Genomic DNA, 115,343 nt, shown 5'->3' on the forward strand with positions numbered 1-115,343 from the left:
TCGCGAGATCAGGAAAAACCACGTTAAAAAATATAGGTGACGAACTAGGTAAAAAAGAAATACCTAAACGAATAAGTGTGGAACAAGTATCCCTCGCAGGGGGACCAACAACTCTAAGAGTTGGAAATATGAAAATCGAAACATAATTCCTAGGAGAAGCCCATACTTCCAAAGTATAATTTATTATTTGGAGATATGATTTTCGCGCTGGAAAAAAAGAATTCCGGGATCATTGATGAAGCTAACATGGAAGCGTGGCCAAATACGATGAAGAATTTAATGAATGTATATAAGGATGCGAAAATCGTTATTCCAGGTCATAAAACTTGGGGAGATTTCAGTTTGCTCCCACATACATGGGAGATTGTACAGAACCATGTAAAATGAATCCCCTTCTAAACTTTTAGCAACTTGTCCACACCTTCGATAAGTCCATGCATATACAATAGTAAGGAGGGTGTTGGGATGGAAATATATTGTTGTTATGTAGAAAAATGTTTTGAGAATAATGACCCCAGTAAAGTATGGGTGCCCGGAAAGCGTTGTAAATGTAAAAAATGCAAGAAAAAGCACCATTAAACTGTAAGGCAGTTGTTCTACAGGGGCAGTCCTAGTGGCTGCCCTTTTTTAATTGAGTACGCAGTTCATGGTAAAGTTGTCAGTGGAGACACACGGTAGTTAAAAAACTGATGAGAGTCATAAGCAGATGAAAAAACACCCAACCGTAAGGGCCGAGTGTTTTAGAGCTAATCTTTCTCTAGGATTTTCCTGCTTTGCTGAATGATTTCATTATTTTTATTTATGGCCTCAACATTGTTAAACTTAACATGGTCATTGATTAATTCATTGTCTTCCATATATTCTAGTAACAATTCGACTGATTTATCCAGCAATCTTTCCAGTGGGATATCCCTTTCTTCTGCTAAACGAGTGAGCCGCATGTTTAAATTAGAAGCGAGTGAAGAAACGAACGGATCTCTACCTTCGTTCATTTGTTTGCATTCCCCTTTCAGCTTTAATAGCTCCATTTAATGATGGAGAGGATTGGAAGGCAAAAATATGGACATTAATAAAATAATTGAAAGCTGGTTATATCGATTGGCGAAGTATGTTGATAGCTGGGTGATTTTTGTGTCCGATTCCTTCTTATCCTGTCTTTAATGTATAATAATACTATATTTTACTTAAAGGAGGAATTATTTATGAGCCAAGCCGGCAGTTTAATCGGGCTATTTGCAATCATACCGATTTTATTTTATCTGGGACTTCTTTTTTTAAGCATTTACTTTGTAATTAAGGTGATAAAATTCATCAATGCCAAGACAAAAGCAGATCAGGAAAGAAATGAAAAGCTTGATGAATTGATAAGAGTTATAGGTAACGGTAAAGAAGATCAAAATAGGCCTTTATAATAGGCAAAAAGCGCAATCCATTGGGATGCGCTTCTTTTATTTCACTGGATTTTTTGGAACGTCAAGGTGGTGTACAAGCATTTCCTAATAAGCACCATAACATATTAGGAGGTGATTTAATTGACTGTTAAATTAGAAACTTTATTGGATCGTTCGGAAAAGAATATGGGCAGCGGAATTCATCCAGTCGTTAAAGAGTCAGCATTGGAAATGGTCAAACAGGCATACCAAGAAGGCATTTATGTGCAAATCAGCGCAGGTTATCGGTCTATGGAAGAGCAAGCAAAGCTATATGGTCAAGGTCGCCTAGGTTATATCTATGATGGAAAAAACTATAGTGATTTATCGAAACCGAGAGTGACGAATGCGACGCCAGGTCAATCTTACCATAACTATGGACTAGCCATTGATTATTTCATAGTCAGCGATGATGGAAAGAATGCCATTTGGACAATTGATGCCAAATGGAAACGGGTAGCGGACATTGGTAAATCCTTGGGCTTTACTTGGGGCGGGGATTGGTCAAGCTTTAAAGATTATCCGCACTTGGATATGACGGGTGGACTAACTTATTCTCAGTTAAAAGCGGGAACAAGGCCTAAACTGATATCAAAAGTGAATGGAACCACTCCACCAGCAACACAAGTCGAATCGGATGTCATTGTAAAAAATACGCCTACAAAGGATACTGGCACTCAGACTATCAAGTCCATTCAAAGGACATTAAATAGCCGGTATAATGCAAAAATAGATGTGGATGGTTATTATGGACCTAATACTAAAAAAGCGCTGATAAAGGGTTTTCAAACCGAATTGAATAAACAATATGGTGCAAAGATTAATGTGGATGGAATATGGGGACCCCAAACAAAAGCGGCTACACCTAATGTTAGGAAAGGGGCGAAAGGGAATATCACCTATATCCTTCAAGCTGCACTTTATTTAGAAGGACATAATCCACATGGTATAGATGGTATCTTTGGAAACGGAACGGAGATAGCGGTGAAGGCATTTCAAAGGGCCAAGGGAATATCAGCTGACGGTATTGCCGGTGAAAATACCTTTGCGAAATTATTTGGATGATTAGCTTAGTAAAAAGCCTTAAAATATGAGGGCTTTTTTTGTTTGAATGAAAAATGATTTTTATAGAAGAAGTTTTTTTAAAAAGTAAATATATCCCAATCGTTTAAGAATCGAAGTATAAGAAAATTAGTCCTTTTACAAATTTGAATTGTAATATTTATCGAGTATATATGCTCATTTTCATTCACTTAAAATTGATTGAAATATAATAGTCCTGTTAATTTTCCATCATATTTAGACAATAAAGTTAAAGGAGGAAATAACTTTATTGGAGGAAAAAAATGATGAAAATGTGGAAAAAGCCTTTTTTACCTATCGCCTCTATTAGTCTAACTGCTGTGATGATTGTAAATGCCATTCCAGAAACTCCAGTTCAATCACAAGTGCATATGAAAAATCATGTGCTTCCGCTTGGAACGCCTAATTTGCAAGAGAAAAGAACTTCTATGAATCCAGCACCAGGAGTGATGTATACCAAAATCATTCGTGGTGAAACATCTTCTAAAGACTTTTACACAGTGGATGTGACATTTGTAGAAACACAGAAACAGGCAAAGAAATTGTTGGGAAATTTAAAGAGAGATGGTTTCAGAAATGCTCGTATCATTCGGGAACCGGATCGGGCCATGGATGATCTGGAAAAAGGACCACTTGGATACATTGTTCGCATCGGCCAATATCAGCTGGAAGCGGATGCAACGGAAATGAGAAAACAATTATCGGCTAAGGGATATACAGGTCTAAGGAATGTGTATACGGGTGAGGACGGAGAGAAAACAACAGGACCATGGGTAGTAAACGTCCTAGAAGTGGATCAGGAACGATTTCAAGGGCATGTGGTGCCAGAATTAGCAAATGATGCAGTGACAGGGAAAGAAACATTGACCCATATGGCTGACAGAAATGTTGCCATTGCAGGAGTTAATGCCGGATACTTTGTTGTAGGAGAGAATGATGGTACACCAGGCGATCTTGCCGGTATATTCGCAAGCAATGGTCAACTTGTCAGTGAAGCGATTAATGGCCGTTCAGCTCTGATTTTATCTTCTGATGATGATAAGGCAAAAATTGCATCTGTTTCCACGTCAATTCAGGCTACTTCATCTGATGGAGCGGTTAGGGAAGTGGATGGATTAAATCGGAAGCCAGGATTAATCCGCAATTGTGGCGGTGTTGGAGGAGATATGACAACAGAACGGCCGAAACATGATTTTACTTGTAAGGATGAAAGTGAATTTATCCAATATACTTCCATATTTGGAGAAAAGACAGAATCGGGCGACGGTGTGGAAGTGGTAGTAAATCATGCCGGAGAAGTGGTGGAAATTCATAACCAGCGTAGGGGAGACATTCCAAGCAGTGGTTCTATTCTTACAGGAACGGGGGAAGCAGCAGAGTGGCTTCATGACCATGCTCAACAAGGGATGAAGATTCAGGTGAAGAGTGAAATCATCGGGGATGGAAAGCTATTAAAATTAGACCAAACCACAAGCATGATTAACGGAGGTCCTCGATTGTTGGAAAATGGAGAAATTTCCATTAATTCCGTAGAGGAAGGCTTTCACTGGGAAGAAGATCCTGGGTTTTATTATCGTTTTGGGGAACGTCGTAACCCTAGAACACTTGCTGGAATCAAGGAAAATGGCAATCTATTATTTGTCACGATCGATGGACGCGCACCCGGATGGAGTGTAGGGGCTAATTTTGAAGAAAGTGCAAAAGTCATGAAGTCATTAGGTGCCGTCGATGCTATCAATCTTGATGGCGGCGGATCGACTACCATGACAGTTGGGGATGATCGAGTCACAAGACCATCTGATGCAGCAGGTGAACGCCCGATTGCCGACGGAATATTGTTAGTAGAATAATAGATGGACGTAAAGGAGATAAATCAATTTAAAGTGTTCAAAAATCGTTGTCAGTTTCACTTTTATTGGTCTAATTAGTAGGAAACACGTTAGTAGTATTAATATTTCTTAGGCAGAAGATGAAATTATTAGATACCATGGAAGAAGAAAATGAGACTCCTAATAGTGAAAACGATACGATCAAGATGCTGGTGTGATTTTTAGTGTTTCAAAAGTGAATTAAGGGATACAGCTTACGGATAATCCCATAGAAATCGACTATGACGTACAGGATGTGTATTTTAACTTAATGTTTAGTCATAAACGAAAAGACAGTTAGCAAAGATAAGCTCACTGTCTTTTTGTTTTATATTTTAAGTGTATTTAAATTTAAGGAAACCCTTATTAACATGTTTTAGAGCATAAATTTGATCACACAACGATCACGAACGTTTAAATGGCACAGTTCTTATGATTACAATAATGATCACAAGTCCCAAAAAATCCTAATTAACTAACCTATCCGCTCCACAATCTCCATAAATTTATCCGGCCTATGAAATTCAATCGGCGAAACACCTTTATCGACGGAATCGTATCGGCTTCAATCATTAATAATACTTCTCGTTAATCTTGCCTAAATGGATACTATCGCCGAAATCGACTAGAAGTCCTTTGACAGATGTACTGCCAAGTTTCATTCGCAGCTCGGCTTCATATGTATTGTTCGACAATCTGGGCAGTGGCTTCGACGACTTGGATTTCAAAGTGTTCCTGGATTTTCCTTCTGTCGCTCGTTTCCTTTTGAATAAGTTGCTAGAGTTTTTCTTGAATAATCAGATAATAAATCGCCTTTTTTTGTGTGTATCATGACAAAAGAATGAACCAAGCTGTCTGAATTTGCATTAAATATATTAACAATGAAAAGAGGTGAATTATATGTCTGGTTCTGGTTCTAGATCTGTTGATGTAGTTACGATCCTTTGGGAAAGAGCTACGTTAATACCTTTAGCTCAGCGTACAATTGTACAAGCTACAGTGATTGGAAGTGCTGCACCTTGTGCTAACACTTTGGCTCCTGGTGATCCCTACAGAGCTGCTTTACGTTGTTTACTTGGAAATAGATTTGTACGAGTATTGAACCTTGACTTCGGGCGAACCGGAGTTGCCGTGTTCATCCGTTTCTAGGATATTAATTGGGGGACAAAGTATTTTTCATTTAAAATACTTTGTCTTTTTTGTAAATACACAAAAACCACCAGTCATTAAGATTGGTGGTTTTATCAATTTTACTAATACAGAATGAGAAGGAAGCGGAACATTATCTTAGTGAATTTCTAGCTGGTGTTGATCCGAATAAATTACCTTTTGTCATTTTATTCAAGACTTGTCGATTCAAATGAAATTGAATGTAGCGTAATACATATCAAAACTTATATTAGCTTTAATAAGGTTTGTTGACTTTTTTAATAGAATCTATTATATCAGTAGCCAGGATAGGACGTACGGGTGCACGGGACTTGATCTCGTGAACTAAACTGTCCACCCACTACTTGTAGAAACATGTTTGAGGCTAGTTGGACGTAGATCTCGTATAATGAGCGAAGCTATGACACTGCATGGAGAACTGGGGGTACTGGTTAGTAAGTAAAGGAGGGAAAAAAACAATGAATCCAGTTGTTGGTCTGGATGTGGCAAAAAGGAGAGAGTCAAGTTCAGGCATTTTTAGATCAATCTAAACCGTGGGAAGAACTTTTCAATGAAGGACATCAAAGAGGAATTAGATCATTTTTTGACTTTTTAAAAGAAAGTGACAGGGTAGATGCCTATGGTCATTTTAGAATCTACAGGGCATTACCATGCTATTCTATTCTATATATCTTACTAAATCCGATTATTTCATATCAGGCAAAGAAGTCCAGTTTACGGAAGGTAAAAACTGACGCTATCGATGCGTACCAGTTGTGTGTGCTGTATTACAAAGGTGAACCTCATAAAATTAGAGGAATTCAGCTATTAGACCTTCGGAATTTGTCCAGACAACAGGAAATCATAACGAATATGTATGTGGAAGCTAAACTTCAGTTTCACATAATGGCTATTATTGGATATGGACGTGTTTCAACTAAAGATCAGGACTTGGCTTTACAGGAGGGGAAGTTAAAAGAGTATGGTTGCGAGAAGATATTCATGGAAAAACAAAGTGGTGCTAAATCTGACAGGAAAGAACTTGCTAAGGCGTTGGGCTATTTAAGGGAAGGTGACAAGCTGGTTGTTTACAAGTTGGATAGATTAGCACGTTCCACTTTTGACCTGCAAAAGATTGCTAAGGAACTAGAAGAAGGGGGAATAGCTTTAGTCTTCATCAAAGAACAGATTGATTTTAGTACACCATCAGGAAAGCTAATGTTTACTATGCTGGGGGCTATTGCTGAGTTTGAACGTGATCTAATTAAAGATAGAACGGCAGAAGGAAGGGAACGTGCTAAGGCACAGGGGGGGAAACATATAGGTAGGAAAGGGAAGGACGAGAAGGACGTTAAGAAGGCTTTATAGCTGTATGATGAAAGAGAATCTAACGGTTTAAGCGTTAATGATATAGCCAAAATGACAGGTGTCCCACGTTCCACTATTTATGCTTAAGTGAAAGAAATGACTAGCAATAGCTAATCGTCTTTTTTCTTGTGGCATTGTTGTAGTTTTAAAATAAAGTCGTACCTTATAAAAAAAGATGTACCGATTTAAATAAAGTTAAATCGTTTATAAAAATGATAAACCGAAATCCATACTTTATTTTGGTTTTCTTTTTCTTATTCCGCATTTACATTTTTAAATTTATAATTTTTTTAATGCACACTTGACACCTTCGCTACATAGTATTACAGTATACCAGTACTCATTATTACTGAATACCTGTATAACTTATTAGCTTAGGAGGTGTATGCTATGGAAAATTTAACAGAAATGCTCAAAGGTGTGTTGGAAGGTTGTGTGCTGGAAATTATCAGCCGGGGAGATACTTACGGCTACGAGATTACCCGTCGTCTCAATGAAATGGGCTTTACAGAGGTTGTTGAGGGTACGGTCTACACCATTTTGGTGCGACTGGAAAAGAAAGAATTAGTGAATTTCGAGAAAAAGCGTTCTGAAATGGGTCCTCCTCGCAAATTTTATTCATTAAATAATGCAGGACACGAGGAACTCGAACAATTTTGGGGAAAATGGAATTTTGTTTCATCAAAAATTAATACCCTAAAGGGGGAGAAATAATATGAAGAAATTTATCGAGCTAATCATTGGCGATTTAGAAAGCAAGAAGGAATACAAAGCATTTATGAAAAAAGTAAATTCCCTACCGAAAGATTACGCATTTGTGTTCAAAAAGATTCAAAAGTACATGTGGAATTTCGGATATGGATTTGGTGAAGAAATCATCAATTTGTATGAACTGTTTGAAGCTAGTGCAGCAGAAGGCAAGCATGTGCTAGATGTTACCGGTGAAGACGTGGCGGCATTTGCCGATGAATTGATGGCTCTCTCAAAACTAGATGGAGAATCGGCGAGTATATTAGGAGGGCAAGTAGATTTGAAAAAAGAAATTGAGAGTAGAGTTGAAGAGCAAGTAAAAATTTGGACGAATAAAAAATAAGGTAGGAGGTTAAATATCATGGTAAATTTCATCAAAAAGATACTTGACGACAAAAAAGAATACAAAGAAATGATGGCGCGTGTGGAAGCTTTGCCAGGCAACTACCCAGAAGCCTATAAAAAAATCTGCAACTATATGTGGGGTTTCGCCTCTGGAAGCGGCATGGATATGCTGAGAATCCAGTATGATCTCATTGATTTGTTTGAAGATGGTGCGGCAGATGGCAAAGACGTATTGGAAGTGACAGGTGAAGACGTGACTGCATTCGCCAATGGACTTATCGACCAAGCGAAAAGATGGGATGATAAGTTACGCAATAATTTGAACAAAAGCATTCTGAATCGTGTGGGTAAGAAAAAATAAGCGTTGAACAACCCAACTGAATAGCTTTTTTGAAAACAAGATAATGTGGCAACGGAATACGCTCCTTTTGTTAAGACAGAGGGGCTTTTTTCTGATAACCTTCCTGATACCTTCGAATGTGCCGGCTAGATAAAGATTTAAAAAGGGAACCCTCCACAACTTTTTCCAAGTCTACATGGATTTCCACTGAATAAGAGAGCTCACGTTAAAAGACTTAAGAATGAAAAAAAGAAATAGATAAAGTCTTGTCGTGGTCATCTAGTTTACCCTCTGCATGCAGAGTACCGATAAAAAGGGAAGCAAACAAAACATAGCCCCCAAATACACCATCCATGTAGTATTTGGGGACTACTTGACGTTTATCTTTATAGCGAATTTACTTAAAATAAGGAACCTTTTTCAAAGCCACACAAACTGGAACGGCAACGATAATTCCTAATATATTTTGAACGAGATCTCCAGGTATCGAAGCTAAAGGTGCAATCCAATTACCGTATAGAATCCCTTCACCAATATAATAAACAGCTATCATAAATGGAATGGAAACGATTGTTGCTATTACATTGAAAGCAATGCTAGTACCGTTGCGACCCTTTGACCAAGCGATTTTACCAACTATATATCCTTGCAAACCACGCGCCACAATGGTGATAGGTGCCCACAATGTCCACCCTCCAACTATATCAAATAACCCCATTCCTATCGCACCAGCAAGAGCTGCTTTTTTAGGACCAAATAAAATAGATGCAATAAAAAGCATAGCTGTTCCTAGATGAACTAACCCTCCATTTGCGGCAATTGGCAGTTTAATATTCAAAAAGAAAGTAGATAGGAACACAAGTGCAATCAACATTGCGGTAATAATTAAATCCATAGTTTTTTGACTTGACCTTGAATAACTTTGTGTATTTTGCATATCTGTAAACCTTCCTAACTAGAATTTTCCTATGATTTTAGCAAAAGACTGGTGTCTATAAAAGTGTCAATTTATTAAAAAACTATGAGGTCAGTTGATAAAAAATACAGATATTATACGTATTGAAAAGAGAGATGGGATGACTGTTTTTAGCTGATTTATGATAAGATAAATAAAGTTTAAAGTGGATAGGCCATATGGAGGTTATTATGAAAAAAGTTGCTGTACTACAGGATTTATCATCTTTTGGAAAATGTTCATTAACAGCTGCAATTCCGGTTCTTTCGGTCATGGGCGTGCAGGCATGCCCTTTACCAACGGCCATATTGACTGCGCAAACCGGATATCCAAGTTTTTTTTGTGAAGATTTTACATCCAAAATGAAATACTTCATAGAAGAATGGAGCAAGCTTAATGTAACCTTTGATGGAATCTATACCGGCTTCGTTACTGGTGAAGAACAAATTAATAATATTTTCCATTTTTTAGATAAATTTTATACAAAAGAAACCATTTTACTTGTTGATCCAGTAATGGGGGATATAGGAGAAGTCTATAAACTTTTTACCGATGAATTACTGGTACTTATGAGAGAACTGGTGAAGCGTGCAGATGTCATTACACCAAATGTTACAGAGTGCTGTTTATTAACCGGATTGTCTTATGAAAAGCTGCATAGCTATTCTAACGAAGAGGACTATATTAAAGCGATAGAAGAAGCAGGGAATATGTTGCAGCAAGAAACGGGAGCTCAGGTTATCATCACTGGAATGAATCCACCGTCAGCAGATTCAGAGAAGCAGTTTATCGGAAATATGTATTTGGACGGAAGTAGAACCTTTTATAGTGCGACGCAGTATAACGGTGAAAGCTATTCAGGTACTGGTGATTTATTTGCATCTGTGATTATGGGAAGCATGATGCGTGGAGAGAACCTAGAAAAATCCGTACAGCTCGCAGTGGCATTCCTGACAGAGGCTATCAATGATTCCTCCTTGGAGCAAATTTCTAAAGTAGAAGGAGTTAACTTCGAAAAATATTTACGAATGTTATTATGAATGCTTTAAAAAATGGAAAAAATAGAGTAACAAAAGCTCGGCTTTTTGACTAACCGAGCTTTTTGTATAAATCAAATAGTACTTATATTTTGCCGAATATTGTAAAAAATCACTTAAATAATAAGGAAACTTTCTATTTACCTCACAACAGCCAGTATTTATGTTCGTTAAAGTTTGAAAATATTTAACTTCCATAGACCTTTACAAAGATTAAGAAAAATTACTTGAAGAAAAAACAATATTATCTACAATCGAGGAATTAGAAGCTCTATTTCCTGATAAGGATAGATCAGAAATTATAAAGAAAATGCGTCAATTAGGTTGCTTAGAATTAAAAAACGCAAAAATTCCATGGAGTGTAAAAACAAATAAAGAAGATAGACCGCCTTGTAAAATTACTTATGCTAATGAGCCTAATATGGAATTAATGGCTAAAGCATTCACTCACCTATATTATGAACTATTAAAAGGGTAAACTTAACGATAAACCTTGGCTTGAAGAGGAATGAAAAAAGCTAAGGAATATACCTCAGCTCAGTTAAGGGGAATTAATAAAGAAAGAAAAGCTAGTGATAATAATATTTTTTACAATAAATTTCCTGTTTATACAAAAGACCACCAGTAATTGCTATTGGTGGTTTTCTTCAGTTTGAACTAATTCAATTTCAAATAAATCTTCTATAGATATACCTAATGCTCTGGATATTAAAACTGTATGAGTATCCTTATGACTTTCTAATTTATCAAACCTTGAAATGTTTCCTTGAGGGATTCCTGTAAGTTCACTCAATTTAACTTGTGTCATTCCTCTTTCCTTCAATACTTTACCTAATCTTGGAGTGACCTTTACTGTAGTTTTCATTCTCATACAACCCCTTTTATTTACTTATATAATTATACTATATCCTATATCGTCTAGAATATAAAAAGATAATTTGAAAAAATTGTAATTTATTGTTGATATAATATATACTATATAGTATAGTTGACTTATCAGCAAGACGGACAACGAAAAAATCCAAACAAAAAACAGCCGAAAGGCAAAAGGGGATAAATAATATGACAACTCAAACAATTGAGGTTAAAAAGGTATTCGTAACTGACAACCAAGAGCAATGGATTGTATTTGAAGAAGAAATGCAAGCATATTCCAATACAAACTTGCTACTATTGACGACCTTCACGATTATGTAGCTGGAACTGGCGAAGTGTTTACATACAACGTAGAAACATCAGAGGGTGTGGTTCAATGGCATGAAGAACACTTTTCTTATGATTCTCCAGTTGACTACATCTGTGAATACAGGGTGATCAACTAATGAATAACAGATATCTTCCTTCCATTACTCTCGCCAATGATGTCCTCCAAGAAATTATCACAGCCACTGAGTTAGAGATTACCGAGTTAAAGAAGCAACTTGATAAATACGATAGGAAAGGTAATAAAGAAGCTGCAAAAGTCACGGTGGAAGTGTTATTCGCTACATTGAGGAAGCTAACATCTTATGAGAAAATGCAAAAGAATCTTCCTAAACGTGGCAGGCAAGGGGAAATTTATAACTTTGGAATACCAGAACGTGAAGTTGTATGAAAACAAGTTCTATAAGAAAAGAGCCTAAGTAGCAGTATTTACTTAGGCTCATGATAAGCATGCATTTCTAAAAAATATATTTAACTTCTTAATTGAAAATAGGACTTAGAAAAAATAAACAAACTGGAGAAACTACTTAACAAAAGTTAGTAGTTAGATTTAAGAGTATTAATAGTATTTTAAGGTCTAAAATTGATCACATACTGCTCACATTTTTGCTCACAAAACTCGGACTATTTATCAACTTTTATTTATGATTTTTTCGATTAGTATTTGCAAATCATCCGGCCTATGAAACTCAATCGGCGAAACGCCTTTATCGAATTCTATTGTATTGGATTCTATCATCAATACATATTTCCCGTTAATCTTTCCTAAATGGATGCTGTCGCCAAAATCGGCTAGAAGTCCTTTGATAGATGTACTGCCAAGCTTCATGCGCAGTTCGGCTTCAGGTGTATGTTCGACAATCTGGGCTGTGGCTTCGACGACTTGGTGGGTCTCAAGGCGTTCCTGAATTTCCCGCTTATCGCTAGTTTCCCAGATTTCCAGGTCCTGTTCGAATTTGTGCAATTCGTCACTGTTTTCTTCGAATTGAGCGGATACATGTTCATGGACCATATGGATGACCTGGTTTTTCATGATTTCCGGCATCGATTCGCCATATTCAACGAATTTCAGGAAATCCTCGAAGTAACGGGCATGTGAGGCCTGATGGATTTTCAGCTCGGCTTCTTCGACCATACCTTCTTCGGGCATGTAGGGAAGAGTAGGCTACATACCTTGATATTATTGAGTTTTGGTTATGGATGGTCACGAAATTGGTCACAGATTGAGCACTTTATCAATTTCAACTGCAACACTCTTCTGCATGTTAGAAGTCACATGACTGTATATGTCCAAAGTCGTTCCGATCTCAGCATGTCCGAGACGTTCGCTAATTAGCTTAACATTCACATTTTGCTGAATAAGTAATGTTGCATGAGAGTGTCTTGTAGCTGAATGGAATTTTGTTTTAGGTAAACCAACTTTTTCGGTCAAATTATAAAACTCTTTTCTAAAATTACGTGGGATAATCGGTTTTCCATTTTGAGTACAAATTACTAAATCATTATCGTGATATTTCTCACCTAGTAATTGCTTTTCTTCACGAATTAATTTTCGCTGTGCTGTCAATACTGGAATTAGGTTCTGCGGAATGCTGATAGAACGAATGCTGGATTTATTCTTTGCACCTGTTTTTATTTCAGCTTTTTGAGTCAACGTTTGACGGATATAGATAACGCCATTATCAAGATCAAGATCTTTAAATCTCAAGCCAAGAATCTCACCTTCCCTGCATCCGCAAAAAAAGCCAATAAGAAATCCAGGAAAACACCTTGTTAATCGTTTAGTCTGCTTTGATGCTGCTATAAAATGATTAATTTGTTCACCCGTCCAAACATTAATCTCTTTCCGCTTTATCTTAGGGAGTGTAATTCCAATAGTAGGATTATCCCTTACTAATTTTATTGTAGTTGCCTTCTTCATTGCTGAACTTAAAATACGAAAGATTAGATGGATAGTGTACTCAGAATAATTACCTTCCTGAACCAATTCATTTATAAAGTTTTGTACTAACAAAGGACTTAATTTTTGGACTTTTAAGTGACCAAGTCGAGGTTTTATGACCGTTCTAAAGTAAATACGATGAGTCTCATAAGTACTTGATTGTAATTGGATTTTGCGCTCAATAAACCACTCATCCATAAAACGTTCTAAACTTAAGTTATTCAAGTCGGTAAACTCATCCTGTATAACTTCTGATTTTAATAATGTCATTGCATCTAATGCTTCTTGTTTAGTAAGAAAGCCTCTTCTTTTAATTTGTCTACGTTTTCCAGACAAGGGGTCATTACCCGCGTCAAATACCAAATCCCACTTCTTTGTATTTAAATTCTTTTTTACGCTTCCTTTCATAGCTTAAGAGCCTCCTATGACTCTCAAACCCGTTATCTACTCTTGTCTAATATTTTAACACGGTACTAATTTATGGTCATTCATCATGTTACTTAATTCTTAATTAAATTTTGAATTAATAAGTAAATTATAAGGGTATAAAGACTCATTACAAATTAACCTCAAATCGGTAATATTGTTAACTGTAACTAAAACAACAGGAGGAAAGACATGAGCGATTCAGTAGGTTTTTGGAAAAGACTTTTAGCACTAATACTTGATGGCATTATTATTACTTTACCCTTATCTTTAATTTTCGGTTGGATAACTGGGGATTGGGAAGAAGATAATATTTCAACATTTATCGATTTACTTTACACGCTGATAGTACCGATATTATGGTATGGCTATACAGTGGGTAAAAGGATTATGGGAATACGCATTGTAAGGATCGACGGCAAAAAGTTAGGTATTGGTACAATGCTATTAAGAAATTTAATTGCAGGTTTAGTTTATGTTGTTACATTAGGGATAGGATTCATTGTTAGTATGTTCATGGTCGGTTTAAGAAACGATCATAGAGCCATACATGATTTTATAGCTGGTACATACGTGACATCAAATAAACCATGATTAATTGATAAGCAGTTTAATAGCTGCTTTTTTTATTGCAAAAAAGTGAAAATTCAACCGAATATTATTATTCTTTTAAAAGCCTATTCACTGGCTTTTTTATTTTAGAAAAATCCATAAAAAACTTGTCACTGAAAAGTGGCACGTAATTCAAGTTTCTAGAACTCTATAGCAGCAGGTGTTTGTGCCCTTATTATAGAAAGGTGGATTCTAAATGAACATTATTCAAATGCGTATATGCAAAGCTGAAAAGCAATATAAGGAATATCATAAAGGCTGAATTAAATATGTGAGTTTAAAAGAGATATTAATAAAATTAAATAAAACATATTGATTTATTATCTACCCCGTTATATACTAAATTTACCAAAGGGGTTTATTATCTACCCTGTTAAGAAAGGAGGATATAAATTGCACACCATAGATTATTTCTGTAGATTAGCAAAGATCACAAATAAGGATTTAGCAAACTTAATGGGTTGTATCCCGCAGCAATTGAATTCATGGAAGACTGGGAGAAAGCCAATACCAAATCACCATAAAGAAAAACTGTGTGAAATTTTCAATGTGCCCTTTGAAAATAATGACATATTTGATAACAGAGAAATTTCCGAGTTAGACAGGGTTAAGATTGGAATCATTATTGAAAATAATAAACTGATTTTTAATGAGGATTTGAGTGAGTCACTTCGAAATGATATAGAAAGAAACAAAAAATTGCTGGAAGCTCAAGTCGAAATATTAGAACATGTACACGAATTAAAACAAGCATTGAAAAACAATACACTAATGAAAGTGTTATTTTCAGAGAAAGATTTTTATAGTCAACTAGACAAAGTGAAGGCTTTAGTTAATGAAATAAAGAATAACGAGTAATATTATATAAAATGAATTTAAGGGAGGTGGTTTTGATGTAATTTTCAAATTACGAAACTAAAATTCAAGGTGATGGAACTATGAACCAAGTATCAAACATCAGTACATACAAGCGAGAAAAGAATTACAGGACATATTACATACATGAAAAACGTTAAATTAACTAATTATTCAGTTAAACAATTATACAGGAGGATGCGTATGGAAGAAACTACCCAAAGGAAAACGCTATATGTGCATGTGCCTACTAACATTGTGAGGAATGAGGAAATCTTTTTGAACAATGAAGAGTTCGCAATGTATACGCGACTTTGTTTTTTGCACTTTAGAAACCCAGAGGATAATGGGAATATCCTGAAATTAGATCATCGTACTTTAATGAACTTTTTGAAAATCACCGACACAAGAACTTTTAAGAAGAGGATTAATCACTTACATAGTTTGGATTTAATTAAAAACAGAATCGATAAAGTCCCCACTAAAGGGAAAATAAATATCGTATTTAATGATTCAATCGCAGAAGGTAGAGCATTTACAAAATTATCAGCTTCAATTTTTACATACTTTAATAACGATCAGATTGATACCTATGCCTTTAGACAAATTTTCTATTATAAGAGTCGTATCAATAAAAACCTAGACGGAAACGGACATGATTATTGTTTTTCTGGTTTCGAATCAATTACTAAGAGGTTTCGTATATCGAAAACAAAAGTGGAAGAGGCGAATAGGCAATTGAAGAAAGCAAAGTTACTTAAAATAGTCAAACATAAACTGGAACCAACACATGAATACTTAGACGATGAGCTGCAATATGACCGCTATAATAATCATTATTTTGTGGCTGATATTCTCCACTAAAACAAGGGTTTTCTCTAAGTACTCTACATGCAGAGGTAGCGATTAAGAATGCAGAAGTAGAAATTTAGAATGCAGAGGTGCGGTACTCCTAGTGCAACATTGGCAGTACTGTAAGTAGTATACAATTTAATATTAATATACATACAAGATAAAACAATATACAGTATTTCAATTTCGAAAAAATATATTTCGAAATGTGGGATTAAATTTATTCATATCATAAGTTTCAAATTTAATTTTTACATAATCGGTTAGTTGGAAATGAAATTAAACAATTATACAAAAGGAGAATGATTAAATGGGAAAAGGTTTAGAAAATCAGGTGTTCATTTATTCTTTAGGGACATATTCATTTTTTAATGATGATGAGTATAAAATTTTTAGGCGAATCCAGAATCTGAAAGGATATAAGAAAAAGTTAGCCAAGATGAAATCCGATTTGGCTCAGGATGTAAGTTTGACTAAGAAACAAATTAAAGTGGAAAAAAAGAAAATAAACGCAGAAATTAAAAAAGTTAATAATGGATCTGATGCAGAAAAGGAAAAGGGTATCAATGAACTTAAGAAAGATTTGTACAAATTAATCGATAATCACACTGGTATTCGTACTCTAAGAAAGGAAGAGATGAAGGAGAACCAAGTCATCTCAGTGTTTGACTCCGTATTAAGCAGGACACTCGAAATGGAAATTGATGAATTATCAGAGGATATAATGGTCATCCAGTCTTATCATGAAAAAGTGTTAGAAGGATTGATTAAAGATGGTTTTGTGAATCCTGATGGTGAGCACTATATTTACATGAGCTCAAGTGCAGGCCAAATTAGACAGAAAAAAGGCGTTTGGATCAAGAAGGCATTATGGGATGAACATAAGGATTCATTAACTTGTGGATTAAGTATTGATGAAATAAACAACAGTGAGAAAAAAGGATGCAACGTTAACAAATATCTCAGTTATAAAGCATTAATATTTTCAGCGTCAGAGGAATGGAATTACCCTAATCAAAATGTAGATGGTTTTGATATAGATAAATGCATTGTAGTAGATGATCTCGAATTAGAAGTTTTTTCTGAAGTCGATTATATAGACAGGGATACTTATAAAATTAAGCGTCAAAAAATGAATGTTCCAATTACAGCTACAGATGGAGTTGGGATGATGTTACCAAGTGTATCAGAAAAAAACTTTATGTGTCGTTTGCCGTGGATTAAAGGATTGCTCGCAGTCTATGATTTTACTAAACATGGAAATACAAAGGTAACGGATATTGATAATAAAGTTTGGGATGTTGTAGATGACGGCATATCGATTATTTTCACTAGGTCACAATGGAAGATGAGCGCTTATTTTGATTCATGGGAGGATTATAAGAAGCGATTTAAAGAGTATAACTGTAAAGCAGCCAAGTTGAATGAAGAAGAGGCTGATTTCAATGATGGAAAAATCAATTATCAAATGTTAGAAAGTTTAACAGATGTTTCGGACGATGAGTTAAAGGAGATAGCTTCTTCATCTATCCAAGATATAAAGGTGCTTGGGGAAGATAAATTGACAATGTTAAAGGTCTTAGGTGCAACAGAAGCGAATGAACGCAAGAGAAGCTTTCAGAAGTCATTACTGAAGTATCCACAGATGCTCAATGACGCATATTCCAAAGAAGCGATAATGACTAAAAAGCGATCTTTGGTTAATGAAGCTAAAACAGGAAAATTGAATGTGGAAGGGTCATATACGTTTGTTATTCCTGATTTATATAGCTTCTGTGAGTTCCTATTCAATGGAGAAGCTAAGCCTTTACTTGTAGAAAATGAAGTCCATTGCAGTCTCCAACCTGAAGGAAAGGTCGGGATACTCAGGAGCCCACATTTGTCACGTGAGTGGGGACTCAAGGATAACGTTATGGTTAGTTCGGATAAATTAATAATCAATGAATATTTTAAAACGGATGCCATTTATGTCTCAAACAATAGTCCTCTTAGTAAATTGATCCAAAATGATTGGGATGGAGATAAAGTTTTAGTTTTGAGTGGAAAAAAAGACGAAACACTTTTACGTGTAGCTGAGCGCAATATAAAAAATGATAAAATTGTTCCATTGTATTACGAAATGGAAAAAGCAAAGGCACAAGAAATTAATAATCAGAACATCTACGATAGTTTAATCATTTCGTTTGAAGCCAATATAGGTGAAATCTCAAACAACATTTGTAAGGCATGGAATTCTGATAATCCTGATTTAAACATCATTAAAATCATGTGTATGGAAAATAACTTTGAAATTGATTTTTGTAAAACTTTATTTCGTCCCATTAGACCGCCTTATATTGATGAAAAAATTAAGGAATACATAAAACTCAAATTGCCACACTTTTTTCTTTATGACAAAAGGAAGAATAAAAAGAGTAGAAAAACTAAGTTGAAAGTTGAAGCTGCTAATGAGAGCACTGTAAATAGGTTGGAACGAATCATACCTAAGAATAATATTCATTTTAAAGAAGTGGAAGGAGGTACTTTCGACTACAGGTTTCTTATGAACCGCAAACAGATTAAAGTGACTGAAGAAATGGATATCATTAAAAGGTACAAGGAATTAGATAAGAATAAGAATAAAATGATTAAAGCTAATGATGGTGAGTTTAAGAAGAAAGGGAAAATGTACGTTTATAAATACATAAAGTTAGAACTTTTAAAAATCAATCCGAATCCTACTTACATAACAGATGTTTTAATTGAATATCTATATGGTGTCAAAAACAGTGCATATAAAGATACACTATGGCTGAGTTTTGGGGAAATTATTGAACGTAACTTGGATCGTAATTTAAAGGAGCCTGCTAAATGTGAACATTGCGGAAGTGAATTTAGAAAGCTTAGAAGAACTCAGGTTACATGTAGTGAGAAATGCCAAAAGGTGAGAGAGAGGGAGAATGCAAGATTGAGGAAGAAAAAACAAAGAGAGAAAAATAAAAAGATAGCTTGACCGTGACATAAATATCCAAATGAGCTAGAAGCCTTGGTACATAAGGGTTTCTAGCCTTCTTTGTATTTGTAGATAATGGTCTATTAGGGAGAGAAAAAGAAAGCTAATATACACAACTAAGGGCAAGAATTCTCTTCTCTTTTTTTTAAGAATCTAAAAAAAGTTAAACGATTCCGTAATTATTTAACCTTAAGTTCATAATACACTTTAGAATCATCAATTGCAAGTGATTTCTATAAAAAAAACTTTATGCCTTCCAATGGGTCTCATCCACCCGAATTAGTAGTGCTGAGTGGACTAGGGTTCAAATCTAGTCCTCTTTTTATTTTACTAATTCATGTGAGATCGATTGGAGTGTATAACGTGAATATGCACTACTAATTAAATAAAGGATGATGTAACGATGACAGAAATAGTAAAAGTAAAGGTAAGCGAGACAATCAAGGAGATTCCGGGTTTCAGTAGATATTTAGCTGATATTTCGAATGGTCTTATTTACAGTAAGAAAAAGGACAGGTGGTTAAATCCCCAACCGAACGATGTAGGATATGTTTATACAACGCTAACAAATGATTTTGGAGAATCTATAGTTGTATCAGTACATAGTGTAATTATGTCTGCAGCAATTGAGTCTGAACCGAGTTTTTGGTTGAGTAAGAATCTTGAGATTGACCATCGCGACCGTAATAAAGCAAATAACAGGTTTTCGAACTTACATCTTTGCACAAAAAAAATGAATCACGAGAACGTTGATCATATGGCTAAAGGTAAATCTAAAAACCTTACATCAGATGAAGTTCTATTTATTAAAGAAGCTTTTAAAATGTGGGATGGTCGTAAGATTGAATTTTATAAGCTAATGCAAGCTGAGTTTGAATTGAAGTGTTGGCAAACTATCCAATACAATATTTTAGGATATAACAACAAGGGGGTTAAATAAGAAAATTCCAGTATTTAATACATAGAATATATTATATAGAAAACCACGATAGAATACATAATTAATGCATGGTAGCTAGGGGTAAGTCTCCTATAAAAAGGGAGATATCAACTCCCTTTCTCCATGTTAGCATCTAATTTCAACAAGAATTGAATTATCACATTAATTGCTTCATCACAAAATTCATTATTCAACTCGATTTCATAAATCTCTTTTCCTTTACGCTTACCAAAAATAGTATTGTTAATTCCTTTTGTGTTTTCAATTGAGTTGAAGAGGGGTGTTCCCTTATCGGCAATCATTCGTCCATCGTGTGCAAAATGATTTCTAATTTGATTGTAATCTTTAATTTTAATCCATTCGTTTGAATTATCAGGAAAACGTACACCAGCTACTTTCTTTAAGTATATTTGTGCTTTTATTATTCCAGAATGTTTTAGGTCACCCAATTTTATAGAGTCTGATTTTTTTCTTTCAATATTTTGACAGAGCTTTATGAGTTCTTGTTCGAAAATGGAGTACACATGTAAGAATAAGGATCTCCTAAGAATGGTCGGAAATGAGTTTGTATAGTTAAAATAATCTTCTTCGTACCTATTTTCGAAATACTCAGATCCTTCTTCTTCAGTAAGATTCAATGCTGTAATTTCCTTATCTAATGAGGTTTCTATATGTCTAATTTGGGTTTGTAAAAAATCCTCAATACGCTCAGAATAAATTAGTAAATCGTCAAATTTGGAAATTGACGTAAGGTGAAAGAAACTGACCCATTTCATTTATTATAAAACCCCTTTTTTATTAATATTTTATCATAATGATAGCTCAAGTAAGGAAAGATTTACTTTTTAATGTCTAACTAATAAGGGAAGTCTAAATGTGATCATAGCGAATTTTGTATATAATTTCAAAGGGTTTTTAGATGTGCTTGTTCAGGAAAGATTGAAGAGGTTAATAATTAATACACAGAAGAAATATTAAGTGAATACATAAGCAGGGAAATACCTCCATATGCCGAAAGTATTTAGGTAGAAGGGTTGTGATTGAATGAATGATAATTTTAATGACTTTCTAAAAAATCAAAAAGAGAAAAGAGAAAATGATGCAAATAGAGCAGAAATAAGAAAAGAGCAGCACATTGAACAAATTAATTTAATGTATAACTTGGTAACAGAATGGCTTAAAGAAAGTATAGATAAAGGAAACGTCTCTATCCAATATGATTTTAAATTTGTCAAAGAACCTTTTACATTTAATGAATTAATAATAGAATTTGAAGGAAAACGAGTGACGTTATCACCTAGACCTAAATATTACGAAAATGAATCATTAACCTTTATAGATATTCTGGGGGAAAATGTTCAAAGAGAAGAAATTTCTTTCTCGTATCAAAATGAGAAATGGGTACACGAAAGACAAGGTGAATTTGGTAATTGGGACGAAGTAAATGAGGAATATTTTCATAACATACTAAAAAAATATTTTAATATCTAAGCATCCTTCCGAGGGTGCTTTTCATTTATCGAAATTATTTTCTACATAATTCTTTCGCAGAATATATTCCGTTTTTTGTTTCAGAGAGTAGAAATTAATGGTTATAGTTCCCATTTAGAAGGGGGAAACTTGAAATATACACTACTCATGAAAGGACATAAATAAATTGGTGAGAAAAAAGGAAGAGAAAATTGATTATGTAAAAATGCTGCGTGAAGAATGGAAAAATAAGTACAACGATGAAAAACTGAAAGGAAAGAACGATGAACAGTTAAAAGCAATTATGGAAGAGTTAGAAGACGGGCTTGCAGAGGCAAGAAAAAAACAGAAAGAATATGATTCGATCAATGAAAATTGGGTAAAGTTAGCTGACAACGTACTCCTCATATTTAAGTTCACAGATGAGAATCAGATTGAAGAAGCTATTTTAGAACAAAAAAGAAAGCTTGGTTTCCTGATGGATGATGAGGAAGAGATCATGAGAGAAAAGATGACTCCTTATCAACTAAAGGATTTAGAGGAAACAAGGGAAAAAATAAAAAATGGGGTAGAGTACAAATGTACCTACGAAAAAAGTGGTGGAGTGACAAGTTCAATTGGTACACCAAATTTGGAGGTATTAGGTAAGTTTATTTCTAAGTTTTCTAAAGAACGGGGGCTTAGTACATTGCGTTCTGAAACACAAATAGGTTTATTTTTCGATAGCTGGAAAAAAAGTTAGTAAGCAAGTCCTTTGGGATTTGCTTTTTTATTTTGAGAAATATTTAATATAACTTTTCTTTTTCTTTATAAATCTTTTACTTTGGTTAATACTCAACTAAAGGGGGGAGGATTTATAGTGAGAAATGAAGTTGAAAATAACTCAGAAAGTCGCATTAAGAGGAAGTTAGGTGAGGTTTTTGATGTGAGTGCGGAAGGTGCTGTTTCTGTAGTGGGTGAATTTTTGGGGGATACTCTATTAGGGACATTCCTTCCAGGAGTAAGTTCGGCTGTATTTTCTATTAAACAAAGAAAAGTTGAAAGAAACATAATGTGTATGATTGAAGAAATAAAAAAAATTGATGATTACTTTAATAAAAAACTTGAACAAATGGATAAAAATCAAAGGGATCAATTTCAGAAATACACTGACTTAGTTACTGAGTATGTTGCGGAAGAACAGCAAGTGGACAAGATTAAATATTTAGTAAATGGATTATTAGGTATTGCTGAACATGAAGAAATAAATGAGGATTTTGTCCTTTTTTATTATGACACCTTAAATAATTTAAGATTAGTGGATATATCAGTTTTGAATTTTTATTACTTAACATATACAAGTTTTGGACAGTCAGGTAAAACTTATCAAGATATACTCGATGAAAATAATATTGATTTAGATCAATATAATGCAATACGTGAGAAGTTGGTTCGAGTTGGTCTATTTAGTACTCAAAGAGATAAAGAGATTGATGATTTATATAAGAATGTATTAACAATTCAAGACCATTTGACTTTAATTGATAAAGGCAAAGGGAAAAAACTTGCTCGATTTAAGAAAATATCTAAGAATGATAAGTACTCGATCACGAAATTCGGAAGGGAATTTATAGAGTTTTTTATTAATGATACTGAAAAGAATTAGATTGAGACTGAGAACTGGCATCCATTCATTGGGTGCTTTTTATTTTGCAAAGAAGGGATTGAGGTAAATGAAGCAATTCATCTATGACATGATCCATATGTCTGAAGGCGAAAAGTTTATTCATTATTGGTGGTTATGGCCGATTATACTTGCTGTAGTATTTGGCGTTGGTTGGATAAAGAACAAAGGAGAAAATGAATGATGAGTATGCAACTACTCAAGGCATGCAGTAGATGTGGTGAGGTAATAGCTCAATGTGTGATGAGTGCAGGGAGAAGAGTAAGGCAAGGCATAGAGATTATGACAAGACAGGTAGGAACAAGCAGTCAGCTAACGTGTACAACACTAAGGCATGGCGTGATGTAAGACATAGAGTGAAGGTAAGAGACTTGTACATGTGTCGACTGTGCTATGGCAACACGAGGATTAAGTCAATGCATATAGTTCATCATATCATTCCAGTTGAAGAAGATGTTAAAAAGGAATTTATTTATAATCCTAAGAATCTTATTTCACTTTGTCAGAGCTGTCATTTGCAAACACACGTTGAGTATGAAAAGAGAAAGATGGAAAAGGAAAACCTACAGGAATATCTGAGGGAGTTAGTTGAACAAGGGGTAGGGGAGGGGTAAAAAACTTTTTAGAAAACGGAAAAACACCCCCGAGCCCCCCTTTCGCACTAAAAACTCCCCACGAGAATATTTTTTGACCAATTAACAGAGCAGGAGGTGTGTAGAGTATGGCTGGTCAAAAGCAACCTATTGATTTGGTTCTTCATAAGGGAAATAAGAACCTTACCAAAGAAGAAATTGAACGAAGGAAAGCAGAAGAAGTTAAGAAAAACACTGATAATATTAAGCCACCTACTCACCTTTCTGCAAAGTTAAAAAAGGAATTTTACGAGTTAACAGATGAACTATTGCGAGTAGAGATCATGTCAAATTTAGATTGTGATGCAGTAGCGAGGTACTTGATTGCACAGGATGAATGGTTAAAATGTTACAAATTATTAAAGAAAATGAAGCCTGTAATTTTAGAAGATGGTCAGTATGTCACCAATGAACATTACGTTAAACTTTCTAAAAATATAGAGCTTTGGTACAAACAAGCACGTACATCAGCACAAGATTTAGGTATGACCATTTCCTCACGTTGCAAAATTATTGTTCCTAAAGCTCCAGAAGCTCCAAAGGAAAATAAGTTTAACAAGTTTGGCGGTGGTAAGAAGTGAAACAAAGGGCAATACAGTATGCGGAAGATGTAGTATGCGGAAAAGAAGTAACAGGGAGACTCGTAAAATTATCATGTGAAAGGTTTCTGAATGACTTAGAAAGGTCAAAGTTAAACGTATTAAGTGAGGAATTTCCCTATGTTTTCAATGAAGAAAGGGCAAATGAACTACTGGAATTTGCTGAAACCTTAGTGATCGCAGAAGGAACAGAAAAGTTTCCATTAGAATTAGCACCATATCAGGCATTTATTTTCTCAAATTTGAATGGCTGGGAACATCGAGAAACAGGGTACAGGAGATATCGTAGTTCGTATGTACAGGTCGGTAGGCAACAAGGTAAATCATTAATGAATGGTGTGCTTGGTACATACTACGGAAACTTTACTGAATATCAACATGCACAAATTTATTGCTCTGCGACAAAGAAAAAACAAGCCATGATTGTTGTAGAAGAGATGATTAAATTTATCAAAGGCGATCCTGAACTAGCAGAACTGTTTAAAATCAAAGAATATATTGGACAAATTGATTGTTTAAATACAGATTCTAAGATTGTTGCATTGAGTAGGGATACAAAAATTGATGGATTTCGTCCATTTTTAGGAATCGTAGATGAATTCCATCTGCATCCCACGAATGAAATGTACAAGATTTTAGAGGGCGGAACAGGTAATTTGGATGAAACTCTGATTAGTATTATCACAACTGCAGGATTTGATTTAAATTCACCTTGCTATGAGATGTATAAATACTGCATTAGGATTCTTGAAGGTGTAGCAACCAATGAATCAAGGTTTGTTTACATAGCTCAATTAGATGAAGACGATGACCAATGGGATAGTTCCAATTGGGTTAAGGCAAATCCTTTGACTTGTCAAACTCCACAAGGCATTCAGAAAATGAAAGATACAGCAAATGAAGCAAAAGAAACTGGTGGAGAAAACTATAGGGACTTCTTAACAAAGAGGTTGAATAAGTGGGTTCAATTTACAGACAACCAATATATGAATCTTGAACATTGGAAGAATTGTGAATCAGACAAAACAATTGCTGATTATAAAGGACATGAGTGCTATGTGGGAATGGATTTATCGAGTGGCGGGGATTTAACGAGTTTGAGCTTTGTGTTCCCTCATTTTATAGATAAAGAAAAGAAATACTTTATACATTCGCATTCATTTATCCCTAAGAATCGTGTAGCAGAGCATATTAAGACGGATAACGCTCCATATGATATCTGGTTAAGAGAAGAATTGCTTACTCCTACAGAGACTCTAGGGGGCATTAAAACTGATTATAAGTACGTTCTTCAATATTTAAAGAAGACAATTAAGGAATACAACTTAAAAGTTAAAATGATTTGTTATGACCCTCATAATGCTTCTTCGTTTTTACATGATTTACAAGAGATAGGCGTTCCAGTTTTTGAAGTTGGACAGTCTCATAAACAGTTAAATGATGCAACTTGTGACTTTAGATTGGAAGTTGAAGCTGGAAATGTACTGTACAACAAGAAAAGTGCACTGCTTTCTTGGTCAGTTGCAAATGCTGAAACAGTTTCTAATTCATATGGTGAAATCAAAATTGATAAAAACCTAGAAAGAAAACGTATTGATCCAGTCGATGCGGTTATTGATGCATGGCATCAGGCAATGAAAGTTAAATTTAACTTCTCACAATTTAGGGGCGAAGATGCTCTTAAGAAATTAGGTTGGTAATGAATTTGAATGAGAAGGGGGGTGATATTTTGGGAATCAAAGACTTTTTCAAATTTACAAAGTTTAAAAATGAAGCAAAGGAAAGAAATACATTTGGATTAGATAGTACTGATTTTCTTAGATTGTTTCTAGGAGAAGACCTTATGAGTGATGATGATATGTCAGATGTTACTTATAATGTATGCCTTAGAATACTTTCAGAGAGCTTAAGCAAACTTCCACTTAAGATGTATCAAGACACTGATAGTGGTTTAGTTAAGGTAACTGACCATCCAGCGTATAAAGTTTTAAGAAGACCTAATCCAACTACTTCACCTAGTTCATTATGGGCAGCAGTAGAGATGAATCGTAACCAACATGGAAACGCATATGTGTATATTGAACGTAATCCTAATGGAACACTGAAACATTTATGGGGATTACCTAGTACAGATGTGACTGTAAAGTTTAGTGAGAAGGGTGTATTTGGACAAGTAAATGCGGTCTGGTATCACTATCAAGATAAACAAACAGGAAAGCAATACAAATTCCATAGTGACGAAGTTCTGCATTTTAAAACTTCGGTTTCTTTTGATGGAATTAAAGGATTGTCTATCCGTCAGATGTTAGGAACACAGATTGATAACAGCAAAAGAGCTACTAACTATTTGAACAATTACTACAAAACAGGATTGATGGGAAAAGGCTATTTAACTTATGAGAGCAACATGAATATTAGTGAATCTGATGCTCATGATTTTGCAAGGGGAGTAACTGCTCATGCAGGTGGATCTGATAAAGGCGGTACATTACCTATCGTTCCACCGGGTTTTAAATTAGAAACTTTAAATATGAACATGGTTGATGCACAATTCTTACCGATATCAAAGTATACATCATTACAAATTGCATCAGCGTTTGGAATTAAACCAAGTTTCTTAAATGATTATGATAAGGGGAATTATGCGAATGTGGAAACACAACAACGTGATTTCTATATCAATACATTATTACCTATCTTAAAAGCGTATGAAGAAGAAATTTCAAATAAGCTTCTATTGGAAAGAGAGATTGATGCTGGTTTTAAATTTGAATTTAACCCTAACGTCATACTAAGAGCTGATTATGAGAAACAGGTTGATGGATTGGTTAAGCTTACAGGTGCAGGTATCTTTACACCTGATGAATCCAGAGACGCACTTGGATATGCTTCTAGGGGTGGAAATGCAGATAATTTATTTACTAACTCTGCAAATGTAAAGATTGATGATATCGAGAAACCAGATACTTCGAAAGGAGGTGGCAAGATTGACGAAGGATTGGATGGAGATCAAGAATAAAACAGAAGAATCTGCAGACCTGTATTTTTATGGGGATATTGTATCTTCTGAATGGAGTGCATGGGAACAAACTGACCAGTATCCAGACAATATTAAAAACTTCCTAGACGAAGTTAAAGACAAACCTAATTTAAACATTTACATAAATTCTGGTGGAGGTAGCGTTTTTGGTGGAATAGCAATCTATAACATGCTTAAACGACATAAAGCACATAAGACTGTTCATGTAGATGGATTAGCGGCTTCTATTGCAAGTGTTATTGCAATGGCTGGAGATAAGCTAATTATCCCAAGTAATGCTTTCCTAATGATTCATTCCCCTTGGGTAGGAGCACAAGGAAATGCTAAAGATTTGAGAAAAATGGCAGACGATTTAGATGTAATGGAACAAGGTATTTTGAACATTTACCAAGAGAATCTAAAGGAAGGCGTAGATATCGAAACAATTAAGGAAATGGTACACGCTGAAACTTGGATGGATGGTAATGAAGCTTCACAATACTTCAATATTGAAGTAGCAGAAGAAAATAAAATGGCTGCAAGTGCTTCTAAGTATTTGGATGAGTACAAAAATACACCGAAGAATCTAACAGAAAAGAAAGTTGAAGAACCAAAGGTTGAAACTATACCTGAAATTGACAATGTAGAAAACAGTATTGATGAAGAATTAGAACTATTGGCCTTGGAACTAGACTTATTATAGGTCTTTTTTTTTATGGAAAAAAAACAAACAAAAAACTGGAGGAAATAACAATGAATAAAGAATTAGTAGAAATGATGGATAAAATTTCAGCAAAAAAAGAGGAAGCTCGTGCATTACTGAAAGACGGTAAGAAAGCAGAAGCAAAAGCAATGTCTTTAGAAATTCAAGATATGAATGAAGAATTTGAAATTGCAAAATCACTATTTGAGGAGACTAAGATGGAAATGACAAATGAAATTAAAGAAGTTAAATACGAAGAAAAAGTAAACTTGGCAACTGTATTCGCAAAAGCAATCGTAGGTAAAGAACTATCTTCTAATGAACTAACTGAAATGAAAAACCTTATGCAAGAAGGCTTGAAAGAAAAAGGTGGAGTAACTGTACCTGATGACGTTCACACAAGAATCATTGAACTTCAAAGTGACACATTTGATGTTCGTAACTACGTTAATGTTGAGCCTGTAACAACTCTTAAAGGTTCTCGTGCAATCGAAGCTAACAAACCACAAGCTGTAGGTTTCGCTTCTCTAGATGAAGGAGCGGCAATTCAACAATTACATGAACCAGAATTCACTGATTTCGAATACAAAGTACGTAAATATGCTGGTTTCATTCCATTGACTAACGAACTACTTGAAGATTCTGACGAAGCAATCTTGGCTTATATCATCCGTTGGATGGCTAAGAATGAAATCAACACTTACAACTACCAAGTATTTAATGGATCAGGTGTCAATGCTGCTCAAGGTATCATGACTTCTACTGATGTTGTTAAATCTGATATTGATTTCTCTGGTACTGATGCAAGTGTTATCAAGAAATTGAAAACAGTTCTTAACGTTGACCTAGAGCAATTAACTGGCGACCAAGTTGTAATCTTCACTAATGCTGATGGTTATAACAAACTTGATGGAATTGTTGACGCTTCTGGTAAATCTTACTTACAACCAGATGCAACTAAAAAATCAGGTAATGTTTTCTTAGGTTCAGAGATTGTTAAAGTACCTAAAGATTTCCTTCCTAACGTTGGTACAGGTGTAGACCAAAAGACTCCATTCATCATTGGTGATTTGAAAGCTCTTTACACAATGTTTGACCGTAAACAAATGAGCGTAGAGTCTACTCAAATTGGTGGAGAAGCTTGGAGAACTGACAAAACAGAAGCTAAAGGTGTATTCCGTTTTGATGGTCGTATCGTAAACAAAGAAGCTGCTCAAATCCGTATGGCTAAATTGGGCTAAGAAAGAAAGGTGAGTAACCTTGCTTGAAGTAAATGCAGATATTCTTAAGTATGTGAAAGCCTATTTGAGAATTGATGAAGAGGATAAAGAGGACGACTTATCGTTGTCCCTCTATATTCTTCAATCAGAGGAATTTATTTATAATGCAACAAAATACAAAATAACCTACAGACCTGATAGGACGATTGAATCTTTAGCAGTCATGTTAGTTGTCACTCATTTTTATGAAAATAGAAATCCTGTGACTTATCAAAATGTGAACTTGCTACCCTATTCAATTCAATCCGTATTAAATCAACTACAATTTTGTTACCGTAAAGAACTGGATGGATCGTTATGAATTCAGGGAGAATGGATACACGAATTGAGATAGGCGGATACGAAAATATTAAAGACCCAATAACATTTATTTCTAAAAGAACATGGGTAAAAAAATATTCTACAATGTCAGAAAAGCTTAATCCAGTCACAAGGTCTGTCTATAATGAATCACTTCCACAAACAGAATACACCATTAGCTTTAGGATTCGTTATAAAAAAGGTCTTAAGTCTGGAATGATTGTGAAGTACAAGGGTGCTGAGTATCAACTACTTTATACAGAGGATAGCACAAGGTTGAAACATGAAATGATATTACGATGTAAGGACGTTAAGTGATGGGTGCAAGTTTCCATATCAAAGGCTATGAAAAAATAATTAAGGATTTAGAAGAACTTGGTCGAAAAGGTGCAAGGGCTAAAAATAAAGCTATTAAGGCTGGTGGAGAGGTATTTGCAGAAGAATTAAGAGAAGCGATACCTGTATCAGAAATTGATCATGAGCATATCAAAGACAACATCATTGTAACTGACATTAAAAGAAAAGGTGGAGTTCCACACGTTCGAGTAGGTGCTAATGGTGAAGTCGGTTGGAGATTCCATTTCCTTGAGTATGGAACAATGTTCATGTCTCCTGTAGCTCCAGCACAGAAAACAATCCAATCATCTAAGACTAAAGTTAAGCAGAAGATGAAAGATGTAATGCAAAAGGAGTTGGGCTTGTGAAAGATTTAGAAGTCCCTGTCATGAGTGCTTTGTTGAATGATGAACAAATCGCTACATTGACTAAAGGAAATATCCACAGATGGGTAGTACCACAACCAGACGAAGATAAAGAATTAGAATATCCAATTATCCGAGTTATTGAGATTGATAACTATGATAAACATTACGCAGATAATAAAGCGACAGTTTCAGAAATACCAATTCAAATTGATTTATGGGTACAAGGCGACCCATCAGAATTACAAAACTTAATTGATCAGAAAATGAAGGCACTCCAACTTACGAGAATTGGGGTGTCTTCTCGTTATGAACCTGATACAGGTGCAATGAGAAAAATATTTAGGTATAAAGGGCAAGTATCACTATAAAAACTATCACACCCACAACGGGTACAGGAGGAAAATAATAATGGCAAAGTCAGTAACAGGTGTACATAAAGTAGTATACGCAGTATTAACAGAGGATTCAAAAACAGGAACAACTTACGGAACAGTTAAACCACTAGCACCAATTATCCAAATCAGCACAGAAATTGCTACAGCTTCAGAAACTCAATATGCAGATAACGTGGCATATGATACTGATACTCAAATTGGTGAAACAACTTTAAACATGGAAGTACCGGGACTTGATTCAGCAGTATTAAGAGAACTATTAGGACTTGAAGCTAAAAACGGAGTAACAATATTTAAAGCAGACGCAAAAGCACCTTACGTAGCTATCGGTTACATTGGTACTCGTAGTGATGACACAGAGATTTGCAAATGGTTATTGAAAGGTAAATTTAATATTCCTTCTGATGACTATTCTTCTAAAGCAGATGGAGTAGAATACAAAACAACTTCACTTGATGCTACATTCATTCCTCGTGAAAGCGATAAAGCATTTAAAGTAGAAGCTGATACAGCAGATGAAGATTTCGTTGGATACGATACATTCTTTAACGCACCATTCGTAGCAACACCAGAAGCTTAATTAATAAATAAAATTATATGAAGGCACTGTTAACGCAGTGTCTTTTTTTGATTAACAAAAACTAAAAATGATGAGGAGCAATTTAAAAATGAAATTTAAATTAATGATGAAAAATGAAGAAACAGGAAAATTTGAGGAAAAGACTTTTACGCAATCATTCGTACCATTTTTCTACAAAAGAAAAACAACTGACCTATTTAACAAAGTAAGCAAAGGAAAAATCACAGAAGAAAAAGCTCTAGATATGCAACTTGAATTAGTAGTAGATATTTTTGAAAAACAATTTACATTTACAGACATTCAAAACGGACTAGATATCAAAACATCTAGCAGACAATTGTACGATATTTTCTATCACGAAATTCTAGAATACCCTGAATACGATGTACAACTTAAAGCACTTGAGGAAGCTGCGAAAGCAAGTTTAGAGAACGCTGATTTTTTAGCACAAGCTCCACAGACGGTGGAGTAAACCCAAAGCCTTTAATTGAAAGAAAGCATGATGAGGTCATGGAGAATTACAACTACTTGGTTTTTGAACAAGGTATGTCTTTAAATGACGTAGATAAAATGGACGTTAAATACTTCATGGAATTACTTAAATTTAGAGCAGATAAGAGAGAAAAAGATGGAAACCCAAATGTGAAAAAGAAGGTTGGAGAAATCATTACAAGTGGCAGGTTTAAAGGAGAAAGATTAGTTAGTGCTGATCAATTCCCGATATAAAGGTAGGTGAATTAGATGGTTGAAGAACAAATAGGTGAAGGCTTATTCGTTGGTGTCGGTTTAGATGATACCAGGTTTACAAAAGGTACAAAGAACGTAATGGGACAAATGCAGTTACTGAATTCAGAACTGAAAGCCCAAAAATCACAATTCGGTAAGTATGGTGATTCATTAGATGCATTAAAATCAACACATGAAAACTTAGGTAAGCAATTCAATTTACAGAAAAAGTATGTCAGTGATTTAAAGAAGAGGTATGAAGACTTAGTTAAATCACATGGAGCAACAAGTAATGAAGCAATTGAAGCAGGAAAAAGACTAAACAAAGCTGGTTCATACTACAACGAGTTAATCAGAAGAATGGACAAGACTGGCGAAAAGATTCATGACTTAGAAAATAAATGGAAAACTGCTGGAAAAGGCATAAATACATTTGCTAATAAAGTAAGCGGTGCAGGTGACAGATTAAGAGGATTTGGTGACAGTCTAGCCATAGGGGTTTCAGCTCCTATTGCTGGAATTGGTGTCATGGCTGTTAAGACTGGTATGAAGTTTGATAAAGAAATGAGTAAGATTCAAGCCGTATCAGGAGCAACAGCCGATGAGTTTCAAGAGTTGCGGAAACAAGCAATTTTATTAGGATCAACTACTACTAAGTCAGCATCAGAGGTTGCAACAGGTCAACTTGAAATGGCTAAAGCTGGCTATTCAACACAAGAAATATTAAAAGCAATGCCGGGTGTTATCTCTGCAAGTGAAGCGTCTGGTTCAGATATGGCTCAAACTGCAGAAGTAATGTCCTCCTCACTTAATATCTTCGGAAAAGATGCAAGCGAAGCAGGTAAAGTTGCCGATGTTTTAGCCAAAGTAGCTAACGTAACTGCGGCTGATTTAACTGATATGCAATATGCATTGAAATATGCAGGTTCTCCAGCGGCTTCATTAGGTATTAGTTTTGAAGAATTATCTGGATCAATTGGTCTTATGACTAATGCAGGGATGAAAGGTGAACAGGCTGGAACAACCTTACGTTCTGCGTTACTTAGTCTTTTAAGTCCATCAAAAGAAAATTACAAACTCATGGAGTCAATGGGTATACAAATTACTGATAACGAAGGTAATTTTGTAGGACTTGCAAATCTCGTGGATAATCTTTCTGAATCAATGGAAGGACAAACGGAAACTCAAAAAGCCGCAAACCTTGCAAGTTTGGTAGGTAAAGAAGCAGTATCAGGTATGCTTTCACTAATGGCTGCTGGTGGCGATGACATTGATAAGATGACTGACTCACTTGAAAATAGTGCTGGCGAATCTGCAAAAGCCGCAAAAATCATGAATGACAATTTCGCTGGAGCTATGGATGCTTTAATGGGAACAATGGAATCCATTGGTATTCAAGTTTCTGATGTAATGACTCCAAGTATTCGAGAGTTGGCTGAATGGCTAGGTAAGATGGGCGATAAGTTTTCTGGTTTAGATGATGATACTAAAAAGACAATTGTTACACTCGGATTAGTTGCGGCTGGAATAGCTCCTGTGACACTCGGAATGGCAATATTATTTAAATCATTTGGAACTTTAGCTGGCGGTATTGGAGCAGGAATTCAATGGTTTGGTAAATATCGTTCATCTGCAAAACTAACAACTGCTTCAATTACAACTATGGGAACACAAGCCACAATTGCAGGTGCAAAGGTTGAAAGAGCAGGAGGTAGGATTGGTAGAGCTGGAAAAGGCATGGGTGCTGTTAAAGGCGGTGCTATGGCTGCAGGAACAGGTCTATCTATGATGGGTGGTAAATTCGGCATGGTCGCTGGAATAGCTACAATGTTCCTACCTGAACTTATTAACATTGGCGGTAAGATGGTTAAATTCGGTGTTAACGCTGTTAAAACTGGTGGCGGTATAGCTGGTATGGGCGGTAAAGTATTAGGTGCAGTAAAAACTGTCAAGAACTTAGGTTCTGTTTTAGCTATAGCTAGAGGTGGTTTAGCGGCATTTGGTGGCCCTGTAGGAATAGCTGTTACAGGTGTTATGTTACTTGCACAAGGTGGTTATAAGCTTTATAAGCATCTAAAGGAAGAAAGTATTCCAGCAGTAACTGATTTTGGTGATAAGGTTTCTGACTCAACTACTAAAGCGGTATTAGGTTACAAGGATTTAAACGAAAAAGCTACAGCAGAATTAAACATCATGGCTTCTGATGGTCAAACTGTAACTCAAAAAATGGCTGATAACTTAGTTGGAACGTTCAGTAAAATGGGCGAAACAATCAAGAACAGTTTGAAAAAGGATTTTGATGACAGCAAGAAAAACATAGAGAGCGTGTTTAACGGAAGTGTTCTTACAGACGGATATCAATCTGAATTGCTTGCGAAAATTGATAAAGCTAATGCGGATAAAGTAGCTAGAATTGAAAAGTTTGAAGCACGAGTTAAAGAAATTACAGATAAAGCAGTAAAAGAAAAACGTGAAACTTCGGAAGTTGAAAAGGCTGAAATCAATGCAATCAATCAACAAATGATGGATATGGCAGTTAAAACTTTATCAGAAGGTCAAGTTGAACAACAAGCAATCATGGAAAAATTAAGAACTAATTCTAGTTCAATCACAGCAAGAACAGCGGCTAAAACTGTAGCGGATAGTAAGAAAGCTAAAGACGGAACAATCAAAGAAGCTAACAAAAAGTATGACGGAGCAATAGCGGCTATTATTCGTGAGCGTGATGAGACAGGAAGTATTAGTGCAGAAGAAGCTGATACATTAATTGGAGAAGCAAAACGTCAAAGAGATGAATCAGTCAAGAAAGCTAAAGAGATGCATAAAGGTGTTGTTAGGGAATCTCAAAAGCAAGCTAAAGGACATATTGATGATGTGGATTGGGAAACAGGTGAGGTTCTAACTGGTTGGGATAAAATGCAGAATGGTATCAAAAAGGCAGTCGATTGGGTTAGAGGGATTTTTGGAAAAGGTAAAACAGATTCAACACCTTCATTGACTACTAATAAGAGTGTTGCTAAAAAGCCTATCCCTATGATGGCTACAGGTACACCTGATGGTACTCATGCCGGTGGTTTGGCAATCGTATCAGAAGAAGGTCGAGAACTGATCCATGAGCCGGGGAGAGGAACATATCTTTCTGGTAGTAATGGTGCAGAGTTTAGAAACCTTAGAAGAGGGACAAGTGTTTTACCACATGCTCAAACAGAACAACTTTTGAAATACGGATTTCCTACTTATGCAAAAGGAACTGATGATGACCATTTTGATTGGATTACAAACGGTATTCTCAAAGGTGGAAAATGGGTTTTAGGAAAAGCGTTTGATAAGTTTGGTGTTAAGAATTCAAACCTTCCTGAACTAAATACTATAAGTAGTAAAGCACTTGTTGGTAATCCAGTTAGTACCTTCTTAAATACTGGTGCTAAATGGGCTAAAGATTTAATTGATTCATTTGGTGGAATCGGTGGAGTAGGTGGCGGTAAAGCACCTAATATTGCTGGCGGTGCATCAGCTTGGAGAGGACAAATTCAAAAAGCCGCAGCAGTTATGAGAGAAAGTTTATCTAGCTATGAATTAAACGGGATCATTGCACAAATTCAACGTGAGTCAGGCGGTAATCAAAAGATTACACAAAGTTCTGCAGTAGTTGATATTAACACTTTATCAGGAAATCCTGCTCGTGGATTATTGCAGTACATTCCGCAAACATTTAACGCTTATAAAATGAAAGGTGCTGGCAATATTTATTCTGGTTATGACCAACTTTTAGCCTTCTTCAACAATACAACATGGAGGCGTGACCTTCCATATGGTAAAAGAGGATGGGGGCCAAGAGGTGCAAGAAAGTATGGAACAGGTGGAGAAATTAATCACCGACAAATGGCAGAGTTAGGTGAAAGAGGTTGGAAAGAATGGGTACTAACTTCTGAACCTAAGTATCGTGCAAACAACCTAAGTATGTGGCAAGATGCTGGAGAATCTATGGGTGTTCCAAAATCAGCTACATCAGCGGCTATTTCAGGAAATGGTGAAGGGTTATCTAATACTGTACTAAAAGAAATAAATGAAGGAATTCAAAAGTTAGGTGAACTTATTGCAAAAAGCGAAAAGATAGTTCAACTTAACTTGAATGAAAGAAAATTAGGTGATGCTATTTTTCCAGCAGTTGAAAAAAGGTTAGGTAAGACTTTAAGAAATGAGAGGTGATTAGATGGAACTTTTTATTCAAACTGAACAAGGGGAGGTTATTGATACAAGTAGTTTTTTTAAGTTATCAGTATTCGAACCTTCTTCACCAAAAAGAAACCTTTCCCTTCAAGATATTGAGGGGAGAAGGGGTTCTTTGGTAACGTCAAATGCATTAACTACACGTACAGTATTAGTTGAATGTTTATTCATAGCTCGTGATAAGTCTGACTTCATATTGAAAAGAGATGAAACGTTCGTATTGTTTGATAGCGATATCCCATATTACATAATTGATTCACGACAACCATTCAAACGTTGGAAAGTATCTTGTGATGGGTTTGATGCAGAGTATACAAGAAACAGGGTAGGAAAAATCACATTGAACTTTACTGCTATAGATGGGATGAGTGAGTCTACTGGAAGTACATTGTCACCTTTATCCTTTGATTCTGAAACTTGGGGAATTGGTCAAAACCTACTCAATGATGACAATGGGTACATATTCACCAATAGGAATTTTAAAATTTACAATGCTGGTGATATAGAAGTTGACCCTAGAGAAAAGCCACTCATAATTACGTTTAAAGGTAGTTCAGATGGCTTAACTATTCGTAACAATACAACAGGCGAATATTGGAGATATTCAGGTAGTACTAACTCTTATGACACAATTACACTGGATCAAGTATTCTCAAGGAAAAATGATGCAAGTATATTCAATGATACAAACCGAAAGTCAGTCAAGTTATTAAAAGGGTGGAATGAATTTACCATAAGTGGTACTACTTCTGCTTTTGAAATAGCTTTTGATTTTCGGTTTTATTATTTATAAGAAAGGGGTGAAGATGTGTTAGTAGTTCACTCGTTATATGGAGAGATTGAGCCACTTGTTGATTATGAGCTACCTACAAGAAAATGGGTATTGAATGGTGAATACTCACTTAATTTTTGGATTTATCGTTCATCAAGTAATAGCTGTTCATTTGATTTGATACAAGGACGTTCTCTTATCCAATATGAAGACGATTATTTTCGTGTTACTCAATGTGGTGAATGGTTAGAATACGATACACCATTCAAAGAAGTAACTTGTGTGAATGCAGTAATAACTGATTTAGAGACAAATCGAGTTTATAGCGAACTAAGTGGTTCTATTAGTATCACTCAAGCGATGAATCTAATAACAAATGGCACGAAAATCACTTATTCTTTGGACGGTAATTTTAGAAATGTGACCTTTGAAAAATATGGTGAAAACAATTCATACGAATTATTCAAAGAAGTTTTAGAAAAATTCAAAGTAGAATACAGCGTATCGGCATTTCACATAACAATTAAAAACCGAATAGGGAAAGACAACGATTTTCAATTTAGGCATAAACACAATATAACAGGAACAGACCGACAAAGTGATATTAATACTTTGAGAACCTATATAAAAGGTTTTGGTAAACAAAGAGAAGAGACAGATATTTCAACAGGAATCAAAAGTACCCTAGTGGTCGATGACTTTGATGGAAAATGGGATAACTCTACATCAGAGGAACTAGCTGAATGGAATGCAAAAAATACAGGAGTTGGAATGGGTAAGAAAACTGATGTACTAGGTGACAGTTTTCAATTTAAGTTTACAGGTACTGGTTTTAGTATAGATATGATTTGCACATGGTTGGGTGGGAAAGTTGTATTTACGATTGACGGTTCTAACACCAAAACAGTTTCTTTATGGAGTCCTATTACAGATCAAGTAAAGACTTTTGAAATCATCAGAGGTTTGGAAAATAAAACTCATTCTGTAGACGTTAGGCTTGCAAGCAGGGATGGTAAGAATACGATGACAAAAGGCGATGTACTACCAGTTTTCCACCAACCAACAGGTAAAATTATAACAACGTATCGTGCAAGGGTAGGTAGTGAAAAGTATTATGCAAGTGTCGGTTACTTAAGTCCTAATAGCACTATACCTCAATACGGAATTTTACATGCAGACCCAATATACAATGAGGATTTCACAGATAATACAAGTCTACTTAATTTTATTAAAGGCGAGCTACAAGATACCCCTACTATCTCCACACAATTTGATTACCACACTTTAGTAAATGATATTGGTCAAGATATAGGTCGAGGGGATTCAGGATGGCTTATGCATGAGAAATTAGGAATTGATATCTACACAAGGGTTGTAGAAATAACGGATTATCCTACAAGCAATAAAACTCCTATCATAACAATTGGAAATGTTCTTTTAAATGGGACAAAACAAATATTAAAAGGAAAGGGGAAGTAAAATTATATGGTATTCAATCCTAAAGAAATGGATCAATTACAATTCAACAGGGAATATAGGGATGCTTTGAATGAAAACTTTAAAGGGTTACAAAAAGAACTTGAAGAATTAATCCAAATGAATCAAACAATGGCGGCTCGTTTAAATTCAGTTTTAGTGAACCCTACAGGTGGAGGTAATCCAGAAGTAGTCGCTGCGAGAATGTCAAGAGATGGGGAGGAATATCCTTCACTATTTGCACATCTAACCGAAATAGAAAAAGACATTGTAGACAATACACTTAACTTACAAGGTTTAATGGCTTACGCAGACAAGGTAAAAAAGAGAATCAATATTGATGAACCTGTAGATAAGTATTACTACGTGGATAAAAATTGGGGCTATGATGGGAACGATGGATTGTCAACACTTGCACCATTTAAGACAATTCAAAAAGCGTTAGACATGATACCTCAATCAACTACTGGTGGAGAAATTAACATATTTGTAGCTGACGGTGTATACGCAGAAGACCTAGTGTTAAGAAGTAAACAAGGTTCAGATATTAAGATTATTGGAAATCTCGATGTTCCAACTAATGTAAAAATTAATTCATTTTTTGCAGTCAATGTTCAAGCTTATCTTAATATTAGTGGATTTGAGGCCACAACAACAGTAAAGAATGGATTCCATTATGATCGTTGTTCTTACGTAAATACGAATAACTGTATATCAGTGAAGGATAAAAAAGCAAGTGGAATGTCTGGTATTTACTATTCTGCTGGATTGGGTGTTGTTGCTGGATGTACTGTATCAAATAGTTACAATGGAATTATTGCTAACTTTAGTTCAAAAGTTACGATTGAAGCGAACAACACTGGTACAGGCAATCTATATGGAGTAGTATCTGCACGTTCAACTATTCATAAATACAATAACAATACAGTAACAGGAACAACTAAAAATGAACATTTCTATGCTGGTGGCGAGATAACAAGCGGAGGAATTAGTTGATAAGCACTCTTTTACAGGGTGCTTATTTTTTTATGTTTTCGAAAGGGGAAAATTATGTATAAAACATATCCAATAACAGTGGACACAATGAAAAAAGTACAAAACAACATGTTCACTGTAAATACAAATGATTTAAACACACCTAAAATTATCATAAATATTAAACAAAATGGAGAACCAGTTGTTTTAACTGGTGGTGTGAAAGTGAGAATGGCAATAAAGAAACCTGATGGTAAAGTAGTATTTCAGGATTGTGATGTAATTGATGCATCAGAAGGATTATGTACAGTTGTTTTAAATACACAAGCTTTTGCAGTCGAAGGTAATCATACAGCAGAGTTAATGGTTTATTATACGGAAGACAGAGTTTCTGTTACAGCTAGATTTTCATATACAGCAGTCAAAGGCTTATTTGATGATGGAACAATTGAAAGCTCAAATAGTTTTCCAGCGTTTAATCAAATTGTATTTGATGCTCAAACAGCAGGAAAGAACGCATTGGAACATGAACAAAATGCATTACTATCCGCACAACAAGCAAAGATTAGTGAACAGAATAATAATCAAACTGTAGTTGAAACGTTGCAAGCAAGGTCAACTTTCCCAACTTTAAATGACAGATTGAATGATTTCGATAACAAAGTTACAGGTGCAAGTGGTGTTTATTTTCCAATGTATACACCACAAATGAAGGGTGCAACAGGTAAGGTCGAACAAGATGCTACTCCAATCCTACAGGCAATATTGGATATTGCAATAAGCAAAGGGGCGGTATATTGTCACATTCCTGCTGGTACATATCGAATAACAAACAAGTTGTATCTAAGTAAAAATACAAAGATTGTCATGGATAAGGGAGCAAGAATTCTTCGTGATCATAATGCTGGCTTCTTTATTAATGGAAGAACAGGCGATATGTTCTCAGGGTATAACGGAAACGGAAATATCACTATTGAGGGTGGAATACTAGACGGAAACATTAAAGCTCGTAATAAACATTACAATGAAATAGGTTTAGCTCGTGGTGAGAATATTGTTTTACGTGACATTGAGATTCTAGATGTACGTGGAGCACATGCAGTTGATTTGAACTCAAGTAAGAACGTATTGATTGAGGGTTGTAGGTTTAAAGGATATGACATTAACTACACAGTCGATGGAGATGGTGCATCTAATTTTCGTGAAGCTATTCAGATTTCAACTCACACAATAGATGGATTTAGTTCTTTTGGTGAATTCGATGGTACACCTAGTGTGAATGTTACTGTAAGAAACAACTACTTTGGAGCAAGTGAAAATCTTCCTTCTTATCCTTGTGGTGTTGGAAATCATGGACATACACCGGGCAAATTCATTAAAAATATTCGCATTTATGACAACACGTTTGACGGATGTACCTATGCAGGAATTCGACCTTTTAAATATGAAAATGTTTGGATCAAGAACAATACATTCAATAACTGTGAATATGGAGTAAGATTCACTAATCCAGATGGCAAAGGTGGCTATGATAACGGTATTCCAGAATCAGGTAAGAATGTTGTAATTGAAGCTAATAACTTTAACTCATCAAAGAAAAGAGATATTTACATTGCAGCATGGGCTTTGAACGATGTAGTTGCTAAATTTAAGAATGTTCAAATTATCAATAACATATCCGAAGGTTATACAGGAACAGCAAATGAATCTATCTTGGTAAATTTCTGTGACAATGTATTGATTCAGGGTAATACATGTAGAACGGCTTATAGGTTTATCATGTCATCATACTGTAATAATGTGCAAATTAAAGACAATTTAGTGAATGACATAACCACAGAAATAGTTTATGTAAATGATGGTGATATTGCAGAGAATCTTGGTAAAGGGTATACGAAGGATTATTACATTGTTGGGAACAGAGCAGAAAGGGGCGGACGTACTGGATTCCTTATTTCTGGTCTAGATGGAGTAGAGATTCATAGTAACATACTTAATGACATTACACTTGAAAATGCAAGTGGAAGTTCAAGAAGCTCTATGAGTTTATCCAGTTCAACAAGAAATGGTCGTGTTTACAATAACAGGATACGTGGTTCTTTACAAAAATATGGAATAGAAATTACATCTTCATGTAGCAACATTCAGACATTTAATAATGATGTAGTTGGAGTAACAAGAGCATTATTGAATAATGCAACTGGTGGATTTGAAGGTACTTTCATGTACAGTGCAAATGGAACACGTTACAAGATCACGGTTTCAGATGCAGGAGCACTAGTATTTACAGCAGGTTAATAATTGTTGAACGAAGGCTTAATGGGCTTTTACAGTCCTGGGGTACCGTTATAATGAAAATAAACTAAAGGGGTTTTAAAAATGATTGAAGTCTTAGTTGATCATTCCTACCAAGATGATTATCATAGTATTGCTCGAATAATTGTAAGTTTAGCTGATGTTAACGAAAACAAAAGGGTTTCTAAACTTCTGGCTGAAAATAATAACTTTGGCGGGGAAATTTTCATCTCAGGTGGGGATGTAAAAGGATTTTTAAGTAATGCCTTAAACATTGAACAAAAATATATTGACATTGACATCGAAAAAATTGATCTGTATTAAAACTATTGGAACAAACTGTGCTTAAGTGTAAACTAAAAAAATAAATTCTCCCATTTATGTTGTATAATGGTTTCGTGTGATTGAAAGGGGCAAATATACATGGAACAATGGGAAATTGAAAAGATTGAGCGATTAATTGCAAACAACAAGAAAAAAGCAGAAAAAAATCTCGAGGCATTAATTGGTCAAACCTTTAATGAATTAACTGTACTAGAGGAAGCTGAAAGAAGTAAAAACGGTCAAAGACGATTAAAATGCCAATGTTCATGTGGGAGTATTAAGGATTATGATGCTCATAAAGTAAAAAAAGGGCATACAAAATCCTGTGGCTGTAAAAGAACCAAATATATTGCAGAAGCCAGGACCACGCATGATGGTAGGCTCACACTTTTATATTCCAAATGGTCCGGTATAAAAAGAAGATGTTTAAATCCTAATGACTCTCACTATCCGGATTATGGTGGGAGAGGAATAACCATATGTGATGAGTGGAAAGATGATTTTGCTACATTCCAGGAGTGGGCATATGCCAATGGATATAATGATACTCTCTCCATTGAGCGTATGGATGTAGACAAAGGATATGAGCCATCTAATTGCAAATGGATTCCTACCAAATACCAGGCATGGAATAAACAAAATTCTGTCCGGCTCATTTATAAAGGTGAAGTACAGCCAATGGCATTGGTAGCTCAATTAGAAAACATTGAAAACAAAACATTATCGAGCCGTTATTACCGTTTTAAGCAACGAAATCCTCAAATTGAAGAGGGGGAAATTTCCTTTGAAATGCTTCAATCTATTACAAAAAATTTTGTAGAGATCATTTATAAAGGTAAAGTTTGCCTAATGAAAGATGTAGCAAAGGCTGAAAACATCAATCATAAAACTTTATCTACCAGGTATTACACCTTTATAAAGCGGAATCCTTATGTAGATGTTAATTCAATCACTTTCGATATGCTAATACCGAGGTAAGCAGGAACACCACCTGCCACCGTAACGTATAGGATTGAGCGATAAGGGAGCAAAAATATCTCCACGAGTGGAGGGCACGTTAATGCTAATAATCCCATACAAACCCACCCTTTCTTATATAAGTTAATTTTAATACAAAAATAGCCTATTTTTTGAAGGTTTCGAATTTTTAGTATAATAAAATGTAAAAAACGTAATGATATTGTGAGTTTTGCTATATTATCTATGTAACAAGAAAAAAATAGCAAAGGAGTACGAAGAAAATGGCCACAAAACAGATTGAAGTTCGTTTCTCAAACCTGCCATTAGAAATAATGGTAGAGGATTATAGGTATACGTTTGGCCCACTTTATAATTACCCAAACGCATGCAGTATTGAAATTAAAAAGCAGAATAACTATGTGTATGAAAATGTTATTGAAGATATTAGGGGGAGTGGAGATAGCGTATTTATTGAACCAACAGAAGAGTTTCCAGAAACTCCAGTTACAAAAATTATTTTTTGCTAAATAAACTGAGGTTGATTGAGCTAACTCAAAACTAAATGAGTTAGCTCAGTTTGTTTACAGTAACTATGATGTTATTAATTCATCTTTCAAATTCTTAAATTTAGACTGAATTGTATTAATAGTCTCATGATACTGGTATATGTCCTCTGGGTTGGTATCTAAGAATTTTTTATGCTGCTCACTGTATTCTTTTATTCCATAGGCTTCTTGTACCGTTCCCCATTCAATAAGCGTTTTTTCGTCTATATTGTTAACAAGTGCTACAATAACTTTTAGCTCAGGAGAATTAGCAAAGCGGGGTTTTAAAATTTGCAGAAGATTGTTATCTAGTTTATTTGATAACAATGTATACTCATTATACTTTTCTTGTATCTCAATTATTGATTCCGTAATTTTTTTATATCTGTGGTTTTCATTGAAAGTATGATTCCAGTAAGAAATGGGACTTTCCTTAATTAAATCCATAGACTTTTTAATATTAACTGGAATGAACGAATTGAAAGAGTAACCTAAAGTCACCGAATTAACTAGATTGAGGTTCACCCAAAGACTTTGTATAAAAACGCTAAATTCTCTTTCAGATTGCCTTTCAACTTGTCTAGTTTCCGCATTTTTTTGAAAATTCCAGATAACCAAACCAACTATTATACCCACAATGAGACTGTAGATAGTACCGGATATAAGCCCAGCCCAGAAAGAATCCCAAAAGGATTCGTAGTTAGTAATCCACATTTATTTATATCCCCCTATATAATATTCTTCGTTTATTATAAGGTTGAAGATTTGAATAGACAAATTTAAACCAGGGAGTTTCATTATTTCATCTTTCAAAAAAAGAGGAATTCAAAGAATCTTGTCAAATTTAATAGTTAGTAACAGCCATAAGGATAAAGGAGGAGTTAACATGGCAGATGAAACACAAAAGCTTGAGGGAAATCAAGAGGATCCATTAACTGAGGAACAGAAAAAAGAAGAAAAGAAGAAAGAAGAAAAGAAGAAAGATGTTGAGACAATAGGAAGACATACAAAGGACCTTTTAAATTTTAAATTTATTAATAGATCAGGTTCAATTCATATTGAAGAAATTCGTCAATTTTTAATTAATAAATTGGCTCATCTAGAATTACACGATGATAATGTTCTCATGGATGTGAAACATCTCTTGCCTATTTTATGGCAAGTTGAAGGAATTAAGGTATTGGAAGGAAATGAGCAAGTAGCTTTATCAAAATGATATTCCCAATGAGTCCTTTAAGTAGGAATAAGCTGTAGTATTTTAAAGATAAATAAGCAACAATCCAAGTCGTTCCAAAAGGGCGGCTTTTTATTATGCAATAAAGGGGGTGGAAAGTATGGAAACAGAAATCTTAAGCATGTTTTTAAAAGAAGGTGGATTCGCAGCATTATTTGTATGGATGTTGTATTCAACAATGAAAACCAATAAGGAGCGTGAAGCAAATTATCAAGAAGTAATTGAGAAGAATCAAGATGTAATTGAAACACAAGCTCAAGCATTCTCAACATTGGCTCAAGATGTAAATGAAATTAAACAAATTATTGTACATGATAATAAATAACTAAGGAGGAAATAAAATGAATGAATTCGTTATTTCAAGTGGACACGCTAAAAAGGTTCGAGGAGCATGTGGTTATATCGATGAGGTTAATGAGGCAAGGAAGGTAGTACCGAAAGTTGCTGAATATCTAAAAGAATTAGATTGTAAAGTACATACATTTAATGATGATGCATCAAAAACTCAACGAGACAATATCAACACAATCGTAAAATATCACAATAGTAAAAGTAGAGATTTAGATGTATCCGTACATTTTAATGCAGGAACAAAGGAAATTGGTGGTACAGAGGTTCTTTATTATGGTGACGAAAATAAAGCATTGGCTGCAAAGGTATCTAAAGCTATTGCTGAAGCACTTGGAATTAAAGATAGAGGAGCAAAAAAACGGACTGATCTGGGGTTCCTAAAAGGTACAGCTAAACCAGCTATCCTGATTGAAGTATGCTTTGTCGATACTAAAACTAATGCTGATTCTTACAAAAAGAACTTTGATAACTGTTGTAAAGCAATAGCTGAAACGTTATCGGGTAAAGAGCTGAAAGAAGAGGCTAAACCAGTTGAAAAGAAAAGTGTTTTACATAAGGTACAAGTTGGTGCATTCTCTGATGAGAAAAACGCAGCTAAATTAGTAGCGGACTTAAAGAAAAAAGGATATTCAGCTAGTATTGTAAAAGGGTAGAAAAAATGAGTGCCCCTCTTTATGTGAGAAGGGCACTCATTTTTTCATACTTAAAGAGTGATGATAAAATGGCTTTATAAACTTTTAAATTTATTATTTTATTACCATAGTTCAGTTTTAGTTAGGTCTAAATTAAATACTTCTAAGAATATCTCGTAAATATGCCAACATGCATCATCCCCTCCACAAAACAAAGGAGACAAAGCCACTGTAATCAAATCCCAATCATATAAATCCCGCAAAGAAATGAGGTTTTTTCTTATCTTTTCATCATCCATTAATTCAGGCTCAAAATATTGACTTGTATTGAAATAATCCAAATCTAAATCAAGTATTACAGGTTTGTTATTTAAATATTGAGAAATCCGACCGTTTACTTTTTCATAAACAAGGTCTTCAATAGTTTGCAACCTTTTACCTTGGTATTTCTTTCTAGATAATAACTCACTTAGTTCTAATTCACATTCATTGAACTTCCAATCAGAAAGATCAAATGGATCATGGCTTTGTGTTTCATTTGTTTTTGGTGTTACATAAATTATGTTATCAATAGAATCTGTTGCAAATCCCGCCCATATAAAATTTGCAATTTGCAATTTTTCAGTTACATTATAAACATCTTGTTTATTTTTAATAGAACCTAATCCATTCGCTAAAATACCATCCGGAAGATCATCTAAATGGGCGTCAACATGGACTAAAGTGGCATTTGGTTCGATAAAATCATACACCTTACTTAACTCCCAAGCAGCGAAAGCCCAATTGTGATCACACATAACAAATATTTTATGTTCTGGAAAACAAACCTTGTAATTTTTCAGCGCCCCCATATTTTCACTCCTATTGCAATGTTCGTTCTATTAGTAAAGTGAAATAGTGATTTTCCTGTAATATCAATAATAATAGTATGCTCATCTCCTTTTTCACTCTAAACATTCGCTATTTTAGCACCTTCATTATATAATATTGCATTCAAGATTAACCTTAAATCCCTTTTGTCTAAATCTATAGTTACAAAATCCGGTAAAATATCATTTTCTTTTAAAACTTCAATAAAAGATGGAATCATATCTCTCTGATGCCAGTAATCACTTCTAATGATATGCTCATATATTTTTTGAATATAATACGAGTGTTTACTTAGGTTAGGTTTGTAATTATATCGTGGAGACGGATAAATCATTAAATCTACAATACACATAGATTGAAGGTTTTCAAAAATTTCATCGATACACGGTCTTATTTGATCTAAGTAGTTATTTATTATCACATTAGGAAAATTAAATTTTTTAGGAGCACCATAAAGTTCAATTAATTCTTCGATTTCACATTTATATCCATCATCACCAAATCTTTTCTTGTTTTCTGCCCTTAGAATATATAGCTGTTCCAAAGGTGTTTCTTTTTTAGTAATTAAAATTTTTGATTGTTCACTTTTAAACTGAGTGGCTTGTTTAGTAATGATATTGATTAACCCGGTCAAATGTTCATAACGTTTTTGACAATAAGAAATTAATTCCTTACAATCAATAGTCAATTCCTCATCTTTTTCATTTGGATCATTGCTGTACAAATGGACACTAAATATTCCATTTCCACTACTGCTTGACCATGATGCGAAGTACCTTTTTTTAGATTTTATCCCATTTTTACTGACTAAATTAACTGGATGAGTACCAAAAGCTGCTCTAATATGTGAAAAATAATCATCATCGGAAATACTTTTTCTGAACGTAGTATTGTCTTTAAGTAATGGATAATTTTTATCATTATTAAGAACTCTATGAATTTGTTGAACAGATTCGACAAGTAAGTCAATTGCCCCTATAAATTGAACCATATTTAGGGATAAAACATCTTGGTTTTTGTGTTTTAAATCTATAGAGGGAATACTGTTAACTACTACTTGAATCCAATCTCTTGCCGAGTAAACACAATTCAATTTATTTTTGCCATTATTATTTCCGTATTCCAGAATTAGAAAGTCCTCATTATCAGAAATAACTTGTTTAAAATCCTCTAATAGATAAGGCTCTAGGAAGTCCATTTTCATAAAAAGCAACCCTTTCTTATAAACGCCTTTGGATAATCTACACTTGCAACAAATTTAGGTGTTATTCAATAAGACCTAGACACTTTTTTATCTGTAATATAGTTCTATATTTATTATAAACTACCTTACGTAAGATGATTTCAAAAAAATGTAGCCCTTACTCGTTCTGAGTAGGGGCTTTTGATTTAAGAAAGCTTTTTGAAACTTAAATAAATACTTTAATGTGGTAAGACCTAAAGTGAGTCCCACCAATCTTCAACATTTTCTCGTTTTTTCTTATTTTCCAACTCTTCTATTTCTAAATTTATCCCTTGAGTTTCAGAGATTAGACTAACATATGCTTTGTTGGTCGCATAAAGTTCATCTGAATAGGTAATTCTCAATTTATATCCCTCATTTGACCAGTTTGAACTTGCTTCAGAACTGCTAAAAGCACCATAACCTGTGCTGATTTTAATAATTCCATAATCATTAAGAAGGCCACCAAGAACACCTAACATTTTTTTTATGGGTTTATCAATTCTGTCTAATAACTTATATCCATTTCCATAATAAAGAGCTTTATCCTGGTTAGTATGCCACCAAATATGTTGAGAATTCATATTTTTATAGACTAATTCAGAAGAACCTGCCCTTAACTTCAAAATTTCATTTTTTAATTCTTTAGCTCTTGATTCTCCTAAATCTATAACTTTATCAGGATTACTTTTTATAGTAGATAAAGATTCTTTTTCAATCCATAAATCAACAAATACTATCAACTGTTCAAGATATTTTTCCTTTAAAACCTCCATTTGTGTAATTAGTTCCTGCTTTTGCTTCTCTTTTTCTTTAATCAACGCTTCTGTACTATTAATCATTTTAAATCTCCGTTCTATAGCTTGTTATTAATATAAGTAAATTTCTTAGCCTATATTAAATCCCCCTAAAGGAGTAGGAAGATTAACTCATTACCTAATTAAAGATTAACAGTTATGGATATGTTTTGTAAATTAATTTTACTTTTTTAGCTTCAATGATCCACCATTTGATTGAATTACATTTTTTACGGGTTTAGTTTTTACTTCTAATATTGCTTCACCTGATCTACTTTCAATAAAGTCAGAAATGGTAGGGGATTGATAAATTTCAAGTTTTGTACTTTTTACTGCATAACGGGTAGGTGTAATAATTAGGATAGAAGGGAATACCTTTTTATCTGGTTTTTGCCAAGGTTCATCTTTCCAATCTCCTGTATCATAGTAGCTTTCATAAAGATCAATTTTCTTTTGCATGACTTCTTTTGTATACACATTACGCTGAACTTCAATAAATATTGGGTTAAACCAAATAGCAAAGATGTCCGGTTCTACTGTTCCTTTGTCTCCATATTTAGGCTCAATCATAAGGTTTTTGGTTTCCCTATGTGCTTTCATTTCAATAACAGTATCTACAAGTTCAAGGAAGTGGGGGATTTTAGTTGAGTCTGGTTTAATATTGCAGTCAACGGTGAAGTAAACGTATGGAGAGTGAAGAGTACTACATTTGATAAAGTTATCCCTTGTTAAGCGCTTTAAAACACTATTACAAGAATTTATAGGATTCTTAAGGTGCTTAAAGTGTAATTCAACTATCTGGTTTCTTGACATCATTCTGAATTGTCTCAAGTCATTAATAATGGCTTTATCCCTTTGGTTCACTATCGAACACCTCATCTAATGAAAATTCATTTACCTTTCGATCTGCGACATCTTCAAGCTCTTGTTTTTCTTGTTTAAGTTTTAATGGATCAAGTAACCCTTTAGCTTTCTTCTTATCCATATAAGGTACTTGGATCACTCTTTCTTTACCTTGAGTTGAAAGTATCATCCTGCCTGCAGTATCTAAGTCAACTGATTGCTTCAATCCACTTATTTTTGCATTCGTTTCATCTGACTGTTTACCTGATATTCTAAAGGTGAGGTTATTCTTCAATTGTCCACCCAATGATTTAGCATCGCCACGTTGCATTGACAACATCAGATAAACTCCATTAGACCGCCCTATACAGGATATACTCTCAATTATTTTCATTATTTTTGGTTTATCTTTGAGCAATATAACCTCATCAATACACACTACAATTGTGGGTGGAGGATTCTCTAATTCAAAAATACTTTCAACGTCCATCTTATCAAGTAACTTACCTCTACGTTCCATTTCCTTTGCAACCATTTGAAGCTGCGGTAATAATGATTGAGCATCCATGTAAACACCCATTACATGAGGTAGTCGTTTGTAAATACCGAATTCTGAAAACTTTAAATCACCAAGTAAGAACTGTATTTCATCTGGTGACTTATGCAGAATCAAAGAGGTCAATATTCCCCTAATTAATGAGCTCTTACCACTTCCGGTAGTTCCTGTGAGCAACATATGATGTTCTTCTGCCATATCCTTCACATTCATCTTACCTAACCTATCTACACCGCACATAATAGGGATTATTTTACCCTTCAAATGAGATTGAATTTTTTTAAACTCGTATGGAATATCTTTTTCCATGTCCTTTGAATAACACCACAAGATAAACTTCTTCACCTTACCATCTATTTCAATGTTATTTCCAAAACACTGTTTGAATACCCATTCTTGTTTCAAAACCAAATCAGGATTAGCACCATCGGGTAAGGTAAAAGTGAATCTGACAGCTTCATTTTCCTCATGAATATGGACATCATGAATCTTGGGATAACGTGTATACGTCTTTGATTGCGTTGTAGTTTGCTTGTGGATTCCACCAAGTTTAAATGCCCTCATCAATGAACCACGTAGCTTCATCTTTGCTCTCCACTTATCCATCATAAAAACACCCCACTAACACTAATCATTAGTTTCCATATAAATCCGAATGCTATACAAGGTATAGCGATATTAAAGCCTGTGTGAAGTGCTTCAGCTATGTCATAATTTCCTTGATGTTCAAAAAACTTTTCCAATAAGGCAATGGATACTAGCCCAACACCCATAAGGCAAATTGTCGGATCAAATAAAATAAATGGACTGACTGAATATAGGTTAATATTCGTACTGGCTTTCCATTTTACCTTCTTTTTATCCTTAAAACTTCCGTCCATAAATGAATGTAACTGTATAGTATGCTTTCTTCTCATAAGAACAATTCCTCCTTTTAAATATTCAGTCAATTAGAATTAAATAAATCCCACTCGCGCTCCCCCTTAATCCCTCACTCCGTTCACTCTTAACAAATTCCTTTGTTTCAGTCATACCAACGGATTAAACTTGTTTTTCTTTGGTAATGATAATAAGTAAAAACAAAGTAACTGATCAGTCGATAATTAGTTGATTTATTTCAGATAATCAGTAGGTGATTCAATAATGGAATCGTATCTACTTTGGTAAATGATATGTAGAAAGTTCGTAGATGTTGCTTGTACCTACGAGAAAGGGGAAATTTATTTACAATGGTAGAATACATCGTGTTTTTTGGACTAGTAATATCAGGGTTTGTTTTTCTTGGCTTGGACATTAGAAGAAGCAGGGGAGTGACGGTGGATCAATACATACCCCCATACTTTGTGGAACTGGATAAATGTCAAAGTCCTATTGAGAAAAGGGTATTGAAAGCATTATGGATGAGGGATTATAAAGTAACTACACAGTATCCAATAAGAAGGTATAGAATTGATATAGCACTTCCAGTGTATCGGTTAGCCATTGAATGTGATGGCAAAGATTTTCATTCAAGTAAAAAAGCTAAAGCACACGACAGGAAGCGAGACGCATACCTAAGATCGATTGGATGGAAAACGCTGCGGTTTAGTGGAAGCACCATCAATGGGAATATGAGTAAGGTGATTACTCGAATTGAATCTGAAATACAGAAGAAACACTCTAATTAAAAAGTGTTTGTTACGTTTTCTGTCACAACTAAGAAAGAAATGCTAATTTCTTCACAATACTGTCACTAGGACTTTTTACCTATATAATGAATATATAGGCTATGAGGGAGGCTGATTTTGTGAAATTGAAAGAATTGAGTTTTGAGCGAACCGGTTATATAAAGGCTAAGTTACAGTTATTTGATGATCATGTATTCTTAATGGCTGAGGATTGTATGCCTGTGAAGCTATGCCGTGAAAAATATGGTGAAGAAGAAGCAATCCAATTTGCAATAAAGGAATTTGAAAAACTGAATAATGTAATTTTGACGTCTATCGATTGATATTTGGAGGGATAAACATGCGAAATTTAGAAGGATTGAAGATTATAGATACTGATGAATATACTTATATAGAGGGAATTGGTACAGCTACTGAAGAGGGGAATCTGGATTTAGAGGGGTTAATTAAAACGTTGCTGCAGGAAAAATACCTACGTTATCTATAAGAAGGGAAATTTTCCCCTTAATTTTTTTGACTAAACTAAGAACAAATGTTCTATAATGTATTTATAGAATGAATGGAGATGTTCTTATGTCAATAAAAGATCGTGGAAAGCTTAAATGGCAACCAGCATTGATGCTGCCTGAATACGTTAAGTTACTTAATGATGTAAATAAGGATTATTACCGTCAAGTAAAACCAATATTAGACGAATATCAGCTGGAGGAGTTTGAGAACAAAATACACACTGCTATGGAGTTTAGTTCAACTGTAAAGTTTACTGTTTGGGAAGATGGTTTTGATTGGGATTATGTTGGAATGATACATAGGTTAGATCCTTTGACAAAGATGATACACTTAGAGTTGGAAAAAGAGAAGGGACATATTATTAGGGTGAAGTTTGAGGATCTTGTAGCAGTTGAGATAAGGGAGTGAACGGGGTGTTAATGTTGGCTTTTCTTATTTTAATACACCATAAAGAAAAGCCAACATTAAACATGCTGACCCCTTTAACACCTTATACACTAGTATCTGAATCTGTATGCTTTTCTTTATCTTTATTGAAGAGCTTGATTGTTCCCACTGTTAATTTATACACTAACCATGTGACCAAAAGTATATATACAACAAATCCTAATGCATAGAACACTAATGGAAAATATCCTGTATCGCTCCAAAAATAAGCGTCGTAGTTAGGGTAACCTTCCCTCTTAGCAATAAGAAACGGGTAAGTTGAGGCCGTTGCAGCAAAGGTTGAGATACCATAGAAAAATCGGATAGCACTATTCCCCTTTGTAATGATCATTAGAATGAAGAATAATGCAAAGGATGATAAGCTGTAGACACCTATCACATATGCCCAATGAATAGCCATGTGTACGTATACTGTGAAATAGAATGAAGCTACAAGGAGAATAACAGCCATTAACCCAAGGCCAACTAATTCTGCACTGCCTGATGCATCATCATCGTAGTCTACATTAGATTTATGCAACCATTGATTATCCTGTTGAATGTATCCACGACTTTGTAGCTCTAATTCAATAGCATGTTTTTCACCTAAATAGTCATGATCATTATGATCTCTAATTATTTCATCATCGGTTTTCTTCCATGCGGTTCTATCGTATCCCATTTGACTCCTCCTCTTGTATACTTCAAATAATAATTTTACTTAAAAGAAAAAGCATCCCATTCGGAATGCTCATTTTCTTCTTCCAATTAACAAGGCATTATACTCCACACCTTCTCTTTCAATTCTGTATACTGTGCTGAATTGTACTTCAACAACAAGATTTTCACTTTGTAGCTTTTTGATTCCTTTTTCAAGATCTCTGTCAAAGGTTTCTGTGCTCCATTCTGATACAGTAATTGTTTTGATAATCATAATCTCATCTCCGTTATTTAAATGTTATTGTACATACTTATTTGTATGCTCAATAACATTTAAAAATTATCATTCTTCTTTAAACTAACTATATTACCCTCTTGATCAAATGTAACATCAATTACACTGTCACCCATTTCAGCTAATTCGTACTTACTGGCCTCTGAGTGAGGAATGAATAGACCACCTTCTGCATCTATACCTTTGTAATGATATCCTGCGTCAGATGGCTTATTATCGAATAAGAAGAATGATGCTGTAGTTCCGTTAAAGACTGGATCATGCGAGATGTGGATTCCATCGTATTCAGTTTGTGCTGATTGCTTAGGTTCGGATTGTGTGACTTCCTTAGCTGGTTCAGTTTCCTTGGACTCTGTGGATGATTTAGATTCTGTTTGAGGTTGTTTGGATTCCGCTTCATCTAGTTGCTGAGAGAGTGATTCAAGTTCTGTTTCTAATTCGCTTATGCGTTCATTGGATGCTTCTTCATTGTTAGATGCTGCGTATTCAAGTTGAGTGGTCTGTTCGGTGAGTTGGTGCTTTGATTTAGCTGCATAAATGAATGATGAGATTGCTATGATGAGTGCGAGAGATAAGATGATGTAGAGTGTTAGTTTGGATTTGCGTTGTTCTGATCTCATGTAGGATAGTCTCCTTTTAATTAAGTTTTTATTATAAAGTTATAGTTTCGTTAGCTTCATCAATAACATATCCGAATATCCCTAATTATTTCATCATCAGTTCTCTTCCATGCTGTTCTATCGTATCCCATTTGCATTCCCCTTTTAGAATATTTTATGAGTGTTATAGTAAATATTTCCTTAATTAATAAAACTCCAACATTTTCTATAATTTTACGTGTTACTCTATCATGTATTTTCTATAATTTTACGTGTTACTATTTTCATAGAAAATTTTATGAAATGTGAATAAAAATTCTATAAATGGAAAATATTGTGGTATAAAGGATTTTATATGGAGGATTTTAGATGATAAAAAACAAAAAAAGAAAATTAAAGCCTAAAGAGGGACAAGCATTTAAAAAGCAATATCCTCCAAGGGATAATAAAGGAAGGTACGCAAAAAGGTCTGAAATGGAATACAAAAAAAGACCAACAAAGTTGGTTAAACTTAAAGGCACATACGGGACATTTTTAGTCAAAGATAGAATATTTTTAGTTAGTAACTTCATCAGTACTTCTATTACACTCGGATTAATAAGTACGTTAATAAAGATAATTTTGATTTAAAATATATTAGGTGTTGGAGTGAGGAAATGTCGGAAACCGAGAATTCAAATGAAAATAAGATTAATCGAAAATCTAAAAAATTGTTGAAAAAAAGTAAAACCAAACTTTGGATCAAAAATAGAACATTTTTAAATGAATTTACAGTTGATGAATATCTAAGGAAAGAAGTAAAGTTAATCGTAGCTAAATATTCAAAGCAAACTAAAAAAAGCTAAGGTTTAATCCTCAGCTCAGTTAAGAGGAAATAATGAAAAAGAAAAGCTAGTGATAATAATAATATTTACAATAAATTTCCTGTTTATACAAAAAACCACCAGTAATTGCTATTGGTGGTTTTCTTCTTTTATATGGGTAATTACTTCCTCAATTTCACATTGTAAAAGGCGGCAAATATCATCAATAACTTTCATTGATACATTTTCATCTTTTCCAATTTTAGCAAGAGTAGATGATGAAATCTTAATTTGCTTTTGTAAATCAACTTTATTCATTTTTCGTTTGTGAAGTGTTGCCATCAAGGGCGCATAACTAAACATCTGACCACTCCTTTAGATATGTGTTTTATTGCTTTAGTTTAGTGTACCATAGCTTTTAAAAAAGATGAAATTTCTTCTGTACTGGTATTGACAACCATAATTGTTAAATGTTATATTAACTTTAGAAAAGCAAAGATATAATTCGAATAAACAGATGTAATATTCGATATAACAAAACAAGGGGAGCGGTTAAGGGATGACAAATCAGATAGTAGCAGTAGAAGGTAAAGAAATGGTAAGAGAAACTTTCGGAGTATTCACAAACTTGGGCATTGAACTTAACTTTAACCAAAATTCGGACAACCAAAAACAAGCACTAATTGAAGCGTTATATAAACTTGAAGGAATCTCTACTATTGAAATGAAAATTACATTAAACGATGGAACAGTCATTGTGCCTAACATAAACAATTGGAATCACAAATGCGAAAATATCTCAGTTTTCGATGAAGCAGATGACTACATGGATTACAGTACAATGTTTTTATAAAACCTTGCGATCTCGTAACATTTAAAAGGAGGTGAAAAGATGAAAAGTTATGACTCCATTCTAAACGAGTGGGGTTTTTATAATTTATAGAGAGAAAGGTAAGGGAGGGATAAATTCGGATACTTCTATTGCGTTTTTTGTGAAGACATTCGAAGTGAATTATTTAGAGAAGATAACTGATTTGGGGTTTAGCTTGGCGGATTAACATATATAGAAGAAACTAGGTCAATACTTTATTACAAGAAAAAACTACTAACTATAAGTTAGTAGTATGATCAAATTTAGAGTAAATAATAGAGGTTTGAGAGTTTGAATTTTAATTTGAATATTGGTCACAAAATTGGTCACAGATTTGACTGAAACCATTGTTATAAAGCAATAATTACATGATTTATTGGTCACAATTTATGGTCACATACATTAAAAAGAATCAACTTTTATTTATGATTTTTTCGATTAGTATTTGCAAATCATCCGGCCTATGAAACTCAATCGGCGAAACGCCTTTATCGAATTCTATTGTATTGGATTCTATCATCAATACATATTTCCCGTTAATCTTTCCTAAATGGATGCTGTCGCCAAAATCGGCTAGAAGTCCTTTGATAGATGTACTGCCAAGCTTCATGCGCAGTTCGGCTTCAGGTGTATGTTCGACAATCTGGGCTGTGGCTTCGACGACTTGGTGTGTTTCAAGGCGTTCCTGGATTTCTCGTTTTTCGCTTGTTTCCCAGATTTCCAGGTCTTGTTCGAATTTCTGCAGTTCGTCACTGTTTTCTTCGAATTGAGCGGATACATGTTCATGGACCATATGGATGACCTGGTTTTTCATGATTTCCGGCATTGATTCGCCATATTCGACGAATTTCAAAAAGTCCTCGAAGTAGCGGGCATGTGAGGCCTGGTGGATTTTCAGCTCGCCTTCTTCAACCATACCTTCTTCGGGCATGTAGGGGTATTGAATGGATTTCATATTTTTAGTGGTGATTGCCATTTCAACGTGCCTAATCAGGGTCCGTTCATCCGAAATGGAAGCAACTTTCGGCTCGAAATCACATTTTAATAAGAAAACGAATGGTTCATCGAGATATTTCGATAATTTAGCCGATGCGATTATGAAGACACCGCCACGGACGGCACTTGTATCAATATAAGACCGCGTGAATTGTTCATTTTCTTCTTGGAATTCTTCTTTCGTTTTAGCATATCGAACCCGGTTAAATACATTGTAATTAGGGTTGGAATCAAGTGCATGTCCTTCTTCGACAATGAAAGAACCGATTTTCGTCGGTATTTGTTCAGTTTTTGGATGACGGTCCACTTTTCGTTTGGAAATCTTCATCAATTCCCCATCCAAAAAATCCTTTAGTGGACTTTCTTCGTATTCTTCAGTATCAAGGGTTTGAAAATGTTTAAAACGTTTATCAGCCTGATCGCCTTTTCCTTCGACTTGGATTAAATAAAAAGACAGATAGGTAATCGTAAAATCCATGAATGTCACCTTCTTCAATTATTAAGCATAATTCCCGTACTTTTTTAAGACTTAATAAGTATAGAGATGTACGGTGATTCCGTCAAACTATTGGCGTGAATAAAAAAATAATTTTGGTACATTATTTCAAAATCATACTTAAAGAAAAATAGGGATAATGTTAAAATTCCACAAGACGAAAATAAAGGATTACAGGAAATACTCCATGAACGGTTAATCTAATAGATAAAATGAACTGCAAAATAAAAATATATTTTAAAGTAGATTAATTTAACAGCCTTAATGTCGAAATAGTATATATGGGTAGATAAATTGGAGGGCAATTCAATCATGAAAAGTATATGGAGAAACAGACAAAAGATAGATGCCATAGACTATATGCAATTTAAGGAACAAGTCGGTATAAATGTCACTGAATTTCCGAGCGTATTGGCTCAAGTGGATATGATTCATTTGACGATCGGGGATTTATGTATTATTCGGTCTTTACAAGATGAAGTAAAAGAACAATTGAGCCAAATTATAGAAAATTTTTATAAAAATCTAAAAAATGAATCCTCTTTAATGAAAATCATTTCGGACAATAGTTCTGTTGATAGGTTGAAAAAGACGCTTCATCGTCATATGTTCGAAATGTTCAGTGGTACAATTGATGATGCGTATATCAAACAGCGTTATGTCATCGCACAAGTACATGTGCGAATAGGACTGCAGCCAAAATGGTATATGAGTGCTTTTCAAGATTTACTGCAATCATTAATCATTCATGTAATTTCCAATATAAAGAATACTGAGCAATATCAGAATAACATTCTGGCTATCACCAAAGTTTTCAATTTAGAGCAGCAAATCGTTTTAGAGGCATATGAGCTTGAAAATGAAAAGATGCGTATAAAAAACCATGAAGAAAAAGAAAAGATTAAACTGCAGGTGAATCATAATGCAGAAGAATTGGCAGCAATCAGTCAAGAGACAAGTTCAGCGACTCAATTAATGGCAAATAAGGTAGTCGAAATTCATGATTTCACTCAAAAGGGTTCGGACATTGCGATAGAGACAGAGGGAAAATCAAATGAAGGCGTTGAACTGTTACAAGGATTAGAGAAAAGATTGGTAAAAACACAGGAGCAAATGACGCTCATCTCAAAAGATATGGAACACCTATCCAATACATCAAAGGAAATCGGACGAATTGTCACGATAATCACTTCAATTGCAGAACAAACGAATTTGTTGGCATTGAATGCAGCGATCGAAGCGGCAAGAGCGGGTGAAAATGGTAGAGGATTTGCGGTTGTAGCCGGTGAGGTAAGGAAGCTTTCGGAAAATACCAAAGAATCAATTTCGGAAGTAGTGAAACTCGTTAGTGGCATTGCTCATTTTACTAATGTTATGAATACATCTATTTCAATGGTTAGCGGTGAGATTACTAAAGGCACGGAACAAGGTAAAGAAACGAGCATATTTTTTACCGATATCGCAAAGGCCATGCTTTCAGTAAAAGAGCAGAATATTAAAATCACCAAGGAAATGACTGAACTGAATGTTATATTCGAGGAAATTAATGAAGCGTTCAATCAAGTGGCCGTTTCCTCGGATCAATTGACTCAATTAACGATGAACTTGTAGAAGTTCATAAGGTTTGTTAGAAGGAACATCTTAAAGTGGCTTATGTGATAGTATTTTATATTTTAATAAACAACTCGATAGAATATTTTGATAAAAAAACCTCAAAGCAATTATGGAATAAGGATTATCATTTCATTATTTAATCGGGTGTTTAATTAATCTCTTGAAATAATATAGGTTTAATGTTATATTAATAAAGCGATGAGCTAATTTGTGTAAGCCGAAGAACAAGCTTTTAGCTAAACGTCGGGATGTGGCCTGACGGTTCTACGCCTCAAACGCATCAAAGACGCCTGCTGCGTGCAGGCGTCTTTTTCATTTTAGCGATTCTTTTTTTGCAGCTTGAACGTCATCCTTGAATTCCTCTTGAATTTCTTCTGTTATTCCCTTTGTTGCATCCTTGAACTCCCTAAGCGAGGTGCCAACTGCCCGTCCGATTTGCGGAAGCTTATTCGGTCCAAAAACAATTAAAGCTAAAATAAGGATTAAAATTAAACCAGGAAAACCAATGTTTGAAAGCATTACTAGTCACTCCAATCAAATCTTATAGTTAATATTATAGACTCCTGACAAGTATTTGCAAATGTTATCTACTATTAATTGTAATGCTCAACATCATAAATTAGACTTCTGTTAGACAAGCATTTTAAATTTATTTTGTCCTATTTTATCTTGCACATCTAAAAATCTTTCCTGCCTATCTTAGCCAATGCAATATATAAAATTAATATGTGAAGAGTGTCGCTTTTGGTTTTTTCCGTGTAGGGCTGTTGCTTATTTCGCTCGTATTACATGAAAAATTTTATTGCTTGGAATGATTAAACTTGCAAGATTGAAGGTATTTAGGTATTATAACTATACAAGCTGCGTTGTTCGTAATGATAATTAAGTTTTAACCTTTAAGCTGTAATAGGGAGTTTTACATCGAAACAGGAATGTTATGCCTCGTCACTGACTTGGACAACAGGATTGTTTCTGCAAACACCCACTTTGAGGAGTGGTGGTTTAAAACTTTCTTACTTGAATACGGCAATGGCGGCTTATATTTTTAAAATTAGAAACCAGTTCCGATTTGGGGCTGGTTTTTTGTTGTTTTTACTAATGTTCAGAGTGTTGGAGATAGATGCACTTATGGGTATTGTCAGAAAAATTAAAATGTAAGGATCCAAGATTTATGAATAATATGTGAAAGTTTTTATTGAAATATCTGATAATTAGCCATTATAATAATAATTAGATAACTCGGTTCACTATTTATATAAAAAGATGGTGAGTCGATATTTTTTAATAATTACGTAAGCGCTATCATTTGGATGGAGTTACTGCAGTCACCTTAGGGAGGAGAAAATTTTATGGCTAGTATTAACACAACCGAGGTAATTAGCAACAGTAAATTTAACCGCTTTCATTTTGGGTTGCTGGCATGGTGTTTTATAATAATCCTTTTTGATGGCTATGACCTTGTCGTTTACGGAACGGTCGTCCCGGTATTGACGGAGGAGTGGAACCTAACTTCCGTGGAAGCGGGGGCTATGGGCAGCTATGGTCTATTTGGAATGATGTTCGGGGCAATCTTCTTTGGTACATTGGCAGATAGGATTGGCAGAAAAAATGTAATAGCGATTTCGCTGATTTTATTTAGTTTATTTACACTTTTATGTGGATTTGCGAACACACCTACCATGTTTTCGACTTTACGATTTTTGGCGGGATTAGGGCTTGGGGGCATCATGCCGAATGTCATTGCCTTATTGACGGATTATGCACCGAAAACGATGCGGAGCATGGTCGTTTCGGTCGTTTTGTGCGGATATTCATTCGGAGGAATGCTTGCCCCGATACTGGGTATCTGGCTTATGCCGATCCTAGGCTGGGAGTCAATATTCTGGTTTGCGGGAATACCACTGTTATTTTTACCCTTCATGATGAAGCGTTTACCAGAGGCCTCTACGCATCTGATCAGAGTTGACAGAAAAGAAGAATTGATCAGGATATTATCCAAGGTAAGTCCTGAGAACAATTTCGACATCAGGGACGAAATTGCAGAAGTGAAAAAAACTGATACGAATATGCCGATTGTTGGATTGTTTAAGGGGGCCCGTACTCTAAGCACCATGATGTTCTGGATCGCCTTTTTCATGTGTCTATTGATGGTATATGGATTGAATACATGGCTTCCCAAGCTAATGATCGAGGCAGGGTATGCGCTGAATTCAAGTTTAGGTTTCTTGATCGTTCTGCAGGGGGGAGCTATCATTGGCACGCTTATCATCGCTAAACTTTGTGATCGTTATGGATCCAAGAAAATGCTTGTGCCGATGTATGCGCTTGGGGCAGTCAGTTTGACGCTATTGGGAATGGGCGGAAGTTCCTTCATGATTTACACCTTGGTAGCGATTGCAGGTGCCTGTACCATTGGTGCCCAAAACCTTGTACAAGCCTATGTTTCACAATACTACCCACCAAATATTAGATCGACTGCATTAGGTGTGGCATCTGGAATCGGAAGGATCGGCGGTATGCTTGGACCTATACTCGGCGGATTTTTATTGTCCATCTCGCTGCCCATCCAATTGAATTTCATTGCCTTTGCCATTCCAGGTCTGATTGCAGCGGTTGCTTTATCATTCGTTCCAGTGAAAATGGCATATTACAAAAATGATCATTCGGAACCAAATGAAGAAATAGTGGTAGAATCCGATAAAATGAATGTCTTGTAAAAGTTAAATGCATGGAGACCCTCGCCGTCCATTTCATGTTCATTCGTTTTTGAGAGCTTCTGTTGGAGGAGTCATGATTCCGGTATTTATACATTTTAGTAACGATTTTGGTGGAATTGTTCGCCCTGACCTTAGAGGGATAAGATCGAAAGGATAAAGTTTCTTAAATGTTCATAATTTCGCAATGCAATTCACTCCATTATATAAAGAATAAATGTTAGAATGATTGTACGGATAATTAATTCCTCCTTGAAGTGGAGCGAACTAGAAATTAATCTCATCTTTTGAGAGGAGTCATTACTTTGAAATTTTTAAAGCACATAATTTTTTGGTTATGCATTATAGGTACATTATTCTCTATGATATATTTCTTCATAGCGGAAATTCCGTTATATATTAAATTATTAGGCGCAGCGATCATCCTTTATCTTGGTTATGATCTAATAACCGAATCTAAGAAAAGAAAGCGTAAGGAAGCCTTGGATGCTTAATATTATAATCGTAAACGCCCTCTTATCAAAAGAGGGCGTTTTTTTTGCAGGTTTCGGCAGTGTTGGGGGATAGCATCATTTCAGCAGTGGGAATTTGGTTCATAACGATAATTTCAGCAATATGACTGTAAGCAGGCAGGAAAAGAAACTGTTCTAACGTACCCCAATCGAAAGCAGCTAATAAGCTTGCTTTAAGGCATGAGATGAATTCTACAAATAGGCGATCTATTGCCTATAGGGTTGGGTGGGGAATTATTGAAGGGGAAAGGCTGGTAAAGATACTTGGATATTAGTAAAACGGCCAAACACCTATTGAAGGCTTTAGTGAGGAATTAAAGGGTTAAGGTCCTTTCATTTGTTTACTGTCTAGGTCCCCATATAATGACTGAAACCCCGACTAAACAGATTGCAGCTCCAATCCAATCATATAGATCAGGAGTTTTCTTATCGATGCCCCATCCCCATAAAACCGATAAAACAATGAAAACCCCGCCATATGCAGCATATACCCGTCCAAAGGTAGGGAACGTTTGAAAAGTTGCAATGATACCGTATAATACCAGCCCAAACCCTCCGGCTAACCCTAGATAAATGGATTTACCCTCTCTTAACCAAAGCCAAATTAGGTAGCCACCACCAATTTCGGCTAGGCCTGCCATAAGGAATACTATTGTAGTAACTAACATTTATGTATACCTCTCTTTCTCGTTGAATTTTATCATACTTAGCAATGTTCTAAAGTGTAGACTTTTGAAGAAAAAGTGAATATGGACCGAAAGTTACATGGATCATCACCGTTAAAGCATGAAAATGATCCTTCTTTAATAAGATATTGTTATGCATGATTGATCTATGAAGAATTGTAGCTTTCAATTGAATTTAAGCCATCATCATCTTTTAACTCTAACTTGGATTGCAAGTCAGATACAAAGGGTACTATACCTAAAAGGAAATATAGTAATCTAGTTGAGGAGTTGCATCCATGAAATCCCGAACATTTGTATGCATGTTAGCCCTATTTCATTCATGTATTGTCGGCCTATCTTTCTTATTCACGAAAATGGCGATTGCAGAATCGAATCCGCTTGATACTTTGGCGTTCCGATTCACGGTTTCTTTCGTGATCATTTTATTCCTTGTCGCCTTTAAAGTCATTAAGGTGAACTATTCCTGGGAGTCAGCTAAAAATCTGGTTCCACTATCCTTGCTATTCCCCACTCTTTTCTTTACCTTTCAAGCTTTCGGACTTAAATATTCGCAATCCACTGATGCTGGAATTCTGTCTGCCGTCACCCCAATTCTAACATTAATGATAGCTGGATATTTCCTTAAGGAGAAAACATCTTTATATCAAAAACTTTCGATTGTCTTGTCGGTAGGTGGGGTCATTTTTATTTTGGTGATGAAAGGGAGCACGATCAATTTTTCCGACATGCTTGGGATGGTGTTGATTCTGCTCTCCTGTATTGCTACTGCATGTTATACAACGATGACCCGTTCGCTTGCCAAGGACTATACACCAGGTGAAATGTCCTTTTTCATGATGGGAACAGGCTTTGTCATTTTTAACGTTGCCGCGCTCGTTACCCATTTAAAACAAGCAACAATGCCGGAATTCTTTACACCATGGTCAAGCATGGAATTTATCAGTTCCATTTTGTATTTGGGCATATTGGCTTCATTGGTCACCTCGTTATTATCCAATACGATTTTATCAAAAATCAAAGCATCTCAAATGAGTGTATTTGCAAATCTTTCCACGGTTGTCACGATTGCAGCGGGAGCTCTCATTCTTGATGAAAATATTACAATCTACGATATTATGGGGTCAGTACTAATCATTTTAGGTGTAATAGGGACGAATTATTTTGAAGGGGAGAAAGAGCATGCGATAAAAGTGAATCTTGAATATAAAGAGGAACAAAGTGTGAAATGAATGAAAATGGTCCATCCTAATAGGAATGGACCATTCAGACTGTAGGCAAACTTGAACTGCCCCGTAATGTTAACCGAACTAACATTTACGGGGTGTTTTTTTATGGCTTGTACAATTTGAATGTTGATTTCCGCTCCAGGCACTTTCGCGGGCGGTCTCCCTAGACTCGCTTTTCTAAGCAGGAGTCTCGCAGAGCCGTTCCAAGCAGCTTTGTTACAAAACTTAGATAGAAATCATATTTCATTTCCACCATATTGTTTGCGGGAAATTTGCTGATCCGATCAATACTTGCTCGCCCAGTTGAGGTGTGCAGACTTGGACGGCAAGATCATTGGCAGCTTTTGTTACCCGTTCTATCGGATCTGTCCAATCATGAAAAGACAATGTGAACCCAGCCCAATGAATGGGAATCATCAGTTTTCCTTGTACATCGATGTGTGCTTGAACAGTTTCCTCAGGCATCATATGGATGGTTGACCAGCGCTCATCATATTGGCCGCATTCCATTAAGGTTAAATCAAAAGGACCATATTTTTCGCCGATATCTTTAAAATGGCTACCATATCCACTATCACCGCTGAAAAATATCTTTTCGCGTTTTCCATTAATTACCCAAGAACACCACAATGTCGTATTGCCATCGGTTAAACTCCTTCCAGAAAAATGCCTTGCAGGTGTACAAACAAATTTCAAATCCTTGAATGAAACTTCATCCCACCAATTATGTTCCTGGATCAGTTCTTGTTTAACGCCCCATCTTTCAAGGTGTCCACCGACACCTAGTGGAACAATGAACTGACCGACCTTATCTTTTATTTTCTTTATTGAGAAATAATCCAGATGATCGTAATGGTCATGGGAGAGCAGGACGGCATCGATAGGAGGCAGTGAATCCAAATCAACAGGCAATTCCCCGCTAAACCGCTTGTTCCCAAACCAAGGAAACGGAGTGGGTGCTTTGCCAAACATCGGATCCACCAAAATGGTTTTCCCGTCTATCTCCAACATGAATGCAGAATGACCAAACCAGGTGACTTTATTGGAATCCACAGATACAGGTTCTTTTGTTCCAATTCCGATAGGATGGTCTGGCCTTCTTTTTGGATTGCCTTTTATGTAATCCCGTAAAATGGAACCGGTATGTTTAAGACTCATCGATTGACTAGCAGGAATCTGATTGTGGAATTTCCCATTGGCAAAATTCTCTTTAGTAGTGAAACTTCGCACTTTTTCTTTGTTTGCCCGCCTCCCCAGCGGAGGATAGAGGTTAAGGACAAGTAACACTAATATAATAGAAGAAATGATGAACTTTATAATTTTCAGCATGAATTATGTTCCTCCCATATTAATCAGACCTTTCGTAAACTTATCATATCACAGAATTTGTATGGTTATTTACTGCGATATCCCACAAGAGATTTACCCTCCTGATAACAGGTGTTGCTGCTTGGTGAAATCGATGATTCATATAGTGGATTATCCCTTTGGGAGGAGTGTTTTGAATATGACCAGTGTTTAAGTTTCAACCGCCCCAGGCAGGGAAAAGGGGTATATATAATGAATAATATAGAGAGCGGATATGTGATATAACAGCCGTATGAATGGTAGGGGGATAAAACGATTGTTAATGTTTTTCAGAGTCTTTGTATGGGTAGTATTTATTGCTTTATTAGCATATGTCATTCTTTCTTGGAAATATAAAGATAGGGTAAGTAAGAGGATTGAAGCGATTCGAAAAACCTGGTATGTCATTTTTATATTAGGAGCATTGATTTATTGGAATTTCTATCCGATGAGTATATTTAACGAATGGAAAAACTTCTTGATTATGGCTATTGTATTTATCCTGATAGATATGTTTGTGTTCTTGAGCATGTATATATCCAAAATTGGCGATAATGAACTGTCCTATGCAACAAAAGCCGTTGCGGAAAGTGATAAACTTTTAACGGATAATAGGGAAAAGGTCAAGAATATGTTTCATCTCCTTAAAAAAGAAGGGATTCCTGAGTATTATCAAACGAATAAGGAATACTTGGCTTATTTGAGTATTCTCCTTCAAGCTTATGCCGCAAAAGAAGGGATGAACGTGAAAATCCTTCCTTTCAAAACGGAACAGGACAAGCGATTGGTGATAAATGGGCATCCGAACTTGAATGGCAGTACCATTCGTGCTACATTGGAAAGAGAAGATACGTATTATAATGATGAAGAAAAAATGGCTCTGCAGCCAGTAAGTATATTGATGGAATCCTATATCCTTCACGTTAAATCAGAAAGCTTCGTTTCAGAAGTCGATTGTTTATTAATAGCATTATTAATCATGATGTTTGATATGGTCATAAAACAAAACCCGGGTGGTGAAGATAAATGAGCATTTATGATAAAGCCGGCGGTGAAGTGTCAGTTGCCGTAATCAAACCACAGGTGAAAATACCCGACGTAGGTTTGAGTCCCCATACCAAAAAGGTGATGAAACAAAACGAACGCATTATCCTGAAACAAAAAGAAAAAACTGCACGCTTCAGCCGGTTAAAAAGTGTTTAATTAGAATCAAGGCAGAGGTTTTCCTTTGCCTTATGATATTTAATGGAAAGCCCGCATATACTATTCAAAATAAAGGAATAGGAAGGGTCTTTCAGGATATGAACAAAAAACCCGAGAGAGTTAACATCCCGGCCCCCTCGGCTTCACCATCCGAGAAACGGATACATAAGGAAAATGCTGATCTGCTCAAGCTGTTGCAAAGGCTTAAAGCTAAACGTTGGATTTTTTTAAGGTAAAAGTCAAAGCCAGTCTCTAAGGAGAACTGGTTTTTTTATTTTTCAGGAAAATCACAGCGGGTGAAAGTATTGAATATTATTTCGACCTAACTCTTTAGCTGTATACATCGTACGATCAGCTTTTTTCAAAAGTGACTCCATTTCCGTACCATTATGCGGATAAAAGCTTATCCCTATGCTAACTGATACAAAATAATCATTTCCTTTAATGGGAATGGGCATTGTGGATAATTGGTTCAATATTAATTCTGCGTTTTCCTGTGTGCTTTTCATTAAATCCTCACAATGCGATGGATGTAATAATACAATGAATTCATCTCCACCTATACGTGCCACATGACTCCCGCGGGGGACGGTTTGCAAAAGACATTCAGCCGCTTTTTTTATAACGTCGTCTCCAGCATCATGACCGAAGGAATCATTGAAAAATTTAAAATGATCAAGATCGATGTAAAGAATGGCCATTTCATCGTTTGTTTTATCGTCATGAAAATCAAAATAATTATAAATGAAATGCCTATTATAAAGACCTGACAAAGGATCTCTGATTATCCCATCTTCAAGAATGATGGTTTGACTAATCAAAGCTGCCAAAGATTTGATGAGTATCCTATCATACTCCTTAAAATCATAAGGTTTAATGTCGAATGCACATAATGTACCAATGATTTCACCCTCATTTATAAGGGGCGTTCCCATAAAACACCCATTCTCGATAAACTTCGTTACGGGGTGGCCACTAGTCAAATCATGTTTCTTTAAATTCGGGATAACGAGTGGTTCCAAGCCATTCTCAACAACTAATTTGCAATAAGCCATATTATAAGGAAGGATGTCGCCTTCACAAATTAACTTAGCATTTCTATTGAAGGATTTGATCATAAAACTCTGTGTGGGATTTAATATCGAAAGAAAGAATGTATTGACATCAATGGTTTGTGCTAATAGTGCTAATACTTCTTTAGCCATAGAGTCAAAATTTTTATAATAATTGATATCTTGCTGAATCATTTTCAGGCTCCTCTTTTATCTTTAGTCTTTTTAGGTTTCCGGATGTTATTTCTCATATTGAACTAGAAAGACACAAAAGCGGAATCTGAATACCGTGACAGTTACCAGGATTTCCACTAAACTCAATTATGGGGTTGGATTCGTTTTTTTGATGGATAATGTAATCGGTAAGCTAACCGTTTAATGGGCTGTTTCTATTTTTCTTAATTCAGTATGATTGTCAGTCAGTTAAAATTGACCCTTATTTTATTTTCGGCTTTTTTTAATATCATTAAATTTCTTTTGCCTGATTTCCAAATGGCTAATCGGCTTTTCGTTTCTGTATGCCGGTATGGGCATCACTCAATAACTAATATTTCCCTTTAAGTCAATAATCAGTTTATCTAACCTGTATTATACTGTACGTGAAATGGCAAGAGTACCGTTTCAGGTACAAAATTAGTATCAATTTTTCATATTTACCTTGGCTCGTATGAGGTTAAAGCAGCTTGGCATTTCTGTTCCTTGTCATGATTAAAGAACTACATGTATTACCTAGATAAAACGAATGTATCTGGCTCATTTAAAAAAATGTTTTGGAGAGGATAAAAGGTAAGAATAAAGTACATACAGGATAATTCAAAAGGGGATCATTATGGGAAAATTAGAAAGTATATATCCTATTGCTATAGACAATACAAAGGAAAAAATAATCCAGGATATGGATTACTTTTTAGAGAATCAAGAGACGATGCCTTCGTTTGCAACATATATATCAGACAGGGTTTCTTTTATTGAGCAAATTTGGATCAATGTTTGGTTAAATAAAGCATCAAACGATGTGCCCAGGAAAGAAAAAAAGGTGTTTCTAAGCGAAAGGGGATTTGTAACAGAAGGTTCAGATCATAAACTGATAAATAGCATGTTCCGTAACGAATTAAAGAAGTATCGTCCTTTTGATGCCTTATCGTGGATAAAAAAATCCTTTGCTGAAAATCCAGATGATTGGGAGAAGAGATATAAAAATGCAAGGGATAACTTCACTAAGCGACAAGAAGAACAGCGGCTGGCTAAGCAACGATGGAAAATACGCGTTAGACTTCAAGAAGAGGCCAATACTTTTTTTGAAAAAAGCTCACTACTTTTATATTTACATGTCAGGAATTATATTGCTGGAAATTTGGCAGCGGATCTTAATAATAAGCCTAAATTTCAATATGTCGATCCATACTTGCTTGAAGAACGATTGGTTGAAGAGGGGGGATTTCAAGCAGCCGAATACCTTATGGTCTCTGATTTTTTTGAAGAGCTGACAGGCGATATTCACTCGTTACTCGATTGGGGAAGGAACCATTTTGAGTATGAAAATTACTTCTACCGATATGAAAGGCTAGTTTCGGATTTCATTCTGAAATTAGCCCCAGAAAAGTACTTGAACCAATTACCTGTTGCACTGCATCATGATTTTTTGGAGTCATATGGGGAAAGGCTGACGGTTGAAGACCTTCAAGGTATATTAAGGGATGAATTGGCTGATTTGTCTCAGGCCTGTTTTGATGAACTTCAGGAAGAATACCTTTCTGATTTACTGAGCCTTGAAGGAATTCCTTTTAATGAAACATTGCACGAACAAATATTTGAAAAGGACGAGGCGAACAGAGAAAGAAGAAAAGCTGAAGTATTGGCAGAGCAGGCAAAGAAGCTGGCTGAAGAGCAAAGGATGATTGATGACATTATCGGAAAGGCCTATACACCATCATTAGGAAAAAAAGTTAGGTATGTTTTGCATATCGGAGAGACCAATACCGGGAAGACACATAAGGCCCTACAAAAAATGAAAGAAGCGGAAAGCGGTTTGTATCTGGCGCCCCTTAGACTACTAGCCCTCGAAGTGTTTGATAAATTAAATGCGGATGGTGTTCCTTGTTCATTAAAAACCGGTGAAGAAGAAAAGGCAGTTGCGGGTGCTAATCATGTTTCCAGCACAGTTGAAATGTTTCATGAAAAAGACTACCATGAAGTGATCGTTATAGATGAAGCCCAAATGATTGCCGATAAAGATCGAGGCTTTTCGTGGTTTAGGGCAATCACACAAGCAAATGCGAAAGAAGTACACATTATCGGAAGCAAGAATATCAAAATGATGCTTTTGAACCTACTGAATGAAGCAGATTTAGAACTCCACGAATACAGACGTGAAATACCGCTGGAGGTAGAACAAAAGGAATTTGGATTGAAGTATACCAAAAAAGGGGATGCGCTCATTTGTTTTTCAAGAAGGCACGTACTGGAAACCGCATCCCGTCTAAAAGAGAGTGGACATAATGTCAGCATGATATACGGCAGTATGCCTCCTGAAAACAGAAAACGGCAAATAGAGTTATTCAATCGCGGTGAAACATCAGTGGTTGTAGCCACAGATGCGATAGGAATGGGATTGAACTTGCCAATCCGACGCATCGTCTTTCTTGAAAATGAAAAATTCGACGGGACTCGAAGAAGAAGATTGACTTCTCAAGAAATCAAACAAATCGCAGGTCGAGCAGGGAGAAAAGGGATTTACGATACTGGCAAGGTGGCATTTACAGCAGAGATTAAAATCATGAATAAGTTGCTGGAACAAGTAGATGAGCCAGTTCAGACCTTCACTATTGCCCCAACCTCGGCTGTGTTTGAACGTTTTCAAAAGTATTACAGGAATCTAGGAACATTTTTCGAAATGTGGGAGAGGTTCGAGCCTCCTAAAGGCACGAAAAAGGCATCACTATCGGAAGAAAGGGAGCTTTACGAGCTTATACGGGATACTGAAATCGAAGCGCGTTTTTCCTTAATGGATTTATATGGATTCTTGCATATCCCTTTTTCAGCGAAAGAACCAAGTCTGATCAAGCAGTGGCTGGAAACGGTCGAAGCGATTGCCGAGAGCAGTGAACTTCCTGTACCGATCATCAAGACTAAAAATCTGGAGGAATTGGAGCTTTCTTATAAAGCGATAGGCCTTCATCTATTATTTTTATATCGGATGGGTAAGAGGACTGAAACTGTTTACTGGGAGCGTATCCGTGAAGAAATCAGTGAGGGCGTTCATGATCAGTTAAAAGACGAAATGTTGAATTATCAAAAAAAATGCAAGCGCTGTGGAAAAAAGTTGCCGGATGACTCCCGTTTTCATATATGTGATGCTTGTTACCACAGAGGGCATAGGAAGTCACACAGATTCAACTAAACTGAAATTTTTCCAATATTGAGCAACCCGAATAAAGAACACCTTTGGTGTAGGTATTCGGGTTGTAGTCTGTTGAATATATACTCAGTCATCCCGTTTCGCTTTAGCAATAAGTGATGCTTGCTGCTTCATACGTTTATCAGCTTTTTTATCATGCACCACTAAGATGGCATGAATTAAACCAGGTACGTAAAAAATTAGTGTGAGGATTAAATTAAACAAAGCCTGAATGGGTTTACCCGCTAATAATACGGCTAAGGGGGGGAAAAGAATCGCGATTAAATATAGAATAATAAACACTCTCCAAAATTATGATTTTCATCTGAATTTTACGACTTGACAATCTACAAGTAATACTAGCATTACTTGTAGTGTAAAGCTACCGTTCCATCTTCCTGATGATACCCCTTGCTATTACCTTGATAAATATATGCCCGGGTGTCCGCTTCATACCCAACCGACATTCTGTCTTTAAAGATATATTTTTTGAGGGATTCTTTATCTTGGATTAAGCATGAGGTGGCTGGCTTAGGAAAAGGAAAATATCGTTTTTGCAGGTAGTGGGCAAAGTACGTTTTTTTGTATTAGAATAGTCAGAAAACTGACTGAAAGCGGGAAATTCATGAGAAAAAAGATAGGCTGTTTGCATGCACACTATACAAATATTGAATATATAGAAAAAGCCTTCTCGTAATTTGATATTGAATGGCTTCATCTTGTAGATCCAGGCTTGATGCATAGGGTGGCATCGGATGTAAAGTTTAAGTATTCGGATGCTCAAAAAATGGTTAAAGAACAAGTCGAATGGATTGCCGAATGTAAAGTGGATGCCATCCTGATAACCTGTACGAATTACATCGCCTTTTTAAACGAAGAACAACTCTCCTTACCCATGCCTATCATTAAAATCGATGAACCATATTTTGAACAAATTTGCCAATTGCGGCAACCTCAAGTCATATTATTCACGAACCCTGCTACTGTCGAAGGAACTGTCAAACGTTTAAATGCACATGCTGAAAAATATGAGGGTGTGGATTTTGAAGTAATCATCATCGACAATACGTTTGCATTCATTATGCAGGGATTGGGTGAAAAATATAACCAGGAAATCGTTAAGTTCCTGCACCACTTTAATAGTGGGAAAAGACCTCTGTCGGTGGCACAATTATCAATGGTTGAAGCAGCTCAACGTTATGAGTTTCAGACAGGAAACAAAGTTTTAAATCCATTGCATGCATTAGTTGATTCCATGATCGTTCAACTAGAACTAAGTTCATTGAGTGGTCTTTGAATCAAATGATTGCTGGTGCCGCATGAACGGAACGTTTTTTAATTTCAAAAAAATGTATTTGTATATAGAAGAAAATAAAAAAATCACAAATCTGGTTAAATCCCAGTGCAGGGATTTTTTTTATTATTCCTTTGTGCGGATTTGTTCACGGATGTTTTCAAGTTCTTCAAGGGATAGAGCTGTCAGGGAATTTTTTATTTCTTCTTCGACCCGTTTTCTATCAAGCTCCCTATATGCGCTCCACCAATCCCGCAGCCCTTCGGTGTTTTCGAGAAGATACTCTATATCAATTTCTTCTTGCTCATCATCTGATAAATATCGCATGACTGCACCTAATAATCGATTGAGTTTGGCTAATTCACTTTCCTTATCAGGTGAAGCGGGGGTATCTTTCACTTCTAAATCAGCTTTAGCCGGAACATTCCGAGGTGTCATAATTTCCTCCTGTTTTTAATACTAGTGTGCCTAAAAATGGCGGTTTTCAATATATGTCTTTGGTATTTTTATAAATTTCATCTTTAAAAAATTTCAACATATACCTCGCTAGAATATATAAATTATATCATCATCCTTAAATAGATTTAACAAAGTAATGGGTAGGTAAGGGGGAAGTAAAATAAAAGGAATAGCTTAGTGCTATTCCTTTCATAAAGCGGCTAATTTTATGCATTCTTCTGCGCATCTAAAGCATGCCTCAGCACATTTTTGACAATGTTCATGATCGTGATTTTTACATTCGTTCCCGCAGTTTTCACAGATCTTGGCACAAACTTCAGCCAACTCTGAAATAAACAGTGTACCTCTTCCTATCGCCTGTTCTAAATAGGAGCAAAAATCCGCACATTCCCGATCCAAGCGAATGCACTCCACCATCATGTTTACTTGATCTTCTTTTAAGCATGCGTCGTAACAATGATTACACGCGGTCATACAATCATTTAAAGTTTGGATAACAGCTGAATAATTCTCATGTGACATGAACAAATCTCCTCCTAAATATGGTCTCTCCCTTACTATTATCCTTTATACTATCCTTTAAACTTCTTTTAGGTTAAGGTAAATGGCTCTATAAAACTGACCGGACACGTGAAAGTCTTTAGGGGATTAATGGAAGTGGCAGTGCATAAATTTAAATGAAAGGAGTGGATATATGAAAATGTTTATTAAATTAAGTGTGGCCAGTGTCTCCGGAGCCGTCGTGTATTTGATATATAATGTCAACCAGACGCTGCGTAAAGGAATGGGAACGCTCGAAGAAACAAATAAGACACTGGAAGAGGTAAGAAATGCGGTACATGGATTGACGCAAGAGTCCAAACAATTGATCCACTCTGCCAATCAAATTACAGCGGATGTAAAAGGGAAGATGGAAAATGTCGATCCATTGCTAGAATCAGCTCAAGATGTTGGGGAAATGATTCATAATGTAACCAATTCCATGAAAGAAGCCAGTTTGGAAGGCCGCCCTAAGGATTTATCCACTCGAACTGAAGCTGAGGGGGTTCAAATAATAATCAAATAGTATCATCATTTATCACTAAAAAACAGGCACCCCGGGATTCACTAACCTATTTAAAGTAATCGTTTCTACTATTTAATATAGAGGGGGAGCTTTATCTTGATAATTCAATATAGTGTGGCTGCGATCGCTTTAGCCTTCATTTGGTTGGTCGTATTTTTAATTAGTACTCTTCAAAAGGGAATGGTCACGATAGGAGAAGCCAATCAAACATTGGTTGAGGTGAGAAATGCCATCCACGATTTGTCCGGCGAATCGAAACAACTATTGCAAACTGCAAATGAAATCACCGACGATGTAAAAACTAAAATAAAAACGGTTGAACCATTATTGGATTCTGCTCAAGATGTTGGTGAAGCGATACATTCAGTTACAGACTCTGTTAAAAAAGCCACTAACGGCTTCCGGACAGAGTTTTCCCAGAAAAAAATCAATGCTATCAAACCCAAAAGCCAATTTAGATAATAAGATCATAATAAAAGGCTCTTTTCGTAAAGATTGTTGTTTTTAAAACGAAACTATTTAAGGTTGATTGGAGCGGAAGTGCGAGACTCCTGCGGGTGCTGCGGGACAGGTGAGACCCCACAGGCGTTTAAGCCGAGGAGGCTCACCGCCCGCTCCAAGGAAAGCGAGCATCTGGAGGGGAATTCAACCACAACTCACTACCTGGTAAATAGCAACATAGTATGTGAAAACAGCCTAATAAAAAGATGAAAGACACTGCCGGGTAAGGAAGTGTCTTTTTTGATGGTATGTATAATTATAGCCGTACTCATAGGATTAATCTGGATATCGTCGTTATTATCTATTAGACCCATTTCTCTCATACAGATCTCTATTACACCCTGTATGAGAATATGGAATAAACCTAAATTTTTTTGTATGGATTTAAAACAAGCTATTATTTTTCGGTCTTGTCACCTGTAGACTGGCCGGAAGATTTTGATTCATTGGAATGTTTGACGCCTTTACTTACATATGGTTTTGCGCTTTTTTTCTTGTTGGCACCAGTTTTCCAACGATTCCAGCCCTTCTTGCCCGTACCTGTTCCCGTACCTTTACCCGTACCACTCTTAGCCTTAGCTTTACTCATGAAATCACTCCATTACTATTGTATGGTTATATTAAACCATTTTACTTGATTATTACCCAAGTATGTTGAAATATACAGTAACCACGGTGATATGTACAGGGAAAGGCTCAATATTTTTATCAGAATCTTTATAAACCAATAAAAGCAAGGATTTTTGCTGGATGGAACTTGCTTATTCTTAACTATTATTCCAATTATTTGCTGTGTTTCCTCAAAATTAAACTTAGTGGAGTTAGAGTGGATGGACCTGATTTTAGTCATTTTATCGATATGGACCTGGATTTCATCAAAAAGATACTTATTCCAATTTTTTTGCAAATGGTCAAGTAGTGCATGAAAGTTAATAATACAGCGCCCGTATTCATTCCTAAAATGATGCCTCCCATATTAAGTGAAGCTTGGGACCCTAGGATATACATCATTAAAAATGCAACGATATGGGACCAGACTGTATGGATGAAAGCATCTTTCACTAAGCCCAGGCCAATGAGATAGGCTTGCATTGGAATGACAAAAAAATGAAAAAGGAAATAGGGACATAATAATTTTAAATAGTATGAGGCAGATGTTGAGGAAAAAAAGAGAGAGGTCAAGGGTTCCGCAAAGAAATAAATGAAGAACACAGCTGGAACCCCATACAATACGGTAAAAGACATCGATTTTTGCAATAAAACCCTCAATTTTTCCTTATCCTGCTTCTTGTGCGCATTCGAAACATTCGGTATGAGCATGATCATTAAGGAATGCGCGATAAAGGCCGGAAAGAAGCCGATGGTCATCGCTACCCCAGTGAGCATCCCAAAATGCTCTGTAGCCACAACCGCACCGAATCCTGCTGAGAGAAGGGCAGTATGGATTAAAAAAGGTTGCATGGCATTTGTTATGGCATGAAAGATCCTTAATCCCATAGTGGGCAGCGAAACCGCCAATAACTTTTGTCGTGCATGTTTACCGGTTGTTCGCGAGTTTGTACCGCGTTTCATGATTCGCATTTGAAGGATCAAAAGGTTTATCAAGTATAGAAAAACGAGGAACTCACTGCCAATCAATACAAAAAAGGCCATCAACAATGATTTTTCTTGGTTAAAATGAAATAAGTTAAAGATGAGGAAAAGCAAACCAAATTGAATGATATCCTTCAAAAAGTTGGAAAAGGCAATCTTCCCCATTTGCTGGACACCCATGAAATACCCTCTTGCAATCGACGAGAATGCAACTATTGGGATTAAAGTGATGAGCAGCCATTTAATATAAGGATGATATCTGTCCATTATGGATGAGAATGAAAGTATGAAAGGCATGACTACGCACATGACCAACACGATGACTGCAGCCATTTTAAGAGCATGGATGACTAGATTATAATGCAATGTCTGTTTATTTTCAGCAACGAATTTTGAAATGGAAATATGTAATTCAAGGCTGGCAATCACATATATCAAAAAGAAAATTGGCAATATGGACATATAAAGCCCCATGCCCTCTTCCTGTAATTCCCTGGCTAGGATCATGTTTACTAAAAATTCAATACATTCACCAAAAAACGCTGCGACAATCAAAATGAGCGTTCCCTTATAAAAAGACTTCATGTTGGACCACTCCTAACAAGGTGTTTGTATAAAGATATGAGACATGCTTTGGAATATTCATACGGAGCTCCACAAAATGGTGATACATAATGCGGCTATGGCTATGGGGAATACTGATTAATCTGTTGGAAGATAAAAAATTAAATCAGGTAAGGATGGGAAAGTGGAAGAAATCGATTGGTTACATGTAATTTAGAAATTTTCACCCAAGCCTTCAGCATCAAAAGGGTTCATTCAAGTAATGGGTTTGCATTTATTTCATTCTTCTGATCAGGGGTTTTTGGTTTGCCAGGTTCCCTTTGGCAAAAATATCGGATGAATTATGAAACAATAGTCGGAGCCTTGATTTTCACTTTGTAATTCATGCTTTATTTTGCTATCCTTTAGCAGAGGGGATGATCAATATGAAATTCACATCTATTAGTCAATTAAATATAGATGAATTGTGCATTGCGTTTGAAAGTTTGCTTACGAAACATGACATTACATTTAAATATGTAGATATGAGGGAAGATAACGGAATCTTATCGTTTATTTTTTGTAATGACCCGGATAAGGCTAGGTCGGTCGAATTGGAAAGTGAACGCTTCATTGGATTAGATACTGATTACATAGCCAAGGAAATTTTAGTGCCAATCTTGCCTAGATTAAAAGAATATGCACAAAAATAAAATCATCGATTAAGATGATTTTTTTTGTGATACTTGTTAAATGTCATGAGATTTACTTTCCTATATTTCTATAGCTTAAATAGAGCTTAATTATCCAGGAGGCAAACTGAAATGTAACTTCCAATTAATTGTGGTTAAGTATAAAAAATACCCTGGGTATGAAACCTCCAGGGTATTTTTTCTTTATACTGATTTTATCGGAATCAAGATCGCTTTCATCGCTATACTCTTTTCCACAGCCATCCGGATAAGATTAAATGACCATCTTTTTACCGGCATTTAATTGAACTTCCTGCTTAGGAGTTTCTGCTTTCTTGATTTGCTTTACCTTAAAGTGATAAACCGCATAACAACCAATGAAGAATGTTCCCCCGCAATAAAGGGCCATTCGCTGCTCAGGAACAAACGCTAGACTGATCATGACTATGCAGTTTGCTATCAAGGCAAGAATGGGGATGACTGGGTATAGCGGTACTTTGAATTTCAGATTTTCTACCTTTCCGCCTTGGCGGGTATATGATCTTCTAAAAGCAAGAAGACAAGCCGCGATTGCAATCCAGCCAATTTGCGCTCCTAATCCTGCAAGGGAGAGAAGAAAGACAAACACTGTTTTGGCGGCTACTACACTTGAAAGTAAAGACAAACCAGCTATTGCAAGGGTAATAAGCAAGGCATTAAGCGGAATTCCTCGCTTATTTACCATACCGAGCTTCGGACTTGCCATGCCTTCCTTAGAAAGCGAGTAAAGCATACGTGTTGCCGCGTAAAGGCCGGAGTTTGCAACGGACAAAAGCGCTATTAGAATGATGAAGTTCATGATGTCAGCCGCATAAGGAACTCCGATACTATCCAATACAACAACGAACGGACTTTCAACGATTCCTGCCTGTTCCCTTGGAATCAGCGCTGAAAGAACAGAGACAGAAAGGACGAAGAAGAAAAGGGTACGCCAAACTGTTTGTTTGATCGATTTAGGTATGACCTTTTCTGGATTTTCACTTTCTCCCGCGGCAATTCCGATTAGCTCTGTGCCCTGGAAGGAAAAGTTCACTGTAATCATTGTGATAAGCAGGGCCGATATCCCATTGGGGAAGAGGCCTTCACTGAAAAAGTTGGAGAAAAATGGTGCTTCTTGTCCACCTTTCATATCAATAAGACCAAACATGGCAGCACCGCCAACGATGATGAACAAAATGATGGCCAATACTTTTATGCTGGAAAAAACAAACTCCGATTCGCCAAATGCCTTTGCTGATAAAGCGTTTAGTGAAAATATGAGAAAAGCAAAGATTGCACACCACATCCAAACGGGTGATTCGGGAAACCATCTTTGCATAAGCTGTCCTGCTGCCAAAAACTCTAAAGCAACTGTAACGGCCCAACCTAACCAGTAAAGCCATCCGATGGCAAACCCGGTTCCAGGACCGATGAACTTAGTCGCATATGTCTGAAACGAACCGGAAACAGGCATGGCAACCGATAGTTCGCCTAGACAAAGCATGGTTAAATACATGATGAAGCCGCCGACTATGTAAGAGAGGATAGCACCGAAGGCTCCTGCTTCATGAATGGTATAGCCTGAACCAATGAAAAAGCCCGTACCAATACATCCCCCTATTGAAATCATAAATAAATGTCTTGCTTTCATGCTCCGTTTTAATTCATTTGGTTGATTATCTGCTGTTTTCATTGAAAGACTCCTTTACCTGATGGGTGCAAACGGTTTCATTTATGTTGGGACGTTATTAGGAATTTGTGTTCAATCACAAGTCTAAAAGCTTCGATTTTGAATCTTAGGAGATGTCGAATTCCCTCGGAAAAGAGATTACTTCTGCATTTAAGAAAGATGTGACAATGAACATAGGCATCTATGCAGAATAAATTTCGATAGCGCCGCTTAATAAAGAAAAGGAAGCCAAGCGTCAGGAAACCAGGGTGTGAATTGAACATGTCGATCATCCGCAAATGGGGAGAGAAGCACCCTGATGTGATATTTCCAATGAAGCATCCATTAGTGAACTCTCTCTCTATTTCTATCAATAACTGTCATCTCAATAGAGTTCGATCTATTTTACATCTACCAGTAAACCTGAAGTGATAAGGTGGTCTTCCGCTCCATAAAGCAGTTTTTCTCCAAGTAATGAGCCCATTAATGCTACAGCAACTTCAGCTGTTTTATTATGCTCGTCCAATATTGGATTTATCTCTACAAACTCTGCAGATGTAATGATATTAGCTTCAGCTAGCATTTCCATGGCAAGATGGCTCTCACGGTAACTAATGCCTCCCATTACAGGCGTTCCGACCCCTGGTGCATCATCTGGATCAAGACCATCAAGGTCAAGGGATAAATGTACAAGATCCGTACGTTCTTTCAGATAGGCAATCGATTCTTCCATCACTTTTGTCATACCCATTCTATCAATCTCATGCATAGTATAGACTTTAATACCTTTTTCCCTGATTAGTTCTTTCTCACCTTGATCTAAAGAACGGGCACCAATAATGACAATATTCTCTGGTTTGACTTTTGGGGAATAGCCGCCAATGTTAGTCAGTGCAGGGTGGCCAAGGCCTAAACTTACTGCAAGGGACATACCATGGATATTTCCTGATGGGGAAGTTTCGGCTGTGTTTAAATCGCCATGCGCATCATACCAAATTACTCCTAAATTTTCAGAATGCTTCGCTAAACCGGATAATGTGCCGATTGCTATACTGTGATCTCCCCCCAATACTAAAGGAAACCTATTTGATTGGATGACTTCATCCACTTTTTGACTTAATTTTTCATTACCTTCTGCAACATCTTGTAGATTCTTTAAATTTGTGTCGCTATCACTTTGTGCTCTTTCTTTTATCTCTACTATAATATCACCTTCATCACGGACAGTATAGCCAATGTTTTCAAGTCTTTCACTCAATCCTGCATATCTAATGGCACTAGGTCCCATATCCACTCCTCTTCTAGTTTGACCAAGATCCATTGGAACACCAATTATTGAAATTTCTTTCTTCATGTATAATTCTCCTCCTTTGATTTTTCTTCCCTAGTATAAGGGTAAAAGGCCAGATGACTCAACTCGACATTTTTTTGAATATTTATACGATTAAGAAAAGGGTGAAATCTCTGGGTTGAAATTCCTATTTTTGAGTTGTGAAGTGTATAAAATCATTACCCTGTAGGGTATGTGAATTAGTTTAAAAAAGTGGGCTGAATACCTGTAAAATCTACACTCTGTTGATATTTCCGATGAGAGTGGGAGCTCGCCCGATCAAAGTCTCCCGTTAAGGATTCCATTGAAAATATTGAATGTTTTTATTAGGTAAATTATTCAGGAAATGGAGCAGCCGCATATACAAATCATGGAAGGGCTTTTCGTTTTCATATTGAATAGGATTGTTTCTGACCAAAAACCAAGAGCTGTTTGCCAAACTGAGGTTAACTGTGAGAAACGAAATATAATAATCTATAGTCCATCATGTCGGCATAATCTATGGATCTTGGATTATTCATCCTTAGTATGTTTTTTGTACTAGTTGCAAATATCATGAAAAAACGACGAGCGGAAAGATATTTCCGACCAAAAGAATAGGAAAGTTTGTTGGAGAAGTGGGAACTGCAGCCCCGAATTCATATTGGATCATAAGGGTTTGCTGCCGGAAAACAAAATAGGTAAAGTAGCGGCAGGCTTTGATTGCTGCTCATATCGCTTTGTTAAAACATATGAGTGCCTTTAAAATGATTGACTCCATTCCTCATCTTCCAGAGGCAGCGATAATTACAGTAAAGCGGTCTTCATCTGCATACTGTTTCTTACGTGAAAGGGTGATCCGAATGGTTGGGACAACGTCATAATCTTTATAGCTTGCTGGTTCGGATCAATCTTCAATTCATTCCCGATCCCCTCATCAAAGACCAAGACTAATTGATTCGAATCGCCTATTCCTTGTTGAATCTCTTCCCAATCATCACTTTCTGCAATATCTCCCATATCCTTGGATATCAAAATGTCCCCCAGATCATTTTCAATATAAGGCCTTATCTCTTTTTGGAGCATCATCTTGCTATTTTTCAGATAAGAAGGTATCCCCTGTTTCATCATTAAAGTAAACTAAAAATTTAGTACCATATTTTTTATGTTTCACTTTAGTTGCACATTCAAAATAGTTGCAATTACCCATATTCTTATAGAGGACATCATATATTTCCGTTTTATCTTCAAAGTTTTTCACTAAATACCGTTCAGCTTGAATTCTAACCTTTTTTTCTTCTTCAGGATCAGCTTTCATACTCTTTGTGAATGAAAACACAAGTATTACGACACGGCAATATTGAGTAAGAAAATAGTTAATAAAGTCAGTGAAATCTTTCTTGTTTTGCCCAAGGAACACCCTCCCGTTATCTCTGCTTATATATTCAATTGAATTTAAGGAGTGCCTCTTTTTTAGCTGTGAAATCTATATTATTTGCGATTCACATTTCGGGATACTTTGTTACAATATTTATATAGATAGTACCCTAAAGGGAGAGATTTATTTGGAAACCTTTCAAAGAGAAATGAATCATAACCGAGATGAATTCAGAAAGATAAGGTGGAAACAGCATCGTTCACAAGTTACAGGGTTATTCGATGCCGTTTTTTCGAAAAAAGAGATTGTTGATAAAATGGCTATCGTTGGTGCAGGGAATTGCGATGATTTGGATATCGATTATCTAGCAGCTAAATGCAATTCCATATATTTATTCGATATTGATATGGAAAGTATGGAAAAGGGTATAGAGAATTTGCCTGAACATACTCGAAAAAAAATTCAGCTTGTTGAAATCGATGTTACAGGCCTCGATAAAATGGATTTTGATCACCACCTATCTTCCATGCTGGATCGTGGTGAAAAGGCAGAGGAAATTATTCAGTATGTAAAGGATGCCGAGAATCGGTTAGGTCAGCTTTCTGAAAGTATTTTTGCCAATCATTATAATGGTTTTGACGTTATAGCAACTTCCGCCATTTATACTCAACTTTTTTATAATTGGGCCAAGGAACTGCTTTCTGATTACTCAAACCAATATCAAAATAAAGACGCAGAAGAGATAAAGAATGGACTTTTAGATCTAAGGGATGAGATAGTACGAACGTTGAATCACTCTATTTCTAAATGTATCAAGGAAAATGGATTCTATATTACATGGACTGATATCTTAAAAATCGAACCTGAGTATATGGATACCATTAATGAAGGGCTTGGTGCCATATTTGTCTTAGCTTCAAACGTGGGGTATGGGGCAGCATTGATTGGGATAAAATCTTTTATTGAAAAAGTGGGTAAAAGCGAATTATCCCTTCGGTATTGGCCATGGGATTTTAATGCAAATAAACAGTATTTGACCATTGGAATTATAGGGAGATTGAAATGATTGTCATACAACTGAAAAACGGAATGAAAGTGATAGGTAAGCATATCAACTGCTGTACCTATCTTTTTTTTGTTTCGTATAAGTCTCCTAAGGAATATTTTAATTCATCCATTTCTAAGGCTAGATAAATAGGGGACCTTTATCAATGAATCATACAAAGATAAGACATAATCATATGAAAGGTGTAAAAAAACGATAAAATTTTTGACTATTTGTCTAATGAATTCACAAACTGGTGTAGATATAATGAATCTATTAAAAACAGAATATTTAAATAAGTCAGGATATGGACAACAAAAGAAAAGGAAGTGGTGAGTGTTTGAAGGCTGATATCGTATTCATAAACGGCGAGGTCATAACAGTTGATCAAAAAAATTCAATTGCAGAAGCCTTGGCAGTTAAAGGAAATCGCATCTCGGCAGTCGGAACGAATCAGGAAATGAAGGTTTTTATCGGTGAAGAAACAAATGTGATTGACTTGCAGGGAAAGTCATTACTGCCTGGGTTTATAGATTCTCATATTCACCTAATATTGTACGGTGTCAATCAGTTGGCAGTAAGTTGTAAAGCTGAACATATAGAATCTGTAAAAGATTTGTTAATCGATCTGAAGAAGAAAGCTTCGACAATCCCTAAAGGTGAATGGATCCGCGCCTGGGGCTTCAATGAAACTGCTATGAAAGAAAAACGGTATCCAACAATTACAGAGTTGGATGAAATTTCAACAGACCATCCCATTATGGTAACCCGTACATGCAGCCATATAAGTGTTGTGAACAGCCGGGCGTTAGAACTTGCCCGAATTGATGAAAACTCAGAGAATCCAAAAGGCGGGATTATTGAAAAGGATAAGGCAGGGAGGAATACAGGCAAACTAATTGAAACAGCAAATATGATAATGGCCGACATTGCAAGCTATTCAGAAAGTGAACTGTTGAAAGCAGTGAAAATTGCATCGGAGCATTTCATTGCCGCTGGCATAACTAGCATTCATGAAGCTGGTGCTTATGGTCCTGAAAGTTTCCGTTTAATGCAGCAAGCCATTAAAAGTAAGGATATACGTGTCCGCATCTATGCGATGGTAGGTTCATTGAATAATTCGCATGAATTTGTAAACAAAGTGGTATCTTCTGGAATCGTAACCGGAACTGGGGACGAAAGATTTAAAATTGGACCGGCTAAATTGTTTACGGATGGCAGTAGCACCGGTCCGACGATCGCTACCCGTGAGCCCTATTCGAGTGATCCTGGCAATTTTGGCATTCTTTATTATAAAGAAGAAGAAATCTATCAAGTATTAGGTCAGGCACATAAAAAAGGCTATCAGATCACAGTACACGCCCAAGGTGACAGGGCGATAGAGATGTATTTAAATTGTGTGGAAAAGGCTTTGAATGAAACTCCAAGAAAAGATCATAGACATAGGATTGAGCATGCTGGAATATCTGCGCCAGATTTACAACAGAGGATGAAAGAACTTGGAATCATCCCAATCCCCAACCCCCCATTTCCTTATGAATTCGGTGATATATATATCGAACACTACGGTAATAGGGTCAACCGCATGTACGCCGCCCGTGATTATATTGATAATGGCATCTTGGCCGCAGGTGGATCTGATGCTCCCATTACTGATCACGACCCTTTATTAGGCATACATGTTGCAGTTAATAGAAGAAGCAGGTCCGGTATGAAGATAGGTACGGTTCAATCGATTAGCGTAATGGAAGCCATTAAACTATACACATGGAATGGCGCCTTTGCGAGTTTCGATGAGGATGTCAAAGGCAGCATAGAGGTAGGGAAGCTAGCCGATCTAGTAGTATTGAATGATAGTATATTGAAAGTAGATCCTCAAAATATCAAGGATTTAAAAGTTGAATCAACGATTCTAAACGGAGAGATTCTCTATCATAGAGAAACATTGGTGGAAATATAATCTATAGGAACTATTATACGACAAAGACCTTAAACTTCAATTTTGTTGCTTGAGCCAACCTATGTAGAATCTAACAGGTTATCTAAAAGGGGGATATTCATTATGAAAAAGCAAAAATTATTAATTAATGGTGAGAGACTGAGTCATACGCTCGAGAAATTTGCGGATTTTGGACGGACAGAAAACAACGGAGTCACACGGTTATCCCTGTCCGAGGAAGATCGGTTAGTCCGTGATTACTTTTGCTCCTGTTGTAAAGAATTGGGGATGACCATTAAGGTTGATGACATGGGGAATATTTACGCTACTTTAACGGGACTTGAAGACAAACCGCCAATTGTTTTGGGATCACATATGGATACCGTGAAAAAAGGCGGGCGGTTTGATGGTATCTTGGGTGTAGCTGCCGGCTTGGAAGTCGTGCGGACGCTGGTGGAAAATAATATCCAGCCTAAAATTCCGGTAATGATCGTCAATTTTACGAACGAAGAAGGAGCCAGATTCGAGCCTTCCATGATGTCATCGGGAGTTCTATCAGGTAAATTCGAGAAATCCATCATGCTGCAAAAGACGGATAGTGAAGGAACCACTTTCGAAAGTGCCTTAAATGCCATTGGATACGCAGGAAATGAAGAGTCCCGTTTAAAAGAAGCGACTGCATTTCTAGAATTGCATATTGAACAAGGGCCCATTCTTGAACGTGAATCGTTAACGATCGGTGTCGTTGAATGTGTCCTTGGAATGGTGTGCTATGAAATAGAAGTTACTGGAGAATCCGATCATGCGGGAACCACCCCGATGATTATGAGAAAGGATGCTTTCTTCACTGCGAATAGCTTGATTATGGAGGCTCGTCAGAAATTAGGCATGCTTGATGACGATTTGGTTTTTACGATTGGAAGGGTAAATGTGTTTCCTAATATCCATACGGTTATCCCTAATAAAGTAGTTTTTTCGCTAGAAGCAAGGCATAAGGATTTCAAGGTCATCGAAAAGGTGGAGGAAGTCATTGAAGGCCTTACAACCACAGGTATAGAAGGAGGCTGTGACATTCAAGTGCAAAAATTATGGGACAGGGATACCGTTTGGTTCGATAAATCAATTTGCAATTTGCTCGAGCAATCGACCAATTCATTAGGTCTACCATATAAAAGAATGGTGAGCGGTGCTGGACATGATGCTCAGTTTATAGCTAGTTTTATACCGACTGCCATGGTTTTCGTACCAAGCATCAAAGGTAAAAGTCATTGTGAAGAGGAACTTACTACTTGGGAAGATTGTGAAAAAGGCGTCAATGTAATATTGGAAACGGTCCTTGCCATACAGTCCAATTAAGGCGAATATATGTTTTGTTGAAAGAAGGAAATGTCCGTAACTAACGTTTATGCTATCAAACCATCAGTTTTGTATGTAAGTCGACTTGACTGATGGTGATTCCATGTTAAGAACCTAACAAGGGGAGGGTATTATTTGAATGCTATTAAGCTATTGCTTTTTGTTCCATTCATAGGGTTCTTGGGTTTATTGCCCTATGCAAATAAAATAGAACCGTACATATTGGGAATGCCTTTTTTGTTATTTTGGGTTGCATTTTGGATGGTGATGGCTTCAGTAATTTTAATGATTGTCTATAAGTTCGATCCTGATAATAAAGGGAGTGATCCTGAATGAATATCTCATTACTCATCATTTCCATCTTCTTGGTGCTCGCACTTTATTTAGGGATCAAAGCAAGAAAAGGGAAGGATATGGATATGGAGCAATTTGCCGTAGGGGGCAGGGGCTTCGGTACATTCTTCATTTTTCTGCTGATAGCAGGTGAAATTTATACAACTTTCACATTTCTGGGCGGAAGTGGGTGGGCTTACTCAAAAGGCGCGGCTGCTTATTATGTTCCCGCCTATATATTCTTAGCCTACGTCCTATCGTATTGGCTTGTTCCTAAAATATGGAGATACTCCAAACGCCATTCCATTATCTCTCAGCCGGAGTATTTTGCATCTAAATACAAGAGCCGATCAATGGGGATGATCGTGGCCGTATTGGGAAGCCTAGCTCTCGTTCCGTACATAGTCATACAGCTCAAAGGATTAGGCATCATTGTTTCAGAAGCATCTTATGGAGCGATTTCACCAGTTGCTGCAAGTGTTATCGGTGCTGTAGTCGTAACTACTTATGTAATGATTTCAGGCATTCATGGGTCAGCATGGACTGCGATACTAAAAGATTTCATGATTTTGGTTGTCGTTATCTTTTTGGGGATTTACATCCCATTTCATTACTTTGGGGGCATACAGCCAATGTTCGAGACAGTCCAAGCGGCAAAACCGGAAATGTTAGTTTTGGCGGATCACGGATTGAGTCAGTCCTGGTTTGTGTCCACCGTTTTGCTGAATGCACTGGGATTTTATTTACTGCCACAAACTTTCATGGTCGTTTTATCGTCGAATGGTGAAAGAACCCTTCGCAAAAATGCCATTGCGTTACCCTTATACACACTGTTACTGCTTTTCGTCTTTTTCATAGGATATGCAGCTATCATGGAAATCCCGGGCTTACAAGGAGCAGATGGAGATCTATCACTGTTAAGGCTGGCGATTCAAACATTCGATCCATGGGTGATAGGGTTTATCGGAGCTGCAGGTTTATTGACTGCCCTTGTACCGGCTTCAGTCATGCTAATGGCTGCATCGGTAGGTCTGACAAATAGTTTTTTCAAAGTTCTGGTACCTTCTGCGAGTGAAACACATCAATTGATCGTCTCAAGATTAATTATTATTGGTATCTCAATAATCGCTTTAATTGTTACGGTAACAGGCGGCGAGGCTTTGGCCATCTTGAATATCATGTCATATAGTTTAATAACCCAACTGGCACCTGCCTTGTTTTGCAGTTTACCAAAAAATAATATAATTAATAAGTATGGTGCTATGACAGGAATTTTGGCAGGCGTCCTAATCGTTCTATATGCGACAATTGCAGATGTTAAGGTAGCGACATTCCTGCCGGGTATACCGCATGTAATTAATGATATCAGTACAGGTGTCATAGCTTTGTTAATTAATATACTAGTAACATTCATTGTAAGTGCACTGACTAAACATATCGCTATGCAAGAGAATGAAATGAATGATTTGAATAAGATATCCTGATTTCGTTTAATCAAGTTTTCCATGGGGATTACTGACAGGATGAACTGGTAGGGCATGATTTGGGAGGGATTTCGTGAAAATTAACATAACGGCTTGCCAATTCCGTGTAGAAAATGTGTCAACTTTCAATGAATTTCAGAAACAGGTGGAAGAATTGATCAACCAAGTTCCCGAAGACTCGGATTATATCATTTTTCCTGAATTGTTAACTATCGGGTTATCAGCGACCTTTGGAATACAGGATGCTTCATCCGTTATGAGGATTGATGAATATACCAATCAATATAAAGAACTTTTCAGGTCAATTTCAAGAAAAAGAAAGCAGATCATTATTGCGGGCACGCATCTGGAACGCCGCGATAATGAATACTTCAATATTGCATACATTTTTGATAGAAACGGATCATACGTTGAGCATAAAAAAACTCATATCTTTCCTGCTGAAGCAAATTGGTGTACCTCTGAAGGCGATGATCTGGAGGTTTATTCCATTGGTCCGGTTAAGATTGGAATAGCAATATGTTATGAAGCGGAGATACCTGAAATTTCAAGAATATTATCTGTGAACGGGGCCGACATCATTTTTTGTCCATCATACACGTTTACAGAGGCTGGTTTTTGGCGAGTTCGCCATTGTGCACATGCACGTGCAATCGAGAATCAGGTATATTTTGTTCATTGCCCCACAGTTGGTGAACCAGGGGCACCCCTGCCGGACGGATACGGTCGTGCCAGTATACTTAGCCCCTGTGACAGTGCTTGGCCAGCAAATGGTATAGTAGTTGAGGCTGAAATGAATGAACATACCATTATTACGGGTACGGTCGATATGGACGAACTTTATGAGAATCGAAAAAGTGGTGCAGCAACCACTTTCAATGATCGTAATCGCAGAAAAGATATGTATGAGAAGTATGTGCCTTATGAGAAGCTGTATTAATCGGTTGGAAAAGACTTATTAATACAATAGTTTCTCAGTTTGTAGACAAAAGGGGTTTGGAATTAAAACATCCCGAACCCCTTTTTGAAATTCCCTTTGCATTTTGCTCAATATTAAGGAATTGGGTCTCTACGAGCCCACTATGTTAGACCATTTTTGGACCTTACCATGTCCAATTGGCCATCTTCTTTACATCCATGGCAGCGAAAGTGAGCATCCCCTGCTCGACAATTTTTTAAATCACCTTAAAGTAGTCCAACGCATGCCATGCTTTTCTTTTGTATCTGCGAAAATACGCTCAATAGTTTCTTTACGTTTCGGATAGATAGGTTTTACATCTCGATGTTGACGCAGATAATCTGTTTCTTCCATATAATCTTGCCAAATATGACGTGTCACTACTTTTTGATGGTCTTTACTTTCGGTACACTTTGATAAAAATGGGCATGCCATACAAATGTATTTTGGTGATTTGTACTCGCGATAGCCCTCTTTATTCGTTGTTGAGTACTTTAAAATCTCGCAGAAGAATCCTTCTTTTGTTCGAGGACGTGTAAACGGTAAAGCCAGTGTTATTTTATGACCAAATAGATGGCTTGTAATCGCCGGTGTTTTATAAGCTGCATCTGAGGCAACTGCTTCTGGTTTCCCAGCTTTTTCTTAAAGTCGTCCTTGTTACGCGCGTGTTTCCTTGCGATCGATTTTCTTTTCAAATTTCCGCTTATTCGCACTGGCTTTCACATGTGTGGAATCAACAAATACTTGTTCTGCATAATGGGTCAATTCGTCTTAACCGAAAGCCATTACCTATTTTATTGCCGGAGGAATCGAGAATTAACTTAATATACGAAATATATTGTCAAATGCATATTGCATATAATAGAATATATGTAACCATTTCATATTGTAATAATATAGATAGACACCCTATTTATACCTGTTACGATGTCTGTAATGGCAGGAGGCACAAAAGTATGTTTCATCAGAATACAGTATATATAGTCGGCGAATCGAAGGCAGCTTCTAATAACCCTATTACACAGCAATTCAACTGCTTTTTTATCGGGTTCGTCATTGATAGTGATACACATGAAATAGTGGATGTGGAATGCTCGACAACGATATCGCTTACATCAAGGTTCATTCAATCCATGTTAGTGGGCAAATCCATTCTTCGACCCGATGAATTGGAGAAAGAAATTGAGAAACGTTACTTTGGGTCATCTCAGAAAGCACTGGCCGTCGCTCTAAGAAATGCGAGCATTAAATATCATCAACTTTATAAGTTATAGCTGCTTCATTTGTTATTCGCAATTGAAATCCAGCTGTTAAAGAGTGTGTAGGAGCTCTTTGGCAGCTGGATTTTTTTATGTAGGGCTTCGTTAGGCTTCACTGTCGAATTTTCATCTTCTGCTTATTGTCTTTTTACCGAAGATGAAAATGACATTTTAGTTTAACAGAATCCCTTAAATATAAGGAGGTATGGGAAATGATTCAAGATGGTGTGATGTTTGTCTGTTTTTTATTGGCATTTACTGCCGTGATTGCGGTAGCGGAAAAAAAGATAGGAGGAAAGTTCTTCAAGTATGTTCCTGGTATTGTCCTTATTTATATTGGAGCTGCTCTGATGAAAACATTTGGGGTATTTTCAGATAGTGAATCAGTCGAAAGTGCATATAGCACCATACGTGGCCTCCTGCTGCCCGCCATGTTGATGCTCATGCTTTTGCAATGCGATATGCGAAAAATAATCAGACTTGGACCAAAGATGCTTTTAACTTTTTTTGCCGCTTCATTCAGTATCATCGGCGGGTTCACTCTTACTTACGTTTTAATGAATGGTTTTTATGCGGAAGGAACATGGAAGGCATTTTCTGCTTTAAGCGCAAGCTGGACTGGGGGATCTGCCAATATGGTGATCTTGCAAGGCATACTCGATGTCCCTGAAAATATTTTTGGCTATGCGTTAATCATGGATACAATCAATTATTCCATTTGGGTCATGTTCTTGTTTTGGCTGGTGCCTCTTGCAGGAAAATTCAATATTTGGACTAAAGCGGATACATCTTTCATTGATCAAATGACATCCGAGCTTGAAGCAGGGGAAACCGCCAAGACGGAATTTGGATTCGTGGAATTGATTGGTTTCTTGGCACTTGCTTTAATTGTATCAGCAGGGGCAACCAAAATTGGGGAAAGCCTGCCAGTACTGGGTGCCGCTGTGAATGGAACGACTTGGACGATCATCATCGCTTCGACTGTAGGTTTAATTCTGGCAGTCACAAAGGTTGGACGTATTGCCGGTTCCATGGAAATTTCAAAAGTCATGCTTTATATAGTCATTGGTTTAATTGCTTCCCATGCCGATTTTTCACAGCTGTTTCAAGCACCTGTGTATATTTTTTCCGGTTTTATGATTCTATTCTTTCATGGATTGATCATGGTCATTTTGGCCAAAATCTTTAAGTTGGATCTATTTACAATGGGAGTTGCCTCATTGGCCAATATAGGGGGTGTGGCATCAGCCCCTATATTGGCAGGTGCATTCAACCGTGCGCTAATACCGGTCGGGATTTTGATGGCTGTACTCGGCAGTCTTCTGGGTACCTATTTTGGAATTCTAACATCATATATACTCTCAAGCTTTTAAGGAAGGGTTGTTAATATGAAGATTGAAAGTTTACAAGTATCTGTGGAAACCTTGCCGCTTGTCAAGCCATTCAAAACTGCATTACGTACAGCAATGGAAATTGAAAATATCATGGTTTCGGTGAAGTTGGAAGATGGAACGGAAGGTTTGGGGGCAGCGGCCCCTACAGTTGCCATAACAGGTGATTCTGCAAATGGAATCATGACCATCATTGAAGAAGTGATCACGCCACATCTAATTGGCCGCGACATCGAGAATATCAACGCATTGTCTCAGCTAATCCAATTATCCTGTGTAGGAAACACAAGTGCAAAAGCTGCTGTTGAAATCGCCTTATATGACGCAGTCAGCAAACGATGGCGGCTCCCTTTATATCAATATCTGGGTGGTAAATCAAATGTCCTGAAAAATGATATGACAATCAGCGTTGATGAACCCGAAGTAATGGCAAAGGCGGCATTGTCCCTCATCGATTGCGGATTCTCGACAATGAAGATAAAGCTGGGGAAAGACTGGAAGAGTGACGTAGAGCGGGTTGCCTGCATTCGTGCTGCTGTTGGCGATCAAGTTATTATCAGGATTGACGCAAATCAAGGGTGGACAACAAAACAAGCAATTTCAATCATTCATGAACTCGAGGAAAGGAAGCTGAACGTTGATTTGGTGGAGCAACCCGTGCAAGCCCATGATATCGAAGGTTTAAAAGAAATAAAGAGGTGCGTCCAAGTGCCCATCATGGCCGATGAAAGTTTGTTTTCCCCTCGTGATGCCATGAGGCTCCTGAATGAACATGCTGTTGATTTCCTTAATATTAAATTAATGAAAACAGGAGGCATCCGACGCGCACTTCAAATCGCGGATTTGGCAGAAGCAGCCGGGGTGGAATGCATGATCGGCAGTATGATGGAATCATCCGTGAGCGTAGCAGCCGCGGCTCATCTAGCAACCGCCCATCCAAATATAACGAAGATTGATTTAGATGCACCATTATGGATTAAGGATGAACCATTTGAGGGCATTCGATTTGCGAAAGATCAACTTCTCGTTTCCGAGAAACCTGGACTAGGAGTCAAGAGGAAATCCTCATTTACTCAATAAAAACTATTTCGAAAGGGTGATTATTTTGAAAAGGTTAACAGTTTTAGTGATATCTTTATTTACTATCGGTATTTTAGTATTCAGTCCCAATGAAGCTAGTTCAAGAGAGAAGGAGAGAATTGCCTATGTAGATGTAGCTGTGGCCACTCTTTGGACGGAGCCGGGATTATTAAGGGACATCGATGCCCCTTCTGCATCGAATCCCGTCGATTTGAATGCATGGATACACTCCATGAATTATGAAGACAAACTGTGGCTTGTGGGTAACCTGGAAACCCAAGCATTATATGGTTCTAAAGTGACCATTCTTGAAGAGCGGGGTGAATGGGTGAAAGTTGCTATTGCCAATCAGCTGACACCCCGTAATGATGCAGGTTATCCTGGATGGATGCCAAAAGGGCAATTGAAATCAGGAAAATCCTTAGAGAAGCAGTTTAATAGAGGGTTTGCCCTTGTAACAGCTCCAAAGACTTGGCTTTATTCGGATTCGAAAAATCGGTCAAAATTCATGGAGGTCAGCTTCGATACACGCCTTCCGCTATTACAGGTGAAAAAAGATAAAGTGAAGGTGATGACACCAAGTAATGGAGCAAAATGGATAGAAACGAATGACTTGTCCGTTTATCAAGACGAAAGTCAAATTCCAGTTCCAACCGGTAAGGACATTGTAGAATCAGGGAAAGATTTTTTAGGACTTCCTTACCTTTGGGCTGGAATGTCCGGTTTTGGATTTGACTGCTCTGGCTTTACCTATACCATGTACCATGCTAACGGAATAACGATCCCAAGGGACTCTTCCATTCAGGCGCTTCATGGTAAAAAGGTGGAACAGGAAAATCTTCAACAAGGCGATTTACTATTTTTTGCCTATGATAAAGGAAAAGGTAAGGTGCATCATGTTGGAATGTATATTGGTGACGGGAAAATGATTCATTCTCCAAACAGCTCTACACATGTAAGGATAGATGAAATAAAAACATCGGGATACGGAGAGGAATATGCCGGAGCAAGAAGATATATCGATTGATTTTAAAAAAGCCTAAGAGCACCGAGCTCTTAGGTTTTTTCGTATTTAAAACAAGATTTTTCAAGCGTTAGAATTAGCAATGAACACAGCTGTGTTTTTTTTAACAAAATAAATTGAATTGGCTACTACCTAGGTTTTCGAATTACATATATCAATAAGGTAAAATATGGTATAATTAATTACGGAATTTTCATTATATTATAATATTAGGGGTTGCAAATGATGATCACTTTTCCCAAACCTAATGTTGAGCAACCTAAAAAATAACGATTCGATCTCCAGGCCATCATAGGAAGGGAATGTAATGAACACCAGTTGCTTCTCAACCGGACTAACTGCAAAATCAGCAATGGAAAAAGTTCGTAAATTTTATTCTATCGTCTCTTAATTCTATTTCTCCCCTTGGAATTTTCACCATTGGATAGCCAAAGTAATTCTTTATTTCATTTTCAATAATCCTTCCTCCTAATAACCATGATTTTGAAAATTTTACCACGATAAAACCCATTAATTCAATATAAAAATTACCTTTGTTTTTACAATAAGGCTGTTTTCACATCCTTTGTTGCTATTTACCAGGTAGTGAGTTGTGGTTGATTTCCCCTCCAGATGCTCGCTTTCCTTGGTGCGGGCGGTGAGCCTCCTCGGCGTAAACGCCTGTGGGGTCTCACCTGTCCTGCTGCTCCCGCAGGAGTCTCGCACTTCCGCTCCAATCAACCTTAAATAGTTTCGTTTTAAAAACAACAATCCTTACGAAAAGAGCCTACAATAAACAGCGTATATCTAGATTCAAAAACCAATTAAAATAAAGCAAAGACGGTTTAAAATATTTTGAATAACAACTCTTTTTGGTAAGTGAAGGCAAAAAAAAAGGGGGGGTTTTTCATTCGTTTGACTAACTCACCTTCTTTAGTAGACGGGATTTTTGAATCAATTGGGATTGAAGAACATTAATTTTCTTGGTGTATGCCACTTAAATTTCGCCCTCATTCAATCTATATTAATAAGTTTGTAGTTCATGGAATACAAATTATAAGTGAAGTTTCGATACTTTTAAAATATGGGGGAGAGCAAATGAATGAGTTTTTGGAGAAAACAGCAAGGTTCGAGCACCGGTTTTGGCTGCAAATCTTAGGAGACCATTCCAGATTCATCCATGAATCTTTAGCTCCGGTTGAAGTGGAAAACATTGAAATTGCTTCAGAATTCATTCAAGTATTTGATACTCTACTTGGTAAAGCCAATTCTGAAGAGATTTCTCAACTTACTGTCATGGCAGAAGAGGAAGTTTTAAGACTTCGGGAGTTTAAGCTAAACCTTTTAAAAGAACATCTGGTAGGGAAAATTAAAATACATCTTTCACCTACTTTCATTAATCATATGGTGAACGAATTGGAAGAATATTTAAGATTATTGAAATACTTCAATGCAAATCAAATGCCGCCGGTTTTTCATGAACTCCATCATCATTTGGTTTGGCTGTTAGATGCAGCAGGGCATGCAGGGGCAATATCATCCAACATGGACGATGTTGAAAAAAGATTAAAAGAGAAAAGTGACCAATATAAAAAACATTTTAATGATTATTATTTAAAAGCAGTTGAATTGGCTGGATATTTACGAACAAATCTGTCAACATTCCCGGCATTGGAAAAAATGAATGCGGACGTCAAATTGGAAATGAAACTCTTTCAGCACTTTCTGCTTGAATTGGAGGAACTTGAGCTTAGTGCGCAGGCTCTTGGAACGTTTTCCCCATTAATGGCAGATCATATGTGGCGTGAAGAATGTTATTATTTAACGAAACTGGCAGAATCGACAAACACGGAAAAGCCAAACTGCGATCCAGCGAAACCGAGGCTAGTTGAATAAAAAAGTACCTCATGGAGCCCTTTCTTTAAACGGGCTCTTTATATGTGCTTTCCTTAAGGGATGTGATTTATAAAGGAAGTTAATTCCTATCCTTATGTTATACTAGAAGAACTAAAATTAATTATAGAAGTATAGGAGTGCTGAAAGATGTTTGGAAATTCTTCCAATTTGACAGATGGCATTTATTTTGGAGAATCGTTACCACAACAAATCGCTAAACACATTTTAAAAAAAATCATTGAAGGTGAAATAGAAGCTGGAGAGAAAATCGTCGAAGAAGACATTTCCAAAGAATTGAACACTAGCCGTGCACCCGTACGGGAAGCCCTATATCTATTGCAGGTCGACGGTATTGTTGAGAGGATGCCGCGGCGGGGAACGATCGTCAAGCCATTTTCACAAAAGGAAATCATTGAATATAATGATGTTACGATCGGGTTGATCCAGATGGGCATTGATTTTTCCCAAGGGAAGTGGCATGCAGAAAATAAGCAATCATTACAAAGGCATTTGGAAAGTGCAACCGATGAGTGTGAAAATAGGAATGTAATCGAGTATCAAAAAAGGGCAACACAGATATTTCGCTATATTTTTTCAATCGCTAATAATAAAGCATTATCAAGATTTTTTGAAGAAGCCAGTCATATCCTCATGGTTTTTGCCCAAAGTCAATGGAATACGGAAACGATGGAAAACTTCCATTACAGATTAAAAATGTCCATTGAGGCCATTCTAGAAGATGATTTCGTTAAAGCAAAAAATGAAATTCATGAAGCCTTGAGCCGTGGAGTGATGTAGAGTCTTTGACTCTAAAACCAGATTGTCGACAATCGACAAAAATAATGTTATGATGTAATCGTATTCAAACAAGAATATCATCACCGAGATTAAAGTGAGATGGGAGGATATTATGCAAGCATTCGATTTTACAGAAAAAGTAGCAATTGTTACCGGCGGCGGCGGGGGTATCGGCCGGGCAGCGTCTATTACACTTTCAGAAAATGGAGCCAAAGTGGTTGTTGTAGACCTTTCCGAAGAGGCTGGCCTGCTAACGGTAAATAAAATCAAAGAAAACGGCGGCGAAGCGAAATTTGTAAAGGCCGATGTTACAAAGGAAGACGACATTAAAAATTATGTTCAAAAAACGATAGATTCCTATGGCAAAATCGATATTTTCTTGAATAATGCCGGGTGGGAAGGCAAAATAATGCCTCTTATCGATTATCCTACTGAGGTTTTCGATCAATTAATGTCAATAAATGTACGCGGCGTTTTCTTGGGCTTAAAACATGTATTGCCCCATATGATTGAACAAAAAAGCGGGGCAGTCGTGAATACAGCTTCCGGAGCGGGTTTACTGGCAACGCCAAACATGGTGGCGTATGGCGCAAGTAAACATGCAGTTCTTGGAATGACGAAAACAGCTGGTGTCGAGGTTGCTCCACATGGTGTCAGGGTGAATGCGGTCTGCCCAGGTGTCGTCAACACGGCTATGATGCGGTCGATTGAAAGCGGATTTGGCCAAGGTGATTCCGCTGCAGCAGAAACGGCTAGAAAACAGTTGGAAGCAACGACTCCGGATGGCCGGTATGCTGAGCCTGAGGAAATCGCAAATCTAATGATGTATCTAGTATCCGATCTTTCCAGCCACATTACGGGTCAAGAACTTGTAATCGACGGAGGGGCCATTTTAATCTGATAAGTAAAAAACTTTATAGGGGGACCCATAGATGAGTTTAAAAGGAAAAGTCATAATAATTACAGGAGCGGGCAGCGGAATTGGTAAGGAAACGGCATATAAATTAGCTGAACAGGGAGCTATTGTCGTAGCGGCTGATTATAATGATGTTGCCGCTAAGGAAACGGCTGAATCTATTCAACAAAAGGGAGGCACGGCATCTTTTGTGAAAGTGGACGTAGCTAAAGCGGAAGAAGTGGAAGCGATGGTCGAAGCAGCAATTGCCAATCATGGCACCATCAATGGCATATTCAACAACGCTGGAATTGGACTAGTAAAACCATTTTTGGAAATGGATCCAGAATCATATCACAGAGTCGTTGATGTTGACCAACACGGCGTATATTATGGCATGTATTATGCAGCAAGGAAGATGGTGGAGCTTGGTGTAACTGGGGCAACGATCGTTAATACCGCTTCTATATATGGGACAATGGTTTCAATTGGCAGCTTTAATTACCATGCCGCAAAAGCTGCAGTCATCGCCATGACTAAATCCGGTGCCATTGAACTTGCGCAATATGGGATTCGTGTCGTCGGCGTTGCACCAGGTTTCATCGAAACGCCGATCATTGGTGAAGATCCAGAGTTCCTGGACAGTTTGGCACAACTTCATATGAGGAAAAAATTGATTCAGCCAGAAAAAGTTGCTGAAGTTGTAACGTTCTTGTTCTCTGAAAAAGCGGACGCCATTAATGGACAAGTCATCCCTGTTGATGATGGATTCTTAAGCTTTAAAGGATAATTATAATCAAAGGATTTTCGAGATACCTTAAAAAGGGAGTTTTGACAAATGAACGAACGATTCGATGACAAAGTTGTAATCATTACTGGGGCAGGATCAGGGTTAGGACAAGCAGCCGCATTGGAATTGGCTAAAGAAGGGGCTAAACTTTCATTAGTTGATTTAAACGATGCATCTTTGGAAGTGACAAAAAAATTAATCTTGGAAATTGCACCAAAATCGGACGTGCTTCTGGTCACTGCAGATGTATCGGATGAAGAAGCAGTAAAGAACTATGTAGACCAAACAGTCAGCAAGTATGGAAGAATCGATGCATTTTATAATAATGCGGGTATCGAAGGTAAACAAGCCCCTATGGCTGAATACGATAGCAAAGTTTTCAACAAAGTGACGGACATCAATATCAATGGTGTGTTCTATGGTATGAAATACATTCTGCCAATCATGAAAGAACAAGGATCAGGGGCAGTTGTGAACGTGGCTTCCGTAGGTGGAATTCGTGCTGTGCTTAACCAAAGTGCTTACGTTGCGAGTAAGCATGCTGTTGCAGGCTTAACGAAAACAGCTGCCATAGAATATGGTCAATATGGAATCAGCATAAATGCCATTGCACCAGGAGTTATCTTAACGGCAATGGTAGAAGGTTCATTCAGGCAAATAGGCGGGGAAAATTGGGAAGAAGCAATGGCGGATTTCGTCAGTGTGAATCCTAAGAAACGCTTTGGTAAACCTGAAGAGGTCGGCCGTTTAGTCGCCTTCCTATTATCAGGGGAATCGGAGTTCATCAACGGGGCTGTCATTCCGATTGATGGCGGACAATCTTCACAATACTAAACGTGTAAAGGGAGTGACCGTATTAGGTCACTCCCTTTTTAATCGTATCCTTTTATTTTATGACCAAATGAATTCAAATTTTAAAAATCAGAAACGAAATAAGAACCATTAGAATAGTAACGGAACTCATAAAAAAACGCCATATTAAGGCGCATAACAAACATTAAAGAAACCAATCGTTACTTTTCTTTATCATGAAGCTTGTCTTCATATTCAGTTTCCAACATACCATACAGACCATTCATTTCTTGTTCATCCGGATCTGCCCCAAACTCGTTTCTATATTTTTTCTTTTTATCATCAAGGATTTCTTCTTTTTCATTCTTCCTGTCCATACATATCACCTCCAACCAATAGGGTGTCTCATTGTCCAAATAAATATACTAAAGTGACTCAGGTACTTTTAGGATTTCTTGCGGCTAAGTTCAGAGATTATAGATAGAATACCAATTTCATTATCCTGAACATTTAATGATATTCTAAATAGTTATTACTCTTACTATTTGTTAAGATATAAATATATAACCTAGAGATAACGGAGAGAAAATGTGAAGAAGAAACGAAAGAGATCTAAGAATGTTTTTGTCATTTTCATCCTGATTTTTGCATTTTTGCTTATAAAGGAGATCATGAAAAGCCCATATTCCGAAAATGTTTCCACATCAGTAAATTCGCTTGATTCTTTTGCGAACGTAAAAAAGTATAGTACACTTCTCCGCGACGAGCTGTCTAAATACGGACTTGAGGAGCATACTTCGACATTGATTGCCTTGATGCAGCAGGAAAGCCGAGGACGGGGCGGTGATCCAATGCAGGCATCTGAGTCGGCGGGGCTTGACCCGAATACAATCACAGATCCAACGGAAAGCATTAAGTATGGAGTGAAACATTTCAATAGGATCAATGAATATGGCAATGAAAAGGACGTGGATTTTGCTACGATCATTCAAGCTTATAACATGGGAATTGGTTATATTGATTTCGTTGCAAATAAAGGGGGCAAGCATACTGAAGAGCTTGCGAAGAAGTTCTCCCTGCTTCAGGTCGAAAAAAACCCTACCCTCTATGATTGCGGCGGAGACAAAGAGAATTTCCGATATCCATATTGCTACGGTGACTACTCATACAGTGCAAAGGTAACGAAGAATATCGATGAACTTGACAGTATATCGGCACAAGCCGATGGGGAGTGAGGGGGAACAAAAAGCCTACTGAATGAAGCAGGCTTTTTGTTCATGGTAATGCTACCTCTTTTGCGGAGTTCAAAGAATCAAAACGATTGTCATTTATTGTTCAACCATGGAAGGAGGTCGTTATGTTTATAGAGTTTCCCGGATTCCTCAATGATTTGTGAAAGAAGGATATCAATGGAATCAAGTAAAGAGTTTAAGGCTTGTTTAACAGAACCACTCTCAAATTGCTCTAAGGGCACAGGTAACTCTTCCTCGTCCAAAATAAAATGTGACCCATCAGGAAGCACCATGATATCAATGATCAAATCCTCAAAGGATAACAACTTATCCGCCATATATGTATTTTTTACAATATTAAAATAGGAACCTAAATAATTGCCTTCATTATCTCTCCAAATGTATAAATTATAAGGGCGGTCTTTCCAATAATAAGCTATCGTATAACTTCCAATGGGTATGTTTAATTTTATAGGACCCGCTTTCATCGTGAACGCATCCATGATTTCATGAAAAAGCACAACATGATGATTTTGTGCGTTTAATAGCAAACAGGTATGTTCTACAACTAAAGAGTCATAGCGGATTTTTCTTTCAATTATTTCATTGCCAAGTTGAAGTGCTGTTGTATATATTTTGTCCATCATTTTATTTCTCCCTTAAAAACCATCTAGATCATTAGCCATTTGTTTCTTTTCTGCTTTGGTAAATATCAAAACCCAATTTCACAAGTACCGAGAAATTAGGTGTTAACTATTTCAAAATCGTTCACTCTTCTGCCTAATCAGAATGTTGTTTATTGGAACTTATCCTTGATACGCCTGCTCTAAAGTTTTAATGTCAATTTTCTTCATTTGGAGCAACGCCTTCATCATTCTTTCCGATTTTTCAGGATTGGAGTCGTTCACCATCTCGGTTAGACTTTCTGGGATGATTTGCCATGATACGCCAAATTGATCTTTCAGCCAACCGCACACTTGCGCCTTTTCATCTCCGCCTTCCGAGAGTTTTCCCCAATAATAGTCCAATTCTTTTTGATCCTCGCAATGGATGATAAATGAGATTGCCTCTGTGAATTTGAATTGAGGACCGCCATTTAATGCTACGAATGTTTGTCCTTCCAGTTCAAATTCCACGGTCATCACAGAACCCATTGTCTTTCCATGGATTTGATTTCCTTCATTTCCATAGCTAGTGATTCTTCCGATCTTAGAATTTTCAAAGATGGATGTGTAGAACTTCGCCGCCTCTTCGGCTTGTGAATCAAACCAAAGGTTAGTTGTGATTTTTTGAATTTTGTTTTTCATGATTTTTCTCCTTTATTGTTTTCATCCTTGCTATTATGGTCAGGAAATGAGAATTGATTCGATAAGATTAAATACCTTGAAAGTACCGTTTTACTATACACCATTTATCATGAACCAAGAAAATGATATAAGGTTAGGGTATGTATCCAACCGATCATTTAACTAATCCCTTTAATCCTCGGTGATGGAAATACAAAAGGATATAGAAACTTTTCATTTGTGAAAAGTCCTATATCCAAATTTCGTTGCTCAGCTCTCGAAGTTAAATTGCCATTGGATTCCGAATTTATCCGTTAACTGACCGTAAATTTTACTCCAAAATGTTTCTTGAAGCTCCATCCCAACCTTACCGCCTTGACTAAGTTTATTAAAGATCGATTTAATTTCATCCAAATCCTTACTAACAAATGCCAAGCTGATATTATTTCCTTCGACAAAAGGCATGCCAGGAAAAGTATCTGAAAACATGATATTGCTTCCATTAATACTTAGCCTTGTATGCATGACTAAATCTTTCGCTTCTTCTGGAAGCGGAAATTCAGGATTAGGCGGTGTTTCCCCAAAGGTCATGATATTAGGTGATGCCGTTCCAAAAACCTCTGCGTAGAACTCTACTGCTTGTCGACAATTCCCATTGAAATTAAGATATGCATCAACTGACATGTACCTCACTCCTATTTTCTTATTTATTTTTCATTGCTCCTAATTGATTACTTATTACCTTACGAAAAATTCCGGTGGCTCAATCCCGAGTGTTCTGAGATAAATATATCCCTGTCCTCTGTGATGGATTTCATTTTCGAGGGCATATTGAAGTCTCTCAAAGTGGCTTTGTGAGGGTCCGAAAAAGGGATCCTTTTCAACCGCTTCAAGTGTTTCGTCGTTCATTTCCTCCCACAGTTTTCTAGTATCTTGCCTTACTGCTTCGCATGCAGATATTAGTGCCTCTTTTGTAGAAAGTGCAGCAAACGAATCTGGAAACTCCCATACACTAAGTGCAATTCCACGCATATATCCAGTTTCAATGTTCATGATTTCTTTAACCATCTCGGCGAAAGGGCGAAGCTTCTCGGCCGGTGTATAGTGAAATAATTCTTCTTCAGGAAAGGCTTCAAGTACCCGCATTGTCAATCTCCTGTTGCCTTCTAATATATTTAACAATCCTTCTTTCGATAGAAACATTATTTACCTCCTTTGATAGATACTCTATAGAAGTTCTGTGAAAAATCGAAAAGTCCTGCAAATTCCAGTATATAAAGATCGATCAGTTTTTTTAATGTAACTACCTGGGCAGATTCAAGATTATTAATGGTATGAGTATGATTCTGTAGAACATTCTTCTTCTACACTTGATGGAGTGCTAGTGACATTAAAAAAGAGAGGGTCTTTATTTCAAAAAGAGAGATAAAGTTATGTTACATTAACTGTGGAAGCGCAATTTCTGGAAGGTCATTTGAAATATGTAGGCGATAAAACTAAACAAAATTCGTAAAATATTTGACTAATGGAGCATAATCAATTTATCCTTTTTTTCTTAAGGTGTACAGGTTACAAAAACAGAAAATGATTGTTTTTAACTTTATTTTGCTTCTTAATAAGCGGAGAGAAGTTTGGTGGATATTGCTTAAATCTTACATTTATTATAGGATTCAAGTAGTCATATGTTTCCATCGCAAAATATGCTAAAAAGGGAAGAGTATCAATAATAACGGAACCAGCAGAAAGGGAGAGAAGCCAATGATTAATAAAGTCGGACAAATTATGTTATACGTTAATAACCAGGATGAGTCATTGAAATTTTGGACGGAAAAATTCGGATTTAGCGTAATTTCTGAAGAAGATAACGGCCAAGGGTTAAGATGGATTGAAATTGCTCCAACAAAGGATGCACAAACGAGTATCATCCTGCATAATAAGGAATTCATAGCTAAAATGCAGCCTGAATTAAATCTTGCTACACCCTCGTTAATGTTTTACTCGGATAATCTTGATGAATTATATAAAGACTTTTCGGAGAAGAATATCAAAGTGGGGGAACTTGTAAATATGCCATCTGGAAGAGTCTTCAATTTTGCTGATAACGAAGAAAATTACTTTGCGGTCATGGAAAAAAAGTGACTCACATAGCAAATGATTAAAAACATCAAAACGACTATGGAAACTTTTTTAGTCGTTTTGATATGTCATGACATCATGTTATATCGCTTAATACTGTATGGGTCCTATTTAGTCAGCAGGCCGTGGTCCAGCGGCAATTCCAGAGTTTTCAACAGTCATGATCGGTCGAATGGTTATATCTCCATTCACGTAAATTTGGCAGGATAAACGCAAATGATCCTCCATTCCTTTTTCCTCAAAGACCTTTTTTTCTTTATTTGTGACTTCCAAAAAATCACCTGCCAATATTTCCACTCTGCAAGTTGTACACTTAGCTTTCCCTCCACATCTGTGGAGAATATTTATACCGTTATCTTCCATCGCTAATACTAACTTTTTTCCCATTTCAACTTCAAACGTTCCTTGGTCAAATACAGTTACGTAAGGCATTTTATACCACCTCATATAAATTATAGGATATCTTCCAACGGGTCATTAACATATTTATTCTCTTACCTTGTCCATATGACAGAAAAAAATGTGAAAAAATCATTACTGATTGTTAAACCCCATTCGTAAAACAAAGTGCTTAACTCATTAGATGAATAATTAATTATCTTGAAGACAAACTTTAAGTAGATTGAAAATTATAGATTTAACAAGCTTCAAATAGGTCCAATTACGAAAATAATTATGGTTTACTTAAAAAAAGAGTGAAAAATAAAGGGGAGGCCCTGTCTGTGAATAATGGTAATTGTGATTTTTCACCAATGAAACAAGTTTTAAAAGAGGATATTCGCCAAGTAATAACGGCATTACAGGATAACTTGGAAGCAATGGGTGATGAAAATTATTGCCTTCTTGGAAATTTTGAAAAAATTAAAGAAAAGTTTGTATACATTGATATGAAAGCAGCAACATTTTATTTAAACTGTTATTTGTCACCGTTTACGGACAAATATCCCGAATTATCAACTTGCGTTCAAAATTTATCGAATTTGAGACATGGCGGGTTGATTGTGATTCAACGGGGAGATCCCCTTGATTCATTGATTCAGCCAGGTATTTCAATAGGAGCGGAGTTAACCCATTCTTTATTGGAATCGATTTTTTTTCCTGGAAATCCACTGCATGATGGTGCGGTTTTGGTTAGTCAAAACCAGATTGTTTCCGCAGCAAATGTCCTTCCGCTTTCAGACAGGTCAACCGGGGAAAAAAAACTGGGAACACGCCACCGCTCTGCTTTGGGTTTATCTGAACGGAGTGATGCCCTTGTATTGGTAGTATCAGAGGAAACAGGAAGAGTTTCATTTGCAATGAATGGGAAACTGTACCCTATTAATACACACGGGCCTATATAGAATTATTAAGACCATAAGTCACAGGGTAATTATAATGTTCCAGATAATTCACACCTGGAATATTCAATCGCGTAAATAAGTAAACGCTGGATCCTTTTTAGGCTTTTGTAATTTATAGCTTATTTTATCAGAATTACAGGTACAGAAAATTTCATGAATTAATCAACCCGGTGATTTTTACCGGGTTTTTGGTTGCTTTTTATATAAAAAAAGGCATATGATAAATAAGGAGTCTCAAGCAGATAAGTTATAAAACGAAAGAGGATTTTACATGATAACCATTAAAAGTGAACGAGAAATAAATTTGATGCATGAAGCGGGCAAACTTCTTGCTGCGACGCATAGAGAAATTGCAAAAATGATAAAACCGGGTATCACGACTTGGGAAATCGAGGAATTTGTCGATCAGTACTTGGCAGAGCATGGTGCTACACCTGAACAAAAGGGCTATAACGGCTACAAATATGCAACATGTGCCTCAGTGAATGATGTGATTTGTCACGGGTTTCCGCAAAAGAAAGCCCTAAAAGAGGGAGACATCGTCACGATCGATATGGTGGTGAACCTTAACGGCGGTTTGGCGGATTCAGCTTGGACATATGCAGTCGGAGAAGTTTCCGAAGAAGCTCGGCGCTTAATGGATGTAACCAAGAATGCTTTATACAGAGGCATTGAAGTTGCACGGGCAGGAAATCGTCTCGGGGACATCGGGCATGCAATCCAGTCTTATGCAGAAGGTGAAAAGTTTTCTGTTGTCCGCGATTTTACAGGACACGGAATCGGCAAAACCATGCACGAGGACCCAACCGTTTTACATTATGGTAAACCAGGTAAAGGCGCCCGTCTAAAAGAAGGCATGGTTATCACGATTGAGCCTATGCTGAATGCAGGAACATGGCATATGAAAATGGACCAAGACGGCTGGACGGCGAGAACGGCAGATGGAAAGCTTTCCGCCCAATATGAACATACCCTCGTCATTACAAAAGAAGATCCGATCATTTTAACGGAACAATAAAAAGGAAACGGCCAAATGAACTGCACCCCAATTGTTAGACAACATCTAATAATGAAGTGCAGTTTTTTTGACTAAATATACGATGGACAGAGTACTTGGAAGGGAAAAATCCTATAAATCCATTGCAGAAGAAAGAAATGTAGGTTTATCCCCTCTGAAAAGATGGGCCGATTGCTATCTTGAACATGGGATGGAAGAACTTGCTTCATCCTATACAAATTACACTTGCCCTTATTATATGAACGAAAATGGGGCATCAATCAGCGCGACCGCTGTACACTATAACCTTCCTACCGATTTTACACTTTTGAATGGGGCAAATCAGTTAAAGGAAGGAGGTATAGACGCTCTTAAACCAAAGAAAAAGGGTGTCTATCCATGAAAAAAGAAACCAAGAAAACATCGCCAGGGCACGGAGTACGTACTATTATGGGGTAAACGCTTTCGCACGTGAGGAAAAATACACAAATTAAATCCCTTATCGAAGAGGATTTCCATACGCATAAAGGACTTTATGGGTATGGACGCATCACCCTAGAGTTACGTAACCGAGGTACTCACATAAATCATAAAACAGTTCTCCGATTGATGAATGAACTAGGAGTGAAGTCATTGGTTCGCATGAAGAAATACCGTTCGTACAAAGGGAAAATCTCGGTAATGCGGTCATTGGAAACTTCTTTGGGCAATTAAAATTCGGTTACTTTTCTTCAAGAATTTGAAAACATGGAACATTTCAAACAAGAACTAGAAGAATATATCCATTTCTACAATCCTCAACGAATCAAGGTAAAATTAAAAGGCATGAGCCCGGTATTACCGGGTTCATGCCCTCAAGGTTGCTTAATTAAAAATTTGGGTGCACTTCAATTGGAAGATCCTTTTTTTATTGCTTAATTTATTTTCTTATCGTCTTTACTTAGAACATGAATTTCATAAGGGCCAGGAAATGATTTTTTTATTTGTTTATATTGAAAAAATTCATTTGTGAGTTCGTCAATACGTTTTCCTATTTCTTTAGCTTTTTTATCTGTACTGTCTATGGAAGTATTAATAATAATGGGATTCTGACCATCTATTATAGTTGTAGATGTAACTTTGAGATCCTTTATTTCTTTCAACCCTTGATCTATTGATGGCATAACTTTCATTTCCCAATCTCGTTTTAAATTTGATTTAAAACGTATTGGAATATCCTTAACATTGAATCCTTTTTCTTGAGCTAACTTAAGAAATTCTTTATGAAAATTGTTAACCTCATTTGGCTCAATCACTTCTTTATCGTTTCTATAGAACATTAAGTCCAATTGTACAATGCGTCCGTCAGTGGCTGAATATGAAGTTCCTGTCAAAACATCAATTTTATCAATCTTCTTCATTTCATTTGCTACTTCCTGAATAATTTTTTCCTCTCGTTTTTGTCTTTCTGTCTGATTGGTATCATTCCAATAAGCAAGAACTTTTACTTTATAATCCCTATGCTTTTTTGATTGCAATACTTCTTCAATATTACTTTGAAGATCGTCTTTTAAATAATTAAAATTTTTCTTGGAATAAGGCCTAATCACAAGAACGACTTCTTTTTTTGCCCGAGAAAGGGTTAAATCATAGCCATCTGGATGCCCTTTTTTCTTAAATACATTTTTGTTAAAAGAAGATTCAATGGCATTTTCTAATTTGATTGTTTCATAGTAGGAAATTAAATTATTTGGACTATCTTTAGATGTGACATTATTATCAGAGCTTTCCATTTCCTTATTGGTTTTATTTGATGTACATGCTACTACAAAAAATAACATACCGAATAAAATGAATAACATGGATACTTTTTTCAAAAAATCATCCCCTAAAATATTAGCATTTTTACCCAACATTGTTAATTATAACATAGTTTTTAATGTTCTTATTAAGCTTCTCCATTAGCCACATATGAAGTGTTAATGTTTCAATAAGTGGGCAACCCTAAAACAGCTTTTAATCTTTTACAATCGGGTGCAATTCTTTAATTTTCGAGTTGGGATGAAGCGAGATCATATTCCTTTAATAACTGTGCCAAGAGAAGTTTATACGTATAAAGGGCTTGTTTCGTACCAATTGAACGCCTGGCCAACGCAAGCAGGGAATGGGCTATTTATTTCCGGAATATCGCAATTTTTCAAACAAGAACTAGAAGAATATATCCATTACTACAATTCTCAACGAATCAAGGTAAAATTAAAAGGCATGAGCCCGGTAGATTACCGGGTTCATGCCCTCAAGGCTTAATTAAATAAAGTGTCTAACTTTTTGGGTGCACTTCATAATCGTGGGCCGTTTCTGTTTGTTTTAACAATTTCATAATGAACCTCGACAGAATATTCTGAATAACCTCACCGTACAATAGATCAAATACGTAAAATTAGTACTAGGCAGTTTGGCATTAAAAACTTTACTATTATGTGGCAGCACAGGATAATAAGGGAGAAGGAAGAAATATATGAGTTCATCAAAAACTGGATATAAAGGGGGTTTTGACAGTGAAGAAAGGGGAAAAACTGTCTACAACGGCTGAATCGGTCGGGTTGAGCCAGCGGGAATTTTTAACGATTTTTTTACTTCATTCTTTGAGAATTAAGGCGAATTATCCAAGGGCGATTCATCAGGACCTAAAAAATACGTTTACTGGAAAAGTGCATAGCTATGACTATTTATGTAAAATATCCAATACGCTTGTCGAATCCAACCATTTATCACTATATACGAATAAGGGAAGGAATTATTATCAGATAACTGAAAAAGGAAAAGAACTTTACATATGGTACCAAGAGAATTTCCTGGAACGGTTTTCCGAGGTGAAAAAGGTCATTGACCGGTTCATGTACGATTTAAGGGGATCTGGTGAAAATCCCTCGGTTCTCAATGAACTTCCTGAAGAATACAGGTCATATTTCTCGAAAATAATATCGGTAAAGGATCTTGTACGCTATGTTACTTTAAAAGCCGCTTTCACTAAGAAGCCCATTTACATGGGGGAAATTGGCGATCTGCTTAAAAATCAGTTCGGTTGGATAGCATCAAACGGCTATTTATATGATTTATCTCATGAAATGGAAGAGAACGGCCTTCTTGTCGGCAGGTGGGAAAGTGAAAAACGAACAAAACGATATTTACGAATCACCGATGAAGGGCAGCATCATTACAAACAGATTGCGGATTCGGCCGCTTTTCAAGTCCAGGAAATCCAAAAATACATGGCTAGTGTCGTTATGTTCTTAAAAGAAAAGTCTTAAAGGATTATTAGAAATGGGCCCTTAAGTTTGTAAGGAGATTCAAGTTACATGCTTAAATTGACTCGATCAAGGGTAAATGTTACTTAAAAATACTTCTTAACAAGGGGGAATGCGTAATGGGAGAAAAACACGATGAAATAGGAAGCATATTCAGTTTCATTAAAGGCCAAGTAGATAAGCTTCCCATTTCACAATCGAAAAAGAACAAAATGCTCGACCAGCTCTTAAAGCTTAAAACAATGACAGTTGATGCAAGGGAACCGCGAATTGCCCTTGTAGGAAGGCGCGGATCTGGAAAATCATCACTGATCAATGCGATGTTTGGTCAGGAAAGGCAATATGTCAGTTCTGTTAAATCAGGAACGGGTAAGGGAAAATGGCTTTGGTACCCGAGTGATGCTGAGCCCAAAATTCGTTTGCTGGATTCCCGTGGGTTGGGTGAGAGTGAAGCTCCTACGGAAGAATTTGAAGAAGAAACACCAATGGACGAATTGATAAAAGCGGTAACCGAAGAACAGCCCGATGTTTTTCTTTTCTTGATTAAAGCAAAAGAAACGGATTCACGGATTGAAGAAGATCTACAAGAGTTGAACAAGCTGCGCAAGGTCGTAAAAGAGATCCACCATTATGATGTACCCGTCATCTGTGTGGTCACCCAAGTGGATGAACTAGATCCACCACATTATAAACAAGCACCTTTTGATGCCAACCCTAAGAAAAAAAAGAATATTGATGAAGCCATTGCTTTGATGTCCAAGCGATTTAACGAAAGTGAAATCCCACTATTGAACATCATCCCGATTTGCTCATATATTGACTTTGATGAAGGTGGAAATATTGATTATGATATGCGTTGGAACATCGATTTGCTTTCAGATTACTTGATCGAGGCCTTACCCAGCGAAGCGAAGCTAAAGACGGCCAAAGCGATTCAGAGCCAATTCGTTAAGAAGAAATTCGCGCGGACGATTGTGGGAACGTTTACGGCAATCACCGGATTAATAGGTGCAGAGCCAATACCTTTTGCCGATTTTCCCATATTGACCGGCATTCAAGGGTTGATGATTGTGGTAATTGGTTTTATCGCGGATAAAGACATCAATACCAAAACGGCAAGTGAATTCATTACAGCATTAGGGATCAATGTTGGAATCGGTCTTCTTGTCAGGGAAGGCGTCAGGGCTGCAGTACGTTTCATACCAGGGGCCGGTCTAGCAGTTTCTGGTGCGGTAGCCGGCGCAGTCACGTATGGAATCGGGCAAGCTGCGATAGCTTACTTTATCGAAAACAAAGATATTGACCAGGCGAAGAAAGCTTATAAGAATGCTAACAAAGAATATAAAAATGAAGCCATTGACTCTTAACGGGCAGATTCAAACCATTAACTACACTAAGGTGATATGATAAAGTGGTGTTTTGGCGGTTACTGTTTCTGTGGCTGAATGGTTCAGGATTTCTTTACTACAGGAGGGATGGTCTTCATGTCGTTTTTTCAATCACAAAAGCAAAAAGAATATATTCAAAAATTAGAGGAAGCGATTCAGCCCTTTTCCAGCCGATCTGAAGCACTGGATGATTCAAAGGGTTTTCCATTTGAAAACATCCAGGAGTTAAAGGAATTCGGATATCCTAAATTAACGTTAGCAAAAGCGGATGGGGGAAATGGCGGTTCATTATATGATTTTCTCCTATGCCAAGAAAAAATAGCTCAGTATTGTGGCCCAACAGCCTTAGGAATAGGCTGGCATGTCGGAACGGTCCTATCCTTAACTGAGAAAAGACCATGGGAAAAAGGCGTCATGAATGAATTGTTTGATGAGGTGGCGAAAGGCGCTCTCATCAACACGGCAGCATCGGAGGTTGGAACAGGAAGCCCGACGCGCGGAGGCCGTCCGGAAACGCTCGCTATCAAAAAGGGTGAACAATGGAATTTGAATGGCAGAAAGACTTTTACTACACTCTCTCCCGTCCTTAATATTTTTCTTGTAACGGCATGGGTACCCGAGGATGAGCGGTTAGGCACATTTTTAGTTCATCGTGATTTAATGGGTGTAAGTATAGAAGAAACTTGGGATATGATGTCAATGCAGGGGACAGGTAGCCATGATTTGGTATTAAATGATGTCAGCCTTCCTGAAAAGTATTATGTCATGAAAAGTAATCCTGGTGAAAAAAGGAAACCTGAAGCGTGGCTTTTACATATACCGGCTTGCTACTTGGGAATTGCAGTGGCAGCCAGAAATTATGCAGTTGAATTTGCTAAAACCTATTCTCCCAATAGCTTACCAGGACCAATTAGGGACCTTCCGAATGTTCAACGGATAATTGGAGAGATGGAACTGGAATTGAGCGAAGCACACCATTTCCTTTACTCTGTCGCAGAGAAATGGGAGCAGCACCCTGAAGATCGTGATGAATTATCGAAACAATTGGGTGCTGTCAAGCTATCGGTAGTCAACAAATCGATTTCGATTGTCGATAAGGCGATGCGAGTAGTCGGAGCCAAAAGTTTACAACGGAAAAATCCCTTGCAACGCTACTATAGGGATGTACGTGCAGGCCTTCATAATCCTCCGATGGATGATGCGACAATTACGATGCTCGCAAAATCCGCTCTTTATTAAGTGAGTATTCGGATATTCCTTATTTGCACTGAAATGACTTCGTCGTTTCAGTTTTTTCCTGTTTATTTACTAACTCTTAATCAACCGTTTATTTGTTCTGGTACCTCCATGCTTTAGCTATCTCTTTTTAATTCCAACCTGAAATTTTTACTAGCTTATCATTCTCTATCTTGTTATGATTTATATACCTTTTTAAATCTTCGGAAAATATCGAAAGTTCGGTGTGAAAATGAATCTGTTAACAAAAGATTTACTGATTAACTTTTTAATTATCCTTTTTCCGCTCTTTTTATTGCAAATGAGCTATCTAGTAAAGTACGTGTACCGTTTAGATGCATTAAAAGGATCGTTCTTAACCATTTTTCCTATTCTTTCACTTGTTCTATGCATGCTATTCCCAGTGGTCATAGAAGAGGATTTTGTTTGGGATCTTCGATGGATCCCTTTTCTTTTAGGCGGTTTATATGGAGGCTATAGGTTAGGTATCATATTAATAGTCATCACTCTTTTTATCCGTTATATAACAGGGGGGGAAAATGGATTTTATGTATCATGCATCTCTTTTCCGCTAATGGGAGTTTCCCTGTTTTTTATATCTAAATACTATTTAAAAATGTCTGTCAGTAAAAAAATCCTCATCGGCATATCCTTAATCTTTATTGTTCACACTCTCACACAGTTTATTTCAACACAAATATTTGAACTTACTATTGGCATTAGTCTTTGGAAACAATATTTCACCATCCAAGTCATAGGAATCGTTGTTGTAATTTTATTATGGGAAGTCATCCTGACTAATTTTCAGGTTCTCGAGAAATTAGTGAAAGCGGAAAAATTGCAAATCGTTAGTCATCTGGCTGCAAGCATATCTCATGAAGTCAGAAACCCCCTTACAGTTACTAGGGGATATATACAAATGTTAAGCGAAGACGTTTCTTCACATACAAAGGTCCAGTATGCAAATATTGCGCTGAATGAATTAGATCGGGCCACGGATGTCATTAATGATTATTTGACATTTGCTGCCGTAAGCCCTGAAAACAAGGAACGATTAAGGGTATCCGAGGAAATTCAGCATGTCGTCAACCGCATAAAACCCTTGGCTAACGATAATGGAACTGGATTGAAGTTGTCCTTATTTGAAGAAGAAGCATATTATATAATGGGGGAAAAGAAGAAATTTCAACAGTGCCTGTTCAATATATTAAAGAATGGCTTAGAATCGATGCAAGATGATGGCGAAATATACATACATTTAATTCCCGACGCAACCAACATCCAAATTATGATTCAAGATCAAGGAATTGGAATGACACAGGAACAAATATACCGTCTAGGTGAGCCTTACTTTACGACAAAAAATAAAGGAACGGGATTAGGCCTAATGGTTTCATATAGCGTCATCAAAAGCATGGATGGAACGATACATGTGTCAAGTGTTCAAGGGAAAGGCACATGTTTCTCCATTAATCTGCCCATTCATAGATTTGAGCCTATTTGAGTATAGTGTAAATTGACGGTTTTATTCTCATACATTACAATTTATTTAATTGCCAATTATTATGAAATATTCAATGATGCATTTGATACCTAAGGGAGATGATTGAATGAAATCGCTTACAGACGGACAAATCATTTGGGAACCGACAAAAGAACAAATCGAGCACACGGTATTGACTCAATATGTGAAATGGTTAAAAGAAAAGAAAGGTTTATCATTTCATGATTATCATGAATTATGGAAATGGTCGGTTGATGAACTGGAGGAATTTTGGGCTTCAATTTGGGATTATTGTGATGTAAAAGCCGCCAGGAAATATGACAGGGTTTTAGCGGAGCAAGCCATGCCAGGCGCGAAATGGTTCGAAGGGGCAAGGCTTAATTATGCTGAAAATGCATTATTGAATGCTCAAGAAGAAAAAACGGCGATTTTTTTTCGTTCCGAACATATCAGGCAGCAAGAGATTAGCTGGAAAGAGCTGAAAGAAAAAGTGGCTTCTGTCGCCCATTCATTAAGGGAACTTGGTGTGAAACCGGGTGACCGTGTTGTTGCCTATATGCCAAATATACCTGAAGCGGTCATAGCTTTCTTGGCAACAGTAAGTATAGGTGGCATTTGGTCCAGTTGTTCTCCTGACTTTGGTGCAAGAAGCGTCATTGATCGTTTTAAACAGATTGAACCGGTTTTATTACTGGCGGTTGATGGGTATCAGTACAACGGAAAAGTATATGATAAAACATCCGTTGTTTCACAGCTTAAACAGGAATTGGGCACTGTTAAGCATACCGTGTTGGTTCCTTACATAGAAAAAAAGGTTGTGGAAGTGAATCTGGCAAATACAATCCCTTGGGAAGACCTATTAAAAGAAACGGCGGAATTATCTTTTGAAAGTGTTCCGTTCGATCATCCGCTTTGGATTCTCTATTCATCAGGTACAACCGGAATGCCAAAACCAATTGTACAAGGGCATGGCGGTATATTATTGGAGCATTTTAAATCAACAAGATTGCATCAAGGCATGACTTCCGAGGATACGGTATTCTGGTTTACGACGACAGGCTGGATGATGTGGAATCTACTAATGGGAGGTTTGCTTAATGAAGGGACGATTGTTCTTTATGACGGCAGCCCTGCCTTTCCGAATATGGATGCCCTTTGGGAATTGGCTGAAGACACAGGCATGACTTTCTTTGGAACAAGTGCACCTTTCCTTACGAATTCCATGAAGTTAGGAATCAAGCCAATGGGAAGATATGATTTAACAAAATTGAAGGCTCTTTTTTCAACTGGGGCTCCATTGTCAGGTGACGGATACAAATGGGTGTATGAGAATGTCAAGAAAGATATATGGCTCAGTTCATCTAGTGGCGGAACCGATGTTTGTGCCGGATTTGTAGGTGGTGTTCCAACATTACCTGTAAGAATCGGGGAGATACAAGGAAGGGCATTAGGTGTTCGTGCAGAAGCCTTTGATGAACAAGGTCAATCATTGATTAATGAAGTCGGTGAATTGGTCATTACTAAACCGATGCCGTCCATGCCGCTTTACTTCTGGAATGATCAAGACGGGTCAAGATATTACGAGAGTTATTTCGATACGTATCCTGGAATATGGAAACATGGAGATTGGATAAAGATCGACGACAAGGGCAGCTGCGTCATTTATGGACGTTCCGACTCGACCATTAACCGTTCTGGTGTACGGATGGGGACTAGCGATATCTACCGCGTCGTCGAAGCGATCGATGAAGTTATGGAAAGCCTTGCCATTGATAGAGAAGTGCTTGGCCGCGGTTCTTCCTTGCTGCTGTTCGTCGTCCTTAAGCCTGGTAAAATCCTGGATGCAGCATTGACATCGAAAATCAATGAACAAATCCGAGGACATGTGTCCCCTCGTTTTATCCCAGACCAGATCCATGTCGTTGAACAAATACCTAAAACCTTGAACGGAAAGAAAATGGAAGTACCGATACGCAAAGTGTTGCTAGGTTTCGAGTTTGATAAAGTGGTGAATGC

Annotated in this window: 124 protein-coding genes, 1 other RNA gene and 6 pseudogenes (1 of these 131 running past the window's edge); 91 read left to right on the forward strand and 40 right to left on the reverse strand. The window is 36.6% G+C overall.

What is annotated here, in order from left to right; all coding sequences use genetic code 11:
• The first annotated feature begins 195 nt into the window (after positions 1-195).
• Positions 196-387 carry an MBL fold metallo-hydrolase gene (locus SB775_RS06770; RefSeq protein WP_410860977.1) on the forward strand — a complete coding sequence of 64 codons (192 nt, stop codon included), beginning with the start codon at positions 196-198 and terminating at the stop codon, positions 385-387.
• Positions 388-746: 359 nt separating this feature from the next.
• Here SB775_RS06770 and SB775_RS06775 read toward each other — a convergent pair whose 3' ends face one another.
• The gene (locus SB775_RS06775) at positions 747-992 is read right to left on the reverse strand and encodes a ribbon-helix-helix domain-containing protein (RefSeq protein WP_061463079.1); all 246 of its coding nucleotides are present in this window, start codon (positions 990-992) and stop codon (positions 747-749) included.
• Between the two features lie 210 nt (positions 993-1,202).
• On the opposite strand from SB775_RS06775, the gene SB775_RS06780 reads away from it, so the two are divergent.
• The 3 genes from SB775_RS06780 to SB775_RS06790 all read left to right on the forward strand — a co-directional run bounded on the left by SB775_RS06780 (position 1,203) and on the right by SB775_RS06790 (position 4,363).
• Positions 1,203-1,412, forward strand: a complete 210-nt coding sequence (locus tag SB775_RS06780; protein ID WP_089363856.1) for a hypothetical protein — start codon at positions 1,203-1,205, stop codon at positions 1,410-1,412.
• Positions 1,413-1,532: 120 nt separating this feature from the next.
• Positions 1,533-2,495, forward strand: a complete 963-nt coding sequence (locus SB775_RS06785) for a peptidoglycan-binding protein (protein ID WP_089363855.1) — start codon at positions 1,533-1,535, stop codon at positions 2,493-2,495.
• A gap of 281 nt (positions 2,496-2,776) precedes the next feature.
• Positions 2,777-4,363 carry a phosphodiester glycosidase family protein gene (locus SB775_RS06790; protein WP_089363854.1) on the forward strand — a complete coding sequence of 529 codons (1,587 nt, stop codon included), beginning with the start codon at positions 2,777-2,779 and terminating at the stop codon, positions 4,361-4,363.
• A gap of 590 nt (positions 4,364-4,953) precedes the next feature.
• Here the strand turns inward: SB775_RS06790 and SB775_RS06795 are convergent.
• The gene (locus SB775_RS06795) at positions 4,954-5,109 is read right to left on the reverse strand and encodes a DUF3898 domain-containing protein (protein WP_176431985.1); all 156 of its coding nucleotides are present in this window, start codon (positions 5,107-5,109) and stop codon (positions 4,954-4,956) included.
• 172 nt (positions 5,110-5,281) lie between these two features.
• Between SB775_RS06795 and SB775_RS06800 the strand changes: the two genes are divergently transcribed.
• The 5 genes and pseudogenes from SB775_RS06800 (at position 5,282) to SB775_RS06820 (ending at position 8,354) form a co-directional block, all read left to right on the forward strand.
• Positions 5,282-5,530, forward strand: a complete 249-nt coding sequence (locus SB775_RS06800; RefSeq protein WP_286140989.1) for a hypothetical protein — start codon at positions 5,282-5,284, stop codon at positions 5,528-5,530.
• Between the two features lie 906 nt (positions 5,531-6,436).
• Positions 6,437-6,985: pseudogene (locus tag SB775_RS06805) on the forward strand (recombinase family protein).
• Positions 6,986-7,288: 303 nt separating this feature from the next.
• Complete coding sequence (locus SB775_RS06810; protein WP_089363852.1) at positions 7,289-7,612, forward strand: PadR family transcriptional regulator; 324 nt, start codon at positions 7,289-7,291, stop codon at positions 7,610-7,612.
• 1 nt (position 7,613) lies between these two features.
• Positions 7,614-7,991, forward strand: a complete 378-nt coding sequence (locus SB775_RS06815) for a DUF1048 domain-containing protein (RefSeq protein ID WP_057216467.1) — start codon at positions 7,614-7,616, stop codon at positions 7,989-7,991.
• Positions 7,992-8,009: 18 nt separating this feature from the next.
• Positions 8,010-8,354, forward strand: a complete 345-nt coding sequence (locus tag SB775_RS06820; RefSeq protein WP_061463003.1) for a DUF1048 domain-containing protein — start codon at positions 8,010-8,012, stop codon at positions 8,352-8,354.
• 376 nt (positions 8,355-8,730) lie between these two features.
• Here SB775_RS06820 and SB775_RS06825 read toward each other — a convergent pair whose 3' ends face one another.
• Positions 8,731-9,270, reverse strand: coding sequence for an ECF transporter S component (locus SB775_RS06825; RefSeq protein ID WP_096340597.1), 540 nt, complete (start codon positions 9,268-9,270; stop codon positions 8,731-8,733).
• Positions 9,271-9,479: 209 nt separating this feature from the next.
• On the opposite strand from SB775_RS06825, the gene SB775_RS06830 reads away from it, so the two are divergent.
• Positions 9,480-10,328 carry a pyridoxamine kinase gene (locus SB775_RS06830; protein ID WP_061463131.1) on the forward strand — a complete coding sequence of 283 codons (849 nt, stop codon included), beginning with the start codon at positions 9,480-9,482 and terminating at the stop codon, positions 10,326-10,328.
• Positions 10,329-10,956: 628 nt separating this feature from the next.
• Here SB775_RS06830 and SB775_RS06835 read toward each other — a convergent pair.
• Positions 10,957-11,190: a helix-turn-helix domain-containing protein gene (locus tag SB775_RS06835; protein ID WP_410860979.1), complete on the reverse strand. Its 234-nt coding sequence runs from the start codon at positions 11,188-11,190 to the stop codon at positions 10,957-10,959.
• Positions 11,191-11,387: 197 nt separating this feature from the next.
• Here SB775_RS06835 and SB775_RS06840 point away from each other — a divergent pair, with 197 nt between their 5' ends.
• Together SB775_RS06840 and SB775_RS06845 are read left to right on the forward strand one after the other, a co-directional pair.
• Complete coding sequence (locus SB775_RS06840) at positions 11,388-11,522, forward strand: hypothetical protein (protein ID WP_410860981.1); 135 nt, start codon at positions 11,388-11,390, stop codon at positions 11,520-11,522.
• A 124-nt stretch (positions 11,523-11,646) separates the two neighbouring features.
• Entirely contained in the window at positions 11,647-11,919 is a 273-nt protein-coding gene (locus SB775_RS06845) for a hypothetical protein (RefSeq protein WP_089362136.1), read from the forward strand.
• A 240-nt stretch (positions 11,920-12,159) separates the two neighbouring features.
• Here SB775_RS06845 and SB775_RS06850 read toward each other — a convergent pair.
• Together SB775_RS06850 and SB775_RS06855 are read right to left on the reverse strand one after the other, a co-directional pair.
• Positions 12,160-12,684, reverse strand: a pseudogene (locus tag SB775_RS06850) (DUF3898 domain-containing protein); the annotation flags it as partial.
• Positions 12,685-12,744: 60 nt separating this feature from the next.
• On the reverse strand, positions 12,745-13,878 hold the full coding sequence (locus SB775_RS06855; protein ID WP_410860982.1) for a tyrosine-type recombinase/integrase: 1,134 nt from the start codon (positions 13,876-13,878) through the stop codon (positions 12,745-12,747).
• A 210-nt stretch (positions 13,879-14,088) separates the two neighbouring features.
• Between SB775_RS06855 and SB775_RS06860 the strand changes: the two genes are divergently transcribed.
• From SB775_RS06860 to SB775_RS06880, 5 genes are all read left to right on the forward strand, one after another.
• The gene (locus tag SB775_RS06860) at positions 14,089-14,490 is read left to right on the forward strand and encodes an RDD family protein (protein WP_410860983.1); all 402 of its coding nucleotides are present in this window, start codon (positions 14,089-14,091) and stop codon (positions 14,488-14,490) included.
• 411 nt (positions 14,491-14,901) lie between these two features.
• On the forward strand, positions 14,902-15,366 hold the full coding sequence (locus SB775_RS06865; protein WP_410860985.1) for a helix-turn-helix domain-containing protein: 465 nt from the start codon (positions 14,902-14,904) through the stop codon (positions 15,364-15,366).
• Between the two features lie 201 nt (positions 15,367-15,567).
• Positions 15,568-16,227, forward strand: coding sequence for a hypothetical protein (locus SB775_RS06870; protein ID WP_410860987.1), 660 nt, complete (start codon positions 15,568-15,570; stop codon positions 16,225-16,227).
• Positions 16,228-16,525: 298 nt separating this feature from the next.
• Complete coding sequence (locus SB775_RS06875; protein ID WP_410860988.1) at positions 16,526-19,207, forward strand: C1 domain-containing protein; 2,682 nt, start codon at positions 16,526-16,528, stop codon at positions 19,205-19,207.
• 403 nt (positions 19,208-19,610) lie between these two features.
• Positions 19,611-20,147, forward strand: a complete 537-nt coding sequence (locus SB775_RS06880) for an HNH endonuclease (protein WP_410860990.1) — start codon at positions 19,611-19,613, stop codon at positions 20,145-20,147.
• Positions 20,148-20,254: 107 nt separating this feature from the next.
• Here SB775_RS06880 and SB775_RS06885 read toward each other — a convergent pair whose 3' ends face one another.
• Positions 20,255-20,923, reverse strand: coding sequence for a hypothetical protein (locus SB775_RS06885; protein ID WP_410860991.1), 669 nt, complete (start codon positions 20,921-20,923; stop codon positions 20,255-20,257).
• A gap of 268 nt (positions 20,924-21,191) precedes the next feature.
• Here SB775_RS06885 and SB775_RS06890 point away from each other — a divergent pair, with 268 nt between their 5' ends.
• The 25 genes from SB775_RS06890 (at position 21,192) to SB775_RS07010 (ending at position 43,777) form a co-directional block, all read left to right on the forward strand.
• Complete coding sequence (locus SB775_RS06890; RefSeq protein ID WP_410860992.1) at positions 21,192-21,638, forward strand: hypothetical protein; 447 nt, start codon at positions 21,192-21,194, stop codon at positions 21,636-21,638.
• A 166-nt stretch (positions 21,639-21,804) separates the two neighbouring features.
• Positions 21,805-22,359, forward strand: a complete 555-nt coding sequence (locus tag SB775_RS06895) for a hypothetical protein (protein WP_410860993.1) — start codon at positions 21,805-21,807, stop codon at positions 22,357-22,359.
• A 117-nt stretch (positions 22,360-22,476) separates the two neighbouring features.
• Complete coding sequence (locus SB775_RS06900; RefSeq protein ID WP_410860995.1) at positions 22,477-23,262, forward strand: hypothetical protein; 786 nt, start codon at positions 22,477-22,479, stop codon at positions 23,260-23,262.
• Between the two features lie 201 nt (positions 23,263-23,463).
• Positions 23,464-23,628: a hypothetical protein gene (locus SB775_RS06905; protein WP_410861145.1), complete on the forward strand. Its 165-nt coding sequence runs from the start codon at positions 23,464-23,466 to the stop codon at positions 23,626-23,628.
• 29 nt (positions 23,629-23,657) lie between these two features.
• Entirely contained in the window at positions 23,658-23,894 is a 237-nt protein-coding gene (locus SB775_RS06910) for an HNH endonuclease (protein ID WP_410861130.1), read from the forward strand.
• Positions 23,895-24,001: 107 nt separating this feature from the next.
• On the forward strand, positions 24,002-24,493 hold the full coding sequence (locus SB775_RS06915; RefSeq protein ID WP_410860996.1) for a phage terminase small subunit P27 family: 492 nt from the start codon (positions 24,002-24,004) through the stop codon (positions 24,491-24,493).
• Entirely contained in the window at positions 24,490-26,211 is a 1,722-nt protein-coding gene (locus SB775_RS06920) for a terminase large subunit (RefSeq protein WP_410860997.1), read from the forward strand. Before SB775_RS06915 ends, SB775_RS06920 begins: the two co-directional genes overlap by 4 nt.
• Positions 26,212-26,240: 29 nt before the next feature.
• Entirely contained in the window at positions 26,241-27,530 is a 1,290-nt protein-coding gene (locus SB775_RS06925; RefSeq protein ID WP_410860998.1) for a phage portal protein, read from the forward strand.
• On the forward strand, positions 27,457-28,233 hold the full coding sequence (locus tag SB775_RS06930) for a head maturation protease, ClpP-related (RefSeq protein WP_410860999.1): 777 nt from the start codon (positions 27,457-27,459) through the stop codon (positions 28,231-28,233). Before SB775_RS06925 ends, SB775_RS06930 begins: the two co-directional genes overlap by 74 nt.
• A gap of 50 nt (positions 28,234-28,283) precedes the next feature.
• Positions 28,284-29,474 carry a phage major capsid protein gene (locus SB775_RS06935; RefSeq protein ID WP_410861001.1) on the forward strand — a complete coding sequence of 397 codons (1,191 nt, stop codon included), beginning with the start codon at positions 28,284-28,286 and terminating at the stop codon, positions 29,472-29,474.
• A 19-nt stretch (positions 29,475-29,493) separates the two neighbouring features.
• Entirely contained in the window at positions 29,494-29,814 is a 321-nt protein-coding gene (locus SB775_RS06940; RefSeq protein ID WP_410861002.1) for a head-tail connector protein, read from the forward strand.
• Positions 29,811-30,131 (forward strand): phage head closure protein, encoded by a 321-nt coding sequence (locus SB775_RS06945; RefSeq protein ID WP_410861003.1) that lies wholly within the window; start codon positions 29,811-29,813, stop codon positions 30,129-30,131. Before SB775_RS06940 ends, SB775_RS06945 begins: the two co-directional genes overlap by 4 nt.
• Positions 30,131-30,517 carry an HK97-gp10 family putative phage morphogenesis protein gene (locus SB775_RS06950; protein WP_410861004.1) on the forward strand — a complete coding sequence of 129 codons (387 nt, stop codon included), beginning with the start codon at positions 30,131-30,133 and terminating at the stop codon, positions 30,515-30,517. Before SB775_RS06945 ends, SB775_RS06950 begins: the two co-directional genes overlap by 1 nt.
• The gene (locus tag SB775_RS06955; RefSeq protein ID WP_410861005.1) at positions 30,514-30,885 is read left to right on the forward strand and encodes a hypothetical protein; all 372 of its coding nucleotides are present in this window, start codon (positions 30,514-30,516) and stop codon (positions 30,883-30,885) included. The genes SB775_RS06950 and SB775_RS06955 overlap by 4 nt, the downstream gene beginning before the upstream one ends.
• A gap of 40 nt (positions 30,886-30,925) precedes the next feature.
• Positions 30,926-31,492: a major tail protein gene (locus SB775_RS06960; RefSeq protein WP_410861007.1), complete on the forward strand. Its 567-nt coding sequence runs from the start codon at positions 30,926-30,928 to the stop codon at positions 31,490-31,492.
• Between the two features lie 88 nt (positions 31,493-31,580).
• Entirely contained in the window at positions 31,581-31,964 is a 384-nt protein-coding gene (gene gpG, locus SB775_RS06965; protein ID WP_410861008.1) for a phage tail assembly chaperone G, read from the forward strand.
• A 38-nt stretch (positions 31,965-32,002) separates the two neighbouring features.
• A complete protein-coding gene (locus SB775_RS06970) occupies positions 32,003-32,218 on the forward strand; it encodes a hypothetical protein (RefSeq protein ID WP_410861009.1) in 216 nt (71 codons plus the stop codon).
• Positions 32,219-32,233: 15 nt separating this feature from the next.
• Positions 32,234-36,427 (forward strand): phage tail tape measure protein, encoded by a 4,194-nt coding sequence (locus SB775_RS06975; protein WP_410861010.1) that lies wholly within the window; start codon positions 32,234-32,236, stop codon positions 36,425-36,427.
• A gap of 4 nt (positions 36,428-36,431) precedes the next feature.
• Entirely contained in the window at positions 36,432-37,241 is an 810-nt protein-coding gene (locus SB775_RS06980) for a phage tail family protein (protein ID WP_410861012.1), read from the forward strand.
• 15 nt (positions 37,242-37,256) lie between these two features.
• Positions 37,257-38,699: a phage tail protein gene (locus tag SB775_RS06985; RefSeq protein WP_410861014.1), complete on the forward strand. Its 1,443-nt coding sequence runs from the start codon at positions 37,257-37,259 to the stop codon at positions 38,697-38,699.
• A gap of 6 nt (positions 38,700-38,705) precedes the next feature.
• Positions 38,706-39,692, forward strand: coding sequence for a hypothetical protein (locus SB775_RS06990; protein WP_410861015.1), 987 nt, complete (start codon positions 38,706-38,708; stop codon positions 39,690-39,692).
• A gap of 54 nt (positions 39,693-39,746) precedes the next feature.
• Positions 39,747-41,969, forward strand: coding sequence for a BppU family phage baseplate upper protein (locus SB775_RS06995; protein WP_410861016.1), 2,223 nt, complete (start codon positions 39,747-39,749; stop codon positions 41,967-41,969).
• A gap of 81 nt (positions 41,970-42,050) precedes the next feature.
• Positions 42,051-42,290, forward strand: a complete 240-nt coding sequence (locus SB775_RS07000) for a hypothetical protein (protein WP_410861018.1) — start codon at positions 42,051-42,053, stop codon at positions 42,288-42,290.
• A 99-nt stretch (positions 42,291-42,389) separates the two neighbouring features.
• The gene (locus SB775_RS07005; protein WP_410861019.1) at positions 42,390-43,268 is read left to right on the forward strand and encodes a hypothetical protein; all 879 of its coding nucleotides are present in this window, start codon (positions 42,390-42,392) and stop codon (positions 43,266-43,268) included.
• A 263-nt stretch (positions 43,269-43,531) separates the two neighbouring features.
• Positions 43,532-43,777, forward strand: a complete 246-nt coding sequence (locus SB775_RS07010; protein WP_410861021.1) for a hypothetical protein — start codon at positions 43,532-43,534, stop codon at positions 43,775-43,777.
• Positions 43,778-43,840: 63 nt separating this feature from the next.
• Here SB775_RS07010 and SB775_RS07015 read toward each other — a convergent pair whose 3' ends face one another.
• A complete protein-coding gene (locus SB775_RS07015; protein WP_410861022.1) occupies positions 43,841-44,509 on the reverse strand; it encodes a hypothetical protein in 669 nt (222 codons plus the stop codon).
• 172 nt (positions 44,510-44,681) lie between these two features.
• Between SB775_RS07015 and SB775_RS07020 the strand changes: the two genes are divergently transcribed.
• The 3 genes from SB775_RS07020 to SB775_RS07030 all read left to right on the forward strand — a co-directional run bounded on the left by SB775_RS07020 (position 44,682) and on the right by SB775_RS07030 (position 46,033).
• Positions 44,682-45,011: a hypothetical protein gene (locus tag SB775_RS07020; protein ID WP_410861023.1), complete on the forward strand. Its 330-nt coding sequence runs from the start codon at positions 44,682-44,684 to the stop codon at positions 45,009-45,011.
• 118 nt (positions 45,012-45,129) lie between these two features.
• Positions 45,130-45,354, forward strand: a complete 225-nt coding sequence (locus SB775_RS07025; RefSeq protein WP_410861024.1) for a BhlA/UviB family holin-like peptide — start codon at positions 45,130-45,132, stop codon at positions 45,352-45,354.
• Between the two features lie 16 nt (positions 45,355-45,370).
• Positions 45,371-46,033, forward strand: coding sequence for an N-acetylmuramoyl-L-alanine amidase (locus SB775_RS07030; RefSeq protein ID WP_410861026.1), 663 nt, complete (start codon positions 45,371-45,373; stop codon positions 46,031-46,033).
• A 101-nt stretch (positions 46,034-46,134) separates the two neighbouring features.
• Here SB775_RS07030 and SB775_RS07035 read toward each other — a convergent pair whose 3' ends face one another.
• The 6 genes from SB775_RS07035 to SB775_RS07060 form a co-directional block, all read right to left on the reverse strand.
• Positions 46,135-46,863 carry a peptide arginase family protein gene (locus SB775_RS07035; protein ID WP_410861028.1) on the reverse strand — a complete coding sequence of 243 codons (729 nt, stop codon included), beginning with the start codon at positions 46,861-46,863 and terminating at the stop codon, positions 46,135-46,137.
• Positions 46,864-46,961: 98 nt separating this feature from the next.
• Positions 46,962-48,086, reverse strand: coding sequence for a hypothetical protein (locus SB775_RS07040; RefSeq protein WP_410861029.1), 1,125 nt, complete (start codon positions 48,084-48,086; stop codon positions 46,962-46,964).
• Positions 48,087-48,319: 233 nt separating this feature from the next.
• Positions 48,320-48,946: a hypothetical protein gene (locus tag SB775_RS07045; protein WP_410861030.1), complete on the reverse strand. Its 627-nt coding sequence runs from the start codon at positions 48,944-48,946 to the stop codon at positions 48,320-48,322.
• A gap of 138 nt (positions 48,947-49,084) precedes the next feature.
• Positions 49,085-49,765 carry a replication-relaxation family protein gene (locus SB775_RS07050; RefSeq protein WP_410861031.1) on the reverse strand — a complete coding sequence of 227 codons (681 nt, stop codon included), beginning with the start codon at positions 49,763-49,765 and terminating at the stop codon, positions 49,085-49,087.
• Positions 49,749-50,909, reverse strand: coding sequence for an FtsK/SpoIIIE domain-containing protein (locus SB775_RS07055; protein ID WP_410861032.1), 1,161 nt, complete (start codon positions 50,907-50,909; stop codon positions 49,749-49,751). Before SB775_RS07055 ends, SB775_RS07050 begins: the two co-directional genes overlap by 17 nt.
• Entirely contained in the window at positions 50,906-51,217 is a 312-nt protein-coding gene (locus SB775_RS07060) for a hypothetical protein (RefSeq protein ID WP_410861033.1), read from the reverse strand. Before SB775_RS07060 ends, SB775_RS07055 begins: the two co-directional genes overlap by 4 nt.
• Positions 51,218-51,529: 312 nt before the next feature.
• Between SB775_RS07060 and SB775_RS07065 the strand changes: the two genes are divergently transcribed.
• The 4 genes from SB775_RS07065 (at position 51,530) to SB775_RS07080 (ending at position 52,885) form a co-directional block, all read left to right on the forward strand.
• A complete protein-coding gene (locus tag SB775_RS07065) occupies positions 51,530-51,967 on the forward strand; it encodes an endonuclease domain-containing protein (RefSeq protein ID WP_410861035.1) in 438 nt (145 codons plus the stop codon).
• Between the two features lie 119 nt (positions 51,968-52,086).
• The gene (locus tag SB775_RS07070; RefSeq protein WP_410861036.1) at positions 52,087-52,290 is read left to right on the forward strand and encodes a hypothetical protein; all 204 of its coding nucleotides are present in this window, start codon (positions 52,087-52,089) and stop codon (positions 52,288-52,290) included.
• A gap of 17 nt (positions 52,291-52,307) precedes the next feature.
• Positions 52,308-52,454: a hypothetical protein gene (locus SB775_RS07075; RefSeq protein WP_410861037.1), complete on the forward strand. Its 147-nt coding sequence runs from the start codon at positions 52,308-52,310 to the stop codon at positions 52,452-52,454.
• A gap of 86 nt (positions 52,455-52,540) precedes the next feature.
• Positions 52,541-52,885: a YolD-like family protein gene (locus SB775_RS07080; protein WP_410861038.1), complete on the forward strand. Its 345-nt coding sequence runs from the start codon at positions 52,541-52,543 to the stop codon at positions 52,883-52,885.
• A gap of 82 nt (positions 52,886-52,967) precedes the next feature.
• On the opposite strand, the gene SB775_RS07085 is transcribed toward SB775_RS07080, so the two are convergent.
• From SB775_RS07085 to SB775_RS07095, 3 genes are all read right to left on the reverse strand, one after another.
• Positions 52,968-53,585, reverse strand: a complete 618-nt coding sequence (locus SB775_RS07085; RefSeq protein ID WP_410861040.1) for a hypothetical protein — start codon at positions 53,583-53,585, stop codon at positions 52,968-52,970.
• A gap of 69 nt (positions 53,586-53,654) precedes the next feature.
• On the reverse strand, positions 53,655-53,837 hold the full coding sequence (locus SB775_RS07090; protein ID WP_057213921.1) for a hypothetical protein: 183 nt from the start codon (positions 53,835-53,837) through the stop codon (positions 53,655-53,657).
• A 59-nt stretch (positions 53,838-53,896) separates the two neighbouring features.
• A complete protein-coding gene (locus SB775_RS07095; RefSeq protein ID WP_410861041.1) occupies positions 53,897-54,478 on the reverse strand; it encodes a hypothetical protein in 582 nt (193 codons plus the stop codon).
• 348 nt (positions 54,479-54,826) lie between these two features.
• On the opposite strand from SB775_RS07095, the gene SB775_RS07100 reads away from it, so the two are divergent.
• Both SB775_RS07100 and SB775_RS07105 read left to right on the forward strand, forming a co-directional pair.
• Positions 54,827-55,087 carry a hypothetical protein gene (locus SB775_RS07100; protein ID WP_410861042.1) on the forward strand — a complete coding sequence of 87 codons (261 nt, stop codon included), beginning with the start codon at positions 54,827-54,829 and terminating at the stop codon, positions 55,085-55,087.
• 26 nt (positions 55,088-55,113) lie between these two features.
• Positions 55,114-55,302, forward strand: coding sequence for a hypothetical protein (locus SB775_RS07105; protein ID WP_410861044.1), 189 nt, complete (start codon positions 55,114-55,116; stop codon positions 55,300-55,302).
• A 108-nt stretch (positions 55,303-55,410) separates the two neighbouring features.
• Here the strand turns inward: SB775_RS07105 and SB775_RS07110 are convergent, their stop codons facing one another.
• Positions 55,411-55,623 carry a helix-turn-helix domain-containing protein gene (locus SB775_RS07110; RefSeq protein WP_410861045.1) on the reverse strand — a complete coding sequence of 71 codons (213 nt, stop codon included), beginning with the start codon at positions 55,621-55,623 and terminating at the stop codon, positions 55,411-55,413.
• A 196-nt stretch (positions 55,624-55,819) separates the two neighbouring features.
• Between SB775_RS07110 and SB775_RS07115 the strand changes: the two genes are divergently transcribed.
• Positions 55,820-56,113 carry a hypothetical protein gene (locus SB775_RS07115; RefSeq protein WP_410861046.1) on the forward strand — a complete coding sequence of 98 codons (294 nt, stop codon included), beginning with the start codon at positions 55,820-55,822 and terminating at the stop codon, positions 56,111-56,113.
• 430 nt (positions 56,114-56,543) lie between these two features.
• Here SB775_RS07115 and SB775_RS07120 read toward each other — a convergent pair whose 3' ends face one another.
• A complete protein-coding gene (locus SB775_RS07120; RefSeq protein WP_410861047.1) occupies positions 56,544-57,605 on the reverse strand; it encodes a DUF3900 domain-containing protein in 1,062 nt (353 codons plus the stop codon).
• A 330-nt stretch (positions 57,606-57,935) separates the two neighbouring features.
• Here SB775_RS07120 and SB775_RS07125 point away from each other — a divergent pair, with 330 nt between their 5' ends.
• Entirely contained in the window at positions 57,936-59,234 is a 1,299-nt protein-coding gene (locus SB775_RS07125; protein ID WP_410861049.1) for a protoglobin domain-containing protein, read from the forward strand.
• 315 nt (positions 59,235-59,549) lie between these two features.
• Here the strand turns inward: SB775_RS07125 and tatA are convergent, their stop codons facing one another.
• Complete coding sequence (gene tatA, locus SB775_RS07130) at positions 59,550-59,756, reverse strand: twin-arginine translocase TatA/TatE family subunit (protein WP_089362160.1); 207 nt, start codon at positions 59,754-59,756, stop codon at positions 59,550-59,552.
• A 336-nt stretch (positions 59,757-60,092) separates the two neighbouring features.
• Here tatA and ssrS point away from each other — a divergent pair.
• Both ssrS and SB775_RS07140 read left to right on the forward strand, forming a co-directional pair.
• A non-coding RNA gene (gene ssrS, locus SB775_RS07135) (6S RNA) lies at positions 60,093-60,280 on the forward strand.
• A 306-nt stretch (positions 60,281-60,586) separates the two neighbouring features.
• Positions 60,587-61,954, forward strand: coding sequence for an MFS transporter (locus SB775_RS07140; protein WP_410861050.1), 1,368 nt, complete (start codon positions 60,587-60,589; stop codon positions 61,952-61,954).
• An 850-nt stretch (positions 61,955-62,804) separates the two neighbouring features.
• On the opposite strand, the gene SB775_RS07145 is transcribed toward SB775_RS07140, so the two are convergent.
• The gene (locus tag SB775_RS07145; protein ID WP_061463139.1) at positions 62,805-63,131 is read right to left on the reverse strand and encodes a YnfA family protein; all 327 of its coding nucleotides are present in this window, start codon (positions 63,129-63,131) and stop codon (positions 62,805-62,807) included.
• A 296-nt stretch (positions 63,132-63,427) separates the two neighbouring features.
• Here SB775_RS07145 and SB775_RS07150 point away from each other — a divergent pair, with 296 nt between their 5' ends.
• Complete coding sequence (locus SB775_RS07150) at positions 63,428-64,381, forward strand: DMT family transporter (RefSeq protein WP_410861051.1); 954 nt, start codon at positions 63,428-63,430, stop codon at positions 64,379-64,381.
• A gap of 240 nt (positions 64,382-64,621) precedes the next feature.
• On the opposite strand, the gene SB775_RS07155 is transcribed toward SB775_RS07150, so the two are convergent.
• Positions 64,622-65,707 (reverse strand): MBL fold metallo-hydrolase, encoded by a 1,086-nt coding sequence (locus SB775_RS07155; protein ID WP_410861053.1) that lies wholly within the window; start codon positions 65,705-65,707, stop codon positions 64,622-64,624.
• A 301-nt stretch (positions 65,708-66,008) separates the two neighbouring features.
• Between SB775_RS07155 and SB775_RS07160 the strand changes: the two genes are divergently transcribed.
• Both SB775_RS07160 and SB775_RS07165 read left to right on the forward strand, forming a co-directional pair.
• Complete coding sequence (locus SB775_RS07160) at positions 66,009-66,755, forward strand: type II toxin-antitoxin system SpoIISA family toxin (protein WP_410861131.1); 747 nt, start codon at positions 66,009-66,011, stop codon at positions 66,753-66,755.
• Entirely contained in the window at positions 66,752-66,928 is a 177-nt protein-coding gene (locus SB775_RS07165; protein WP_410861054.1) for a hypothetical protein, read from the forward strand. The genes SB775_RS07160 and SB775_RS07165 overlap by 4 nt, the downstream gene beginning before the upstream one ends.
• A 287-nt stretch (positions 66,929-67,215) precedes the next feature.
• Here the strand turns inward: SB775_RS07165 and SB775_RS07170 are convergent, their stop codons facing one another.
• Entirely contained in the window at positions 67,216-68,175 is a 960-nt protein-coding gene (locus SB775_RS07170; RefSeq protein ID WP_410861055.1) for a sensor domain-containing diguanylate cyclase, read from the reverse strand.
• Positions 68,176-68,809: 634 nt separating this feature from the next.
• Between SB775_RS07170 and SB775_RS07175 the strand changes: the two genes are divergently transcribed.
• Positions 68,810-71,380 (forward strand): DEAD/DEAH box helicase, encoded by a 2,571-nt coding sequence (locus tag SB775_RS07175; RefSeq protein WP_410861056.1) that lies wholly within the window; start codon positions 68,810-68,812, stop codon positions 71,378-71,380.
• A gap of 84 nt (positions 71,381-71,464) precedes the next feature.
• Here the strand turns inward: SB775_RS07175 and SB775_RS07180 are convergent, their stop codons facing one another.
• On the reverse strand, positions 71,465-71,671 hold the full coding sequence (locus tag SB775_RS07180; RefSeq protein WP_410861132.1) for a YqaE/Pmp3 family membrane protein: 207 nt from the start codon (positions 71,669-71,671) through the stop codon (positions 71,465-71,467).
• 331 nt (positions 71,672-72,002) lie between these two features.
• Here SB775_RS07180 and SB775_RS07185 point away from each other — a divergent pair.
• Positions 72,003-72,674 (forward strand): annotated as a pseudogene (locus SB775_RS07185) (hypothetical protein).
• A gap of 123 nt (positions 72,675-72,797) precedes the next feature.
• Here the strand turns inward: SB775_RS07185 and SB775_RS07190 are convergent.
• The gene (locus SB775_RS07190; protein WP_089362168.1) at positions 72,798-73,109 is read right to left on the reverse strand and encodes a hypothetical protein; all 312 of its coding nucleotides are present in this window, start codon (positions 73,107-73,109) and stop codon (positions 72,798-72,800) included.
• A 210-nt stretch (positions 73,110-73,319) separates the two neighbouring features.
• Positions 73,320-73,652, reverse strand: coding sequence for a four-helix bundle copper-binding protein (locus tag SB775_RS07195; protein ID WP_410861057.1), 333 nt, complete (start codon positions 73,650-73,652; stop codon positions 73,320-73,322).
• Positions 73,653-73,824: 172 nt separating this feature from the next.
• Between SB775_RS07195 and SB775_RS07200 the strand changes: the two genes are divergently transcribed.
• Together SB775_RS07200 and SB775_RS07205 are read left to right on the forward strand one after the other, a co-directional pair.
• Positions 73,825-74,196 (forward strand): DUF948 domain-containing protein, encoded by a 372-nt coding sequence (locus SB775_RS07200; protein WP_061463149.1) that lies wholly within the window; start codon positions 73,825-73,827, stop codon positions 74,194-74,196.
• Positions 74,197-74,292: 96 nt separating this feature from the next.
• On the forward strand, positions 74,293-74,658 hold the full coding sequence (locus SB775_RS07205) for a DUF948 domain-containing protein (RefSeq protein WP_061463150.1): 366 nt from the start codon (positions 74,293-74,295) through the stop codon (positions 74,656-74,658).
• Positions 74,659-75,094: 436 nt separating this feature from the next.
• Here the strand turns inward: SB775_RS07205 and SB775_RS07210 are convergent, their stop codons facing one another.
• The gene (locus tag SB775_RS07210; protein WP_061463151.1) at positions 75,095-75,286 is read right to left on the reverse strand and encodes a DUF3934 family protein; all 192 of its coding nucleotides are present in this window, start codon (positions 75,284-75,286) and stop codon (positions 75,095-75,097) included.
• 257 nt (positions 75,287-75,543) lie between these two features.
• Positions 75,544-76,875: an oligosaccharide flippase family protein gene (locus tag SB775_RS07215; protein ID WP_061463152.1), complete on the reverse strand. Its 1,332-nt coding sequence runs from the start codon at positions 76,873-76,875 to the stop codon at positions 75,544-75,546.
• A 404-nt stretch (positions 76,876-77,279) separates the two neighbouring features.
• Here SB775_RS07215 and SB775_RS07220 point away from each other — a divergent pair, with 404 nt between their 5' ends.
• Positions 77,280-77,546 carry a hypothetical protein gene (locus tag SB775_RS07220; protein WP_089362172.1) on the forward strand — a complete coding sequence of 89 codons (267 nt, stop codon included), beginning with the start codon at positions 77,280-77,282 and terminating at the stop codon, positions 77,544-77,546.
• Between the two features lie 253 nt (positions 77,547-77,799).
• On the opposite strand, the gene SB775_RS07225 is transcribed toward SB775_RS07220, so the two are convergent.
• From SB775_RS07225 to SB775_RS07240, 4 genes are all read right to left on the reverse strand, one after another.
• On the reverse strand, positions 77,800-79,236 hold the full coding sequence (locus SB775_RS07225; protein ID WP_410861059.1) for an amino acid permease: 1,437 nt from the start codon (positions 79,234-79,236) through the stop codon (positions 77,800-77,802).
• 376 nt (positions 79,237-79,612) lie between these two features.
• Positions 79,613-80,566 (reverse strand): arginase, encoded by a 954-nt coding sequence (gene rocF, locus SB775_RS07230; RefSeq protein WP_089362174.1) that lies wholly within the window; start codon positions 80,564-80,566, stop codon positions 79,613-79,615.
• A 762-nt stretch (positions 80,567-81,328) separates the two neighbouring features.
• Positions 81,329-81,556: a hypothetical protein gene (locus SB775_RS07235; protein ID WP_410861061.1), complete on the reverse strand. Its 228-nt coding sequence runs from the start codon at positions 81,554-81,556 to the stop codon at positions 81,329-81,331.
• A 58-nt stretch (positions 81,557-81,614) separates the two neighbouring features.
• Positions 81,615-81,839: a hypothetical protein gene (locus SB775_RS07240; RefSeq protein ID WP_410861063.1), complete on the reverse strand. Its 225-nt coding sequence runs from the start codon at positions 81,837-81,839 to the stop codon at positions 81,615-81,617.
• Between the two features lie 247 nt (positions 81,840-82,086).
• On the opposite strand from SB775_RS07240, the gene SB775_RS07245 reads away from it, so the two are divergent.
• The 6 genes from SB775_RS07245 to SB775_RS07270 all read left to right on the forward strand — a co-directional run bounded on the left by SB775_RS07245 (position 82,087) and on the right by SB775_RS07270 (position 88,996).
• On the forward strand, positions 82,087-82,965 hold the full coding sequence (locus SB775_RS07245; RefSeq protein ID WP_410861064.1) for a hypothetical protein: 879 nt from the start codon (positions 82,087-82,089) through the stop codon (positions 82,963-82,965).
• Between the two features lie 319 nt (positions 82,966-83,284).
• Entirely contained in the window at positions 83,285-84,904 is a 1,620-nt protein-coding gene (locus SB775_RS07250) for an amidohydrolase (RefSeq protein WP_410861065.1), read from the forward strand.
• Positions 84,905-85,006: 102 nt separating this feature from the next.
• The gene (locus SB775_RS07255) at positions 85,007-86,239 is read left to right on the forward strand and encodes a Zn-dependent hydrolase (protein WP_410861067.1); all 1,233 of its coding nucleotides are present in this window, start codon (positions 85,007-85,009) and stop codon (positions 86,237-86,239) included.
• Between the two features lie 135 nt (positions 86,240-86,374).
• Complete coding sequence (locus SB775_RS07260; RefSeq protein WP_089362181.1) at positions 86,375-86,575, forward strand: DUF3311 domain-containing protein; 201 nt, start codon at positions 86,375-86,377, stop codon at positions 86,573-86,575.
• Positions 86,572-88,056, forward strand: coding sequence for a sodium:solute symporter family protein (locus SB775_RS07265; RefSeq protein WP_284470794.1), 1,485 nt, complete (start codon positions 86,572-86,574; stop codon positions 88,054-88,056). Before SB775_RS07260 ends, SB775_RS07265 begins: the two co-directional genes overlap by 4 nt.
• Positions 88,057-88,129: 73 nt before the next feature.
• On the forward strand, positions 88,130-88,996 hold the full coding sequence (locus SB775_RS07270) for a nitrilase-related carbon-nitrogen hydrolase (RefSeq protein WP_410861068.1): 867 nt from the start codon (positions 88,130-88,132) through the stop codon (positions 88,994-88,996).
• A 163-nt stretch (positions 88,997-89,159) separates the two neighbouring features.
• Here the strand turns inward: SB775_RS07270 and SB775_RS07275 are convergent.
• Positions 89,160-89,644, reverse strand: a pseudogene (locus SB775_RS07275) (transposase); the annotation flags it as partial.
• 326 nt (positions 89,645-89,970) lie between these two features.
• Here SB775_RS07275 and SB775_RS07280 point away from each other — a divergent pair.
• From SB775_RS07280 to SB775_RS07320, 9 genes are all read left to right on the forward strand, one after another.
• On the forward strand, positions 89,971-90,288 hold the full coding sequence (locus SB775_RS07280) for a DUF3870 domain-containing protein (RefSeq protein ID WP_061463166.1): 318 nt from the start codon (positions 89,971-89,973) through the stop codon (positions 90,286-90,288).
• 197 nt (positions 90,289-90,485) lie between these two features.
• On the forward strand, positions 90,486-91,646 hold the full coding sequence (locus SB775_RS07285) for a DUF819 family protein (RefSeq protein ID WP_061463167.1): 1,161 nt from the start codon (positions 90,486-90,488) through the stop codon (positions 91,644-91,646).
• Positions 91,647-91,661: 15 nt separating this feature from the next.
• The gene (locus tag SB775_RS07290) at positions 91,662-92,744 is read left to right on the forward strand and encodes a dipeptide epimerase (RefSeq protein ID WP_089362184.1); all 1,083 of its coding nucleotides are present in this window, start codon (positions 91,662-91,664) and stop codon (positions 92,742-92,744) included.
• A 19-nt stretch (positions 92,745-92,763) separates the two neighbouring features.
• Positions 92,764-93,771, forward strand: a complete 1,008-nt coding sequence (locus SB775_RS07295; RefSeq protein WP_410861134.1) for a C40 family peptidase — start codon at positions 92,764-92,766, stop codon at positions 93,769-93,771.
• Between the two features lie 1,074 nt (positions 93,772-94,845).
• Positions 94,846-95,643, forward strand: coding sequence for a DUF2935 domain-containing protein (locus tag SB775_RS07300; protein ID WP_089362187.1), 798 nt, complete (start codon positions 94,846-94,848; stop codon positions 95,641-95,643).
• A gap of 147 nt (positions 95,644-95,790) precedes the next feature.
• Positions 95,791-96,441, forward strand: coding sequence for a GntR family transcriptional regulator (locus tag SB775_RS07305; protein WP_089362188.1), 651 nt, complete (start codon positions 95,791-95,793; stop codon positions 96,439-96,441).
• Between the two features lie 112 nt (positions 96,442-96,553).
• Positions 96,554-97,342, forward strand: coding sequence for an SDR family NAD(P)-dependent oxidoreductase (locus tag SB775_RS07310; RefSeq protein WP_089362189.1), 789 nt, complete (start codon positions 96,554-96,556; stop codon positions 97,340-97,342).
• Between the two features lie 31 nt (positions 97,343-97,373).
• Complete coding sequence (locus tag SB775_RS07315) at positions 97,374-98,126, forward strand: SDR family NAD(P)-dependent oxidoreductase (protein WP_249593572.1); 753 nt, start codon at positions 97,374-97,376, stop codon at positions 98,124-98,126.
• Positions 98,127-98,174: 48 nt separating this feature from the next.
• Positions 98,175-98,960, forward strand: coding sequence for a glucose 1-dehydrogenase (locus tag SB775_RS07320; RefSeq protein WP_410861070.1), 786 nt, complete (start codon positions 98,175-98,177; stop codon positions 98,958-98,960).
• 179 nt (positions 98,961-99,139) lie between these two features.
• Here the strand turns inward: SB775_RS07320 and SB775_RS07325 are convergent, their stop codons facing one another.
• Complete coding sequence (locus SB775_RS07325; RefSeq protein WP_100298033.1) at positions 99,140-99,295, reverse strand: DUF4021 domain-containing protein; 156 nt, start codon at positions 99,293-99,295, stop codon at positions 99,140-99,142.
• A gap of 213 nt (positions 99,296-99,508) precedes the next feature.
• Here SB775_RS07325 and SB775_RS07330 point away from each other — a divergent pair, with 213 nt between their 5' ends.
• Positions 99,509-100,153, forward strand: coding sequence for a lysozyme family protein (locus SB775_RS07330; protein WP_061463172.1), 645 nt, complete (start codon positions 99,509-99,511; stop codon positions 100,151-100,153).
• Positions 100,154-100,242: 89 nt separating this feature from the next.
• Here the strand turns inward: SB775_RS07330 and SB775_RS07335 are convergent, their stop codons facing one another.
• From SB775_RS07335 to SB775_RS07350, 4 genes are all read right to left on the reverse strand, one after another.
• Entirely contained in the window at positions 100,243-100,794 is a 552-nt protein-coding gene (locus tag SB775_RS07335; protein ID WP_410861135.1) for a DUF402 domain-containing protein, read from the reverse strand.
• Positions 100,795-100,956: 162 nt separating this feature from the next.
• Complete coding sequence (locus SB775_RS07340) at positions 100,957-101,457, reverse strand: VOC family protein (RefSeq protein ID WP_089362193.1); 501 nt, start codon at positions 101,455-101,457, stop codon at positions 100,957-100,959.
• 249 nt (positions 101,458-101,706) lie between these two features.
• On the reverse strand, positions 101,707-102,120 hold the full coding sequence (locus SB775_RS07345; protein WP_410861072.1) for a VOC family protein: 414 nt from the start codon (positions 102,118-102,120) through the stop codon (positions 101,707-101,709).
• A 54-nt stretch (positions 102,121-102,174) separates the two neighbouring features.
• Positions 102,175-102,639: a DinB family protein gene (locus tag SB775_RS07350; protein ID WP_410861074.1), complete on the reverse strand. Its 465-nt coding sequence runs from the start codon at positions 102,637-102,639 to the stop codon at positions 102,175-102,177.
• Between the two features lie 555 nt (positions 102,640-103,194).
• Here SB775_RS07350 and SB775_RS07355 point away from each other — a divergent pair.
• Positions 103,195-103,575, forward strand: a complete 381-nt coding sequence (locus SB775_RS07355; protein ID WP_410861075.1) for a VOC family protein — start codon at positions 103,195-103,197, stop codon at positions 103,573-103,575.
• Between the two features lie 108 nt (positions 103,576-103,683).
• On the opposite strand, the gene SB775_RS07360 is transcribed toward SB775_RS07355, so the two are convergent.
• Positions 103,684-104,004 carry a 2Fe-2S iron-sulfur cluster-binding protein gene (locus tag SB775_RS07360; RefSeq protein WP_089362198.1) on the reverse strand — a complete coding sequence of 107 codons (321 nt, stop codon included), beginning with the start codon at positions 104,002-104,004 and terminating at the stop codon, positions 103,684-103,686.
• Positions 104,005-104,294: 290 nt separating this feature from the next.
• Here SB775_RS07360 and cdaS point away from each other — a divergent pair, with 290 nt between their 5' ends.
• The 5 genes and pseudogenes from cdaS (at position 104,295) to SB775_RS34675 (ending at position 106,830) form a co-directional block, all read left to right on the forward strand.
• Complete coding sequence (cdaS, locus tag SB775_RS07365; RefSeq protein ID WP_410861076.1) at positions 104,295-104,915, forward strand: sporulation-specific diadenylate cyclase CdaS; 621 nt, start codon at positions 104,295-104,297, stop codon at positions 104,913-104,915.
• 271 nt (positions 104,916-105,186) lie between these two features.
• The gene (map, locus tag SB775_RS07370; protein WP_057277666.1) at positions 105,187-105,933 is read left to right on the forward strand and encodes a type I methionyl aminopeptidase; all 747 of its coding nucleotides are present in this window, start codon (positions 105,187-105,189) and stop codon (positions 105,931-105,933) included.
• A gap of 67 nt (positions 105,934-106,000) precedes the next feature.
• Positions 106,001-106,315, forward strand: coding sequence for a hypothetical protein (locus SB775_RS07375; RefSeq protein WP_410861078.1), 315 nt, complete (start codon positions 106,001-106,003; stop codon positions 106,313-106,315).
• Between the two features lie 86 nt (positions 106,316-106,401).
• Positions 106,402-106,587: pseudogene (locus SB775_RS34670) on the forward strand (IS3 family transposase); the annotation flags it as partial.
• Positions 106,588-106,659: 72 nt separating this feature from the next.
• Positions 106,660-106,830, forward strand: coding sequence for an IS3 family transposase (locus SB775_RS34675; RefSeq protein ID WP_089362202.1), 171 nt, complete (start codon positions 106,660-106,662; stop codon positions 106,828-106,830).
• Here SB775_RS34675 and SB775_RS07385 read toward each other — a convergent pair.
• Positions 106,827-107,768 (reverse strand): hypothetical protein, encoded by a 942-nt coding sequence (locus SB775_RS07385; RefSeq protein ID WP_061463182.1) that lies wholly within the window; start codon positions 107,766-107,768, stop codon positions 106,827-106,829. The two genes, SB775_RS34675 and SB775_RS07385, sit on opposite strands and share 4 nt — an antisense overlap.
• Before the next feature lie 322 nt (positions 107,769-108,090).
• On the opposite strand from SB775_RS07385, the pseudogene SB775_RS07390 reads away from it, so the two are divergent.
• From SB775_RS07390 to SB775_RS07415, 6 genes and pseudogenes are all read left to right on the forward strand, one after another.
• Positions 108,091-108,198, forward strand: a pseudogene (locus tag SB775_RS07390) (IS3 family transposase); the annotation flags it as partial.
• A gap of 251 nt (positions 108,199-108,449) precedes the next feature.
• Positions 108,450-109,202, forward strand: a complete 753-nt coding sequence (locus SB775_RS07395; RefSeq protein WP_061463184.1) for a PadR family transcriptional regulator — start codon at positions 108,450-108,452, stop codon at positions 109,200-109,202.
• 116 nt (positions 109,203-109,318) lie between these two features.
• Positions 109,319-110,566 (forward strand): GTPase, encoded by a 1,248-nt coding sequence (locus SB775_RS07400; RefSeq protein WP_410861080.1) that lies wholly within the window; start codon positions 109,319-109,321, stop codon positions 110,564-110,566.
• 117 nt (positions 110,567-110,683) lie between these two features.
• Complete coding sequence (locus SB775_RS07405) at positions 110,684-111,826, forward strand: acyl-CoA dehydrogenase family protein (protein WP_410861081.1); 1,143 nt, start codon at positions 110,684-110,686, stop codon at positions 111,824-111,826.
• A 229-nt stretch (positions 111,827-112,055) separates the two neighbouring features.
• Positions 112,056-113,327, forward strand: a complete 1,272-nt coding sequence (locus tag SB775_RS07410) for an ATP-binding protein (RefSeq protein ID WP_410861082.1) — start codon at positions 112,056-112,058, stop codon at positions 113,325-113,327.
• A 106-nt stretch (positions 113,328-113,433) separates the two neighbouring features.
• Positions 113,434-115,343, forward strand: the 5' portion of a protein-coding gene (locus tag SB775_RS07415) for an acetoacetate--CoA ligase (RefSeq protein WP_410861083.1). The gene runs 79 nt beyond the window's last position; the window shows 1,910 of its 1,989 coding nt (coding positions 1-1,910); the start codon lies at positions 113,434-113,436; its stop codon lies off the right edge, out of view.

It is taken from the genome of Peribacillus sp. SIMBA_075 (genome assembly GCF_046534585.1).

Coding starts and splice junctions, on each gene's coding strand:
- SB775_RS06770 (WP_410860977.1), top strand. CDS start 196: ATGATTTTCGCGCTGGAAAAAAAGAATTCCGGGATCATTGATGAAGCT.
- SB775_RS06775 (WP_061463079.1), bottom strand. CDS start 992: ATGAACGAAGGTAGAGATCCGTTCGTTTCTTCACTCGCTTCTAATTTA.
- SB775_RS06780 (WP_089363856.1), top strand. CDS start 1,203: ATGAGCCAAGCCGGCAGTTTAATCGGGCTATTTGCAATCATACCGATT.
- SB775_RS06790 (WP_089363854.1), top strand. CDS start 2,777: ATGATGAAAATGTGGAAAAAGCCTTTTTTACCTATCGCCTCTATTAGT.
- SB775_RS06800 (WP_286140989.1), top strand. CDS start 5,282: ATGTCTGGTTCTGGTTCTAGATCTGTTGATGTAGTTACGATCCTTTGG.
- SB775_RS06810 (WP_089363852.1), top strand. CDS start 7,289: ATGGAAAATTTAACAGAAATGCTCAAAGGTGTGTTGGAAGGTTGTGTG.
- SB775_RS06815 (WP_057216467.1), top strand. CDS start 7,614: ATGAAGAAATTTATCGAGCTAATCATTGGCGATTTAGAAAGCAAGAAG.
- SB775_RS06820 (WP_061463003.1), top strand. CDS start 8,010: ATGGTAAATTTCATCAAAAAGATACTTGACGACAAAAAAGAATACAAA.
- SB775_RS06825 (WP_096340597.1), bottom strand. CDS start 9,270: ATGCAAAATACACAAAGTTATTCAAGGTCAAGTCAAAAAACTATGGAT.
- SB775_RS06830 (WP_061463131.1), top strand. CDS start 9,480: ATGAAAAAAGTTGCTGTACTACAGGATTTATCATCTTTTGGAAAATGT.
- SB775_RS06835 (WP_410860979.1), bottom strand. CDS start 11,190: ATGAAAACTACAGTAAAGGTCACTCCAAGATTAGGTAAAGTATTGAAG.
- SB775_RS06840 (WP_410860981.1), top strand. CDS start 11,388: ATGACAACTCAAACAATTGAGGTTAAAAAGGTATTCGTAACTGACAAC.
- SB775_RS06845 (WP_089362136.1), top strand. CDS start 11,647: ATGAATAACAGATATCTTCCTTCCATTACTCTCGCCAATGATGTCCTC.
- SB775_RS06855 (WP_410860982.1), bottom strand. CDS start 13,878: ATGAAAGGAAGCGTAAAAAAGAATTTAAATACAAAGAAGTGGGATTTG.
- SB775_RS06860 (WP_410860983.1), top strand. CDS start 14,089: ATGAGCGATTCAGTAGGTTTTTGGAAAAGACTTTTAGCACTAATACTT.
- SB775_RS06870 (WP_410860987.1), top strand. CDS start 15,568: ATGGAAGAAACTACCCAAAGGAAAACGCTATATGTGCATGTGCCTACT.
- SB775_RS06875 (WP_410860988.1), top strand. CDS start 16,526: ATGGGAAAAGGTTTAGAAAATCAGGTGTTCATTTATTCTTTAGGGACA.
- SB775_RS06880 (WP_410860990.1), top strand. CDS start 19,611: ATGACAGAAATAGTAAAAGTAAAGGTAAGCGAGACAATCAAGGAGATT.
- SB775_RS06885 (WP_410860991.1), bottom strand. CDS start 20,923: ATGAAATGGGTCAGTTTCTTTCACCTTACGTCAATTTCCAAATTTGAC.
- SB775_RS06890 (WP_410860992.1), top strand. CDS start 21,192: ATGAATGATAATTTTAATGACTTTCTAAAAAATCAAAAAGAGAAAAGA.
- SB775_RS06905 (WP_410861145.1), top strand. CDS start 23,464: ATGAGTATGCAACTACTCAAGGCATGCAGTAGATGTGGTGAGGTAATA.
- SB775_RS06910 (WP_410861130.1), top strand. CDS start 23,658: ATGTGTCGACTGTGCTATGGCAACACGAGGATTAAGTCAATGCATATA.
- SB775_RS06915 (WP_410860996.1), top strand. CDS start 24,002: ATGGCTGGTCAAAAGCAACCTATTGATTTGGTTCTTCATAAGGGAAAT.
- SB775_RS06930 (WP_410860999.1), top strand. CDS start 27,457: ATGATATCGAGAAACCAGATACTTCGAAAGGAGGTGGCAAGATTGACG.
- SB775_RS06935 (WP_410861001.1), top strand. CDS start 28,284: ATGAATAAAGAATTAGTAGAAATGATGGATAAAATTTCAGCAAAAAAA.
- SB775_RS06945 (WP_410861003.1), top strand. CDS start 29,811: ATGAATTCAGGGAGAATGGATACACGAATTGAGATAGGCGGATACGAA.
- SB775_RS06950 (WP_410861004.1), top strand. CDS start 30,131: ATGGGTGCAAGTTTCCATATCAAAGGCTATGAAAAAATAATTAAGGAT.
- SB775_RS06960 (WP_410861007.1), top strand. CDS start 30,926: ATGGCAAAGTCAGTAACAGGTGTACATAAAGTAGTATACGCAGTATTA.
- gpG (WP_410861008.1), top strand. CDS start 31,581: ATGAAATTTAAATTAATGATGAAAAATGAAGAAACAGGAAAATTTGAG.
- SB775_RS06970 (WP_410861009.1), top strand. CDS start 32,003: ATGGAGAATTACAACTACTTGGTTTTTGAACAAGGTATGTCTTTAAAT.
- SB775_RS06975 (WP_410861010.1), top strand. CDS start 32,234: ATGGTTGAAGAACAAATAGGTGAAGGCTTATTCGTTGGTGTCGGTTTA.
- SB775_RS06980 (WP_410861012.1), top strand. CDS start 36,432: ATGGAACTTTTTATTCAAACTGAACAAGGGGAGGTTATTGATACAAGT.
- SB775_RS06990 (WP_410861015.1), top strand. CDS start 38,706: ATGGTATTCAATCCTAAAGAAATGGATCAATTACAATTCAACAGGGAA.
- SB775_RS06995 (WP_410861016.1), top strand. CDS start 39,747: ATGTATAAAACATATCCAATAACAGTGGACACAATGAAAAAAGTACAA.
- SB775_RS07000 (WP_410861018.1), top strand. CDS start 42,051: ATGATTGAAGTCTTAGTTGATCATTCCTACCAAGATGATTATCATAGT.
- SB775_RS07005 (WP_410861019.1), top strand. CDS start 42,390: ATGGAACAATGGGAAATTGAAAAGATTGAGCGATTAATTGCAAACAAC.
- SB775_RS07010 (WP_410861021.1), top strand. CDS start 43,532: ATGGCCACAAAACAGATTGAAGTTCGTTTCTCAAACCTGCCATTAGAA.
- SB775_RS07015 (WP_410861022.1), bottom strand. CDS start 44,509: ATGTGGATTACTAACTACGAATCCTTTTGGGATTCTTTCTGGGCTGGG.
- SB775_RS07020 (WP_410861023.1), top strand. CDS start 44,682: ATGGCAGATGAAACACAAAAGCTTGAGGGAAATCAAGAGGATCCATTA.
- SB775_RS07025 (WP_410861024.1), top strand. CDS start 45,130: ATGGAAACAGAAATCTTAAGCATGTTTTTAAAAGAAGGTGGATTCGCA.
- SB775_RS07030 (WP_410861026.1), top strand. CDS start 45,371: ATGAATGAATTCGTTATTTCAAGTGGACACGCTAAAAAGGTTCGAGGA.
- SB775_RS07035 (WP_410861028.1), bottom strand. CDS start 46,863: ATGGGGGCGCTGAAAAATTACAAGGTTTGTTTTCCAGAACATAAAATA.
- SB775_RS07040 (WP_410861029.1), bottom strand. CDS start 48,086: ATGAAAATGGACTTCCTAGAGCCTTATCTATTAGAGGATTTTAAACAA.
- SB775_RS07045 (WP_410861030.1), bottom strand. CDS start 48,946: ATGATTAATAGTACAGAAGCGTTGATTAAAGAAAAAGAGAAGCAAAAG.
- SB775_RS07055 (WP_410861032.1), bottom strand. CDS start 50,909: ATGATGGATAAGTGGAGAGCAAAGATGAAGCTACGTGGTTCATTGATG.
- SB775_RS07060 (WP_410861033.1), bottom strand. CDS start 51,217: ATGAGAAGAAAGCATACTATACAGTTACATTCATTTATGGACGGAAGT.
- SB775_RS07065 (WP_410861035.1), top strand. CDS start 51,530: ATGGTAGAATACATCGTGTTTTTTGGACTAGTAATATCAGGGTTTGTT.
- SB775_RS07075 (WP_410861037.1), top strand. CDS start 52,308: ATGCGAAATTTAGAAGGATTGAAGATTATAGATACTGATGAATATACT.
- SB775_RS07080 (WP_410861038.1), top strand. CDS start 52,541: ATGTCAATAAAAGATCGTGGAAAGCTTAAATGGCAACCAGCATTGATG.
- SB775_RS07085 (WP_410861040.1), bottom strand. CDS start 53,585: ATGGGATACGATAGAACCGCATGGAAGAAAACCGATGATGAAATAATT.
- SB775_RS07090 (WP_057213921.1), bottom strand. CDS start 53,837: ATGATTATCAAAACAATTACTGTATCAGAATGGAGCACAGAAACCTTT.
- SB775_RS07095 (WP_410861041.1), bottom strand. CDS start 54,478: ATGAGATCAGAACAACGCAAATCCAAACTAACACTCTACATCATCTTA.
- SB775_RS07100 (WP_410861042.1), top strand. CDS start 54,827: ATGATAAAAAACAAAAAAAGAAAATTAAAGCCTAAAGAGGGACAAGCA.
- SB775_RS07105 (WP_410861044.1), top strand. CDS start 55,114: ATGTCGGAAACCGAGAATTCAAATGAAAATAAGATTAATCGAAAATCT.
- SB775_RS07110 (WP_410861045.1), bottom strand. CDS start 55,623: ATGTTTAGTTATGCGCCCTTGATGGCAACACTTCACAAACGAAAAATG.
- SB775_RS07115 (WP_410861046.1), top strand. CDS start 55,820: ATGACAAATCAGATAGTAGCAGTAGAAGGTAAAGAAATGGTAAGAGAA.
- SB775_RS07120 (WP_410861047.1), bottom strand. CDS start 57,605: ATGGATTTTACGATTACCTATCTGTCTTTTTATTTAATCCAAGTCGAA.
- SB775_RS07125 (WP_410861049.1), top strand. CDS start 57,936: ATGAAAAGTATATGGAGAAACAGACAAAAGATAGATGCCATAGACTAT.
- tatA (WP_089362160.1), bottom strand. CDS start 59,756: ATGCTTTCAAACATTGGTTTTCCTGGTTTAATTTTAATCCTTATTTTA.
- SB775_RS07140 (WP_410861050.1), top strand. CDS start 60,587: ATGGCTAGTATTAACACAACCGAGGTAATTAGCAACAGTAAATTTAAC.
- SB775_RS07145 (WP_061463139.1), bottom strand. CDS start 63,131: ATGTTAGTTACTACAATAGTATTCCTTATGGCAGGCCTAGCCGAAATT.
- SB775_RS07150 (WP_410861051.1), top strand. CDS start 63,428: ATGAAATCCCGAACATTTGTATGCATGTTAGCCCTATTTCATTCATGT.
- SB775_RS07155 (WP_410861053.1), bottom strand. CDS start 65,707: ATGCTGAAAATTATAAAGTTCATCATTTCTTCTATTATATTAGTGTTA.
- SB775_RS07160 (WP_410861131.1), top strand. CDS start 66,009: ATGTTTTTCAGAGTCTTTGTATGGGTAGTATTTATTGCTTTATTAGCA.
- SB775_RS07165 (WP_410861054.1), top strand. CDS start 66,752: ATGAGCATTTATGATAAAGCCGGCGGTGAAGTGTCAGTTGCCGTAATC.
- SB775_RS07170 (WP_410861055.1), bottom strand. CDS start 68,175: ATGATTCAGCAAGATATCAATTATTATAAAAATTTTGACTCTATGGCT.
- SB775_RS07175 (WP_410861056.1), top strand. CDS start 68,810: ATGGGAAAATTAGAAAGTATATATCCTATTGCTATAGACAATACAAAG.
- SB775_RS07190 (WP_089362168.1), bottom strand. CDS start 73,109: ATGACACCTCGGAATGTTCCGGCTAAAGCTGATTTAGAAGTGAAAGAT.
- SB775_RS07195 (WP_410861057.1), bottom strand. CDS start 73,652: ATGTCACATGAGAATTATTCAGCTGTTATCCAAACTTTAAATGATTGT.
- SB775_RS07200 (WP_061463149.1), top strand. CDS start 73,825: ATGAAAATGTTTATTAAATTAAGTGTGGCCAGTGTCTCCGGAGCCGTC.
- SB775_RS07210 (WP_061463151.1), bottom strand. CDS start 75,286: ATGAGTAAAGCTAAGGCTAAGAGTGGTACGGGTAAAGGTACGGGAACA.
- SB775_RS07215 (WP_061463152.1), bottom strand. CDS start 76,875: ATGAAGTCTTTTTATAAGGGAACGCTCATTTTGATTGTCGCAGCGTTT.
- SB775_RS07220 (WP_089362172.1), top strand. CDS start 77,280: ATGAAATTCACATCTATTAGTCAATTAAATATAGATGAATTGTGCATT.
- SB775_RS07225 (WP_410861059.1), bottom strand. CDS start 79,236: ATGAAAACAGCAGATAATCAACCAAATGAATTAAAACGGAGCATGAAA.
- rocF (WP_089362174.1), bottom strand. CDS start 80,566: ATGAAGAAAGAAATTTCAATAATTGGTGTTCCAATGGATCTTGGTCAA.
- SB775_RS07240 (WP_410861063.1), bottom strand. CDS start 81,839: ATGAAAGCTGATCCTGAAGAAGAAAAAAAGGTTAGAATTCAAGCTGAA.
- SB775_RS07255 (WP_410861067.1), top strand. CDS start 85,007: ATGAAAAAGCAAAAATTATTAATTAATGGTGAGAGACTGAGTCATACG.
- SB775_RS07265 (WP_284470794.1), top strand. CDS start 86,572: ATGAATATCTCATTACTCATCATTTCCATCTTCTTGGTGCTCGCACTT.
- SB775_RS07280 (WP_061463166.1), top strand. CDS start 89,971: ATGTTTCATCAGAATACAGTATATATAGTCGGCGAATCGAAGGCAGCT.
- SB775_RS07285 (WP_061463167.1), top strand. CDS start 90,486: ATGATTCAAGATGGTGTGATGTTTGTCTGTTTTTTATTGGCATTTACT.
- SB775_RS07290 (WP_089362184.1), top strand. CDS start 91,662: ATGAAGATTGAAAGTTTACAAGTATCTGTGGAAACCTTGCCGCTTGTC.
- SB775_RS07300 (WP_089362187.1), top strand. CDS start 94,846: ATGAATGAGTTTTTGGAGAAAACAGCAAGGTTCGAGCACCGGTTTTGG.
- SB775_RS07305 (WP_089362188.1), top strand. CDS start 95,791: ATGTTTGGAAATTCTTCCAATTTGACAGATGGCATTTATTTTGGAGAA.
- SB775_RS07310 (WP_089362189.1), top strand. CDS start 96,554: ATGCAAGCATTCGATTTTACAGAAAAAGTAGCAATTGTTACCGGCGGC.
- SB775_RS07315 (WP_249593572.1), top strand. CDS start 97,374: ATGAGTTTAAAAGGAAAAGTCATAATAATTACAGGAGCGGGCAGCGGA.
- SB775_RS07320 (WP_410861070.1), top strand. CDS start 98,175: ATGAACGAACGATTCGATGACAAAGTTGTAATCATTACTGGGGCAGGA.
- SB775_RS07325 (WP_100298033.1), bottom strand. CDS start 99,295: ATGGACAGGAAGAATGAAAAAGAAGAAATCCTTGATGATAAAAAGAAA.
- SB775_RS07335 (WP_410861135.1), bottom strand. CDS start 100,794: ATGGACAAAATATATACAACAGCACTTCAACTTGGCAATGAAATAATT.
- SB775_RS07340 (WP_089362193.1), bottom strand. CDS start 101,457: ATGAAAAACAAAATTCAAAAAATCACAACTAACCTTTGGTTTGATTCA.
- SB775_RS07345 (WP_410861072.1), bottom strand. CDS start 102,120: ATGTCAGTTGATGCATATCTTAATTTCAATGGGAATTGTCGACAAGCA.
- SB775_RS07350 (WP_410861074.1), bottom strand. CDS start 102,639: ATGTTTCTATCGAAAGAAGGATTGTTAAATATATTAGAAGGCAACAGG.
- SB775_RS07355 (WP_410861075.1), top strand. CDS start 103,195: ATGATTAATAAAGTCGGACAAATTATGTTATACGTTAATAACCAGGAT.
- SB775_RS07360 (WP_089362198.1), bottom strand. CDS start 104,004: ATGCCTTACGTAACTGTATTTGACCAAGGAACGTTTGAAGTTGAAATG.
- map (WP_057277666.1), top strand. CDS start 105,187: ATGATAACCATTAAAAGTGAACGAGAAATAAATTTGATGCATGAAGCG.
- SB775_RS34675 (WP_089362202.1), top strand. CDS start 106,660: ATGGAACATTTCAAACAAGAACTAGAAGAATATATCCATTTCTACAAT.
- SB775_RS07400 (WP_410861080.1), top strand. CDS start 109,319: ATGGGAGAAAAACACGATGAAATAGGAAGCATATTCAGTTTCATTAAA.
- SB775_RS07405 (WP_410861081.1), top strand. CDS start 110,684: ATGTCGTTTTTTCAATCACAAAAGCAAAAAGAATATATTCAAAAATTA.
- SB775_RS07410 (WP_410861082.1), top strand. CDS start 112,056: ATGAATCTGTTAACAAAAGATTTACTGATTAACTTTTTAATTATCCTT.